This window comes from Halobacillus litoralis (assembly GCF_020524025.1).
Classification (GTDB): Bacteria; Bacillota; Bacilli; order Bacillales; family Halobacillaceae; genus Halobacillus; species Halobacillus litoralis_D.
The window spans coordinates 1-86,450 of record NZ_JAIVKN010000006.1 but is presented as its reverse complement, the minus strand read 5'-3'; the positions used below and the strand labels follow the sequence as shown (position 1 = coordinate 86,450).

Here is an 86,450-nt window from a genome sequence, read left to right as displayed (position 1 = left end):
ATATTGATGTGGTGGTGAAGGCGAAGAGGTCACACCTGTTCCCATGCCGAACACAGCAGTTAAGCTCTTCAGCGCCGATGGTAGTCGGGTTTACCCCCGTGAGAGTAGGACGCCGCCACATTGATATCTCTTTCCTTATTTTGTTGCTTTTGAAGATTATTCATTATTCCAACGTAGCTCAGTGGTAGAGCAATCGGCTGTTAACCGATCGGTCGTAGGTTCGAATCCTACCGTTGGAGCCACTTGCTTCCATAGCTCAGTGGTAGAGCACTTCCATGGTAAGGAAGGGGTCGCCGGTTCAAATCCGGCTGGAAGCTCTGAAGAACTTTTAGTTGCATGGCCCGTTGGTCAAGTGGTTAAGACACCGCCCTTTCACGGCGGTAACACGGGTTCGAATCCCGTACGGGTCACCACTTATTTTCAACCGGAGGATTAGCTCAGCTGGGAGAGCACTTGCCTTACAAGCAAGGGGTCGCAGGTTCGAACCCTGCATCCTCCACCATTTAAATAAAGCCGGCCTAGCTCAACTGGCAGAGCAACTGATTTGTAATCAGTAGGTTGGGGGTTCAAGTCCTCTGGCCGGCACCACTTATATGTATATAGTGGAGGGATAGCGAAGTTGGCCAAACGCGGCGGACTGTAAATCCGCTCCCATCGGGTTCGTAGGTTCGAGTCCTACTCCCTCCACCATTACTTATTTAATCAAATCAGGCTGATAAGAAAGCAATCAGCTATTTTTTATGAAAATAAATCAGAGGTTTGTATATTGTTCTCTAGATGGTATATACTATTTTTATAACTATTGGGCCATAGCCAAGCGGTAAGGCAACGGTTTTTGGTACCGTCATGCGCTGGTTCGAATCCAGCTGGCCCAGCCATTTTTTTGAGAATAAAATCCGGCCATAAGATGATTTATTATTTATGAGCCATTAGCTCAGTTGGTAGAGCATCTGACTTTTAATCAGAGGGTCGAAGGTTCGAATCCTTCATGGCTCACTTTATAAATGCGGGAGTAGTTCAGTGGTAGAACACCACCTTGCCAAGGTGGGGGTCGCGGGTTCGAATCCCGTCTCCCGCTCCATTACGGGGCCTTAGCTCAGCTGGGAGAGCGCCTGCTTTGCACGCAGGAGGTCAGCGGTTCGATCCCGCTAGGCTCCACTAGTAACCTGACATCTCTTGATGTCGGGTTTTTTGTTTTCATTTTTTACATACAGTTTGATTTAGCTTAACTGAAGAGTCCCGACAAGCAGGACTCCATTCGCTGCCCCTGGACTGTGCGATCTATAAAATGCCTGCTGTTGTAGAGGGACTGCAGAATACATAAGAAGTTAATAGATACCCCGTCCGATTGTTGCTCCATTATCCTTAAATATTTAAAGAATTAAAGTAGTGATTTTCCTGATGATAGGAAAGTTTATAATTGAATCCATCCTTGAAAATGACCAATTAACTCTCAACCCCTGACTACCCGAAAAGGACAAAACCTTTTAAACATGCAAAAAAGCATACGTTTTCATACTGAATGTCGTATATATATACAGGATGATGTCCGGTTGAGTCATCTTTAGTAAAACGGATACAATTAAACTAGAGTATAAAGGAGGAACTTTAATGAAAAAACAACTTTCAGTAATTGGTGTTCCAATGGATCTTGGACAAATGCGCAGAGGGGTGGATATGGGCCCGAGTGCTATTCGTTATGCAGGTATGGTTGAACGATTAGAGCGACTGAAGTATGAGATTGAAGATCTAGGGGACATTGAGATTCCTCGTCCAAAGCAGCAAGCTGATGTGAAACAGGACAACTTGAGAAATTTAAATGAAATTGCTGAGGGAAGCAGCCTTCTTGCAGAAACCGTTGATCAAATCATTGAAAATAACCGTTTTCCACTCGTACTGGGAGGAGACCACAGCATTGCTATGGGAACGCTCGCAGGAGTTGCGAAGCATTATGAAAATCTAGGTGTGATTTGGTATGATGCTCACGGTGATTTAAATACAGCAGATAGTTCACCATCTGGAAATATTCATGGTATGCCTCTAGCTGTCAGCCTGGGGATTGGTCATGAAAAACTCACCGGTATTCACGGCTATGAACCTAAGATTAAACCAGAAAATATAGTTATTATTGGAGCGCGCTCATTAGATGAGGGAGAGAGGGTTCTAATAAAAGAAAAAGGTATTAAAGTCTATACGATGCACGAAGTGGATCGTATGGGGATGACACAGGTGATTGAAGAGTCGGTCGACTACTTAAAAGACCGTACAGACGGTGTTCACTTGAGCTTAGATTTAGATGGTTTAGATCCAAATGATGCCCCAGGAGTGGGAACACCTGTGATGGGCGGTTTAAGCTATCGTGAGAGCCATCTGGCTATGGAGATGCTGCATCAATCTGAAATGATTACTTCAGCGGAATTTGTAGAGGTTAATCCTATTTTAGATGAAAAAAATAAAACCGCTACAGTAGCGGTTGGTCTGATGGGTTCTCTATTTGGAGAAAGCCTGAAATAAGACGATTTATTTTAACAGTAACTTGCCTTCTTTAAGGTAGGTTGCTGTTTTTTATATTGAATCTTGTCATATTCGTTTAGAAGATGGTCCAACTTTACACTAATACGCACAACTTCGGGAGAGCTTAGCTTATGGAGGCGGGCTAAACGACTCATTTCCACTCGGCAAGCTTCGATTTCCTTCGTCAAAGAGGTCACTCGCGTCATATTTTGTAGTCCTCCTAAGAAATTTTTTACATTTACAGCTTTATAACCGATACTAAAAAAAGTTAAACTTATATTAGGAAAAAAATATAATTTTTTTTGAAACTTTAGGGCGAGGTCATCCGTAAAGGATATCGACCGCAAGTATAGCGGAGGTATAGTAAATGGAAACCATGATAAAACAAAAAATTAAAGAAGTAAAAAAGGGGAATCAATCGGCTTTTGAAGACATTGTTTCCTTTTATCAAAACAAAGTGTATCATATATGCCTTAGAATGGTTGGAAATGCATATGAGGCAGAAGATCTTGCTCAAGAAGCGTTTATCCGCGCGTATACGAATCTCCATTCGTTTGATGAACGCCGAAAGTTTTCTACATGGCTGTATCGGATAGCTACGAATTTATCGATTGACCGAATCCGAAAGAAGAAACCGGATTACCACTTGGATGCGGAAGTAAGAGGAACTGATGGACTAAATATGTACTCCCAGCTGGCCGCTGATCAAGCTCTCCCTGAAGAGGAAGTGGAAAGTCTGGAGTTGCAGACGCATATTCACAAAGAAATTTTGGCCCTGCCACCTAAATATAGAAGTGTCATCGTACTTCGCTACTTAGATGAATTGGCCCTGCAGGAAATTGCAGAAGTATTGGATATCCCTGTTGGTACCGTTAAAACTCGGGTTCACAGAGGCAGGGAAGCATTACGAAAAAGGCTTCGACATATGTGAAGGAGTTGAGAGGGAATGAATTGTAATAAAGAAGCCATTGCACTCATGCATAAATATTTGGATGGGAACTTATATAAAGAAGAAGAAAGACGACTGAGAGATCACCTGCAGGAATGCTCATCATGCCAAAACCATTTCCATGAGCTAAAGCGCACAACAACATTAATAAAGAATACCACCCCTGTGTCTGCCCCGCCTAGATTTACGGCAAATGTCATGAACAGCCTTCCAAAGCAGAAGAAACATAAGACTTATATTCGAAAGTTTCAGCAGCATCCGTTCCTGACAGCAGCTGCAATCTTCTTTATTTTGATGTTTGGAGGAATCCTTACGGAGTGGAACCAAGATCAGCAGGTGACCGTGTCTAAACAAGAAAATTTAGAAATCAGGGATCATACAGTGATCGTACCAGAAGGGGTAACGGTTAAAGGAGACTTGGTTGTAAGAAATGGAGACTTAAAAATTGAAGGATCCGTTGATGGAGATGTAACGATTATTAATGGGGATATTCTTGAAAATACTTCTGGTGAACAAAGTAATGATCAATTGAATCGGTCGGATCTCCGTGCTTATTCCGGGGAGTTAACGGAAGTAAACCAAATCTATGAGTGGGTATGGTACCACACGAAGCAGACGGTCATGGATATTTTCTCATTTGATTCAGAATAAGAGAAAAAAAGAGTGGGCAGTGCCCATTCTTTTTTTGTTTGATAGCAGGAAGACCCGGGACTAAATACTTCTCGTATATTCGAAAATGGTTATGTGATATAATGGTAAATGTGAATTTTTCAAGCTTTATCATATCTAAAAGGAAGTGTAGGCATGCTTGATGGGGGAATGGATGTTTTAGATTATTTTTTGATTACTGTTGATATCGCCCTTGTCTGGTTTGTTGTATATAAATTAATCATGCTGATCCAAGGAACGAAAGCTGTTCAGCTCCTGAAAGGGATTTTCGTCATCCTGGGTATATGGTTATTGAGTAATTTATTTGGACTGACCACATTAAGATGGCTGATGTCACAAGCAATTACGTGGGGTTTTTTAGCGATAATCATCTTGTTTCAGCCGGAGCTTCGACGTGCTCTAGAACAACTAGGACGAGGTAGTTTCTTTAGCAGGAATAACTCAGAAGAAGAAGATACGGAGAAGACGCTGCAAGCCATTATTAAATCATGTAACTATATGGCGAAACGCCGGATTGGAGCCTTGATTACGATCGAAAGGGATACTGGTATGGGAGACTATGTGGAAACCGGTATTCGGATAGGCGGTCATTTATCAAGTGAGCTTCTAACAAACATATTTATACCAAATACGCCACTTCATGATGGTGCTGTTATACTTAAAGATGATGAAATTGTAGCTGCTGCATGTTACCTGCCTTTGTCTGAAAGTCCTTTCATTTCTAAGGAACTTGGTACAAGGCACAGGGCAGCTATGGGTATTAGTGAAGTGACAGACGCATTAACGATCGTCGTCTCCGAAGAAACAGGTGCAATTTCTTGTACGAAAAATGGTGAACTTCATCGTGACCTTGATCAGGTCAAACTTGAAGAGATCCTGCGTACGGAATTAGACTACTCTACCCCCGCGGTGAAGAGCTGGAACTGGAGGGGGAAAAAGAATGGATAATTGGTTTAAGAGTGTTTGGTTCATTCGTATTATTTCTCTAATGTTAGCAGTTCTGCTATGGGTAACGGTGAATGTTGATAATAATATGGATTCAGATTCTTTATTCTTTAATGAAACGTCTTCGGATATGGAGGTTTTGGAAAATATCCCTCTTGAGATTCGTTTTGACAGCGAAGAATATGTAGTGAGTGGGATTCCCCAGGATGTGTCCGTGACTGTAGAAGGACCTGCGGGCTCTGTGGCCCCGGTGGCCAGGCAGAAGAATTTCACTGTCTATGCGGATCTTAACGGTCTTGGACCGGGCACACATGAAGTTTCTCTTCAGCATTCTGGAATTACAAATCAACTGGCTGTAACCCTTGAGCCTAAAATGATTGAAGTGGAAATTGAGGAAAAAATGACAGAAGCTTTTGATGTGAATATTGATTACTTTAATGAAGCTGATTTAGACGATACATTAGAACTTGGTGAACCTGAAGCCGAACCATCTCAGGTCAGCATTACGGGAGCTTCCTCTGTTATGGAACGTGTGGCATCCGTAAAAGCGATCATTGATGTAGGATCGGAAAATCAAACGATTGAGCAGCAGGAAGCGCCTGTAAAGGTCTATGATAATCAAGGAAATGAACTGAATGTTCTCGTTGATCCGACAACTGTTAATGTCACTGTTCCTATTATTAAGCGATCGAAGGACATACCGGTAACACTTGCTCCAAGGGGCGGGACGCCGGAAGGGGTTTTGATTGAGTCTGTAACAACCGAAGTGAACAACGTAGCGGTCAGGGGATCAAAAGATGTCTTAGACAAGATCAATGAACCTATAGAAGTTCCTATAGATGTCACACAGGTAACAGAAGATCAAACGTTGGAAGTGGATGTACCGCTGCCAGAGGGAGTTAATTCCGTTGACCCTGAGACCATTGAAGTGACCATCGATGTCCTTGATGAAACAAGTTAAAAAAGAAACCATGAAAATACAAATAATAAGATTAGATTAATGGCGGAAAGTATAGAAAGAGAGGTTCAGTGAATATGGGAAAATATTTCGGTACAGACGGCGTTCGTGGCGTTGCTAATAAAGAATTAACACCAGAATTAGCGTTTAAATTAGGACGTTATGGCGGCTATGTAGTTACAAAAGGTGTAGAGCGGCCCAAAGTATTAATCGGTCGTGACACGAGAATTTCAGGTGAAATGCTGGAAGGAGCATTAACAGCAGGTTTGCTCTCCATTGGTGCAGAAGTGATGCGTCTCGGGGTCATCTCTACGCCGGGAGTAGCATTTTTGACAAAAGCTCTCCAAGCTGAGGCAGGCATTATGATTTCTGCTTCTCATAACCCTGTTGAAGATAACGGTATTAAATTTTTTGGTCCCGATGGTTTTAAACTGACAGACGATCAGGAGGCTGAAATTGAAGCTCTTATTGATGCGGAAGAGGACGATCTTCCAAGACCTTCAGGATCAGATCTTGGTCAAAGTAATGATTACTTTGAGGGATGCCAGAAGTATCTTCAGCACTTAAAACAGACGGTGGATTATGATTTCGATGGCCTTCACATCGCTTTAGACTGTGCTCACGGAGCAACTTCATCTCTGGCTTCTCATCTTTTTGCAGATTTAGAAGCAGATATCTCATCCATCGGATCGTCTCCAGATGGTTTAAATATTAATGATGGAGTAGGTTCCACTCATCCGGAAGCATTACAGCAGCTGGTTAAAGAGAAAAAAGCAGATATTGGGTTAGCTTTTGACGGAGACGGTGACCGGTTGATAGCGGTTGATGAAAAAGGAAATATCGTAGATGGTGATAGAATCATGTACATATGTGCTAAACATATGAATGATAAAGGAATGCTCAACCATTCTACAGTCGTATCTACTGTTATGAGTAACCTTGGTTTCTACAAAGCTGTTGAAGCTAACGGAATGAAGAGTGATAAAACAGCAGTTGGAGATCGCTATGTCATGGAAGAGATGCGTCGTGGCGGCTATAATCTCGGAGGAGAACAGTCTGGTCATATTATATTCCTTGATCATAATACAACCGGCGATGGAATGCTCTCAGCTCTCCAATTAGTGAATGTAATTAAGGAAACAGGGAGACCTCTCTCTGAACTTGCAGCGGAAATGGAAAAGTTCCCTCAAGTTCTAAAGAACGTTCGTGTAATTGATAAGAACCGTGTCCAAACGCATCCTCACATTCAAGAGGCCATTCAGGCAGTGGAAGAAGAGATGGGGGACAGCGGACGTGTCCTGGTTCGTCCTTCAGGTACAGAACCTTTAGTAAGAATTATGGTCGAAGCTCCTACAGAAGACCAATGTGAGCGCTATTGCGACAAAGTCGTACAAGTTGTAAACGAGGAACTTGGGCTTAAAGAATAACTAAAACACAAGAGAACACAGGTCGCACAAGGTGGCGGCCTGTGCATATCTTATTACAAGGTCCTTACATTTTCGTAACGGTTATGAATTGTATTGACCAGTTGAACAAAGCTCAGGTAGAATAGGGTTTGTCCTTGTGAAATTTGTCGGATATATGTTTAGAAACGTAAATATAAGGCAAAGCACAGGAAGGGTTTTATTTTAGAATGGAAGAGGAGGATTGTAAGGTTAAGAGTTATAATAAGCGCCAGGACTGTGCCAAAGGGACGTTACCAGCACAGTTGACGAGGTGGAGGTTGATCGAGTATTCGGCGGATGCCTCCCGGCTGTCTCACTTCAGTCGATTATCCAAATGTAAACCGAAGAGGCGACTCTTTGAACAAGACATCTGGATCAAGTGACAATAAAAATGCTGTTACGAGAGAGGGGCAACGAATAGCCCCAGTGCTTACATTCGTTGCTCTTCTCTTGATAATCAAGGAGGACAACAATTATGTGTGGAATTGTAGGATATATTGGACAGAATGATACGAAGGAAATTTTACTGAATGGTCTTGAGAAACTAGAATATCGCGGTTATGATTCTGCCGGAATCGCTACCCTTAACCAAGACGGCGTAGAGGTTACAAAGGTAAAAGGCCGCATTGCAGCTTTAAGAGAGGCTGTTGATGAGAACGTTAAATCAACGCTTGGAATTGGTCATACACGCTGGGCTACGCACGGCGCTCCGAGTAAAGAAAATGCGCACCCTCACCAAAGTGCATCCGGGCGTTTTACCATTGTTCACAATGGTGTCATTGAGAACTATGTTGACGTTCGTGATGAGTACTTGAGTGACGTAGAATTCAAAAGTGAAACAGACACAGAAATTATTGTTCAGTTAATTGAAGTACTTCATAATGAGATGAATGATGTAGCAGCAGCATTCCGTAAAGCTGTTGAACTGTTAACAGGATCTTATGCGATTGCCCTGATTGACAGCGAAAATGAAGATACCATTTATGTTGCGAAGAACAAGAGCCCTTTACTTGTCGGTGTTGGTGAAGGCTTCAATGTTGTAGCCAGTGATTCTATGGCTGCCCTTCATGTGACAGATCAGTTTTTGGAATTGATGGATAAAGAAACGGTTATTGTCCGTCGTGATGCTGTTGAAATTCAAAAACTTGATGGTACAACCGTTACTCGTGAACCTTTCACAGCGGAGTTGGATACCACAGATATTGAAAAAGGTACGTATCCTCACTTCATGCTTAAAGAAATTGATGAACAGCCTTTTGTTATCCGTAAAATTATCCAGGAGTACCAAAATGAGAACGATGAAATTAAGTTAGAACCTGAAATTCGTGAAGCAATGAAAGAGTGCGACCGGATTTATATTATTGCAGCAGGAACGAGTTATCATGCAGGACTTCTTGGGAAGCAGTTCATTGAAAAACTGGCAAACATTCCTGTTGAAGTTCATGTAGCAAGTGAGTTTTCCTACAACATGCCGCTTCTTTCTGAGAAGCCATTGTTCGTATATATTTCTCAAAGTGGTGAAACAGCAGACAGTCGTTCTGTGCTGGTCCAAACGAAAGAACTCGGACACCCGGCATTGACGATTACCAATGTACCAGGATCCACTCTTTCCCGTGAAGCTGACTACACGATGCACCTGCATGCGGGGCCTGAGATTGCTGTAGCTTCAACGAAAGCCTATACAGCTCAAATGGCTGTGCTTGCGATTCTTGCCGTGGATACAGCTCGTGCGAAAGGAATTGAGCTTGATTTTGACCCGATGCAGGAGCTTGGAATTGTAGCGAATGCGATGGAAGCACTGACGGATCAGAAAGAACAGTTAGAAGAGCTGGCCCGTGATTATCTATCTACGACTAGAAACTGCTTCTTTATCGGGCGTGGAATCGATTATTACGTTGGTCTTGAAGGTTCTCTTAAGCTGAAAGAGATTTCTTATATCCAGGCAGAAGGATTTGCCGGTGGTGAGTTGAAGCATGGTACAATCGCGCTTATTGAAGATGGAACACCTGTCATTGCTTTGGCGACTCAAGAAAACGTAAACTATTCCATTCGTGGAAACGTGCAAGAGGTGGAAGCGCGTGGTGCAAACAGCATGATTATCAGTATGAAAGGGCTTGATAAGAATGGAGATGCATTCGTCATTCCGCATGTTCATGACTTATTGACACCACTCGTGTCGGTTGTTCCACTTCAGCTGATTTCTTACTATGCTGCCCTTCACCGTGATTGCGACGTTGATAAACCACGTAACCTGGCGAAGAGTGTAACGGTAGAATAAATATAAAAAAGCTTCAGAAGCGTAAAGGCTTCTGAAGCTTTTTTTATTCACCGAACATATAGGTTTTGTGATGATAGGATATTGAAAAAGCAATACCGAGGGCCATGAGGTTTCCAAGCAGGGCACTCCCCCCGTAGCTGATAAATGGCAGCGGGATTCCTGTAATCGGTAAAAGCTGAACAGACATTCCGATATTCTGAAACACGTGGAAAGCAATCATACTGATGATTCCGACCATTACATATGAGCTGTAAGGACTGTTTGCTTTAAAAGCTATGGTTGTAAACCGGTAAATAAGAAAGAAGAAAAGAAAAATAACAATACATGAACCAAGGAAACCGTATTCCTCAGCAATGATACTGAAGATAAAATCAGTCTGCGCTTCAGGCAGATAAACTTCTCTTTCTCCAAATCCTTTCCCATAAAGCTGGCCTGAACCGATGGCCTGCATCGCTTTGACCAATTGGTACCCGGAGGAATCCTCATACTTCGTGGGCTGGAACCAAGAGTATATTCGACCGAGCTGGTACTCCTTTACTCCCAGATAACGATCCAGTATATCCGGAGCTTTAATGGCTAATAAGATCAAACTTGTCCCGGCAGCGGAAATGAATGCGAAGATGGGAAGAATGATTTTCCACTGAATTCCTGATATAAGAACAAAACCAGCAAGAATAGCGATGAAAACAAGGCCTGTTCCTAAGTCGGGCTGCTGCATGATTAGTAAAAAGGGGAATCCAGCAGCAGCTCCAAGTTTTAATAGGAGAAGAAGGTCCGTTTTAAATGATGAACGATGTTTACTGTTATGGTTAACGGCTATGCGGCCTAAGACGAGTATCGTAAAGATTTTTACAAGCTCTGCCGGTTGGAGAGATAACCCAGGAAGCGTAAACCAGCTTTTTTGTCCTTTAATGACAGGGGCAATGGACGGTGGCGCAAGGATTAGTGCTACAAGCAGCAGTATGCCAAACCCATATAAGTACCAGCTGATTTTTTTGAAATCTTCCGGATCTACCAGGAGCATAAATCCAATAACGATTCCACCGACCCCATACCAGACCAATTGCTTAAGTACGAAATTATCACTATATTGAGTGCTTTGCTGCGCACTGAAAAGAGCAACAGAACTGACGGTGATGAAACAACAGATGATAAAAAAGAGCTGCCAATCGAACCTTTCTTCGAATTTCATTTTTAGTACGACATCCTCTCGTTTTAACGAAGCATAAAAAGCATGCTGTTGACTATTATAAGCACATATTTCCTATTTGAAAAGACAAGTCTACTTATTGTTCTATTATAATTCATTCGTTTATGTAAAGGGAGAAAACACAAAATAAGAAGATCACTTAAATGGAGACCTTCTTAGAATGAACAGGTGAATAATCTTTGCAACCTCATATATTTGTAGATGACTCTGGCTTGACGCCCTTCTTCTGTGTAGGGATTCTGGAGGCGCTCCAGCCTTCGGATAAAAGCTTCATCACAAGCGCAGTAATCTCTGTAATATCGATAGCATTCGTCATGCTTCTTACAGGCTGCATCAACGGCATTCAAAGGTTCGCCAGGTCCGCTGCATCCGGGGCCACAGTATTTATATCCGGGAAATAAACAAAATCTTGGTCGTCGAAGTGATTCTTGTTTTCTATACATAATCCTTACCTCTCAAAAAAGATTTGCTTATTCAGTATATGCTGGGCTGAGAGGATAGGACTGGTTATCTGTCCGGGGTATATCTATTAAAAACAAAATTTGCATTGCACATATAAGTGTATGCTTATACAATGTTACAGGGGTGATCCGATGGGAAACGAAACATTTCATATAGATCAAGCCGCTCAAACGTTAAAGCTATTGGGCGATCCAACACGTCTGACAATCATGGCACTGGTGCAGCATACGGAATGCTGTGTGTGTGAAATCGTGGAAATTTTACAAATGAGTCAGCCGTCGGTTAGTCAGCATTTAAAAAAATTGAGGGATGGTGGTCTTGTTAAAGAACGAAGAGGAGGCAGGTGGGTTTTCTACTCGCTGAATACTTCCCATGAGACTGTTCCTATCATTCACCAGGTGTTGGCTCATCTCCCAGATCAAAAAGAGAAGCTAAAAGCATTGGAAGATTCAGGTTTACCTCTTCAATGCAGACGATAGGAGGATTTTTTTGAGTTTAGGTTGGATAGCAGCAGCAATATTTATACTTACACTTGTGCTCGTCATATGGCAACCGAAGGATTTAGGCATCGGATGGTCAGCCTGCGGAGGTGCAGTTCTGGCACTTATATTTGGTGTGGTTGACTTCCAGGATGTTTTGGCTGTTACAGATATTGTCTGGAATGCAACATTAGCATTTATTGCTATTATTATTATTTCTTTGATTTTGGACGAAATAGGCTTCTTTGAATGGGCAGCGCTTCATATGGCTCGTGCCGCTAAAGGGAATGGGCAGCTGATGTTTGTATACGTGACTTTACTGGGGGCGGTCGTAGCGGCCTTATTTGCAAATGATGGTGCCGCTTTAATCTTAACGCCGATTGTTCTCGCGATGGTCAGAAATTTGAATTTTAAAGAAACCATGATTCTGCCATTTATTATGGCGAGTGGTTTTATCGCCGATACCACGTCTCTGCCTTTAATCGTTAGTAATTTGGTTAATATAGTATCGGCCGATTTCTTTGATATCGGTTTTGTGGAGTACGCTTCAAGGATGATTGTTCCAAACCTGTTTTCATTAACTGCAAGTATACTTGTTCTATTCGTGTTTTTCCGAAAGAGTATACCTGATCGTTATGACCTTTCTCAATTAAAAAAGCCAGGAGAAGCGATTCAGGATCACCGTATGTTCCGTATGTCCTGGGGTGTTCTCGCTGTTCTATTAATTGGTTATTTTTCAAGTGAACCTCTAGGCTTACCAGTTTCATTAGTTGCAGGAATCATTGCCATCTTGTTTTTACTAATGGCGAGAAGGAGTGCAGCGGTTAATACTTCAAATGTTATTAAAGGAGCACCGTGGGCGATTGTATTTTTCTCCATAGGCATGTATGTCGTCGTGTATGGTCTGCGCAATGTCGGATTGACGGATGTCCTGGCAGATGTTCTGCAGTACACCGCATCGCAAGGGCTGTTCTTTGCTACCGTGTCCATGGGCTTTATCGCAGCTATCTTGTCTTCTGTTATGAATAATATGCCTACTGTCATGATCGATGCCATTGCAATTGCTGATACAAATACAACTGGAACGATGCGGGAAGCATTAATTTATGCAAATGTAATTGGTTCAGATCTTGGACCGAAAATCACACCGATCGGGTCATTGGCGACTTTACTGTGGCTTCATGTGTTATCCATGAAAGGCTTCCGTATATCATGGGGATATTACTTTAAAGTCGGCATCATTTTAACCGTTCCGACCCTTTTGATCACGCTTTTTGGACTTTATCTATGGTTGTTAATCCTATAGAGAAGTGTCTCTTTAGGATGAAATGAAAGCTAAGCTTTAACAAAACGAAACATAAAGGAGAAATGTAAGATGTCTAATAAACCAGTTATCTATTTTCTATGTACCGGAAACTCCTGCCGCAGCCAGATGGCTGAAGGGTTTGGTAAGAAATATTTAGGAGATAAATATGATGTGAAGTCAGCCGGGATTGAGGCGCATGGTCTAAATCCGAATGCTGTAAAAGCGATGAAAGAGGTAGAGATCGATATTACTGATCAGACCTCTGATATCATTGATCCAGACATTTTAAATAATGCGGCTTATGCCATCACTCTCTGCGGAGATGCGAATGATAAATGCCCGATGACACCTTCCCATGTGACCCGGTACCACTGGGGATTTGATGATCCGGCTAAAGCGGAAGGTACAGAGGAAGAGAAGTGGGCATTCTTCCAGCGTGTGCGTGACGAAATTGAAGCTCGTATCCAAAAGTTCGCTGAAGAAGAAAAGTAGGTCCATTTCTATTTTGTAGGAATACATTACAAGTGAATGAGATCCTCAGTCAGGTTTCAAGGCATGACTTTGGTTAAAAAGGGTTATAACACTAATACGTGTAACTTTTAAAGAGGAGGAGCATTCATGACCTACAAATCAATAATTTTAGGAACAGGACCTGCTGGACTTACGGCTGCTGTTTATTTAGCGCGAGCCAATATGAACCCTCTTGTTATTGAGGGGCCGGAACCAGGCGGCCAGTTGACACTAACCACAGAAGTAGAAAATTTCCCAGGCTTCCCTGATGGCATTATGGGTCCGGAACTGATGGATAATATGAAAAAGCAGGCCGAACGTTTTGGCGCCACTTTTAAACGAGGCTGGGTAACAGAAGTCGATGTTGAAGAGCGTCCATTCAAACTTCAGGTGGATGGATTAGGTGAAGTGGAGACACAATCCTTGATTATTTCTACGGGGGCATCAGCTAAACTTCTCGGTATTCCAGGTGAAAAAGAGAATATGGGAAGAGGGGTAAGTACGTGTGCCACTTGTGATGGATTCTTCTTTAGGGGCAAGAAAGTTATTATTATTGGCGGCGGAGACTCCGCGATGGAAGAAGCCACTTTTTTAACCAAGTTTGCAAGTGAAGTTCAAATTATCCATCGGCGTCACGAACTGAGAGCCTCGAAAATTATGCAGACACGGGCAAAAGATAATGATAAAATCACTTGGTCCCTTAATAAAACCCCCTTGGAAATGGTGTCGGACGGTACCAAAATTACCGGAGTTAAAGTGAGAGACAACGATTCCGGGAATGAAGAAGTGATAGAAACGGATGGTGTTTTTGTTGCTATTGGACACAACCCGAACACAGAATTTCTGGATGGAAAGCTGAATATGGATGAGAAAGGCTACATTTTAGTTGATCCTGGTACGACCAATACAAATGTTCCTGGTATCTTTGCATGCGGGGATGTACAGGACCAGAAGTACCGGCAGGCGATTACTGCTGCTGGAACAGGTTGTATGGCGGCTATGGATTCGGAACGTTTCTTAGAAGGAGAAGCGGTTGTAGATTGGAGCCAGAACTTATCATGAATTTAGACCCTCCTCTCATAAAGAGAGGAGGGTTTTTTTGTGCTCACACACATTATAATTTTCCCTTGTGAGTTATCACAATCTGCCTGGTGCGTTTCTGGGAAGTACGGATAATGGACTATGATACACTGGTTTTAGGCAGGAAAAGAAACGGATTTCAAGAGAAGAAGTTTTAAACGCATACCATTTGATAAGGACAAGTGCACTTTATACTAGAAAGGAATGAGTAGTCCATGATGATAGATAAAGCCATGGATGCCGCGAGACGAATTGTGGATGTGAAGTATTCGGAATGTGACGCTGCCTTATTGGCGGGTAGTGTAATTAGAGGGGAAGCAACGACTACGTCAGATTTAGATTTGATTGTCTTCTATTCCGATATCCCTGACTCATACCGAGAATCCTTTTATAAATTTGGATGGCCGGTGGAAGCCTTTGTACATAATTGGAATTCTTATGGGAAGTTCTTTCAAAAAGACTGTGAAGCAGGGCACCCTTCTATGCCTCGCATGATAAGTGAAGGGAGAACGATCAAAGAAAATGAAAGATTAAAGCCAGTAAGAAATGAAGCCAACCTTCTACTGCAAAAAGGTCCTGAATCATGGTCCAAATCGTTGATCGACCAAAAACGTTATTTTCTTACGGATACACTTGATGATTTTATCGGCTGTTCAGATCGGGGGGAATCACTGTTAATAGCGGGGGAGCTTGCTGAACGAGCAGGGGAGTTTTACCTTCGTATAAATGGTCAATGGTCTGGTTCTTCTAAATGGATGATCCGGGCGCTGAGAACCTTTGACGATGGATTTTCCAAGCGTTTTATTGATAGTTTTGATCTCTTTTATAAAAATGGGGATAAAGAAGCGGTCATCCTTTTAATTAAAGATTTACTGGCTCCTTATGGCGGTCCCATGTTTGAAGGCTTTTCTGTGGGAAGAGATTAAGGAGTATTTAAGCGTTTTTGAAGGAGTAGAGAAACCTTTCTTAGATAAATGTAAACTATTATGCAGGCGCCTTTATAAATAGGTGCTTTTTTTATTGTGAAAGGGAAAAGAGAAGGTGTGCGTGTATGTCCGCTCGGCTAAAAGGAGACGATGTATGATAACAATATGTTCATAAAATCCTCAGTTTTATTTTTAGAATAATCGCTGTATATCCATTATAATAAGGATAATGTGAATTGTTTCACAAAAAATGTGTGTAAGGAGTTTTCCATAGATGAAGCACCTCAGCAAATTTGCTTTCGCTGATCGAAAAGTGTTGATGCTGCTGGTCCTCACGTCTGTATTATTAGGGGGGACAATTATTGGTCAGTCCTATTATTTCGTGGCCATTGTTGACCGTATTTTCCTTGATGAGCAGAGCTTTCGTGAAATCGTACCGCTGCTTGGCGGGTTAATTATCGTCTTGGCGGGAAGAACTTTATTTACTTGGCTGAACGGGAGGACAGGTGTGAAGTTAGCTTCAAAGGCTAAGCGGCATTACCGGGAGTCCATCATTCAAAAGTACTCAGCCAATCCTATTCATGCGTCCCTTCAAGGGCAGTCGGGCAGGAAGGTCAGTGTCCTGATGGATTCTGTTGATGAGATCGATGGATATTTCAGCAGTTATATTCCGCAGATGATCCAAACGATGATTCTTCCGGTTATGATTCTTGTAGTTGTTTTTACAGAGCACTTTTATTCTGGGTTAATCATGATTATAACAGCACCGTTTATTCCTTTGTTTATGGCAATTATCGGTGTGATGACTAAGAAAAAATCAGAAGATCAAATGGAGAAACTCTCCGCTTTTTCAGGAAAGTTCCTGGATACACTACAAGGTTTAACCACTTTAAAACTCTTCAATCGATCAAAGCAGCAAGAGAGTGAGATTGAGAAGAGCAGTCTTGGTTTTAGAGATGCGACGATGGAAGTTTTAAAAGTGGCGTTTGTTTCCTCTCTCATGCTGGAGTTTATATCCATGCTGAGTATTGGAATCATTGCCTTAGAAATTGCGATTCGTCTCGTTGTCTATGAAAGTGTTTCGTTCTTTTCGGCCTTTTTCATCTTAATTTTAGCCCCTGAATTCTATTTGACGTTAAAAGATTTTGGTAGTGCTTTTCACACGGGGCGTGGGGCTTCTGGAGCTGCTGGTCAATTGACGGCTGAATTGGAAGAAGAAGGCCTTAAATTAGAATGGGGGGAAGAAAGGATAGAAAGCAATTGCCCCCCGGTTATTGAATTAAAAGATGTTGGTTTTCACTATGGAGGTGGGTTCACCCTGGACCGGATTACCCTGAATGTTCCTCCTCAATCCCAGATAGCCATTGTGGGAAAGAGCGGTTCAGGTAAATCGACACTTTTAAATCTTTTTGCTGGGTTATTAAAGCCGGTATCTGGAAAGATTCTGGTGAATGGACAGCCACTCTATGCCTATAAGGAGGAAGAATGGTTTGATCAGGTCAGCTATATTTCCCAGAACCCTTACCTTTTCTCTGGAACGATCGAAGAGAATATTGCAATTGGAGGAAGGGGGACGCATACAAGGGAGGAAATCGAAGCGGCTGCCAAAAAGGCAGGAATCGATGATCTCATTCGTTCTTTGGAGAAGGGCTATGATACTCCCGTTGGAGAAGCGGGGAGGGGGCTGTCAGGAGGAGAAAAACAACGGGTGGCACTGGCTCGTACATTCTTAAAGCAGCCTTCTGTTATTCTTTTTGATGAACCAACGACGGGGCTGGATGTGAAGACTGAGCGGATATTGCAGCAATCCATCCGGGAACTTGCTGCAACATCAACAATTATTACGGTCGCACACCGCCTGCATACGATTACACATGCGGACCAAATTGTCCTGCTTGATAAAGGACGGATGGTTGATACCGGCACTCATGAGGAGTTATTGGGAAACGTTCCAGCATACAGAGAAATGATTGGTACTCAGCAGAGAGGAGACAGCCTATGAGGGACTTGCAAGAAGTGATCCGGCTTGTTGTATTAGAGAAAAAAGATATTGTGCTTTCTGTCGTATTTGGATTCTTGGCAGGAATATCAGCTGTAGGACTGTTTGCTTCCAGTGGATACCTTATCTCAAAAGCCGCTCTCATGCCGCCGTTGTACGCATTGACAGTTTTAATTGCGTTTCTCAAATTGTTTGGGTTTGCAAGGGCGCTTGGCCGTTATGCCGAGCGGTATTTCTCCCATCGCGCTACGTTTACGATTTTGAGTAATCTGCGCTTAGCTTTTTATAAAAAACTGGAGCCGCACGCACCGCGAATTTTTCAAAAATACCGAAGCGGAGATCTGCTCGCGCGTATTGTAGGAGATGTGGAAAGCCTGCAGAATTTTTTTCTGAGAGTCTACTATCCTCCAGTAGTAGTTGTGATCATCTTCTTAGGTACGATTGTATTCACGTCTATTTTCTCTATATCCATCGCTGTTGTGCTTTTACTGGGGCTGGCTTTGACAGGGTTGTTCATTCCGGCCTGGTACGCTGTAAAACAGAGAAAGCTTGGAAATCAGGTGCGCGAAGCACGAGGGTCTCTTTCTACAGATGCGACCGAATTTTTATATGGGTTCCGTGATTTGAAAATTTACCAGCAGCTTAAACAAAAGGAAAAGGAGCTGGAACAGTCTTCGGAAAACTACCTGAGAGAACAAGAAAGAGATGGGATGCAGATGCTGGCCAGTCATTCCTGGAATACCTTTGTCACTCTGGTTGTTTCCTGGGGCGTTCTCGCTCTTGGAGCTTTTCTTACAGCCAAAGGGGACTTGAACGGGTTATTTCTAGCTATGCTTGTGATGATTTCATTAACGGTTTTTGAAAATGTTACGCCTATGGCGGTGCTGCCTGGTCATTTAGAAGATAGCAAGCGGGCATCAACGCGTTTGTTTTCAGTGGTTGATGAGGAGCATAAAGAACAAGGAGTCCAGTTGATTGATACGAATAAGGCCCCTTCTTTTCGATGGGATCATGTAAACTACCGGTTTCCAAATGACAAAAGAATGGTGTTGAAGGATGTCTCTCTTTCTATTCCATCTGGAAGTAAAACGGCTGTTGTCGGAGCCAGCGGGTCAGGAAAATCCACGTTGCTCCAAATGATGTTGAAATTCCAGTCCTCTGAATCCGGAGACCTTCTCATTAATGGTGAGAGTATAGACTGGATAGATGAAGAAAGTATTTGGGAGAACAGCAATGTGGTTCTGCAGGAGAATCATTTCTTTTATGGAACGGTTCGGGACAATTTGTTGCTTGTTAATGATGACTTATCCGATAAAACCTTAAAGGATGCTTTAACAAAGGTAGCACTGGACATTGATTTGGACCATCCTGTTTTTGAGAAAGGAGAAAATCTGTCTGGGGGAGAGAGGCAGCGCCTTGCTTTTGCAAGAGCTCTTTTAAAAGGGAAGCCTTTATGGCTGCTGGATGAACCGACGTCGTCTGTGGATGCTCTAACAGAAAAGAAAATGTATGACCATCTTTTTAATCAGGCAGAAAGGGATACACTTGTGTTAATCAGCCATCGTTTAACAGGTCTCGATCAGATGGATCAAATTGTCGTTATGGATCATGGAGAAGTTGTAGAATCAGGTACTTATGAAGAATTGATCCAGCGACAAGGCTATTTCTACCAGATGAAGGAAATTGAAAAAAGTATCTTATTATGAACAAAAAATCCACCACAGAGCTTATTCGGCTTTGTGGTGGCTCTTTTACTTAGTAGAGATAAGAGACATCCTGGATCTACTCTGTTAATAATAATAAGGATAAGGATAAGGGTACGGATAGTAATAAGGGTACGGACGGGCGAAGTACGGAAAGAGGGCCAGAGCAGTAATTCCAGCTAAAGGAAGCACACTGCGTCGAAAACGTCTGAATCGACGGCGGCCATATCCGTATTGTCGCTGTTCACTGTCTGATTCGTTTTCGCCCACCATAACATCTTCGCTGATAAGCATCGTCACATTATTATTGGAAACTTCAATAATAATACCATCAAACGAGCGGCCGTCCTCCATCGTTACCATCACATGATAATCTTTCATTTTATGGCATTGGTCATAGGACGGCTTTTTATTACTTTGCTCATGCATTTTTCTTTCATCTGTCATTTGAACCAACTCCTCACCACCTATGATATTCACCCAGCCCATTTTTGTGACAAGATACAATTACTCTCTTTAGCCCGACTTACAACACAACTAAGTAAACGTTTTCATTGAGTGGGAATATCTAGTAAACTAAGAGTATTCCAAAAGATGAGGTGAAGAGGATGGAAAAGAAAGCGCCGATGGCATTGGGAGACGATCTTTACTTAGTAGATGGTTTTGATCTTGGGTTTGAAGGACGGACAGGTACATATGTATTTATGGAAGAAGAGATTACACTTATTGAGACAGGACCCAGCCCTTCTGTTCCCAGGGTTTTGGAGGGGCTGAAAGACTTAAAACGCTCTCCTGAAGACGTACGGTATATTGTGTTGACTCATATTCACCTGGACCATGCGGGCGGTGCCGGACTTCTTTTGCAGGAATGTCCTAATGCAGAAGTGATTGTTCATAAAAAGGGCTGGAGACACCTTGCCGATCCCTCACGTCTGATACAAGGGGCCCGTGCAGTTTATGGAGAAAACTTTGATGATTTGTTTGATCCTATTGTGCCTATCCCGGAGGAGCGGTTAATGGTAAAAGAAGATGGCGATACATTAGCTATTTCAAAAAGACGCACGTTAACGTTTTACGATACACCAGGTCATGCCAAGCATCACATTGGTATTTATGATTCTCTTAGTGAAGGACTGTTTACGGGAGATACAGCTGGTATACGCTACCATCAGACAGCTGATGAAGGTTTGGTATTTTATTTACCGACTACTTCACCGAATCAATTTGACCCGGATGCTATGCAGCGTTCCATCAACCGCTTCCATGAATTAAATCCAGCCCGTGTGTTTTTTGGGCATTTTGGTGTAACGGATGATTCAGAACAAGCGTTTAATCAAGTGTCTGAATGGATACCTGTGTTTGTAAGTGAAGCGAAGGATGCATTAGAACAAGGGGAAGGCATGAAGGGAATCGAGAATCGTATTTATCAGCGGGTTTCCTCATATTTGAGTGAAAATGGGATACAACCGGACCACCCTGTCTACGAAATTCTGAAACTGGATTTTGAAGTCTGCGCTATGGGACTTGCTGATTATTGGAAGAAACAAAGCAGAACTTAACGTTCTGCTTTATTTTTTTATGAAAATATTTTTTCATATGGACCTGCATAAAGGTGTAAACTATGAATAGAACATTGAAACATAAGCGGGAGCTTTTTCGTAAATGAAGCAAATGAAATGGAAGGGGAGTACATAGTATGGTTGGTATTTTCATAACAACGGTTTTATCGTTTCTTTTATTTTTAATTTTGACCATCATCGTTTACAGCAAGAATCGAATGCGGAGGAAAAAGATTTTAAAAACAGCATTAGGAACGTTTGTTTTTGGATTAATCCTGATGACTGGAGTCGTTTACGCTTTTATGCCTACAATTACCGTTCCTAATATGCTGATTTTGAATATTATTGTGGCGGTTTTATTTGTCCCACTCGTTTATGGTGGAGCGAAAGTACCTGTGCAGTATCAAACCGCACACCGATCCTTAACCGGCCTGGTTATGCTTGTTGCAGCAGCTGCAGTAATCGGCGTGTTTGTATATAGTATTCTGGCACTCCAGGACAGTTATGACTCAATAACTAAATCAGAAGAAGAGGAAGCGCGTCCTTTAAATGAAGAAAATACTCCTATATCTGTTGCGCCTGAATCAGCTAGAAACAAAGTACAGAAAGCCATGAGTGTTGTACCGAATACTCAGTTTTATGACCTTGGTAAACTGCAGGCTCAACGAGTAGATGGCGATATTGTGTATGTTGCACCTGTAGAATTTACGAGCTTTTGGAGATATCTGCGTGGGAAAGAGACGGAAGGGTATTTTTCTATTGCAGCAACAAATATTAACGCCCAGCCTGAGTTTATCGAGAATAACATGCGTTATACAAACTCCAGCTATTTTAATCATAATGTTCAGCGTGTCGTCTATGGAAAACACCCTGATTTTATTCAAAGCGGGGAAGCTCAGATTGAAGTAGATGATGAAGGGAAGCCGTGGTATATACAAACCATCTATAAACCCTTATTTTTCTCCAACCGCCCTGATATGGATCAAGTAAAAGTGGCGGTTGTAGATCCGGTTAATGGGGATGTAGAGACGTATGATGCTTCTGAGGCTCCGGAATTTATTGAAGGATCCGTCAGTTCTGAACTGGCTGCGACAGAAAATGAGTACTTCGGTAAATATGTAAATGGATGGCTGAACTCCATCTTTGGTAAAAAAGATGTAAAGATTCCAAATGAATCAGGCACAGAAAGCAGTGTGACTCCTATCTTTAATGAGAATGGGGAAATGTTCTATTTTACCGATATGGCTTCACCTAAAGAGAACATTGACTCGGCATTAGGATATACATTGATCAACGCAAGGACGGGAGCGCTCACCTATTATAATGGACAGCAGAATCAGGGTATTATGGATAGTAAAGGCGCCATTCAAATTGTTAATAAGCAGTATCCAGAGAAAAACTGGACAGGAACGATGCCGGTCCTTTATAACGTCGATGGACATCCGACTTGGATAGTCAATGTTCTCGATCCAAATGGTTTATTTAAACAATATGCGTATATTAAAGCGTCTGATTCAGACTTTGCGGTGTTTGGAGAAACAGCCAAACAAACATTAAATGCCTACCGACTGCAGATTGCCCAGGATCCAAGCAGTGTAGAGGGAAGCCAGAGTGTGGATCTCACTGAAAAAAGTGGTGTGGTCAGCCGTGTTTTAGTCACTTCTACAGATGAAAGACAGTCTGTTCAATTTCTTCTTGAGGGAGAAACGACAATTTATACGGTGAATACAAGTAAAGCGCCACTCTCCATCTTTCTGCAGGAAGGAGATCAAGTGGAAATAGGGGCTCGTATTCGTGATAATGGGACAGCAACAGTTGAAGATATGCAGATTGAAGGGATAAACTAATAGAAGCAGCAAGGTTTTTCCTTGCTGCTTTTGGTTTATGATACTATAAAAAAGAGAGAATTTAAGAGGAGGAATTAGGATGTCAGAAAAAACTTTTGCAACAGCTATTAACTGTATGGACGGAAGGGTTCAGCTGCCTGTGATCCACTGGATGCAGGAACGTTATGGAACTGAGTATATCGATATGATTACAGAAGCGGGTCCAACGAAATTTTTGTTGGAAGGTTCGGAAGATCAGCTGGTATCCGTACAGGCGAAAATTAAAATTTCAGCAGACAATCATGGCTCAAATGTCGTTGCTGTTGTCGGACACCATAATTGTGCAGGCAACCCAGTAGAACGGGAAGTAAAAGAGGGGCAGATTAAAGAGTCTGTGGACCTGGTAAAATCATGGGGATTCAACGTCGATGTCATCGGCTTATATGTGAATGAAAACTGGGAAGTAGAAGTTGTAAAAGAATAGAGGTTTTTCCCCCCTTACCCACGAATCATTTAAGGTGAGTTCAATTCGTGAAGGGGGAAAGAAATGGAGCAGGCAAGCTGGTTTGACTTCGTTGAAAGGGAACACGACCCGGTTTACTGTGAACTGCAGAAACTTACGGAGAAAAGCAACTCCATACGCATTGCTTCTTTTACTATTACGCTGAACTCATTTGCTTTAATTGAAATTGAAGCGGATGGAGTGCACGATTGCGTCAGTACTATGGAAGAATGCTATCTTTACTTATGTGAATGTATGAAAGGATAAGGCCGCTTTGAGCGGTCTTTTTTTGTGCACTGTTTTTCAGACAGGATCAATATAAAAAAGAGGGATGTAAAAGTATTAATCCGCAGGAACGCATTTGAGACGCGCTTTGTTCTTCTATACAATAGGTCTATAAACTTTGCAGAAAAAGGGGTTCCCTATGAAGAAATATATCGTGGTTGGTGGAGGCGTTCTTGGCGCTTCGACTGCTTATCATTTAGCGAAAGAAGGAGTACACGTAACGATCATTGATCGGAAAGACCAGGGCCAGGCTACAGATGCAGCGGCCGGTATTGTATGTCCATGGCTCTCTCAGCGGCGCAATAAGCGTTGGTACAGGCTCGTTAAGGGAGGGGCCAGGTATTATCCGGACTTGATTCAAGAACTTGAGGAGGCCGGGGAGTACGAAACAGGTTATCGAAAAGTAGGGGCCGTCAGTCTTCATACAGATGAGAATAAGCTGGATAAAATGGTGGAGAGAGCTCTAAAACGAAGAGAAGATGCCCCGGAAATAGGAGAAGTCACAAAACTATCTCCAGCAGAAACGAAAAGGCATTTCCCCCCTCTGTCAGAGACTTACGGTTCCGTTCATGTAAGCGGTGGAGCTCGTGTAGACGGGCGTGCATTGCGCAATGCACTCTTACGTGCAGCTGAGAAAAAAGGGGCTCAACACATAAACGGTGAAGCTGTTCTGTGCTTTAACGACCATGAAGTAACAGGGGTGAAAGCAAATGGAAGCTTTTACGAAGCGGATGAGGTTCTAATTACTGCAGGAGCTTGGGCTAAACCACTACTTGAACCGTTAGATATACACTTTCAAGTCAGAGCTCAGAAAGCGCAGATCGTTCATTTGAACGTTGGTCAGAAGGATACGGACGACTGGCCTGTCATAATGCCTCCAAACAATCAGTATATGCTTTCATTTGGTGAAGGGCGGTTGATTATAGGTGCAACTCATGAAGATGAAGCTGGTTTCGATGATAGAACAACAGCGGGCGGGCTGCATTATATTTTTGATAAAGCTTTGGAGGTTGCTCCCGGACTCTATGACACTGAATTCATAGAGACACGTGTAGGGTTCCGCCCTTTCACACCAGATTTTCTTCCCGTATTTGGACGAATACCGGGATGGAATGGATTACTAGCGGCTAACGGCCTCGGTGCTTCTGGATTAACGTCAGGACCTTATCTTGGTGCTGAACTTGCACGAATGGCACTTGGGAAAGAAACAGAACTTGATCCGGAAGATTATCCTATCGCTGAAGCGCTCGAAATAAAAGGGGATCGGTAAATAAAGAACCCTCACACCTGCCTCAGAAGGCTGCTGTGAGGGTTTTCTTTGTTATGAAGTCTGCTCTGGGTAATCACAATACTCAATAATTGTTCCTTCAGTATCAGCGGGGTTTAAGTAAATTAGTCTCCGTCCATGTTTATTCGTGCGGCGGGACCATTCCAGAGTGCGGATGCCTTGTTCCTGCAGCTCCTTTAAAGCCTGATCAAGGTTGCCCACATCATAGGCTATGTGGTGGACACCTTTCCCTTTTTGTTTAATGAACCGGGCTATAGGAGATGTCGTATTGTTTGTAGGCATCAATAGTTCCGTACGGTCACCTTTGACATCCATAATGGCTATTTCACTTTCGACGCCTTCTGCTTCACTTCGATAGCGGTCTACTAACGAACCGCCAAGTACATGTGTATAAAAATGAATACTGTCTTCAATATTTCGGACAGCCACTCCGATATGATCTAATCTTTTTTCCATTGTCATTCTCCTCTATCTTCCAATGATTTTATTGTAACATATCGTAAAGATTCGACATCTAATAGAGGATATAGAGGCGGATGCCTGTTTTTTCGAAATCTATTGAAAAGTACAAGCTGATGGTAAACTCTGTCATAGAGTACAACAGGAGGTGATATCATGCCTGCCTGGATCAGCCGGAGTATGAAGATTCTATCCTCAATCCTAATGCTCACTTTTTCAACTTTAGCATTTCTTTTCATCGTCATCTATACACTCGTTACTGGATGGACATTTATGAAAGGTGCCTTGGTCATCGGTTTGTTTATACTCTCGGTTATCTCATATGTCATCCTTTCCCGCAAGATCTATAATTATCTTTTTGGTCCATGGGGAGAAGATGAATAACTTTTAAAGAGGGGCGGGGAATCCTGCCCTCTTTAATTTGTGTACTTTCATTTTGTTTTGGAAAATACGTTTACTCTAGTTCCCGCCCTTGGGGTGTGGAATGTTGTATAGTCATGCTGCTCTAATTGACATTCCGAGCCTGGAGCCATACGATATGTTCATATAAGAATAGGTATGTACATAAAGAAAGGGGCGCTTTTTGTGAGTAAGGAAGAAGATAAGAAAAAGCAGGATGAACAAGAAAGGGCAGAGCTGGATGAGGAAACTCTGTTTGTCGTTTCTCAAACCTTTAAAGCCTTGTCTGATCCCACTAGAATCCGGATATTACATTTACTATGCGAACAAGAGATGTCGGTTAATCAAATTGCTGATACGTTAGACCTGCGCCAGTCAACAGTTTCCCACCAACTGCGTTTTTTAAAAAACCTGCGTCTTGTGAAGTATAGGAGAGCGGGTACGACATTATATTACTCCCATGATGATGAGCACGTCATCGATCTTTTGCAGCAAACGATTAACCACGCTCTTCATCACTAAAGGTGAAAAGAGACTAAAAATCCACTCTTTCAGGTAAGGGCTCACATTTCTTTATATCTTAATCAGTATGGCTTTTTTTATAATGAGTGATGATTATAAGAGTAAGCCCTCCACAGTTTTAAAATGTGGTGGTTTTATTTGGTAGTTATATAGGTCTTAGTTCCGTTTTCCTCTGGAATGTTTCATTTAAGTTTCAACCTTGCAGATCTAAGGGAAGTATATAAATATTCTCTGTATTGATAAGGAAAATAGTGGTTGTTTTACCGATAAACAAAAGGGGAGTTTATACATAGTTTTCCCTTCAAAAGACGACGATAAAAGATATATAAAGAGTGAGGAAAATGGCTATGAAGATACAATTCGATCAAATGAATAACATAAAAATAAAGAATATATATGGTCCCGTGCAGCAACCTGTATCCTTACTTGCCTTTCATTCAAAGAGGGTAAAGCCAGAGGCCGCTTTCTTTTGTTTAAAAGGTGAAAATTTTGATGGGCATGAGTATGTAGAAGAGGCCATCGGGTACGGGGCAACGGTCATTTTTGGCAGTGATGAGGAATTATTCAGCCGACTGCAGTATGTATATAATCGAACAACCTTTATCGTGGTGGAGAACGTCCGATCAGCAATGGCGCATTTTTCAAAGTACTATTTTCAATCCCCTGATGAGGAATTGAAAACCATCGGTGTAACCGGTACAAATGGAAAAACGACAGTAGCTGCCTATGTGCGTTCCCTGCTTACTTTATTAGGATTACCGACTGGATCTATTGGGACAACAGGAATATGGTCTTCCTCACATAAACTGGATTATAAGAAAAGTACCCCGACTACTCCGGAGTCCCTGGACCTTCATCAAATTTTTCGCGACTTAAGAAACCAGGAAGATGAAGGGGTTGTTATGGAAGTATCTTCTATCGCACTCGATCAATGCCGGGTGGAAGGGGTCCAGTTTGATGTCGCTATTCATACAAATTTTTCTGAGGAACACTTAGAATATCATCGAACCATTGATCATTACCGGGAGTGTAAATTGCGTTTGTTCCGTCAGGCTCATCACCGTGTGGTAAATATTGATGATGAAGGCATGGCAGAAGAGCTGATGGAAATGGGAACGGAAGGACTGCTGACTTACAGTCTGGATAAAGATTCGGGTGCCGACCTTACAGCGTCAGCCATTGATGTCATGGAAGAGGGTTCTGTATTCGAATTGAATTATAGAGGCGAAAAAAGAAGCGTCTTTGTACCCGTTTACGGCACTTACAACGTTGCCAATGTTCTTTCGGCTGTAGCTGCAGCTTTACACCTTGGCTCTTCTATTGAGCAGATTCTTTCTGTCCTTCCCGATCTTGAAGGTCCAGAAGGGAGATTCCAGGTTATACAAACACCCTTGAATCAAAAGGTCATTCTTGACTATGCTCATACCCCTGTGGCATTAAACCGCTTGATTGAAGAAGTGAAAAAACTGAATTATAACCGGTTAATTGTTATGATCGCAGGAATTGGAATCAGGGATTTTAATAAGATGCCGAAGATGGCCGCTGCGATTGATGGAAAGGCTGATGAGGTAGTCGTCACGGTCGATCATCCAGGGTACCATGATCCTCAAATCATTGTAGATCAAGTCATGACAGGATTCAAAGAACCCCATACATCCAACATTCACCCTACGCTGACTCGTGAAGAAGGTGTGAAGTGTTCGATGGAACTTGGACAGACCGGGGACATCATTCTTCTGACAAGTGGATGTATCAATAATGCGCAAATCGTTAAAGGGGAAGAAATTCCTCATTCAGATGAGGAGATTATTGAAAGCTATTTCCCTCATGTTGCACACTAAAAAAATCCAGTCCCATCAATGGGGACTGGATTTTTTCTGTGTATACAGAAGGATCTGCTGCAGTTAATCAAACGTTTGTTTAACAAGTGTTCGGTACTGATCAAAGAAAGAGGGAATAAGATTTGAAGACAATCCATGCTCCATCACATGTGCAATTGATGTGTAGTACCACTTCTGCTGATCTTGTGCTGCATTAAAATGACGCCATATTCCCGGCCCTGAATTCTGAAGGTCCTTTGAAATTGATCGTAAGTTATCGAGCTTGTCGGCTATGATCAGGGCTTTTACTTCGAGACTGCCATGTTTAACAACTTCAATGGTCTGTTGTTTTCTTTTCTTCCATGACTGGCTTTTATCCTCCGTATGTGCAGCGACAAGTTCTTTAATTCTTCTGCCAAACGTACGTTGAATATCCAGTAGAGTATAATTTGTGTCCTCTACCACATCATGCAGATACCCCGCGCATATTAAGGCTTCATTGAACCCACTCTCCTGCAAAATATCAGCTACTCTAACAGGGTGAACAATATAATCTTCTGAAGAATTCTTTCGCTTCTGGCCTTTATGAGCTTCGGTTGCGAAAATTTTTGCTTTTTGGATCATCCGTTCCCCTCCTTTTTGTTATATCATAGCAAATATAGAGGGGCAGAATCATTGCAAAAAGCCTGTAAGGTTGATTAAATAAGAATGGATATTATATAATTAATAGGTTTAAACAATAGGTTGAAGGGGATGCTTTGCAAATGGAAACGATTGAAGTACACGGACAACCACCTCACAACTCGGATCCCGTCGTGTTAATTATCGGGAAAATGGATGGTGTTCACTTGGGACATCAATCCCTTCTTAAAGAAGCGAAAAGGCTGGCAGGGCCGGAAGATCAAGTTGCGGTTTACGGTTTTTCTGATCATCCAAAGTGGGTGTTAAGGGGCGATGAGGAGTTTAAATACGCATTATCGACAGAGCAGGATAAACGGTTGCGGCTGGAGCAGTATGGAGTCGATCGGTATTATCACGTCCATTTTACAAAAGAGTACGCAAAGACATCACCGGAGGAATTTGTGCTGGAACATTTGAAGCGGCTGAATGTCCGCCAGGTCGTAGTCGGAGAAGACTTTCGTTTTGGCAAGGGAAGAGGCTCAGATGCTGAAGGGCTTGCGGAGTTATGTCAAAGCATCGGGACGGATGTTTCAATCGTACCAGGCGTGATGCTGAACGGTTCCAAAGTGAGTAGTACAGATATCAGAAGCCAGGTGTCTAAGGGAAGAATGGAAGTAGCCCAGGCTATGCTTGGTCGTCCATTTGAACTAACAGGTACGGTTGAAAAAGGTGAACAATTAGGCAGACAGCTTGGGTTTCCGACTTTAAACGTTGGGCAAATTGATGATTATGTCAAAGTAAAACCGGGTGTGTATCTGGGTCTTGTGCAATTGGTCCAGGAAGCACCAGAATATTATTACACGTTAATTAGTGCTGGGTACCGTCCAACGGTAAATGGCGATTCTTATAAAGTGGAAGCGTACCTTTTAGACTTTGCTGGAGATCTATATAATCAAAGCGTAACGGTAAAATTTTTACGTCACTTAAGAGGTGAAGAAAATTTCAATGGTATGGATGCACTTGTTGATCAGATGAAGAAGGATGAACAAAATGCTCGGGAGATTTTAGGCTTGGAAGATTAGACATCTTAGAAAGGAGTTCGTCTCATGGGAATTGTTGTTGTAGAAGTTTGTGACGGCAATTTAATCAATGAATTGGACATCGAAAGCATCATAGAGTCCGAATACCCGGAAGTCGCTGTACTCATGAACGAATGTCTGTCCTTTTGTGGAATGTGCGCCGTCCGCCCATATGCAATTGTAAACGGGCATCGTGTATTCGCAAAAACACCTGAAGCTGCTTTGGAAAAAATACGGGCTAAGATTGAAGAAGAACTTGCGATTTATGCTGAGTAAGGTAGGAGATGAGAATGGGTTTTTTTGATTCACTCATGAACAGCTTGCGTTTGCCGAAAAAAGAAGCCATGTTTAAATTAAACAGGAAAGGGATCACAAATACTATTTTATATTTGTTTATCCTTCTTCTGCTATTGTTTTCCCCGGATATGATTACTTCGATCATTTATTTAGAAACAAATGTCACAGAAGTATCAAGGGGTATGTACGTCGTGCAGTTTCTCGTTTTTTATCCTTTATTAATTGTGTTTCTTATCTTAGTAGGAGTCTCTATCCTTGCTGGAGCAGGACTTCTCATGCGCAAGTGGCTGTCCAGAAAGCTTACCTATCAGCAGTTATGGAAGCTGACCGCTTATGCTTCCACGCTGCCCTTGATTCTTAGTGTTGTACTAAAATACCTCACAGTGCCTGATTCTGTAAGTGCGCTGATTTTTCTATCCATCTTTGGATACTATATGTACCGTATGATTACGGTTTATCCAAAAGCACCTGCGAAAGCTTAGTTCGCTGGTGTTTTTTTGTATTTGCTTTTTTTATCTAAATTATTTAGAATATTCATTATTTAATGAAAGGTGAGGGTTCAATGTTACGTGCGCTTGTTTTGCAGTCGGATTTTGGTATTAGTGATGGAGCTGTGAGTGCGATGCATGGTGTAGCTAATTCTGTAGACCAGCAATTATCAATTTATGATTTAACTCATGATATCCCCCCTTATAATATCTGGGAAGGGTCTTACAGGCTGTGGCAGACCATGTCCTATTGGAAAGAAGGGACGGTTTTTGTATCCGTTGTCGATCCAGGAGTTGGCTCTACAAGGAGAAGTATAGGGGTGCAGACAGGTTCTGGTCATTATATTATTACCCCTGATAATGGAACGCTCACTCATATTAAGCGCACCGAAGGGATTGTAGCAGCACGCGAAATCGATGAACGAACGAACAGGCTGCCGCGATCAGGCGAGTCTTATACCTTTCACGGCCGCGATGTATATGCCTATACAGGGGCAAGGCTGGCTTCAGGGGCCATTACTTTTAAAGAAGTGGGGCCGGAACTGGATCCAGATTCCCTGGAACAACTACCGGTGAAAGAGCCGGAAATAAGGAATGGAAAAGTTTTAGGAATCATTGATATCCTGGATATCCGTTTTGGAAATCTATGGACAAATATCCCACGTGACTTTTTTAATCAGATAGGTGTTCAGTACGGGGAGACACTGAAGGTGCGTATTCTCCATAACAGTCAGGAAGTGTATCACAATTCGATGACATTCGGCCGTTCCTTTGCTGATACACATAAAGGTGAGCCGCTCGTTTATGTGAATTCTCTGGATAATCTGGCTGTTGCTATAAATCAGGGGTCTTTTGCAAAAGCTTACAATATTCGTACTGGGTCCAATTGGGATGTCCAATTTGAAAAATAACTCTCTGCTATGGGTAGAGAGTTTCTTTCTGTTCTATGAGCAGAATAAGAGCTTACATGGGAAAAGCTGTGCTACACTACCCATGTAAACCTTGATAAGAAAAGGAGAATGACAATGAAAACAGTTACGCTACATAGCACCGTTGAAATGCCTCAGTTAGGCTTTGGTGTTTGGCAAGTGGAAGAAAATGAAGCGGTTCCTGCGGTAACAAAGGCTATTGAAACGGGGTACCGTTCCATTGATACAGCTGCTATTTATGGAAACGAAAAGCAAGTCGGAGAAGCGATCCGTCAAAGTGGTGTAGCTCGTGACGAATTGTTTATTACGACTAAGGTATGGAATACAGATCAGGGGTATGAGAATACGTTGAAAGCCTTTGAAACAAGTCTTGATAAGCTGGGACTTGATTATGTGGACTTGTACTTAATCCACTGGCCTACGCCTGAGTATGATGAATATGTAGAAACTTATAAAGCACTTGAACAGCTGCAAAAAGACGGCAAGGTTAAAGCGATCGGCGTTTGTAATTTCGATATTGACCACCTTCAGCGTTTAATTGATGAGTGTGATGTAAAACCAGCAATTAACCAGGTGGAGTGCCACCCGTACCTGGCTCAAAATGAACTTAAAGACTTCTGCCGTGAAAATGGGATTCTTCTTGAAGCTTGGAGCCCATTAATGCAGGGGGGAGAAGTCTTGAAAAATGATACGGTTCAATCGATTGCAGAAAAACACCAAAAGACGCCTGCCCAGGTTATTATTCGCTGGCACCTGCAGAATGACACGGTTGTCATTCCTAAATCTGTAACTCCATCACGCATTGAGGAGAACTTCGATGTGTTTGATTTTGAGCTGACAGCGGAAGATATGGATGCCATTAATAAACTGGATCGCGGTGAGCGTAAAGGTCCAAAACCATCAGAAATGAATATTCGCTAAATCCAAAAGACTGCCGGTTCCGGCAGTCTTTTTTTGTTGGCTTTTCTATCCTGGTTGAACGCTTTCAAAACAAAGCACCCCCTTGATTGTACCTATCGCCCCTTAATTGGAATACATCAAAGGTCCATTCTAATTTTAATTCCCCTTTATATGGGGAACATAGGGGTAGAATCTCTTGAAAAAAGGAGTCCTTACAATGATCATTCGGTTCGGTTATGTGTCACACGCTCTGGAATTATGGGAAGCAACACCGGCCAAAACCATGACCTTTGCCAGGTATAAAAAATTGGGACATAAAGCTGCTTTGGAGCAGCTGCACAAAATTGCAGAGATGAACCTTCAACGAACTTTACGTATTATTCACCACAATATTGCTCATGACATCCATTTATACCGTTTTTCTTCATCGCTTATCCCTCTTGCTACCCACAATGAGGTGGAATGGGATTATATAGAACCGTTTCGTGATTTGTTTAAAGAAATCGGTGCGCTTGTCCAGAAACATGGGATGAGGACGAGCTTCCACCCGAACCAGTTCACTCTTTTTACAAGTGATCGCCCGCACGTGACCACGAATGCTGTAGAAGATATGTCTTACCACTATGCCATGCTTGAAGCAATGGGGTTACATGAGGAGGGGCATATTAATCTGCACGTTGGGGGGGCCTATGGAGATAAAGCAAAAGCGGTTGAAAGGTTTCACCACAACCTACTGCAGTTACCGAAACATGTGAAACGGCAAATGACATTGGAAAACGATGACAAAACCTACACAACCACTGAGACGCTGGATATTTGTGAGAAAGAGGATATCCCGCTTATGTTTGACTATCATCACTACATGGCAAATCATACAGAGGATGAAATACTCAGTGAGATACTGCCGCGGTTTTATAAAACATGGGATCGATTAGGGCTCCCGCCCAAAATTCATATTTCCTCACCAAAGTCTGATAAGGCATACAGAAGTCATGCTGATTATGTAGACGCAGATTTTATTAAGCCTTTGCTTGAAGAATTGAAATCGCAGGGAACTTCTGTAGATTTTATGATCGAAGCAAAACAGAAAGATCGTGCTCTATTTCAACTTGTAGAGGATTTTGCAGGTATACGCGGCGTAAAAAGAATAGAGGAATCAACGCTCGAATTATGAGGGACGAGCTTGGAAATACAGCTGGAATATGGCAGACAAAAACCCGGGATATGCCCGGGTTTTTTACTGCAGGATTCGCTTCGCTTCTATAAAACGCTGAATTCCTGTAAATAATTCAATGATAAAAAATAACAGCGTAGACCAGAGTAGTATGCTGGGAAAGAGCAGCATAATGCTGAATAAGATAAATCCTTCTGTTCTTTCAGCAGCACCGGCCTGATAGTAAAAGGATTTGACCCCTGCTTTTTCAGAGACGGCCCCGACGACAAGAAAGATCGTCATCGATAGGATGATGGAGACACTTAGTAGAAGGAGCGGCCATAGGAGTTCAGGGTGGACATAAGCAACAGCCACAATCATACCAATTTCAACTACCCTGTCAAAGGTGATATCCATCACAGTTCCGAAAGGAGAAGTCTTTGTATGTCGTGCCATCGTGCCATCAACAGCGTCTAAATATCCAGACAACCATAAAAAAACAACGCCGGCAACGGGGTAACCCAAAATGTAAAAAACACTGGTAGCTATTCCGATAAACAAGGCTGCTATAGTGATTTGATTGGGGGTTCGTCCTTTTTTTAGAAAATAGGAAGCCGTTTTATCAATAGAGGGTTGTACATATTTTCTTGCGTGAGTATCGAGCATCCAATCCACCTGCTTTTGCAAAGAATAACATTGTCTTCATTACCAACTTACCCTAAACGCATTCTCTTTAGACGATAGCATAGGTTGAGTCTAAAAGAGAATAATAAATCTGGATGTGCAAGGTAGCTTACATGGTTGAACCGTCTGTGTTTACCTTTAGGAAAAAAGGTGTATAGGATGTTATGGAATCGATTTGTTTTGATCTATGCTGATAAGGAGGAACGATAAATGTCTGAACATAAAGTAGCTATAACAAGTAAATCTGAAGGAATGAAGTCAGAAGTAAAAGCAGGAAAGCATGAACTCGTCATAGATGAACCCAGGCAGATGGGAGGCACCGATCAGGGGGCTGACCCGCTGGCTGTTATGCTCGGATCCCTGGCTGGTTGTGAAACTGTTGTCGCCAATATGGTCGCTAAGGAAATAGAGTTTGATCTGCAGGGAATTTCTTTTGATATTAATGGAACGCTTGATATGCGTGGACTGATGGGGACAGCGGATGTTAAACCATACTTTGATACAGTGAACATTAAAGCAGAAGTAGAAACAAGTGAATCACAGGAACGGGTGGAAGAACTTCAGGAAATTACCGACCAGCGGTGTCCAGTATTTACAACATTGAAAGCCGCCGGCATTGAGTTAAATGTAGAATGGCTGAAAGCCTGAGAAGAAAGCGGCTCTCCGCACGGGGCCGCTTTTTTTCATGGAAATGATAGAAAGAATTAACAATGAAGCATCTATCCTCTATGTGTTACTTTGTAATAGTTAAACAAAAGGAGGTAGATGAAGATTGTTTAAAAATATATGGATTGCAGGTATGATTGCTGCGTGTTTCTTTACTCTTTCATTTCCTTCTGAAAGTTCTGCTCATGCAAATATGCATACCGTCCAAAAAGGTGAATCATTATATAAAATTGCGAATGAATACGGAATTTCCTATCAGCAGCTGCAGGCTGTAAACGACAAAAATAATGAAGCTATTTATCCAGGTGAACAATTAAAACTTCCTGTTGTTCCCAGTGCTTATGAAAAAGACCTTCTCTCCCGCTTGGTCGAAGCTGAAGCTAAGGGGGAAAGCTACGCTGGAAAGGTAGCCGTAGCTACAGTAGTTTTGAATCGGGTAGAAAGTGATCTTTTCCCTGACTCTGTTTATGGTGTCATCCATGATGGGTACCAGTTCTCCCCGGTGTTAAATGGAACGATTAACCAAAAGGCCAGTGCAGAATCAAAGAAGGCAGTAAGCGAGGCTTTTGCATATCAAGGGTACGATCGTGATTCTCTGTTCTTCTATAATCCTGATAAAGCTCAGAGTGATTATTTAAGCAGTAAGGAAGTGACCACTGTTATTGGTGACCACGTATTCTTAAGATAAAAAGCAAGCACTCCGTATTGGAGTGCTTGTTTTTTTATGGTTCTCCATGTTTAACTGGTGAATTTGGAACGCATGTGTGTTTCGTTTGGGAGGAAAGAGGGTCTCGTTAACTGGCATCTTCTTCCTCATCAAAGAGTTCAACTTTACGTTTCTTTGTTCGTTTCTTATAAACACGATTCACGTAATCATCGGTTAACTCTGCAATTTCTTTATGCAGGAAGAGGAGCGGGATGATATTGGCAAGCAGTACCATAGCCAGGATTAAATCAAGGAACTGCCATACAAACTGTAAACCGCCAAGGGCACCGACGAAAACGGCTGCAATGTAAACAATCCTCATGAATTTAGCCGCTTTTAAACCATAGAGATACTCGGCTTGCTTTTCTCCGTAAAAGACAAGGATTCCTATGGTTGTAATGACAAAAAACAGGAGGAATACGGTGATGAAGCTTCCGCCGAATGCATCGCCGAACTCACTTCCAATGGCGATATTAATCATGTTCGAAGCATCACTACCACCTACTTCCGTCCATGCTCCAGTTACGAGAACAGTTATACCTGAAACTGTACAAATCAGTATCGTGTCGATAAACACGCTGAAAATTCCCCACAGCGCCTGCCTTGAAGGATGGTCCGTTTTAGCAGCTGCATGTGCAATAGGGGCTGTGCCAAGTCCTGCTTCGTTTGAATATAAGCCTCTCGCGATACCCCAGCGAAGTCCTTGGGCAACAGCTGCTCCTGCGAAGCCCCCGGTAGCTGAGATAGGTGTGAAAGCATGTGTGAAAATTAGTCCAAAGACGTTCGGGATTTGATCTATGTTTACGAAAATAACATAGAAACAGATGGCAAGATAAATGAGAACCATACCTGGAACCATTTTGTCTGTAACCTTTGCAATTCGTTTAATGCCGCCAAAAACAACGAGCGCAATAGCGGCACACATAATTGCGCCTGTAATTTCCACCGGCCAACCAAAGGCACCTTCCGTTTGAGTAGCAATTGAATTGGACTGTACCATCGTGCTTGGAATTAATTCAATCATTAACAAAAATGCAAAGGCAGTCGATACCCATTTCCACCCGAGGGCTTTCTTTATGTAATACTGCGGCCCTCCTACCCAGATATTCTTTTTATTTTTTTCACGATATTTCATTCCGAGAAGAATCTCACTGTATTTTGTAGCCATCCCAATAAGAGCTACAACCCACATCCAAAACAATGCACCAGGACCGCCAAATGATATGGCTACCGGCACGCCGACAATGTTGGTTGCTCCTGCAGTAGAGGCGAGGGCAGAGGTGAAAGCCTGAAAAGGGGTGATGGTACCTTTCTGCTTTGTCTTCTTAAAGATTTGACCAATGGTCTGATGAAGGACATGTCCAAAAAAACGAAATTGAAAAAATTTAATTCGTATCGTAAGGAATATCCCCCCGGCAATTAGAATAATGGATAAAGGGTACGTCCATAAAAAGTCGGATAGGCTTGAAACTCCCTCTTTAATCGTGCTCCATACGTCTCCCAATAGAATATCTCCCTTCTAAAATACAGTTAACCATATATTCCCTTTTCCATTTAATGTTAAACAAAAGCCTTACAGCGTGAGGGAATTAGGAAATTAGCGTAAGATAGAAGGGAGAGATACGAAAAGGAGAGGTGTACATATGAAGATTGATAAAGAACAGTTTCACAATCACAAGATGAGTAAATTGATTAAAGGGGCTGTCGTTCCCCGTCCGATTGCCTGGGTGTCTTCCATCAGCAGGCAGGGGGTTAAAAACCTTGCTCCTTTTAGTTTTTTTACTGTAGCTTCTATGGATCCCATTACCCTCTGTTTTTCTGTGGGAGCATCCGACCGGGAGAAGGATACGCTTGCCAATATTAAAGAAATGAAGCAGTTTGTCATTAACCTGGTATCCGAGCCTTTAGCCAACCAAATGCATGAGAGCAGTAAATCCTATGGTCCAGATATTGACGAGTTTGAACAGGCAGGTACGGCTTTTGAAGATGCTGACTATGTTCAGGTGCCCCGTGTGAAAGAATCTCCTGTTCATATGGAGTGTGAGCTGGACCAGGTTATAGAGATAGGGACAGGGAGTCTCGTTCTTGGAACCCTTGTTGGTTATCACATTCAAGAAGATGTCTATCAGGAAACGGATAAAGTAAATCCTTATCAATTGAAGCCTGTGGGTCGAATGGCAGGAGATTACAGTTATATCCGCGAATTCTATTCCCTTCCAAATAAGAATTTATCAAAAGAATAACAAAAGCCGTGCAGCCTTATGGGCTGCACGGCTTTTGTTATTCTGTCCGGGGCTTTGTAGGATCACAGCCTGAAAAACATCCATCTGTCACCTCCGCCAACTTATAAAGATAATAACACTCTTCTCTCGCCATATGATCGGCCATTAACGGGGAGGAACGGCAAAGGCTGGTTTTATCAAGCTCCATCTCTTCCAACTCTTTGAGAAACGTTTGAAAGAGTTTTAACTCCAGAGCTGCTTCATCATTAAGTTTTTGCAGGGCGGGAAAGGAGGGGTGGTTTAAAAGTAGATACTCTTTCATTTCGGTCGCTTTTAAGTGAAACTGCTGAAAATGATCGCGGAACATTTTACTTTTTTCTTTCCATTCACTTTCAATCTCGTCTATCTCGTCATAAATGTCTCCAGCATGCCATGAAGCATCCATCAGCCAGAGCATGTGGTGGTGCAGCTCATGGAAGAGTGGCGGAGTGTCACCTTTCGCTAGAAAGCTAAGAACGAGAAGATATTCTTCTAATTCATTGACCATGTGATTAAGAAAAGAAGTGCTCAACAGCATGTTTACCTGTCCCAGTGATAAAAGTCCTGTAAGATCCCGTTTGAACCGGTAAAATCCCCTTGCCTTGTCCCCCACGTACCGGGAAAAAACTTTATAATTCAGCCCCTCCTGCACTCGGACTTCATCAAGCAGATCATCCCACAAGTGAACATATTCAATCGCCTTCTTCATTGTTTCTTCTTCAGAATCACATAGTGAGTTTCGAATAAAGCGCGCATGATCTCCAAGAATCTGCAACCAGAACAAGTGCTCAAAACGTGCCTGTTCTGCATAATCTTTCAACGGTTTTCACCCTCTTTGTTAGTTCCTCGTCCTATTTATACGTATTCAATTCACTGACCTTTCATGAAATCTAAAACAAGTGCTCTTCTTTAATACTCTCGTTTATTCTTACAGCTTATAGGACGAGTCCTCATTTATCAGGGACATTCAATGTGGAGGTGGATCCTTTTCTTTCTGTATTGAGAACCTGTTCAACCATATTCTCAACTATTAAGTGAGCGGAAGGGACTACAAAAATTCACAGCAAAAATTATCCAAAAAAGCCTTTTCAAAACAAAACCCATTCGGTATAATACTGTACTAGAAGTAATAATACAGTTAGTACAGATAAAATACACCGATGGAGGTGCATAAATGTTTGAATTGGACGTTAGGAGCCGGAAACCTATCTATGAGCAGCTGGTGGAGAAGATGAAGCAGTTGATTATTCATAATGTTTTAAAGGGCGATGAAAAACTTCCTTCTGTCAGAGAGTTGGCCCAACAATTAACGATCAACCCGAATACCATTCAGAAAGCCTATCGTGAGTTAGAATCTCAAGGATATATCTATTCCCTCAAAGGTAAGGGAAGTTTTGTTCACCCTTCCAGTGAGGTCGATAATAAGGAGGAATTAAAAAAAGTGAGAGAAGAGTTAAAGCAGCTATTCGCAGAAGCGATCTATTTAGGAATGACCTCAGAGGAAATATCAGCCCTTCTCCATGAAGTCGAAGGAGGTAAGCAGGATGATTGAAGTACGTAATATCCATAAATCGTTTAATAAAACAGAAATCTTAAATGATGTTACCTTTCACGTTCAAAAAGGATCCATTTATGGCCTGCTAGGTTCAAACGGGGCGGGTAAAACAACGCTGATGAGGATACTCGCAGGTATACTTAAACAGGATCGCGGGGATGTTCGTATTCTGGAGGGTGAAATTTTTGAGAATCGTCGCGTAAAAGAAAAAATGGTTTTTATCTCAGATCACCTATATTTTCTTCCACAGTATACAACAAGACAGATGGCTGATTTTTATCGTTCTATGTACCCGGGATGGAATGAAGAACGCTACGAAAAGATGAAGAAGATCTTTCACCTGGATGAAAAAAAGAAAATCAGCCAATTTTCCAAAGGTATGCAGCGTCAAGTAGCTTTCTGGCTGGCCGTTTCTGCTATGCCCGATGTGCTGATCCTTGATGAACCGTTTGATGGTTTAGATGCGGTCATGAGGCAGAAGGTAAGAAACCTGATTGTTCAAGATGTAGCTGAGCGTGAAATGACCGTCTTGATTTCTTCTCACAATTTACGTGAAGTAGAAGACCTTTGCGATCATGTAGGGATTTTACATAAAGGAGAAATTCTTCTTGAACGTGACTTGGATGATTTAAAAGCAGATGTTCATAAGATTCAGGTGGCATTCAAAGACGAAACTTTTAATGCTTCAAAAGCTGGATTGGATATCCTTCATAAGGAAGTTCGAGGGAGTGTCTACCTTTTAATTGTCCGAGGAAACGAACAAACTGTCGCAGATACGATTCATGCCTTCCATCCTCTTGTCTATGACAGACTACCGTTGACGTTAGAAGAAATATTTATCTATGAAATGGGAGGTGCGGGCTATGCCTTTGAAAACATCCTGGTTTAATAAAGAAATGATCAAGCAGGATTTCAGAAGTGCCGGGTGGATTAGTATTGTCTATTTCCTTGGCTTGTTTTTTCTGGGTCCTTTACAACTATTTATGATTTTAAGCAGGGAAGAGCCAAGAATGAATTTTACGAAGGGGCTTTTTGGAGATCTGTTTGGGTTTCATGTGCAGATGATTTTTCTGTTTGTGATGCCGGTTCTTATGGCAGTGTTCCTGTTTCGATATTTACATGTAAAGGAGGCATCTGATTTTGCCCACAGCTTTCCGATGAAGCGGGGGAAATTATTCAATCATCACATTGCTTCTGGATTACTACTGTTACTGGTACCGATTTTATTGAATTACGTCATATTCCTTATTTCAGCTGTAAGTGTTAACTTAACCGATTACTATACACTGGCTGAACTTGGGTACTGGCTCTGGCTGTTTAGTTTTGTGACCATTCTTATTTTTATGACAGCTGTTTTTATTGGTACGTTGACAGGGCTGTCGGCTGTACAGGGAATCCTGACCTATATCTTACTTCTATTTCCGGCAGGAATCTATGGTCTAATCTCTTATCACCTGACTTCCTATATCAATGGCTTTTCGGGTGATATCGCGATGAATCGTCATATTGAGTATTTTTCACCCATTGTCGATGTAGCGACATACAGCAATACCGGTATGTATGAGGCGGGTATTCCTGTTCAACCGATCGCTTTGGTCATTTATGGAGCAGCCGCCATTCTTTTTTATCTGTCTGCCTGGACGTTGTATAAAAAGAGAAGGATGGAGTCCGCCTCCCGGGCCATTGCGGTAACTAAACTAAATCCAGTGTTTAAATTCGGGGTCATGTTCTGTTTTGCTCTTTTCGGAGGGATGTACTTTGGTTTGACGCAGCATTCCTATGGCTGGATGGCTGCCGGTTATATTATAGGCGGTACGTTTGGCTATTTTGCTGCCGTGATGCTTTTAGAAAAAAACTGGCGCGTGTTTAAGGGAAAACATATAAAAGGCTGGACATTCTATGGAATGGGTACAGGTCTTTTGATTTTTATCATTCCATTGTTCTGGCAAAGCTATGAATCTTTCATACCGGAGCAGGAAAACGTAAAGCAAGTGTACTTAGGGGATCACTATTATCAATATGAGAGAGGTGAAGATCTTACTTATATTTCTTCTCCGGATGCTATAAAGTCTGTCATCGAACTACATGAAGATTTAATAGAAGAAAGTACTCCTATGAATGGCGGCAATAACTATTTCTTCCTTGCTTATCAAATGGAGAATGGAGAAGAAGTGTTCAGACAGTACCAGGTGGATAAACACTTAGACTCTATAAAAGAGGTCTTTGAAACAGATGAATATAAAGAAATCAGATATCCAGCCTTGGGATTAAACAACTCTGATATTCAAAAACTGACGCTTCAGACGAGACTTAATAACCAAGAACAAACCATAGTAGAACCTGAACGGATTAAAGAGTTTATGGGTGCAGTTCGGGAAGATCTCTACCACTTATCTTATGAACAGTTGGTAAACCCAAAGGGGATGTCATCCTGGGTTACGTTCCTTGTTGAAGGGGAGGAAGATAACCCTTATGAGATGAGGGTCTATCCTTCTTATGATCAAACAGCTGCATGGCTGAAAGAAGAAGGCCTTTATGAATCTTTTTTCATACAGGCTGATGACATTGAAAAAGCAGAAATTTACGCATGGCCTGAGGAGAAGGAATACAGCGGAACACACGCTCGTTTTGTTTTTGACCGGCTGAGAGAAGACGGTGTAACACCATTAGAGGTAAGGGGTGAAGAGAAGGTGGACCGGCTGCTTCAGGCAAGAGGCGACAAGGAGCAGGGCGCTTATATTGTTGTGCTCTACCTTGATGAAAGTAACCCGGATTATAATGAAGTCTTAAGTTTTGAGGAAGACGAAGCTCCTGCTTTTATTAAGCAACATTTTGAATAAAGGGAGAGAAATGATGGATGGACTTTCATGATATGTACAAGCGACATTATCAACGTGTTTATTATACGGCGCTGAAAGTAATAAAGGATCCTTGTTCAGCTGAAGATATTCTTCAAGAAACATTTATCAAAGCGTATAACAAACTGGATGGAGTACGGGAAGAGGAAAAAGCGGGTTCATGGCTTTGTACTATTGCTCATAGGAAAGCAATAGATTTATTAAGGAAAGAGAAGAAGGCCATTCTTGTTTCACTCGAACATCTGCCTCCGGCAAAAGCGAAGAAAGATGGATCCGGTTCAGACGTGGAGCGGTTGTGTGAATATCGTCATATGGAAGAGGATATTAAACGGCGGGTGAGCACCTTATCACCAAAATTGAGGGTAGTCTTTCAGTTAAGTTATGACAAAAACATGGTGGAAAAAGAAATTGCGCATGAGCTTCGCATTTCACAAGCAGCGGTTAAATCCCGTCTGCATCGAGCAAGAAGGGTCATGAAAAAAAATATGGAGAAAGAGATCAAGCATTTCTCAACAGCTTAAGCGGATTTTAAACCTTAAAATTATGACCTCCTCAACATTAGATAACCAAAAAAGCAGCTTCCTTGCGATAAGGAAGCTGCTTTTTTATAAAGCTGGTGTCGGGGTTGGTTCAGCGTATCCGTTCTCGTAGGAGTCATCGATGTTTTTTCGAATCTCCTCGAGGGATTTTCCGTCTTGTAACTGCTTTATTGATTGAGCGGCAATTTCTAAACATACGCCGCATTTTGTTCCGTGATCGTCCCAGACGATTGAACCATCCTCTTTGCTATCGTGAACAAAGCAGTCATAGTTGTTTTTGTGTCCGACGCTTTCCCCACAGCCGCAGTAGCACGGCATGTTCTCCAAAAGTTCTTCATGTTGAGCAGCCGCTGCGTAAATGGTTTGGATATTTTCGGGCTTTTCGACTAAAAAGCCAGGCAGGGCTTCGATGGAAGCTGTTTCTTCTCTCACATCCCCGTGGACATGCTCAATATGGCTTTCTTCGGTTTCGGATGAGCAGCCGCTAAGGGAGGTACCTATAAGAATGATCAGTAAAAGTGATCCTATTTTTTTCATCTGAAAAGCACCCTCTTATCATTTGATAGTTTTATCATAAAGAGGGTGCTTAAGATAATCAATCTTTCTCAAAAAAGTTCAACCATTACTCACATTTATTTTCCAAATGAGGAAAGGAATTTGACACGGTCACCCATAGGAGGAACGTTATCATCTACCAGGGAAACTTCTAAAACAGCAGGTCCATCGGTGTTCAGTACAGCAGCTAAATTCTCTTGATTAATATCTTCCATTGATTCAATTCTTGCATTGGGAACACCTAGAGATTCCGACATTTTTGCGATATCGACGGCTTCTTGACCGAAACGACCATGGGCCCGCTGGTATTGGAGGGAATGTCCATGATGGACCATTCCAAGCCTTGCATTATTCATAACGATAAATAAAACGGGGATGTTGTATTCTTTGGCTGTTAACAGTTCCATTCCGTGCATAAAGAAACAACCGTCTCCGGTGATACTGACAGTTGGACGATCTAAATCTGCCAGTTTTGCTCCAATTGCACTGCCGATTCCACTTCCCATTGCGCCGAAATGCACGTTAATATCAAAAGAATCCTGGGTGCGTACATCCATGTGATGAACCACATAAGCCATAAACTCACCAATATCGATTGTGTAACGGGTGTTCTCTGGAAGCTGTTCTTGTAAAGAGAGTAAGACATTTCGTGTATTGTATTCTTCCCGCTTTGTCTCTGGAGTGCGGTTGAGAACTTCTTTCTGCATTCGTTTTATACCCATTCCGTTCAAAGTCGAGATTAGAGAGGAAACCGTTACATCGATATCACCATGGATAGCAAAGTCAACGGCATACTTTCGTCCGAATACGCTGGCATCATAATCTACTTGAATCAATGTTCGTTCCTGAGCTAAATTGGGGTTCCAGTTATTAGTAGCTGTTTCCCCAAGACTTGAACCTAAAACGAGGATGGTTTCTTCCGTTCCTTCGTTAATCAGCTGTGATGCACCATCATGACCAGCAAATCCGAAAATCCCTTTTAAAAGGGGGTGGTCATCAGGGATATACCCTTTGGCTTGTGGTGTTGTCACAATTGGCCATTGCAGCGTTTCCGCAAGTTCTAAAACATCATCTACGGCACCACGAATTCCTTGTCCGACAAAGATAAAACCGCCGCTGGTGTCTTTCATCTTTTCAGCTGCTTGTTGAATAAGCCCGTCTTCAGGAAGCAGAGGCAGCCGCTTTGGAAATTCAGGGATGGAAGGAGCGGTAATATCCTGCAGCTGCACATCAATCGGCATGGCAATATGGACAGGCCCGGGAACGCCGGTCATGGCTATTTCCACGGCTTTATGAATTTCAGGAAGTAAATCTTCTGCGTGGTCTACTCGCTGGCTGTACTTTGTAACAGATTGATAGAGAGGATCGGCATGCAGTTCCTGAGAAGCATTTAAGCCAACAGTGTCTACAGGGACAGCTCCTGTCAGAAATAGGACAGGAAGGTGTTCACGCATGGCATTGGCTGCGCCTGTTACTAAGTTGGTTCCTCCAGGCCCGCTGCTGCCGATACACACCCCTAAGGAGTCAGAGTATTTCGCATAGGCGGCTGCCATGTAAGAGGCTGCACCTTCATGCTTAGCTACAACAGGTGTAATCGAGGGTGTATCGTAAAGCTCATCAAACAGAGCGTTTACAGACCCTGCTGGGATTCCAAAAATGTAGGACACTTTTCCTGATACTAGATAATCGAGTACGGCACGAACAGATTTCATTTAGTTAGCTCCTTTTATATTCCATATTTAAATAGCGGTTTTCAAAAGCGTCACATGGCAGTGGTTGACTATAGTAAAATCCCTGCACCCAGTAACAGCCGTGTTCAGCAAGAAAATTAGTCTGATTTTTCTTTTCTACGCCTTCTGCAATAACATTCAGCCCTAAACTATTTGCTAAAGTAATGATCGTCTTCGTGATGGCTGCATTATCCTGATTGGTCGTTACGTTATCAATGAAAGATTTATCTATTTTAAGTGTATCGACAGGGAAATCTCTCAAGTATCCTAAAGAAGAATAGCCGGTCCCGAAATCGTCAATGGAGAGCTGTATGCCTAATTCTTTTAACTCCTCTATAGTCTTCATCGTCTGGGAGGTGTTGTTAAGAATGATAGTCTCTGTTAGCTCCAGTTCCAGGAGAGAAGCTGGAAGGTTGGTTTCTTTCAAAATATCAGCGATGACAGGAGCGAGTTTCGGCTGGTTAAACTGTTGTGGTGAGAGGTTAGCCGAGACAATTAAAGAGGTGTGCCCCTCATCGAACCATATCCTCATCTGCCTGCAGGCTTGTTTAATGACCCACTCTCCAAGCAGTGTAATTAACCCCGTTTCCTCGGCAAGTGGAATAAAGTGAGCGGGGGATATAGTGCCAAGAGTTGGGTGGTTCCATCGTACAAGAGCTTCCATGCCGATTAATTGATCAGTTCGTACATCGACCTTTGGTTGATAGTACAATTCAAATTCACTATCGTGCTGGAGTGCTTTAAAAAGATCATTTTCGAGCTGGATTTGTTCAACAGCACGATTTTCAATTTCAGGTGAAAACAATTGATATTGATTTCCTGTCAGCTCTTTTGCCTTATACATCGCAACATCCGCGTGTTTTATAAGCGTCTCAGCAGTCTCTCCATTATCAGGAAACAGACTGATACCGATACTTGTTTTGACCGCGATTTCCTGTTGGGAGATCGTAAAAGGTTTGTCAAATGCCTGAAGGATCATCTGGGAGCAGTTAATGGCACATTCGGTCCTTTTAATAGTTGGGAGCAGAATGATGAACTCATCCCCTCCCTGTCTTGATACAGTTGCTTCTTTAGGAATGGCTTCCTGCAGGCGGAAAGCGACTTCTTTTAATACCTGATCTCCAAAGCTGTGACCGAATGTATCATTAATTTTCTTGAAGCGGTCCAGGTCAAGGAACAAAACAGCCATTGGTTTTGCAGTCAGTTCAGCGTAGCTGATCGCCTGATTCAGTCGGTCATGAAACAATACACGATTCGGTATATTGGTCACACTATCGTAGTAGGCGTGGTATTTAATTTTTTCTTCCATTTGTTTTCTTGACGTTACGTCTTTAAATGTAACGACATATCCAATTGTGGTTTGTCCTTCTTTTTTAGGAGTAATCACATATTCTACGGGAAACATTGCCCCATTCTTTTTAATAAAATATTGATCTTGTTGATCATTTTTTTTCTTCCAATCGTAGATGTCTTTGAAAGAATAGGTCATAATATTATCATTTTCCCATTTGAAAATTTTTAGATAAGAGAGGGTCGTGATTTCACCTTCATCATTATATCCAAGTAATTTCGTGGCCGAAGGATTGGCGAAAGTGATGTTCCCGTAAAGGTCTATGCCGAAAATCCCTTCACCGGCAGAGTTAAGGATGAGGTCTTTTTCTCTGCTGATCTGTTGTAATTCAGTAATGGCTTCTTCGAGCTCATGGTTTTTCTGTGTCAATTCAGATGTCCGGGCATGAATGATCATTTCTTGTTTTTCCATATACAGAAGGTTAAAGAGAACAGGTGATGTTGTATCGACGATGGATTCTGCCAGCTGACGGGCGGAGTCCGGGTATATGTAGTCTTTTTCATCCAAGTTGACAATGGCTATCGCTCCAAGAACTTCACCGAGGGAAACTAATGGAATCATATATAAACCCTTAATGTTGAATTGTTCACATATCTCTTTGTTCACCCGGCTGTCAGAATGCACATCTGGAATCAACACAGATGTTTTTGTATCAATTACTTCCTGGAATACTTGATCGTTTTTATGATCAAACTGGACCTCTTTATGAGTGGCTTTCCACGCTTCTTCTGTCCAGGCGCTGTTTTTGCTGAGACCGGCCGGCTTTATTTGGTGTTCAGCTACTGGATCAACAAAGTGCGCTCCAATATTTGGGTTTTGTAAAACTTCCCCTACATAATAGAAACATTTATCAAGAGCTTCTTGTAACGAAGAGCAGAGGGAAAGGTCGCGCGTTACGTTCAGGAGCAGCTGCTTTTCTGAAATGAGTTTCTCTTTTCTGGTAAGGTTGTTGGCGTTTCGGATCGCTACAGCAGCCATATTGACATAGGCTTTAACTGATTCAATCTCTGACTTTGTTAAGTTCATTGGACTCCCGTAATCGAACAAGAAAACGAGGCCGTAAAGTTCGTCTTCATAGGAAATTGGAGCGACGAGCAGAGAATTTATCTTGAACGCATCGATAGCACGCTGGTCCGGCCGGTCGTCTTTTGTTGTATCCGGAATATAAATGGCCTTTCTTGTTTCAATTACTTCTTTTGCTAAGAGATCATAATCAGGGTCAACAATGTGCATATCAAGTGTCATGCCATTGATCAGGGAAGGTTTACCGACATATCCTTGGTATGTACCGTCTTCACGTGGTAAATAAATCCCTACTGAGTCGCATCTCATGATTTCTTCAGATATGGCTGTTACCACATGTTCTAATACATCGCGTAAATCAAGCTCTGTGTTGATCAGCTTAGTGATTTGGGCGAGGCGAGAATATCTAGTTTGTTCATCAGCCATTGAAAAACCTCCATAGGTGTCATATTTTGATAATGTTCGACTATTATAGTATACTTCCTGCAAAAGAACTGGATTTTTTACAAAAAAACAAATAAAAAGGCACAAAAGTAATACTTTTGTGCCAAATTTCTACAGTAAGTTTATGAGGGCGCCTGCACCGACTCCAATCAAGACGATTGCCCAGGCGGGTACTTTAAAGAAGTGTAGTAAAGCAAAAAGGATGGCAGCCAGAGCGAAATCTGCGCCCTCCATAATAGAACTTTTAATGACCGGATCATAAAAGGCGGCCAGCAGTATACCTACGACACTCGCATTCACTCCTGTAAGCACACCCTGAAAGGCAGGTCGCTTTCTCAATTCATTTAGAAACGGTAGAGCAGCTATTAAAAAGAGAAAGGAAGGAAGGAAAATGCCGGCAGTTGCTACTGCAGCTCCGAGAATGCCTTCAATCATTGTACCGAGATAACTTGAAAATGTGAAAAGGGGTCCCGGTACGGCCTGAGCCATTCCATACCCCGCAAGAAACTCGTTGGCTGTCAGCCATCCAGTAGGAACAACTTCTCTCTCAAGCATAGGCAGAACAACATGTCCCCCTCCGAACACAAGAGAACCAACCCGGAAGAATGTATCGAACAATTGAATCAGTCCATTTTCAGTGTTTCTGGCCAGTACAGGAAGCAGAGTTAGAAGCGCAATAAGAACGCTGAGTGAAGCGATCCCTGCTTTTTTGGAAAATGTGACAGGAAAGGGCTGTATTTTCGATTTAGAAACATTTGAAAAGACCTTCCATCCAAAAGTACCTGCAGCCAGGATGATCAGCAGCTGCATCCACGCGGATGGATAAAGCAATAGGATAAGAGCAGAAAATAATGCAATAGCTATTCTCGGCTGATCAGGTGTTAATTTTTTTCCAAGGCCGATTAATGCATGGAGAACAACAGCAGCTGCCACCACCTTTAGACTATGAATGAAACCGGCACCTGCAAGGTCATAGGTTTGATAAATGAGCGCAAATAAAACCAGGACAATAATAGAGGGGACAGTGAAGCCGATCCATGAGATGATTCCACCCAATAACCCACCTCGTAGCATCCCGATGGCAATGCCGACCTGACTGCTGGCTGGTCCGGGCAGAAACTGACAAAGGGCAATGATATCTGCATAGGTTTTATCATCCAGCCATTTCTTTCGGTCTATATATTCATCCTTAAAATAGGCGAGGTGGGCAACTGGACCGCCAAAGGATGTAAAACCAAGTTTTGTCGAAGCTTTAAAAATTTCAAATAAAGAGTTTTTTGATTTATTCATGATTGTCATTCCTCCAATCTCTTCCCAACACTTCTTCTGCAAGCTCCCGTACCTGTTCTTTCCCTTCAGAAAGAACGTCTTTACCTTTCTCTGTAATCACATAATATTTTCGTACCTTTCCTTCCACTTTTTCTTCATACTTTCTCAGCAATCCATCCTTGTGGAGTTGTTTCAATGTCGGGTATAGGGTTCCCGGGCTGATATCATAGCCATGAGAAGACAATTCTTCCATTAAAAATGCTCCATAAATCGGTTCAATACTTGCATGCCACAGAATATGGATTTTGATTGACCCAAGAAAAAAGTCTCTAAGCATATGTTCCACCTCCATTATCGGATATCGATATCAGAATACGATATTACTGGGGGAATTGACAATATAAAAAAGGAATTTTACAACATCTTAACTTATCAACGATGAATTTTAAGAGCGGGGGAAGACCAAGATGATTTAAAACATGCGGGACCTGACCGTGAGTTTCTTTTCTGCATTCAAGTGGCTTTAGAATAGAGGGTTTCGTTAGAGTTCTTTAGAAAATTGAAACAAGCCTGAATGGTGCTTCGTCCATTCAGGCTTGCTTTATCGTCTTTATTAGACATCTTTAAGAGGGGAAGCTGTCTACAGGACATTGAAATAACGGGCTTCTGGATGAGCAAATACCATTGCAGTTACAGAAGCTTCAGGTTCCATCATACATTCTTCCGTCAATTGTATTCCAATCTCCTCTGGTTGAATGAGCTGGAAAAGCTTTCTTTGATCATCCAGTTCAGGACATGCCGGGTATCCGAATGAATATCTCTGTCCCTGGTATTTGGCTGAAAAACGTTCCTGCATGGTGAAATCAGTTGGATCTGAAAATCCCCATTTATCCCGCATCTGCTGGTGCACCTGCTCTGCCAAACCTTCAGCTGTTTCGAGGGCTAGTGCCTGCAATGCATGGCTTTCTAAGTAATGCCCTTGATCTTTGAGGGTGGTGGAACGCTGACGTATTCCTTTCCCGGCTGTCACTGCAAAGAATCCAACGTAGTCCATCTCACCACTGGTTACAGAGCGTAAATAATCGGCTAAACACAAGTATGGTTCCTTATTCTGTCGTGGGAACGTAAAGCGTTCAATGACCGTTTTTTTATCTCCTGGATCATAGATGATTACATCGTCTCCATCAGATTGAGCAGGAAAGAACCGGTACATGGATGATGGTTCAATCCATGATTCATTTTTCGCTTTCTTCAACAATCCATTAACGACATCATTAAGGTGGACAGCCTTCTCATTCCCTTCCTCTAAAAGTTTATTGAACTTCCCTTTTAAACCCAGGTGGTGTCCAATCAGCATTTGTTTATTAATATAAGGCTCTATGTGAGCAACTGGATGTTTTCGAATCACATGCTTCTCAAAATCGTGCGGGCGAAAAACTGGCACGGTCGTCGACACCGTAGATTTAGGTTTCACTGCCACCGCTGTCCCTCCAGCCGGTTCAGGTGCAGGTCTGTTTGCTCTTGATAAAGCAGCTACTTGTTTTTCTGCCTGTTCATTTAAAAAGGTATCGCGCTGATCCTTATTGCTTAACTGGTTCGAGATGGAAAGCCCATCCATCGCATCTTTTGCATATAAAACAGGCCCATCATACTCCGTTGCAATCCTTGTATGTGTAAACTTACGGGATAAAGCGGCACCTCCGACAAGGATAGGAAGAGAAATGTTCTGTTGTTTTAAGTCCTGGGCCGTTAACACCATCTGCTGGGCAGACTTGACCAGAAGGCCGGAGAGACCAATAATTGTTGGCTCTTCCTTTTTGACTTGCTGGATTAACTCAGCAGGAGTGACTTTAATGCCGAGATCCACCACCTCAAACCCATTATTGCTTAAGATGATTTCAACAAGGTTCTTACCAATGTCATGGACGTCCCCTTTAACTGTCGCCAGCAGTACTTTTCCTTTCTTATTGGATGTGTCGCCTTTTTCCATATGAGGCTCAAGGAAAGCGACAGATGTTTTCATGACTTCAGCGCTTTGTAAAACCTCAGCGACAATCAGCTGGTTATCATTAAATAAACGGCCGACTTCAGTCATCCCATTCATCAGTGGTCCGTTAATAATAGAAAGGGGCGTCTCATACTCCTGAAGAGCTTTCTCAAGATCCGGCAGGAGTCCTTCCTTCGTTCCTTCGACTACATAGTGCGCCAGCCGCTCATCCAGATTCATAGTTGACGTAGGTGCTTTTGTTTCCTTCTTCCTTCCCCGGTAAAATGCGGTGAAGGATGCAAGGGTATCACCATCTGTTTTGAAAAGGAGCTCATCTGCCAGTTCAATTTCCTCTTTTTTAATGGAAGCATATCGCTCCAGCTTCTCTGTATTCACAATTGCATAGTCAAGACCTGCTTTCGTACAGTGATACAAGTAAACGGCATTTAAGACTTCGCGTCCAACAGGCGGCAGGCCGAAGGACACATTGCTGACACCAAGGACTGTCTGGCAGAGCGGAAGATGTTCTTTAATGAGTCGAATACCATTAATTGTAGCTTCTGCTGAACCAATGTACTGCTCATCGCCTGTTCCAACAGGGAACACAAGAGGGTCGAAGATAATATCCTGTGGGTTAAGTTGATATTCATGAACGAGGATATTATAGGATCTTTGAGCAATTTCTAATTTACGCTGCGCTGTTACAGCCATCCCTTCTTCGTCAATCGTTCCCACTACAACGGCTGCTCCGTATTGTTTTACAAGAGGAAGGACTTCTTTAAAGCGTTCCTCTCCGTCTTCTAAGTTGATGGAATTGATTAGGACTTTCCCTTGTGAGTAGGTGAGCGCTTTTCGGATAACTTCTACATCAGTAGAATCAATCACAAGGGGAACTTTTACTTTGTTGACGACTTGTTTCATGAAATCTTCCATATCTTCTGCTTCATCACGGTCTGGATCAGCCAGGCAGATATCGATCACCTGCGCTCCTTTTTTGACCTGTGCACGTGCAATTTCGGAAGCTTCCTCAAACTTCCCTTCAGCGATCAGGCGTTTGAATTTTCTCGAGCCGATGACATTCGTACGCTCCCCGATAAGAATCGGACGGTCGGCAGGATCATCATAAATTAAAGGTTCTATGCCTGCCAGGGCATGAGCATGCGAAACCGGGGCTGTTCGTGGAGGGTAACCTTCTACAGCATCAGCGATCGCACGGATGTGGTCCGGTGTGGTTCCACAGCAGCCACCAACAAGGTTCAGCCATCCTTTTTCAGCGAATCCAGCAACCTTTGCTGCTAAAGATTCCGGCGTTTCATGATAGTTTCCGTCTTCATCCGGCAGACCTGCATTGGGATAGCAGCTGACGGCGGTTGTTGCAAGATCGGAAAGCGAACGAAGATGATCACGCATGAATTCAGGACCTGTTGCACAGTTCAGACCGACGACACTTGGTTTCATATGTTCAAGAGATAAATAAAAGGCTTCTATGCTTTGACCAGCCAGTGTCGTTCCCATCGGTTCTATCGTCCCGGAAATGATGAGCGGCAGTTCTTTTTCTAAAGATTCACTCGCACGTGTAATTCCAAGGAAAGCTGCTTTTACGTTCAGCATATCCTGCGACGTTTCTAACAAGAGAAGGTCGACATCGCCTTTGATCAGTCCGCGGACCTGCTCTTCATAGGCATCAGCGAGAGCGTCAAAAGTCGTTCCACCTGTGACAGATAGTGTTTTTGTCGTTGGACCCATGGCTCCGGCTACATATCGGGGGCGCGCAGGAGTGCTGTATCGTTCTGCTGCTTTTTTGGCAATCTTAGCCGCTTCGATATTTATTTCTTCAGCAAGGTGGCCAAGGTCATATTCGTCAAGAACAAGACTCGTAGCACCAAATGTATTGGTTTCAATAATATCTGCTCCTGCTTCCAGGTAACGGGAGTGAATAGAATCAAGCAGGGCCGGGAAGGTGAGGTTTAAGTATTCGTTACAACCGTCATACGCTTCACCTCCAAAGTCTTCCGGGCTTAGATCTGCTTCTTGTAACATCGTACCCATAGCACCGTCCAAAATGAGTATTTTTTTCTCCAGTTGTTTATCAAACCATGTGGATGCCATTAGAAATCTTCCTTTCACGTTCCGCTGTTTTCTCTTTAATATAGTTCGTCAATTCTACAGTCATTTCATATCTTAAGAACGGAGTAATGAGATAAATCCCGTTAAATAGATCGAGAGCGGCATCGATGAGAGATTTTGAGATGCTGATGCCTTCCGCCTGGGCCTTCACCCTGTCTGTACCAGCACGTTCCATGCGCTCTAAAATTTCAGAAGACAGTGTAATTCCAGGGACTTCATTGTGTAGGAATTCAGCGTTTCTAGCACTGGTTAAGGGCATAATTCCAATATAGACTGGGGCTTCGATATGCTTGGTAGCTTCATAAACTTCAATCATTTGTTTTTCGTTGAAGACAGGTTGGCTGATGAAGTAGTCTGCCCCATACTTAATTTTCTTCTCCATCCGTCCCACTGCGCGATTTAAGTTACGGACGTTAGGGTTGAAAGCTGCCGCAACAGAGAAAGAAGTACTCTCACCTAATGACTTTCCTGAAAACGAGATCCCTTTATTTAATTGTTTGATGGAATGGATTAAATCAAAAGAAGATAAATCGTAAACAGATGTGGCTCCCGGGAAGTCGCCAATCTTTGTCGGATCCCCAGTGACAGCCAAAACCTGTCGGATGCCGAGGGTGTGAAGTCCCATTAAATGTGATTGAAGACCAAGCAGGTTTCTGTCACGGCAGGCGATATGGACAAGCGGGTCGACATTATATCTTTCTTTAATAATGGAAGCCATCGCTGTGTTGCTTATACGAGGTGAAGCCAGCGAGTTGTCAGCAAGAGTAATAGAGTTTACTCCTGCTTCATGAAGAGCTTTGGCTCCTTCCAGGAAACGATCCGTTTTTAACTTCTTGGGTGGATCAAGCTCTACAATGATTGACCGTCCATTTCTGGCAGCTTCGTGCAGGTGTGGGCGCTGATCTTTTGGAGAGGCAGACGTTACCTCCGTTTTCTTTCTATAGGGAACAACTTTATGGGTGATGGGTGCTTTGGCTTTAACCCTGGCAGCAATGGCTTCAATATGCTCAGGAGTTGTTCCGCAGCATCCGCCGATGAGTCTGGCTCCTTGTTCATAAAGTGATTGTGCGCTCTTTTGAAAGTAGTTTGGATCTGTCGGGTAAACGAGACGTCCATCCTGAAAAGCTGGAAGGCTGGCATTTGGATAAGCAGATAGAACGGCTTTTTTTGGAAGAGGAACCTCTTCGAGTGATTGAATAGTGTGATAGGGACCGAGACGGCAGTTAACACCAACAACGTCAGCCCCTTTTTCCTCTAAATGAAGCAGTGCATCTGGGAGCGGTGTCCCGTCCTGAAGGACTCCGGCTTCGTGCATAGACACCTGCGCAATGATAGGGAGGTCTGTTTCTTTTCTTGCAATATCTAAGACTGTCTTTATTTCCTCGAGGTCATAATACGTTTCTAGAAGCAGTCCATCTACTTCTTCAAAGAGGAGACAGTATAATTGCTCCCTGAAGCTGCGTTTGATCTCTTCTAAAGATACGTCTTCTTTCTGTGCACCACGAATTCCGCCAATGGTTCCGACAACATATTGGGATGGTCCTGCTGCTTTTCTCGCTAATTGAACTGCTGCTGTATTGATAGCTTTCACTTGATCTTGTAAACCGTAACGGGACAATTTAATATAGTTGGCTCCGTATGTGTTTGTTTGAATAAGATCTGCGCCTGCATGCACATAAGCGAGATGAACATCTAACACTTCTTTAGCATGCGACAGGTTCAGCTCTTCAAAGCAGCGGTCAATGCCGTATGAGTAGAGGAGGGTCCCCATGGCCCCGTCTCCAATTAGAGTTTTTTCCTGCAATGCTTTTCTTAAATCCATGATTTACCCTCCAGTTTTTAGACAGGTATAGTCGTTTATTTGTGCGAGAGCTTGATAAAAATCTTTAATGAGATCCTCTGGTTTCTCAAGGCCGACTGAGAGCCGGAGAAGACCGTCAGTGATGCCGCGTTTCTCTCGTTCTGCTTTTGGCATAGATGCATGAGACATCCTGGCCGGATAAGAAAGAATCGACTCAACTGCTCCAAGACTTACAGCATAAACGGGAAGTTCAACAGCATTTGTGAACTGGCGGACAGCGTCCTCGTTTTTAAGACGGAAAGAGAGGACCGCCCCGTCGCCATCTGCCTGATAGGAATGGGTTGAATTGCCTGGATGACACCGGAATCCGGGGTAGTAGACCTGCTCGATTAAAGGGTGCTTGTTTAGTTCCTCGGCAATCTGCACAGCAGAAGCTGAGGACTGGGTAATTCGACAGTGTAAGGTCTTCAAGCCGCGAAGCACGAGCCAACAATCGTGTGCGCCTAGAATAGATCCGAATGAATTTTGTAAGAAAGAGAGCTGCTCAGCAAGGTCTTTCCTGTGCGTGACAGCTAAACCGGCTACGACATCACTGTGACCGGCAATAAATTTCGTTGCGCTGTGGAGAACAAGGTCTGCACCGAGTTCAAGTGGACGCTGCAGTGCCGGTGTCATAAAGGTATTGTCAACAAAAGTCCAACAGTCATTGGCTTTTGCTAGTTTAGAGACAGCCCGAATGTCTGTAATTTCAAGTGTCGGATTAGACGGCGTTTCTATATATAAGAGTTTCGTGTTCGGCTGGATTGCGGTCGCCACCTCATGAAGGTCCGTCATGTCAACGAAGGTGTGATCGATTCCAAATTTATATAACACATCGTGGATCATGCGGAACGTACCACCGTAAACATCTTGTGTAATCACAACATGATCTCCTTTGGAAAGGAGCATAAAGGCTGTGGAAATAGCGGCCATTCCAGAGGCAAAAGCAAAACCGTGTGTGCCACTCTCAAGACCAGCAATGGTTTCTTCCAGTGCATGACGCGTAGGGTTGCCGGACCGGCTGTAATCATATACGCCCGGATTGTCAAAATCCTGCTGGTGGAACGTGGAAGCCTGTTGAATAGGGACACTGACAGCACCTGTTTGAGGGTCGAACTTTTGGTCATTATGCAGCAAACGGGTTTGAAGAGAATGATCAGTCATTTTACGGTTTCCTCCTTTGGTAATTGATTCAACGTATATTCGAGGTCGTGAATGATATCATCTACATGCTCGACACCGACGGAGAACCGTAAGAGCCGGTTGCAGACACCATAACCGACACGTGTTTCTTCAGGTATATCTGCATGTGTCTGTGTAGCTGGATAGGTGATGAAGCTTTCAACGCCCCCCAGGCTTTCAGCAAAACTGATAAGGTTTAAGTTTCTTAAAAAAGAATCGATCCAGTCCTCTGATTTCAGACGGAAGGAAACCATGCCTCCTTTTCCAGGGTAGAAAACGTCTGTGACAGCTGGGTGTTTTTCGAAAAAGTCCACAACGGCTTTCGCATTGAATTCGTGCTGACGCATGCGGAGCGGTAAAGTTTTCATCCCGCGCATGACAAGCCACGAATCAAAAGGTGAAAGCACCGCTCCAGAGGTGTTCTGGTGAAAAGCCAGCCGTTCACTGACGTTCTTGCCTTTACTCACCAGAATCCCAGCAAGAACATCGTTGTGCCCGGCTAAATATTTCGTTGCACTATGAATGACAACATCAGCCCCTTCCTTAATGGGCTGTTGAAGGACGGGTGTGTACAGCGTATTGTCAACGAGCAGCAATAACCCGTTGGCCTTCGCCAGCTTAGAAATTTCGGAAATATCTGCGGTGTGCATCAATGGGTTCGTCGGTGTTTCTACATAAATGGCTTTCGTCTGCTCATTGATGTAATCCTGGATGTTCTCCAGCTTCTTGCTGTCACAGTAGTGGAAGCGGAGGTCATAGCGTTCCTCCATATGCTCAAACAACCGGAAAGTTCCACCGTATAAGTCTTCTGAAACAATAATTTCGTCGCCCCTCTTGAAGAGTGAAAGGGCGGTTTGGATAGCTGCCATCCCGGAACTGAAAGCAAAACCTGCATCGCCTTCTTCAATATCTGCAATGGATGACTCCAGTACGGCCCTCGTCGGATTGCCTGTACGGGTGTAGTCGTAACCGGTGGACTCTCCAAGACCTGGGTGTCTATAGGGGGTGGAGAAATAGACAGGCGGATTAATGGCTCCTTTGGATTCATGAGGTTGATTTCCTGTTTGAACAAATTTCGTATCGTTATGTGGACACATGGTCTTCACTCCTTGAAAAATAATGACATGGCGGGATGTCCGCATTGAATCTGGGTGGAAAAAGGTCTTATAAAAAATAAAAAAGCCTTCTTAAAAGAAGAAGGCTTTGGATAATTAGTCTTCTTCTTATCTTCCAAGTTGACGAACAACTTGCTGGAGTTAGCACCTTTCTGGACGATCCAGTGGTTGCTGAGGCTTCGCAGGGCCAGTCCCTCTGCCTCTCTTGATAAGAAATTCAATTGTAATTTTTTCTAAATGTTGATGACTACTCTACACTACTCAGAAAGTTTTGACAATATGCAGAAATAAATTTATTGAATTTTTCAAATGTAAAAAAGCCTCCTAATTAAGAGCAGGCTTCTTTAACAGCTAGAGGAGTTTCCACTCCAGCTTCTATGTACGTTCGAATTAATTTCCAATGGTCATTCTCGTATCGGTACGAATTGAAAAATAGATTAGAACTCTCCAACAACTTTCCTTCAAGGTAAATGGAAACCCAAAAAGCAGCCAGCCACTCATCATCGCACAATTGTATAAAAGAGTGATCTGTATAAATCCACTCCATATCCTTTTCAGCAAAATAATCAAAAGCCTGTTTCCATCCCGAAATTGAGTCTTCAAAATGATAATCGACGACTTCTCCGTTTCGAATTTCCCTTGCCTGCAAGTCTTCGGAAATCGTTTCTTTCAAATAGTTTAAATCCTGTCGACCGGCTCTTTCTTTGAACTGTTCGAAAAATGTTTTGAATTCCATATCACATTCCCCCTTTGTGGGGGATTCGACATAAATAAAGGATATCCTGTTATTTAATGGCAGATGCCTAAATTGAAAGCGGTCGTTTTAAGTTGAAGGGCAATCGTTGCTACCCAGAACAGCTGAGTAACAGCTGTAATACTGTACCAGGTTTTCTTTCTTTTTAGATCGTTTCTTTTTAGGAATGCATAAATGAGAAGTGGTGCTGTAAATAAAGTGAATACAACAGTCGGACCTAATAATCCTGTATGATTCCGGACCCAAAAATACTCGTTAAATAAAGGGAGGATAATCGTTGGTGTATAAATGACAGATAAAAAGCAGACACCCATAATCCAGGACGCAGCCATAAGAAGCAGGGTGAGAAGAAGAGGGAAGGATTTCATGATCAAGCTCCTCGTTTATTTCATTAATCCGATTTGATTACTCGGGTTAATAGTATCCTACGTTTGAGAGGAAGAAATGTCAATGTTTATCCGAATTCTTTTTGGTGAGTTTTCTTCTTTTTCAAGTATTCTTCATCTTCACGGGCTTTAATCCATTTCTCTTCAAATATCCTGGCAGATTCTGCTTTTTCTTCATCTATCTCACGATCGTTAATTTCTCCGTTATTATCATATTTTTTGCCGCCTTTATAATTAGCATATCTCCTGGATCTTGTGTATCCCATCTGTAGAAATTTTCTGGCCATGTCCATTCCCACAAAATCATTGTCTTTTTTGTAATCGACAAACATCTGATAAATCTTTTCGGAAGACTCTTTAGCAATATCAGGAGTTTTAAAACGCCAGTGTGGAAGAATTTCACTCTTGTACGGTTCAACAAGCAGCACTCCCTGCTCCCCGCGCCCAACCCGGTATTTTTCAGGATTCTTACGAAAATCGGTGTGGTCAAAATCGATGTCGTAGTCAAAAGGCATGTTCTTTCCCCTTTCTTATCTTTACGGTGGATTTTATTCCGCCTGATTTTAAGGTTTTTTATAGATGAACGCGGTTGTCCAGAAAACTCGCTTCTTGATATATACCTTGTTAAGATAGGCAGTAAACGATGGAGAGAGAGTCGTAAACTCGAGTAGAAATAAAAAAAGCAGCCTGAAAAATTCAAGCTGCTGCCTTAATTATTCCTGACGTAAATACCGCCGGTCCTTAAGGAATAATCTCCAGAAGAGAAAGAAGGCTGGGATAAGAATGCCGAAACCAACGGCGTAGACAATCAACATCGGATAAAAGGTATCCGGGTTTGTAAATCCGTCTGTAACCGTTAAGTCCGGATAGATGAGATAAGGAAGGTGAGCTGAGCCATAAGCGTAGATGGCGACCGCATACTGTAAAACAATCATCACAACAGATATGCGGGCCCGGCCTTTGCGTCCATCCTTCTTTTTTACGAAAAGTAAAGCATACCCAACGAGGAAAAATAATAAGGAAAGCCCAAAGGCGAACCAATTCTCCTGAATGTTTTCCACAATCCACGATGCTTCTGTAGGAAAGGTTCCAATAGTCAGCATAGCTACCGCGATATTGACAGGTCCCAGCCAGATTGAGTGTTTACGAAAGGTATGATAGGCGTTCCAGTCTTCTGCTTCTTTTGCATAATCCATTAAGAAAATAGAGGAAATGAAAAGTTCCGTCGATATTCCAAATAAAATATGCATATACAGAGTAGGGTGTGCGAAAAGCTCTCCGTACTGTAAACGAGGGTAGTGATCTTCATAACTCACAAATCCTCCCAGTGTGATGGGGAGAATGCTGACAAGCAGTGCAGGAATGATTAACCCTGTGATGCCGGACGTGAGCCGTAAGATATTCACAAATCTCCCGGCATAGTGCTGGAAAACCATAAACGTCGTTCGAATAGTCAGCAGAAGGATCCCAAGAGCCACAGGTACGAGAAGAATACTTCCTAATAACGTTGTAGCAAAAGGGAAAAAAGTAACCACAGAAACGACGAATATGACTAAAAATACATTCGTTACTTCCCATGTAGGTGAAAGGAAACGGTTGGCAATTTGTGATGCGCTTTTTTCTTCGTTTTTCCCATAGATCATGCCCCAGAATCCAGCTCCAAAATCCAACGACCCGAGAATCGAGTAGACGAAGAGTAAACTCCAGAGGATGGTAATCGCTAGTGTTGATGCTTCCATATAATTTTACCCTCCTTACTTGTCCATTATTGAGTTTTCAAATCTTTACTCACCGGATTGCGTTTGAAGTAGAAACGTAGAACAAAGGCAGTAACAAATAATAATGTTACATACAGACTGATGAATAAGTAGAAGAGAAAGCCGACGCTTTTTGATTTTGTGGCAGCTTCTCCCGTCCGCAGGACATCTGTAATGGTCCATGGCTGGCGTCCGATACAGCTGAAGCACCAGCCTGTCTCAATCGCAAGCATAGCGAGCGGGCCGCTGGTAACAAGGATGGCGAGCATCCAGCCAGGGAAATCTCTTTTCAGTACATGTTTCCAGAACAGGGATGCAAAAGCGATAAGTATGAGTACAGACCCAATTCCGACCATCACGTTAAAGAGGACGTGGACATAGAGAGGGGGCCAGAGTTCTTCCGGCCATTCATTTAGGCCCATGACTTCTGTGTCAAAACGATCCCCTGCAAGAAAACTCAGCCCATAAGGGATTTCGATCGCATATTTGACCCGCTGATCCTCAAGAGAGGTGTAGCCTCCTACTGAGAGTGGAGCATAGCTCTGCGTTTCGAAAAGCCCTTCCGCCGCTGCCAGTTTTCTCGGATTATACTCGTGCAGCATCTGAGCTGTTTCGTGTCCATTAATGGCGGTCCCAAGGGACATAATGGCTCCAAAGTACAGCGCAATCGTCAGCGCTTTTTTATGGTAGGCCCTTTCTTTATCTGAGATTTTACTCTTCATTAAACGAAGAGCGGCTATGGAAGCAATGAGAAAGGCAACGGTCATGTAAGCGGAGAGGGTTACATGGATCGCTGTTACTCCGAAGCTTGGGTTGAAAAATGCGGCCCATGTATCCACATCAGTGATCTCACCGTTTGGAGAGATATTGAATCCCGCCGGTGTGTTCATCCATGCATGAACATCGGTGATTAGTATAGCCGAAGCGGTTGCTCCAAGAGCTACAGAGATGATACTGATAAACCTCAATGTCGGTGGTAAACGATCAGCCGCATACAGGTAGATGGACATAAATACCGCTTCAATGAGGAAGGCGAAGATTTCCATTTGGAACGGAAGAGCGATGACCTGCCCCACAATTTCCATGAAGTCCGGAAATAACAGGGATATCATAACTCCTACAATCGTTCCTGATGCTATGGATACAGCTAATAAAATTGCGAACCCTTTCGTCCATCGTTTCGCCATTAAGGCGTAATCCGGGTCTTTCTTTATAAAGTACAAAACTTCTGCAATGATAATCATCACGGGAAGTCCCACACCGATCGTTGCGTAAATAATATGGAATCCAAGTGATGTTCCAAAGAGGGCACGGGCCATTACGACGATATCCATTCATCTCCACCTCACAAACAATTTCATTCATACCTTGATTATTCTTCCAATGTGATGGTGGATTATTCGTCAGGAGGAATGTTTTTCTACAAGCACCATTAATTCATCAATGGTAAACGAATGAACCTGATGATTCTCCTCTTTAATAGAAAAGTATTCCTTCATCTCTTGGCTGGCTTGTTTGAATCTTTCTTCAACTGCCTTTTGTTCTGGAACGGTGAACAGGGTTCGTGTTACCCAGTCCTGAAAAGGAAGCGTCTTTTTTCTGGAAAGCTGCTTCTGTATAGTGAATCCTTGGCTGCGCAGCATTTCATTCCATTCGGATTTCTTTAAAGCACGGACGTGGCCCGGGTCCCGTTGTTTCTCAAATGTGTTATAAAACCGGTCGAGCTCCGGGTCTTCTGGAGCCACGTTGTCGATCATCAGCCATTTTCCTCCTGGTTTCAGGACACGGTAAGACTCTTGAATAAACTGTAAGGGCGAAGGGAAATGGTGAGGAGCAATGCGGCATGTCACAGCATCAAAGCTTTCATCAAGGAAGGGGAGGTTTTCTGCATCAGCGATTACATATTCAATGTTGGCGTACTTTTCAAGGTGGGAAGATGTGTTTTGCAACATCTCCTTGGTGAGATCTGTAGCAAAAACTCTGTGTACGTGTGGGCTCAATGTCTTAGCGACATGGCCTCCGCCTGTAGCGATGTCAAGAACTTTCCAGTCCGGCCGTGGCTCAACCCAATTTAAAATAAGGTCTAAGTCATTCTGGCTTTTGTGTGTAGAGCTTTGAACATAGGATTCTTTACTTTTTGAAAATACATCCTGGACGACTTTTTTAATTTCATCTGACATAAGATCCCCTGCTTTCTTTTCTTAGATACATTTATTGTAAGCGAGGCAGCCGATAAATGATAATACTGGATATTGATAGTGAGTGATAAGTAAATTGAATTGATCAAACGTTTGTTTAAGAAGGTTTTTCAAGAAAATACCCTTTATTAAAAGGCTTGATTCCAAGGTGTTCATCTAAAAAAACATAGAGGTGTGACGCAGAGGTAATGAATCAAAGAGATGTATAATTATATGGAGAATGGGCGAGGATGGGGATAAGAAAGTTTTGACACACAAAAGATTCCATTGTACGATATGGAGAAGATACGTATAGTTTCGTTGACGAGAAGAGTAGGCTTTTATTCCGGACTTAAGAGAGTCGCTGGTTGGTGAAAAGCGAAGGCGGAAAATAGCTGAAGATCATCTCTGAGAAGTTCTGCTGAAATGATACAGAGTAAGTGGAACCGGCTGGCGGCCGTTATCCGCAATGTGAACCGAGAGCCGTACAAAAGTGTACGGAATATGGGTGGTACCGCGGAATAACATCCGTCCCTGTTTTTTTATACAGGGGCGGATTTTTGTATGTAAGTGTGGAATTGTCTGCCTGGCAGAAAAAATAAAGTGTTTAATCATCTTTCTATACAAAAATTAAAAAAGGGTAAGAGGTGGAAGAAATGCGCAGTGTCAATACGAAAGAAGCGGCATTAGACCGCGAAAATCGTGTCAAAGATTACTGGAATAAAGAAAATGTCTTCCGACGTTCGATGAACGAGCGTGAGGGCGCAGAAACATTTGTTTTCTATGAAGGACCTCCAACAGCTAATGGTCTGCCGCACGCCGGTCACGTACTGGGCCGTGTCATTAAAGACTTTGTTGGCCGTTATAAAACCATGCAGGGCTATCAAGTTCTACGTAAAGGCGGCTGGGATACTCATGGTCTCCCGGTTGAGCTTGAAGTGGAGAAGCAGCTTGGAATATCCGGCAAACAACAGATTGAAGAATACGGCGTTGAGAAGTTTATTGAAAAATGTAAGGAAAGTGTCTTCAACTATGAGAAAGAATGGCGTGAATTTACAGAATCCATCGGGTACTGGCTTGATATGGATGACCCTTACGTAACGCTGCAAAACCGTTATATCGAGAGCGTCTGGTATATCCTGAGTGATCTTCACAAGCGTGACTTACTTTCTAAAGGTCATCGTGTTACTCCTTACTGCCCGAGCTGTCAAACGACATTAAGTTCACACGAAGTGGCGCAGGGATATGAAGATGTGAAAGACCTTTCTGCTACGGCTAAGTTTAAGGTGAAAGGTTCTGACAATGAATTTTTCCTTGGATGGACGACAACTCCCTGGACGCTGCCAGCGAACGTAACGCTTGCTGTTCACTCTGACCTTGATTACATCAAGGCTGAAAAAGAGGGTGAAGTTTATATCGTAGCAGCGGCTCTTGCTGATAAGAACCTCGGTGAAGAATACGAGATTCTTTCCAAGCACAAGGGAAGCGAGTTCAGCGGAGTGGAATATGAAGCTCCATTCCCATTTGTGAAGCCTGAGCGCGGTCACTTCGTTGTTGAAGCGGACTTCGTTAATGCTGAGAGTGGTACAGGTGTCGTGCACATCGCTCCTGCCTACGGTGAAGATGACTACAATCTTGTGAAAGAACATAACCTTTCTTTCTTCAACGTTGTGGATGGTCAAGGACGATACACATCGGACATTCCTCCATTTGAAGGACGTTTCGTCAAAGACTGTGATGTGGATATCGTTAAATATCTTGCCAATGAAGGACTTCTATTCCATAAAGAGAAGTACGAACACAGCTACCCGCATTGCTGGCGCTGTGATTCTCCATTGCTGTATTACGCAATCGAAAGCTGGTTCATTAAGACAACAGAATTGAAAGATCAATTCCTTGAAAATAACCAACAGGTAGAGTGGCACCCGAACCATATCAAAGATGGTCGTTTCGGTAACTTCCTTGAAAATATGGTGGATTGGAATATTGGCCGTAACCGTTTCTGGGGAACACCGCTTCCGATCTGGATTTGTGACTCCTGCGATCATCAGTACGCTCCGCATAGTCAGGCAGATCTTCAAGAGAAGGCCATTGGCGACATTGGTGATGTAGAACTGCATAAACCATATGTAGACCGTGTTCAACTGAAATGTGAAAAATGTGAAGGGACTATGGATCGTGTACCAGAAGTTATTGATGTTTGGTTTGATTCCGGTTCCATGCCATTTGCACAGCAGCACTATCCGTTTGAAAATAAAGACCAGTTTGAGAAGCAGTTCCCGGCAGATGTTATCTGTGAAGGAATTGATCAGACTCGTGGATGGTTCTACAGTCTTCTTGCTGTTTCTACTCTGTTTACTGGGAAAGTTCCATACAAGCGCGTGCTTTCTACCGGCCACATCCTTGATGAGGAAGGTCGTAAGATGTCGAAAAGTAAAGGGAATGCACTAAACCCGACAGATCTGGTTAACAAATTTGGTGCGGATCCATTCCGTTGGGCTCTGCTTGCTGATAGTGCGCCATGGAACAACAAGCGATTCTCTGAGCGTGTCGTTGTGGAAGCTAAATCTAAAGTCATCGATACGCTTGTAAACACGCATGGCTTCTATACTCTTTATGCAAATATCGACGGATACACGTTCGATAAAAACGAAACCGGGGAGAAGACGCTTCTTGATCAATGGATCCTTTCACGCCTGAACAGTGTCACAGGTGTCGTAGGGGAAGCGCTGGATAATTATGATTTCACAAAAGCGGCAAAAGCTCTTGAGAAATATATCGATGAAGTTAGTAATTGGTATATCCGCCGTTCCCGCGATCGTTTCTGGGAAGAAGGAATGACAGAATCTAAAAAGGCTGCATTCCATACGCTTCACGAAGTATTGGCTCAATTAAGTCAATTAATGGCGCCATTCACACCTTTCCTTGCTGAAGATATCTATCAGAACTTGACTGGTGAGAGTGTCCACCTTGCGTACTTCCCGAAAGTGGACGATTCCATCGTCAATGCACAGCTTGAAAAAGACATGGATGCTGTCCTTCAAGTTGTTGAACTAGCTCGTGGTGTGCGTAACACAGAATCAATTAAGACAAAACAGCCGCTTTCTGAGCTGGTTGTTATCCCTGTCAATCCAGAACAAGGAAAAGCGCTGGAAGAATACAGCAGCATCATCCGTGATGAAATCAACGTCAAGGATGTGGTTGTTAAGCAGTCCTCTGATGATCTAGTCAGTTATGAAGTGAAGCTGAATTTCCGGGCGGCTGGACCTGTTCTAGGTAAGAATGTAGGTGTCGTTAAAGGATACCTCGAGAAGCTTTCAGACGAAGAAGCGGCAAAGGTTGTTCAAGATCAAAAAGTTGTCGTCCCTACTGGAGATGGTGAAGTTGAAGTAACCATGGACCTTCTAAATGTTGAGCGTGTTGCTGACGCTGGGCTTTCGATGGGATCAAATCAGGACTTCCATGTGGTTCTTGATACAACCATTACAGAAGAACTTCGTCTTGAAGGCCTTGCTCGTGAAGTCATCCGTGTCATTCAGGATGAGCGTAAACAGCAGGACCTTCCAATCGATCTTCGTGTCGACATCGCTCTTGATGGAGACGAAGATGTGAAGGCTGCAATTAAACAAAATGAACAGCTCATCCGTGAAAATGTTCTTGTGAAAGATCTGACGGTCGGTGAAAAAGATCAAATGAAAGAGTACACAGTTGGTGACAATAAACTGAAACTTGCTCTTCAGAAGTAAATTGGAAAAGCCTGAACCTCGTGTTCAGGCTTTTTTTCTTTGGTTCTGTGAATCTTGATTAAGTCAAAACGCCCCTGCATCGTCCAGGGGCGTTTTGACTTTTTATGCATCATGTCGCAAAATAAATGATAGATGAAGAGGTGAAACGATGGCAGAAAAAGTAACAAGCACAAGGTGGTTTGGGATGGCCATACAAGCATTAGTCGTGCTTGCTGATAATGATGGACTCTGTCCCAGCGGTAAATTAGCAGAGAAATTAGAGTCCAAATCTGTTTTTTTACGAAAAATATTAAGGCACCTGGTAAAAGCCGAACTAATTCAGGCGAAAGAGGGGCGGGATGGTGGCTACTCACTCGTGAAGAAACCCGAAGACATACATTTATCTGAAGTTTATGATGCGATGAGAGCAGAAACATTTCCAAAAGGTTTCTTTGATGTTGAAAGTAAAGAATGCTTTGCACCTTACACCCGTGAATCCCTCTCAGAGCTCCGTGATGAGATGGAAGGCTGGGTTATTGAAGGATTGAAACAGAAGACAATAGCTGATTTAATGACCCGTTAGGAGAGCGAAACGATTGTGTTTCGCTTTTTTTTTATGCTCTGCTGACGATTTTAAAGTTCCTCATCAACCGGGGCGGGACACACTGATGAGTCAAAAACACTTTAAAGAAGTAACTGTAATTGACAAAAGAACAGTTTGTTTATTATACTGTTCTTGTATTGAATACAGTTTAAAGGAGCCGAATTATGTCTCAAAAAACAATGACAAAAGAAGAATATTTAAATAAAGTAAAAGAGATTGATACCACGAGTGAAGCCCCGAAACAATTGGAGGACACAGACTTTCTTACCGTCGCAAAAGAGCGTCGTTCTGTTCGTCAATATGATCCGGACTTTAAAATAGATAAACGTGAAATTCGTGAACTACTGGAGACAGCTGCTCTTGCTCCATCATCCAGTAACCTTCAGTCCTGGAGATTCCTGGTGATTGAAGACCAGGCGGAAAAAGAGCGTCTGCTTCCAATAGCAAACAACCAGCAGCAAATTGTAGATGCTTCTGTAGTGATTGCTGTTCTTGGTGATCGCGAAGCTTATAAGAATGCGGATCGCATTTATAGTCAGATTGCAGAAAAAGGAAATATGCCGGAAGATATCAAAGATATGTACGTAAACAGTATTTTTGATAATTATGGAAGTTTCCCTAAAGAACGTTTAGCTAAAATTGCGCACATTGATGGCGGGATTGCTGCCATGCAGTTGATGCTGGCCGCTAAAGCGAAAGGTTACGATACAGTTCCTATGGGTGGCTATGATGAAGCGCAGTTCATCGAGGCGTTTAATGTCCCGGAAAATTATGAAACGGTTATGCTCCTTTCTTTAGGAAAAGGAACAAAGGCCGGATTTCAGAAGACACGTCTGCCAATAGATGATATTCTTCAATGGAACCGTTTTGAATAAATCATTAAAACAAGCATTCCTTATGGAATGCTTGTTTTTTGGTCAAATGGCAGGGGAAGGTCGATATCCTGTCGAAAGCTTAATCGAATATCATTTATAGGAGGTTGTATATGTTTAAAAAACTGGCAAGTGATGCTCTGGGGTTAAGTGATATTGGGAGGATCATAAAAAAAGAGGATTTTGACAAAACCCAATCGGATGATTTTGTGTTGACCGAAGATAATGAGGAGATTCACTTTTTAATCAAGTCAAAAAGCGACGAGTATTGTTTTACAAATCGTGCGCTCATCCACTTAGATGGGGAAAAGGCATCAAGCAGCAAGCGGAACATTTACCGTTACGATTATTATAAAAATCCGATCTCCAATGTTTCCATTGAAACAGCAGGTACCATTGATTTGGACCTTGAAATTAAATTCATTATTGGGAATCAAGCAATGAGTATAGATATTGCTAAGGACGAAGGCGAGGCCATTGCGGACTTATATAAATCCTTAGTCGCAATCTCTCACATCCAGGAAGATAACCTCCGCCATGCGGAATATGCGAAAGACAGCATTGGAACAGCGCGTGAGTTAATTCATAACAATCGGTTCCATGATCACGATATCTCTAAAGAATTTAATGAAGTTGTAAACTTTGCCTATAGCTGGTTCACCACGAAACATAAAGAACATACACAAAAAGACTTTAAAGACGTCTTTGAGAAGTATATTCATAATTAAAAAAAGCGGAGGTCCTAAAGTAAAGGATCTCCGCTCTATTTTTCGACTTCTTCAAAAGCTGGTTCTATTCCGACAAACGCCAACATAGTGGAATATTCCTAATCGTTATTGGACTGACACCTGCTAATATAGACCTTTGGTCCACGCTTGGATATGCTCAATATCGAAAGCGCCTTGAGAAATCTGATTAAAATTATCGGTTAAGTTTTTAACAACTAAGCGGCCTACTGGGGTGTCTGCAATAAAAAAGCACCCTCCTTGTTTGAGGGTGCATTCAATTAATGCTCATGTTCTTTCAGTTCATACAGCGGAACTTTTTGTACAATATTCGGCTGATCCACAGGATGAATGCGTGCCATTTCATTTCTTTCAATGACTTCTTCAATATAAATTTCTCTATCCTGATGCATCACGTGGATCAAATCCTCGGAGTTGAAAATTTCTTTCGCGCGTTCTTTGTTCATAGTCATAAGGCCTCCTTTATGACTAATATTCGCTGTAAGATGCATCTATATTCTATATTAAGTTCTATTACAAAGAATTCACTCTTGTTCCTACCTGCCTAAGCGTTTGTGTTGGTTCTCATAAAAGGAAAGGTCAAGAGGTTAAAAATATTTAATACATTCAAGCCCTCTTAAGCATACGATTTAATGCTTTTTTAGCATCGGCGGCTACAGAAGATTCTACTTTGATGACATTCTGTGGGTTTCCTTGAGCGATAGATTCCAGCGACCAAGCAAGGTGTGGGAGGTCAATTCGATTCATCGTTAAGCAAGGACACATCCGTGGGTTTAATGAGATTATATGCTGTTCTGGATGTTCCTGAATGATTCGGTTGACAAGGTTCATTTCGGTTCCAATCGCCCATGAGCTGCCTGCTGGTGCCTGTTCAATGGCTTTAATAATAGCATTGGTAGAACCGGACAAGTCTGAAAGTTCCACAACTTCACGGCTGCACTCAGGGTGCACAATGATCTTCATGTCTGGATAGTCAGAACGTACTTGTTTCACGTTTGAAATGGTAAAGTTCTCATGTACAGAACAGTGTCCCTTCCACAGGATCACCTTTACCTCTTCTATAGGGCAGTTGTAAATAAGCTCTTCTGTGATGGGGTCCCAAACAGCCATATGATCTAAAGAAATACCTAGATCATAAGCGGTATTACGGCCTAGATGCTGGTCCGGCAGGAAGAGAATCCGCTGTTTCTGCGAAAAAGCCCATTCCAGCATCCCGGAGGCATTGGAAGATGTGACCGTTGCACCTCCATGTTTCCCGACAAACGCTTTGATGGAAGCGGTTGAGTTCACATAAGTAAGGGGGAGGATGGTGTCGTCGAATAAATCCATTAAAAGACTCCATGCTTTTTCTGTCTGATGAATATCTGCCATATCTGCCATGGAACAGCCGGCGCGCATGTCAGGGAGGTATACATGCTGATCTTCGCGGGTCAGGATGTCTGCCGTTTCAGCCATAAAGTGAACGCCGCAAAAAACAATGGCTTCGGCATCTTCTTGAGAAGCTGATAATTGAGCAAGCTTAAGAGAGTCACCACGGGCATCAGCAAATTCAATGACTTCGTCTTTCTGATAGTGATGCCCGGGTAAAAACAGTTTATTACCCATATCCTGTTTGACATGTCTGACGATGGTCTTTAATTCCTCATCCGTATGGCTGCGGTATTTTTCTGGCAAAGCCGGGGTCTTTTTTTTCAATGTTTCAAAAAGGTTCATTGAACTTCCTCCTTCATAGATACTGCTCGAGCGCTTATATCAAGGGCTTTGGCAGAATGAGTCAGAAAACCGAGTGAAAGATAATCAAGATCCAGGCCCCGGAATTCTGGCACCTTCTCAAGTGTAATCCCGCCGGAAGCTTCTGTTGTAATGAATGGTGGGACATGCTTCATGAAACATTTAATTTCTGCAGGTGTGCGGTTGTCGAACATGATGCAGTCAACGCCGGCCTCGACAGCTTCTATTACCTGGGCCTCTGTTTCTGTTTCCACCTCAATTTTCACCATGTGACCGATATTCTTTTTTACATGATCAACGGCTTGTGTAATGGATCCGAATAAAGCGATATGATTATCCTTCAGCATAACAGCATCATACAGCCCGTTCCTGTGATTAAATCCGCCGCCTGTACGCACGGCATACTTTTCAAAAAAGCGAAGGCCCGGGGTGGTTTTTCTAGTGTCACAAATACGAGTCTTTTCACTATCTAATAAATGAGAGGCTTGTTTGGTCAGGGTTGCAATTCCGCTCATTCTCTGTATCAGATTTAAGATAACGCGCTCTCCTTTTAGTAACGAAACCATAGGCCCTTCCATAGTGGATATACAATCTCCTTTGGCTAAATCGTCTCCGTCACGGAAATGCAAGTGTGTACGAACAGCTGGATCAAGAAGGTGGAATCCTTCTTCAATGATTGAAGCACCGCAGAAAACACCTCCTGCTTTTGAAGAAAAAGTCATACGGCCGTATTGATCTTGGGAAAAAAGAAAGTCGCTGCTCAGATCATGATCTCCGATATCTTCCATGAAAAATTCCTCAAGCTTCTGTTTAAGTTTTAACCGGTTCATGTAATTTCCTCTTTTCATCGATTCTTTTTTGAATGACTTGCTGGTTTCTCCAGTCCATTCGTTCTGCAGGGAAGTCTAGGCGGTAATGTCCTCCCCGGCTTTCTTCTCTTTGTATAGCGGAATTGGTCACTAACCATGCGGTTTGTAGCATAAATAATGTAGTGATTTGTTCGGTAGTGAGCATGCCGATATCAAAGGTATGCCACCGGTTTAAGGAAAAGGACTCTAACCACTTCTGCTGAGCTTCCAAATTGTCTATATCCCGAAAAATTCCTACTTTATCCATCATTCGTTTTTGGAGGTGGGTTCGAACTGGAAGGGTGTAGTCAGATGGTAGATTTTTTTTGTGTATTCCATCGTCCTTATGTGAATAAGGTGCCGTTGTGTTTAGGTGGTGAGCGAGTGTTTTAGCAAATACGAGCCCCTCCAATAAGGAATTGCTGGCAAGCCGGTTGGCTCCATGGACACCTGTACAGGCGACTTCTCCAATCGCATACAATCCTTTTATAGTCGTACGGCCTACCGTGTCTGTCTTCACTCCTCCCATAGAAAAGTGACAGCCAGGTGCAACTGGAATAAATCCTTCGCTTACATCAATTCCTTCACTCATGCACAGTTTTGCAATGAATGGGAATTTTTTTGTGAAATGCTCGATTCCCCTTATATCCAGAAAGATCTCATGTCCTTGTTGTCTTTGTTTGAAGATCGTCTGTGACACAACGTGCCGGGGAGCCAAGTCAAGGAGGGGGTGAACATTTTTCATGACCCGCCGTTCCTTTTCGTCCACTAAGATACCGCCAGCTCCGCGTACGGCTTCTGAGATTAATCCTTTTCCCTCGTCGTTTATGTAAAGCAGGGTCGGGTGGAACTGCATATATTCCATGTCAGCAAGCTCGGCTCCAGCGAAATAAGCTAGGGCCATCCCATCCCCTGTCGCTGTCTCTGCATTGGAAGTACAGGAGTAGATTTGTCCGCATCCCCCTGTAGCTAAAACGATATGGGAAGCATGGAAAGTCTGGACATTTCCTTGTTTATCTTTCGTTCTCACACCATAACAGTGCCCGGATACATTGATCAGCAGTTCAAATGCGAAGTGATGCTCCATCACTTTTACATTTGGAGGAAGGACTGTTTTGAGGCAGTTCATAAGAATTTTCCCCGTCTGATCACCCCCGCCGTGGACGATTCGGTTTAAGGAATGTGCGCCTTCCTTACCAAGAGTGAGTTTTCCAAAAGCATCATGATCAAATGCACAACCACTTTTTATAAGTTCTCGAATAACAGCCGGGCCTTCTATAGTTAATTGGAGTGCTGCCTGGTGGTTGTTTACAAATCTTCCTGCAGTCATTGTATCCATGAAGTGGAAGAGGGAGTTGTCTTTCTCATCTATAGCCGCGGCAATGCCGCCTTGAGCTAATGAAGTATTCCCATGATCCATAAATGACTTTGTGATGATAATCACATTCTTTTCCGCATCAAGCTTCCCGGCTAGTTGTAAGGCCGCTCCACCACTTCCTAAAATGAGGACGTCTGCTTTATCCATCTTAAAAAACCTCCTCAGTAAATGCATGTGTATTGACACTTATGTTTACATATTATTAAACTATTAGCAAGAGATTTGCGATAGAAATGGGGGAAGCACAATGGGGAATTACTTTGATTATGCCGCTACGTGTCCAATTGATTCAGATGCTTTGGAGGCTTATGTACATGCTTCTAAAGAGTTTTATGGGAATACAAGCAGTCTCCATGATGAAGGGTCAAAAGCAGCCTCTCTGCTCGAACATTGCAGGGAACAGCTGGCCACGCTTTTAAATGTAGATAAAGAAGGGCTTTATTTTACAAGTGGAGGTACGGAGAGTAATGAAATTGCTATCTACTCGTTATTAAGCGCAAAGAAGGGCGGCCATATTATCGCCTCTCATGCAGAGCATTCCTCGGTGCAGAATATACTCAATAAACTGGAGAGGGAAGGTTATGATGTGACAAGAATTCCCTTAACGCCATCAGGAAAAGTGAATGTCAAACTTGTTGGAGAAGCTGTGCGCAGAGATACCGCGTGTATAGCCGTTCAGCATGTTAATTCAGATATTGGCACTATACAGCCGATTGAGGAGATTGCTGCGCTATGCAGAAGCCAGGGCATTCTGTTCCATAGCGATTGTGTGCAGTCATTTGGAAAAATCGACCTTTCCAAAATTAGTTCCTCTGTGGACAGCTTTTCTGTTTCCAGTCATAAAGTTTACGGTCCAAAGGGGATCGGGGCTGTCTATTTAAATCCTTCTTTAAGCTTTAACCCCAGAGTTCCCGGGACTACACACGAAAGAGGGGTCAGGCCGGGGACGCTCCATCTAGCTGGAATAGCAGGGTTTGCAGTAGCGGCTGAGAAAATGGCTGCAAAGATGGATGACCATCAATCAAAAATTATTCAGCTGAAAAATGTTTTCTTTCGTGCAATGACAATAAAGGGGTGGGAATTGATTGGGGATACTTCGACCAATCCTATTCCAATTACAGGACTTTGTTTGAATGAGCGGGAAGGGCAGTGGGCTATGTTGGAAGGGAATAGAAGAGGTTTCTATTTCTCTACCGGAAGTGCTTGTAGTGTCCAGTCTCATCAACCGCCTGTAACCCTTATGGCAATGGGGAGGAAAAAAGAAGAAGCAGATTCATTTATCCGAGTATCCTTTAGTCACAAGCAGACGATAAAGGACGTTCGAGCGCTTGGTGTATTTCTAAACAGTATCATACAGGCTGTGCCATCCAGTTAACGCTGGCTCAAAAAACTGATCGACACTGAGTTCCTCTTTTGTTTAGGACTTTTCTGTCGTTTATTTTTTAATGGCGTTACCTTTTTCTTTCACCTTTCTACAGAAATCCTATACACTTGTTTCATATAGGAAAAAGGAGAAGGAAAGGAGGGAACGTGTGTCTTTTATAGCTGTATTACTCGTTGGAATCGCTGCCGGATTTATAAACGTAATGGCCGGGGGAGGTTCGCTGATTACGCTCCCGATGTTAATTTTTTTCGGTCTGCCCTCGGCAGTGGCTAATGGAACGAACCGAATTGCCCTGATGGCTCAAAATGTGGTAGCCGTCACTTCTTATAAGAAAGCCGGATATTTTGAATGGAAGTTCAGTCTCCTATTAGCCATCCCTGCACTGATCGGCTCTATTGCTGGTGCACAAATCGCGGTATCTATGTCTGATGAAGTGTTTAACCGGGTGTTATCTATTGTGATGATCATCGTGTTGATTTTAATTGTATCGAAGCCTCATAAAAAACTTTCACCTGCCCAATCAGATTCACGGTTGAAAAGAATCGGTTTAATCGTTGTTTTCTTTTTTGTAGGAGTTTATGGAGGTTTCATTCAAGCAGGTGTTGGGTTTGTAATTATTGCAGCGTTAACACTTATGACAAACTTTTCTCTTGTAAAAATCAATAGTGCCAAGGTATTTATTGTCGCTGTTTATACGGTATCCTCTTTGGCTGTTTTCATAATTAACGACCAAATTCACTGGGGGTATGGTTTGACCCTTGCTGCAGGGACAAGTCTCGGGGCTGTACTTGGCAGTAAGTTTGCGGTGAAGCATGGCGATAAGTGGGTGCGTAGAATTCTCATTGTAGCTGTGATCGCGATGGCAGTTAAATTATTTGTTACTTAAAGGTGTACATAACGGTTCCGTTAAAAAAGCTGGCGTGAAACAGGATGATGAGTAAAAAGAGGTTAGTTATGTATGACACGTCATAAGCCTGCACTGAGAACCTACCCGCGTAAAGAGCTTAAAAGCGCAGACATACCCTTGAGCTGCAGACTAGCGGACTAAAAAGTGGTCATGGCTTGTCCTGCCTCCTCATAGGATGAAGGGTGAGGAGGGGAGCGGATGGGGTTATTTCATGAATTTAAGCAATTCACCATTCGCGGGAATGCCGTGGACATAGGGGTAGGGATGGTACTGGGAGCAGCTTTCAGTGGTTTCATTGACTCGCTTGTGACCGATATTCTGCTGCCTCCAATTGGTGTGTTGTATACGAAAATGAATTTTGAAAATATGTTTATCAGTTTAAATGGAACGGTTTATCCATCCATTACGGCTGCAAAAGAAGCGGGGGCTGCTACAATTAACTATGGGCTTTTCGTCACTGCTTCCGTAAGGTTTTTAATTATTTTGTTTGCTGTGTTTCTTGTTGTCCGCCAAATGAATCGGTGGAAAAAACCCCATCAACATCCATTACACGGGATGACTAAGAAAGAGTGTCCTTTTTGCTGTATGCCTATACCTACACAGGCCGTCATCTGTCCAAACTGTTCATCGACCCTTGAAGTCAGCTCTTCTAGAAGAAACCAGCCACCAAAATGGAGAATTAAATAGAGGGTGTCTAATCCTTTCTTTATAAGAAAGAGTTGTTAAAACCACTTTACTTTCACAGGAAATCCGAATATGAAATTTGTATTATCCAATAATTCCCTCCGGTGTTTATGATGATGAAACCCATCATTTTGGACATTCTACGTGTATGAAGGCGTAGGAGGTATAACGGTGGAAAATAAAGTGAGTCGATGGTGTTTAGTCAGTATGGCTTCTATTCCTCTTGTAATGACGCTGGGGAACTCGATGTTGATTCCTGTACTGCCGATCTTTGAAAAGAAAGTAGGCATTACGTCTTTTCAATCCAGCACGATTATTACCAGTTACTCAGTTGCTGCTATTTTTCTTATTCCTGTTGCTGGTTATTTGTCCGATCGATTCGGGCGAAAAATGATCATCCTTCCGAGTTTGATTCTGGCATTTATAGGCGGGCTTATTTCCGGATTTTCCTCTTGGAAAATAGAGGATCCGTTTGTATGGATTACAATTGGGAGGATTCTTCAAGGGATTGGTGCAGCAGGTGCGACGCCTATCATCCTGCCGCTTGTTGGCGATCTCTATAAGGATGACGATGAAAAAGCAAGTTCCTGCCTTGGAATTATAGAAACGTCCAACACATTCGGAAAAGTACTGAGTCCAATTCTTGGCTCTTTATTTGCCGCTTTCCTATGGTTCTTACCGTTCTTTTCTATTTCCTTTTTTAGTTTAATTTCTATTGTACTTGTTTTCTTTTTTATTAAAGCGCCTAAAAATAAGGATGAGCCCTTGCCTTTTAAGGAATTCCTTAAGAAAACCAAAGAGATATTTAAGCGGGAGGGCCGGTGGCTTTACGCTGTGTTTCTTATTGGTGCGTACGCGATGCTTCTATTATTTTCTGTCCTTTTCTTTATGTCAGATATACTTGAGAAAACCCACAATATAGAAGGGGTGAGGAAGGGATTTGTTCTCGCTGTTCCTCTATTCACTTTATGCGCAGCGGCTTTTTTGACAGGGAAAAAGATAAAGGGAGATACAGCTGTGATGAAAAGGGTGCTAGTCGTATCGTTAATTATGGTTGGAGTCAGCACAGCTTTTGTCGGCTTTGTTAATGACATGCTCATCCTGATGCTGGTGGTAACAAGTATTCTAGGTACAGCCATTGGAGCGATGCTTCCAACTCTCGATGCTTTAATTACAGAAGGTATAGAAAAAGAAGAGCGCGGAACCATCACATCCTTTTACAGCTCCTCGCGTTTTATTGGAGTCGCTGCAGGACCACCGGTGATGTCCCTCCTAATGAAGGAGTATTTGAATATTAGTTACGTGACAGGCGGAGCCGTCGGTTTCGTGCTTTTATTTATCGTTATTAAGTTCATCAAAGCAGAGGAACAAAACCCGGATGCAAAGATGGCATAAAAAAACGCCTCTGAAGTGATTCAGAGGCGTTTTTGCGTCTATCAGCAATACTGGTTATAGGCATTCGTAAGGTTCTCAACAATTTCTTCTACTTCATAGTCTTCAATTTCTTCCCGTGGAATGAAGTGAAGAACCTGACCATCTTTCATAAGGGCCATAGAAGGGGATGAAGGTTCATAACCTTCCAGGTATTCACGCATACGTGCAGTTGCTTCGCGGTCCTGTCCGGCAAAAACTGTGACAAGGTGCTCGGGGCTGTTCTCATTCTTTAACGATTCTCTTGCGGCCGGGCGCGCAAGACCTGCAGCACAGCCGCACACCGAATTAATTACAACGAGGGACGTGCCTTTCTTTTCGCTGATAAAGGTGTCTACTTCTTCTGGAGTCGTTAACTCAGTGAAGCCTGCGCTTGTCAGTTCATCACGCATAGGCTGGGAAATTTCTTTCATATATGCTTCATATGGATTCATAATAAAACCTCCTAATTAGTGTTGTTTCTTCTTAGTCGCTTGAGTCATTTGGTGCCATACGGATCCTTTTGCTTCTTCGGCGCCTTCAATTCGCTCGATCGCCATGTTGATCTGAAGGCGTACTTCGAATTCCGGATCATCGGCTGCTTTTTTCAAGGCAGGGAGGGCTGATTCATCTCCCAGTTCATAAAGGAACATAGCAGCGCGCCATCGTACGAGCTTATTGGAGTCAGCTAAAGCATCAATCATTCTCGGCATTGCTTCTTTAAATCCTAAATCGGAGATACAGTCTCCGGCTGTTCGGCGGACGGTAACGGTTTTATCGTTTAACGCCTTATAAAGAAAAGGAAGGGTCTCCAGTTCTTCAATCATCCCTAAATAGGCCGTGGCCAGGCGGCGGATGGATGCTTTTTCATCATCCAGCGCTTTGTCTAAAATACGATAATCCTCAGCTGTAGGGTCCATACGATCTAAAGCAGCATAGCGCACTTTCCAATCGTCATGGTCCAACGTTTCTAGAGTAATCTTCGACGACTCTTCCTGCCTCTCGTCAGCCTTCGACTCTTGATCAAACGCTTGTTTAACAAGCGCTTGTAATCGTTCTTCGTCATAACTTGCCGAAAGTTCTTCTTTAACCTGGACGCCTACTTCCTGAACATCTCCATAACGGGGACTTTGTTCCACCCATTTTCTCTCCATAATCATGTTGGGGGAAGCAGTGGACGCTTTCATAGCTGCGTCCATAAAACGTTCTGGCAGACCGACGCGTGTTTCTTCCTCCCCTTCTTCGAGCTTCACCTGCATAGGTAAACCTCTGAACATTTGAATAAATACTCGTACTTCACCAAAATGCTCATCAGGTTCTTCACCTGATTGATTTCGTTCATCTCCCTGGGAGTCCGATCCGAAAACTTGACGTACCTCCGGGAGAATTGCTTCCCAGGATATACGAGCATTCCGCTCCAATGCAATGAAATCGGTGACATGGTAGAGTCCTTTAACTCCCTCAATGTCAAACAGCTCTTTAATAAAAGCAGGAGAACTTACAAGGTCATCCCCTTTTTTATAGTTATGAGTTTCGCCGTCCGGCAGCTTCTCATTTAAGTTGATTTTCATTGAATTCGGGCTTGGCGTTGGTTCAATGGACACAATTTTCATTCAACATTCCCCCTAAACGCATCTTGTCTATTCTATTTTATCAAAGATAAACAGGAGCATCCATGAATCACTATGGTTCATGGAATTGAGACCATACATAAAGGCTCTCTTTCCATCGTTCGCTGTAATTTTTTTCAAAAAATGAAACGATACGGTTTTTGTCTCGTAAGGTAAGAGTGTAAAAGGAGAAGGGGGATGAAATATGTCGGAAGCGGTCATGCAGTTAAAAAACGTAAGCAAAACGATTGGTAAAAAGGAAATCATTAAAGGACTGGATTTTAACATTTATAGTGGAGAGGTATTTGGATTTCTCGGTCCTAATGGGGCAGGTAAAACAACAACGATCCGGATGATGGTCGGACTGATGAAGATGTCAGATGGGGATATTATCATTAAAGGACATAGTGTGAATGAAGATTTTAAGCAGGCCATCTGTCATGTAGGAGGGATTGTAGAAAATCCGGAAATGTATCCATTTATGAGCGGTTGGAAAAATCTTGTTCATTATTCCCGGATGATGCCGGATATTACAAAAGAACGGATTCATGAAGTTGTTCAACTTGTAGGGTTGGAGAATCGTATTAAAGAAAAGGCGGGCAAGTACTCGTTGGGGATGCGGCAGAGATTAGGGATTGCTCAAGCCCTTTTGCATAAGCCTTCGGTACTGATTCTGGATGAACCGACAAATGGTTTGGATCCTTCGGGAATTAGAGAGATCCGTGCTTACATAAGAAAGCTTGCATCAGAAGAGGGAGTCGCAGTCATCGTCTCCAGTCATATACTGTCCGAGATGGAAATGATGTGTGACAGGATCGGAATTATTAAGAGTGGAGAGCTTATTTCTATTCAGACGGTACAAGATGCATTACAGGAAACAGAGGAAAAAGAAGTGTCGATTGAGGCTGTGCCCGTAGACGTAACGATGACGGCGCTTAAAGATATTACAGGTAAGTCTGTTACACGGGAGCAGGACATTCTTACATTTGCTGTTGAACGGGAAAAGATTCCCGGGGTCGTTTCGAAACTTGTTCATAAAGGGGTTCATATATACAGTATAAATGTGAATCGCTCTACACTTGAAGACAAATTCCTTGATTTGATAGGAGAGGGTTCCATTGAATAATTTCGTTCAGCTTGTTCGTAACGAATGGATGAAACTTTTAAATCAAAAGGCAACATGGATTATGGCTGCTATTCTGGTTCTGCTCGTTATTGCTTCAGGTGTCCTATTTAAGATTGATGATACAGCCACGGGAGTCGATGCTCCAACGGGGGACAACTGGAAACAGGAACTTCAGGAGCAGAACGAACAGCTGCAAAAGCAGGAAGTTGGTGACATACAGTATCCAGGTTATAGGAATGTGGAAGAGAATCAATATCGGATTGAGAATGATATTAAACCAACCTCTTATAATGCTTGGGACTTTGTTCGTCAAAGCCGTGTATTCGTAGCTCTTGTCAGCTTATTTACCATTATTGTAGCTGCTGGTATTACAGCGAATGAATTTCGCTGGGGAACGATTAAGCTGCTTTTAATACGACCAATTTCCCGGTCGAAAATACTTTTTGCTAAATACGTCTCTGTTTTAACATACGCCTGGGCTATGCTTGTCGTATTGTTTGTTCTATCCTTTATTGTAGGAATTTCCTTGTTCGGGCTGGATGGAATGACAGAAGTGTATGTATATGCACAGGACGGCGTGTATCAGCAGGCCGACATTTTTTCTTTTACCGTTTCTCAATATGTGTTAAGTTCGGTAGAATTGATTATGATGGCAACGTTCGCGTTTATGATTGCAGCGGTTTTCCGAAACACCTCGCTGGCCATAGGTCTTTCTATTTTTCTAATGATGGCGGGAAGTTCAATTGTGGTATTCTTTATGAATAAAGACTGGGCTAAGTATATCCTATTTGCGAATACAGACTTAAATCAGTTTATAGAAGGCACCCCTATGTTTTCGGGTATTACTATTGGGTTTTCTATTACCATTTTAGCGGTATATTATATAGTGTTTATGGTTGTGTCGTGGGTGTTTTTTACAAAACGTGATGTAGCAGGTGCATAATAAAGGAGGAATTATTTTATGAAACGTACAGCAGAGATTGTACTAACTGTTATTGGGATTGTCCTTTTTGGGCTGCCGGTTTTATTGAGCAGCATTCTTCTTAATACAAAAGATAACCCCCAGGTCCGTCAAGAATTGGAGAACTTCATGAATTCGCCTGAAATGAAGATGGAAGGACAAGCAAGTACGATGAGTATCAGCCAGATTATGGACGCTATGGGTTCATTTGCGATGTTCGTGCTAATTGCAGCCATTATTGCTATTGCATTGGGAATTCTTTCGGTGCTCTTTCTTAGAGGCGATAAAAAGCCAAAAGCTGCCGGAATTATTTTAATCGTTACAGCTGTCATTATGACTTTTGCAACAGTCGGAATGGGAATTTTCGGTGGAGCAGCTTACCTGATTGCTGGAATTGTGGCTCTTGTCCGTAAGAAGAAAAAGCCAGTGGTTGAAGAAGGTACAATCAATTATTAATAATAGGGAAGACACAACTTTTAATGAGTTGTGTCTTTTTATATGTGTGATGCTGGCTGCTGAGCTGGTCGTTTATAGGAAGCATATAAAACCAATTAAAATGATTCACAAAAAATGCCGACCATTTAAAAAGTTAATTCAGGTATATACAACACGAAAGTTTGCGGTTCTTTCAGGTATTCATTTGTTCGCCCTGTCCATGCCGGCTGTTTTATCTCCCGTACATGGGATCTATTAAAACTGGATTGGTCTTCTTAGAGGAAATGCAAGAACACGGGTATAAAGATAGGAAGTTAAAAGCGCCCTTCTAGCGGGGCGCTTTTCTATCGAAACAGCTTTGAAGGTTCAATCAAGGTAACGGTTCATGACGTCAACATCTGCCGGCTGACGGTCGTATACACGTCCTTCCTGTGATTGAAAACCACTTCCTCCACAAATTTTACACGTATAGCGCCACTCTTCATCATCCATCAAAAGGCCTTCGCCGCCACAAGCCAGACATACCTGGTCTTTTGTCATTCCGATCCCTCTTTTCTAAGTATGGTTACGTTTACCTTTTGTCATTTTTTCTATTGTATACAAGTGAGGTTACGTTTCTGTGCGAACGGGGAATAGAGGTAATTATTGGAGGGATGATCAGTGGCGAAAGAAGAGAATGAAAAAGCAGAAGTGAATGAAGAACAAGCTGATAATAATGGTAGGAAAATAGACAGGCCGGGGCGTCAGTTCTATATTCCCTCCCAGATCGTTGATGAATTTGGTGAAAAAGGAAGAGACCACCTCAACAAACCGTTTCGGGCCCAGTTCTTACTTGCGTTAACTGCGGGTTCTTTTATGACATTCGGGGCAGTTTTCTCTGTACTTCTTGCGGTAGGCGTTGAGACGAAAGGTCTTTACTACTTATTATCTGGTTTAGGATTTGCGGCAGGCTATTCTATGGTGTTCATCTCCGGAGCCGTGCTGTTTACAGAGATTAACGTGTTACTGCCATCATATTTATTTAATAAAGCCGGCTTGATGAAGGTCAATATATATAAGTTCTGGGTATCCTCCTATATTGGAAATATCCTCGGGGCATTCTTGGTTGCAGTGCTCATTCAAATGTCCGGTTCCCTGTCGGAAACGTTCTATCCGGAGCTTTCCAAGTATATCGACCATAAGATGAAGTTTATAGATCACGGGATAAAAGGCTGGTTTCAAATTTTAATTTCTGGTGTCTTAGCAAACTGGCTGATTGGAATGGCTGCTTTTCTTACAACCGCTGCACGGGATATTACAGGAAAGATATTAGGAACAGTCATCCCGGTGGTTTTATTTGTAGCAGGGAACTTCCAACATAGTGCAGCTAATATGGGGTATTTTAGTATGGGCTTTCTCGCTTCGGATAAATACACTTGGTATGAGTACATTTTCTTCAACCTGCTGCCTGCAAGTATCGGCAACTTGATTGGCGGGGGTATTCTTGTATCTCTACTGTTCTCCTATGCTTATAAAGAAGATATACAGACTTCCCTTGGAAATAAAACTTAATGTAATTTTGTAAAAGGTACTGAAAGAGATCAGGGTAAAAGATAAACACCTTCGATCCCCCAGGAGGGGGGCGAAGGTGTTTATTCAAAAAGTATAACTTCAAGGTCTTTTTTGTAAGAGTGAACAAGGGTCGATTGTAATTGGCCGCGATGGTGGTACATATGAGCTACAATCTGGATGAGCCATTCATACCTGGTGTAAGTTACACCCCACCAGGATGTAGTTTCAGTGAAGAGATGTTCTTCTGTATAATGCTCAAACTGAGCTTTTAATTGTGAAAAATGGTGAAAGAGCTTGTCGAGTATCTCCTGCTTGGTCTTCATATTGATGGTTTCATAAAAACGCTGCATTTCTTCTTTGGAAGCACCTTCAGTGATGTGTCCATCTGCCGCAGGGATGGCAGCGATATGTTCAAGCAGTTCCCCTATGGAATATTTTCCTTCTGTGGGACGTAGCTGTAAATCTTCTTCTGATAACTGACCTACCATTTCAGATATGGACGCTATGACAACCTCTAATTGATGAAACGCGCTCTGACAGTACATATTCATAGGAACACAACCTTAATAATATTGTTATTCCTTCTGTTATTCTCCGACATTTCACGAAATTCCTTTTAGAAGCGAAAAAATACAAAAAACGACAAAGAATTTTTGTCTTTTTCTTATACGTGTATTGATTATGGGGTGTGTGAAGGAAGGATTGGTGGATTTAATAGAAAGACTGAACTAATATGATTTCATTTAATATAGACACCGCAGCTGCGGTGTCTATATTTTTTATGTGCTGGTAAACGATCTCTACGTATAGTCAAGCCTCTATTTTCTTTAACTGGGCGTATCGTTACCACATTCATCTCGAACAATGGGGGAGAGAAATTATAATTCCTTATGACGGGGGAAGAACTATCTTTCCGCTTGGAGTGCCTTTCCTGCCAGGAGTTTCGCTACCTCTCTGCCTCCTTCTTTAAACCTGCTTCTGCCGTAATATTACAGTCGAGTAAAAAGGATGTAATTTATGAAAAGTATTTGTTGCTTCCCTGTTATTGGAATATGAGCTGAGCGTGTTAAAGTGGGAATTGTGATTTTGAGACAGCGCTTAGCCGAGAGCTGAGCGAACCTGTTTACCAAGGAGGAAATATAAAATGATGAAAAAAACAATTGTTTCTTTGGCGGCGGTCGCATCGGTTTCGGCAGTAACAGCAACAGCAGTTAGTGCAGAAGAAGTAAATGTAGAAAAAGGAGATACTCTATGGGGCATTGCTCAGGACTACGGAGTATCTGTTAATGATATAAAAAATGAAAACGGACTTTCTTCCGATTTAATCTTTCCGAATCAAAAACTAACTATTAATGAACAAGGACAAAGACAAACGACATCCAATTCCAATGTACACACGGTTAAGTCCGGTGATACTCTGTACGGCATTGGTCAAGCCAACGGAGTCAGCGTAAGTGCTCTTAAGGCATATAACAATCTTGATTCCAATTTAATCTTCCCAGGTCAACAATTAAACCTTAAAGGATCTGCTTCCGCAGAGGCATCTGCTCCTGCACCATCTACAAATGAAGAAGCAGAAGCAGAACAAACTTCCAGTCAACCAGCTGAAGATGGTGTAGCAAAAACATTAACAATGGAAGCAACAGCCTATACTGCATTTTGTGAAGGATGTTCAGGTACAACGTATACAGGTGTTGACTTGAGAGCAAATCCAAACAAAAAAGTAATTGCTGTTGACCCAGACGTTATTCCGCTCGGTTCTGAAGTTTATGTTGAAGGCTACGGAAAAGCCGTTGCTGCTGATATCGGTGGTGCCATCCAGGGAGATCGAATTGATGTATTTATGGCAGACCGTTCTGATGCTCTTGATTTTGGCCGTAAATCTGTAACTGTAAAAGTTTATGAATAAGTAAGAGTTAGAAGACGATCCATATAAGGGTCGTCTTTTTTTCTTTCCGTTTTATGACGGTAATAAACTATTATTCAGCTCATTCTTTAAAAAATTTATCTTATATCGAAAATAGGTTTAATAATCAAGCTGTGCGGAAATCGTTTTGAAGGAATGATTCCTTGTATTAGATGATTCTGTAGAAAAATTAGTATAAAACATAATTTTTCCTTGCGTATACGAGGTTTTACTAATAATATCAAGGGGAATCGTTTCATATTCTAAATAGAAAAGGAGGTCACCACTATGACTCTGCTATACTCAAAAGCCCGTGAGCTTTTCGATCAGGATTACAAAAACAGTCCTGAAGGCCAATCTCAAGAGAAAGTAAAAGGTGTGAAACGCACACGGAGTGGAAAGGTTCTATTCTCTTTCCGTAAGCAGAACAACAAGCGGAAATAGTATTAGAAGTGGTGAAGGAAGCTATGAGAAGAAACATGAAAAGAATTAATATGGCAGACTACTTGAAAAAAAGTGTCCCATGGATCAGCGCTTTAATGACCAAATCAGTCATTTAGGCGCTGATTTTTTGTTTCTAAGGTTTAGAAGAAGCGAGGGAGGGTTATCGTATAACGCTAAGGAGGCGGATGAAATGTCTTTTTTTACTAAAGAAACTTTAAATGAGGAGCATGTCATTGTGACGGGCGCTACCGGGGGAATTGGCTATGAAGCGGCTAAAGAGATTGTCCGGGCCGGCGGTCACGTTACAATTACTGGACGAAATGAAGAAAAATTAGCTGAGCTCCGCGATGAATGTGCTGCATTAAATGGTCAGTCACAAATATATATAAGCGCAGCGGATTTAAATGTAGAAGACGAACGTAAAAAGGTTGTACGTGACGCTCTACAAGCTATCGGTCCAATTACCGGGTTAGTTAATTCAGCGGGTGTCATTGGAGGTGGACCGCTGGAGAATATAAAGGAAGAAGAATTACGTAAGGTTATGGAGCTTAACTACTTCTCTACCGTATTATTCACTCAGGAAGTTTATAAAGAGATGAAGGAATACGGGAGAGGTGCGGTTGTTAATTTATCCTCCCTTTCTGGACTGCGTGGCACTCACAGTAACACAGCATATAGTGCATCGAAGTTTGCGATTACCGGATTCACCCAGTCTTTCGCTTTGGAGGCCATTGAGTATGGAATTCGCGTGAATGCTGTATGCCCTGGCTACGTAGATACAGCTATGGGGCAGGAGGCTATTCGATCTAAAGGAGAACGAGAAGGAAGAACTTATGAAGAACAAAGGAAACGGGCGGAAGAAGGGATTCCTTCCGGGAAACTGACGCAGCCGGATGAAGTTGCGAGATCTATTGTTTACCTTCTGTCAGAGGCATCAATTAATATTGTTGGTGAATCATTAAAAATTTCCGGAGGAAGTGTTATGCGCTGACCGGACCTTCAGATTTGAAGAGGGTTAGGGGTGTAAAGAATCTTTGCCAATGGTAACCATGAATGGCGCGGGGATTGTTCCATTAAATGGACACCTGCTGATTCGGGATGTTTCTGTTTTCGTATTAGGTCCTGTTTGTAAGGGATCGTTTTTGGGAAAAAGATAAACAACCTATACATTAAGGAGAGTGTCTTATGGGGCGTTTATTTCGTAGACTATTTAAATATGGTCCGATTATTTATCCTATCATCAAGAAGTTTATGCGAAAGCGCAAAGGTAGATACTAAACGTGCTGAAACCCAGTACGTTTTTTGTTTATTAAATTATTTGATCATATAATAAGGAAGATAAATAGAACGGTGGGATGATTTAAAAATGAATGCGGTGAAATTATAAATTAACTATTGCATCCATTAGAAAACCCGTGGTATATTATTACTTGTCGCATTAAGAGAGCGCGACAGAGCGAACAAAGTGCTCACTAATTTATATAAAAGAGTTGTTGACAAGAACAGCTCAAAATGATAAATTAGTAGATGTCGCAAAAAACGACACAAAAACAAATCATAAAAAAGTTGTTGACACAAAACGCTTTGAAATGATATGATAGT

83 protein-coding genes, 10 tRNA genes, 1 rRNA gene, 1 pseudogene, 1 riboswitch and 1 other annotated feature are annotated in these 86,450 nt (G+C 42.6%); of the genes and pseudogenes, 62 read left to right on the top strand and 33 right to left on the bottom strand.

The features are described from left to right. Nucleotides 1-7: 7 nt before the first annotated feature. From rrf to rocF, 12 genes are all read left to right on the top strand, one after another. Nucleotides 8-121: ribosomal RNA gene (rrf, locus tag LC036_RS17535) — 5S ribosomal RNA — on the top strand. A 46-nt stretch (nt 122-167) separates the two neighbouring features. Continuing rightward, nucleotides 168-242: transfer RNA gene (locus tag LC036_RS17530), tRNA-Asn, on the top strand. 3 nt (nt 243-245) lie between these two features. Continuing rightward, nucleotides 246-317, top strand: a tRNA-Thr gene (locus LC036_RS17525). Nucleotides 318-338: 21 nt separating this feature from the next. Then, nucleotides 339-413, top strand: a tRNA-Glu gene (locus tag LC036_RS17520). A 13-nt stretch (nt 414-426) separates the two neighbouring features. Next, nucleotides 427-502, top strand: a tRNA-Val gene (locus LC036_RS17515). Between the two features lie 10 nt (nt 503-512). Then, a tRNA-Thr gene (locus tag LC036_RS17510) sits at nt 513-588 on the top strand. Nucleotides 589-604: 16 nt separating this feature from the next. Beyond that, nucleotides 605-690 (top strand) — tRNA-Tyr (locus tag LC036_RS17505). Nucleotides 691-803: 113 nt separating this feature from the next. Continuing rightward, a tRNA-Gln gene (locus LC036_RS17500) sits at nt 804-878 on the top strand. A gap of 45 nt (nt 879-923) precedes the next feature. Further along, nucleotides 924-996, top strand: a tRNA-Lys gene (locus tag LC036_RS17495). Between the two features lie 10 nt (nt 997-1,006). After that, nucleotides 1,007-1,081, top strand: a tRNA-Gly gene (locus tag LC036_RS17490). 4 nt (nt 1,082-1,085) lie between these two features. After that, nucleotides 1,086-1,158 (top strand) — tRNA-Ala (locus LC036_RS17485). A 453-nt stretch (nt 1,159-1,611) separates the two neighbouring features. After that, nucleotides 1,612-2,514: an arginase gene (rocF, locus tag LC036_RS17480; RefSeq protein ID WP_226585686.1), complete on the top strand. Its 903-nt coding sequence runs from the start codon at nt 1,612-1,614 to the stop codon at nt 2,512-2,514. An 11-nt stretch (nt 2,515-2,525) separates the two neighbouring features. On the opposite strand, the gene LC036_RS17475 is transcribed toward rocF, so the two are convergent. Continuing rightward, nucleotides 2,526-2,720, bottom strand: a complete 195-nt coding sequence (locus LC036_RS17475; protein ID WP_226585677.1) for an aspartyl-phosphate phosphatase Spo0E family protein — start codon at nt 2,718-2,720, stop codon at nt 2,526-2,528. A 161-nt stretch (nt 2,721-2,881) separates the two neighbouring features. Between LC036_RS17475 and sigW the strand changes: the two genes are divergently transcribed. The 6 genes from sigW (at nt 2,882) to glmS (ending at nt 9,758) form a co-directional block, all read left to right on the top strand. Beyond that, nucleotides 2,882-3,445 (top strand): RNA polymerase sigma factor SigW, encoded by a 564-nt coding sequence (gene sigW / locus LC036_RS17470; RefSeq protein WP_226585675.1) that lies wholly within the window; start codon nt 2,882-2,884, stop codon nt 3,443-3,445. A gap of 15 nt (nt 3,446-3,460) precedes the next feature. Next, nucleotides 3,461-4,114, top strand: a complete 654-nt coding sequence (locus LC036_RS17465; protein WP_226585673.1) for a zf-HC2 domain-containing protein — start codon at nt 3,461-3,463, stop codon at nt 4,112-4,114. Nucleotides 4,115-4,267: 153 nt separating this feature from the next. Beyond that, complete coding sequence (gene cdaA, locus LC036_RS17460; protein ID WP_226585671.1) at nt 4,268-5,080, top strand: diadenylate cyclase CdaA; 813 nt, start codon at nt 4,268-4,270, stop codon at nt 5,078-5,080. Further along, complete coding sequence (locus LC036_RS17455) at nt 5,073-6,038, top strand: YbbR-like domain-containing protein (RefSeq protein ID WP_226585662.1); 966 nt, start codon at nt 5,073-5,075, stop codon at nt 6,036-6,038. The genes cdaA and LC036_RS17455 overlap by 8 nt, the downstream gene beginning before the upstream one ends. Before the next feature lie 74 nt (nt 6,039-6,112). Further along, nucleotides 6,113-7,462, top strand: a complete 1,350-nt coding sequence (glmM, locus tag LC036_RS17450; RefSeq protein WP_226585660.1) for a phosphoglucosamine mutase — start codon at nt 6,113-6,115, stop codon at nt 7,460-7,462. 493 nt (nt 7,463-7,955) lie between these two features. Then, nucleotides 7,956-9,758: a glutamine--fructose-6-phosphate transaminase (isomerizing) gene (gene glmS, locus LC036_RS17445; protein ID WP_226585650.1), complete on the top strand. Its 1,803-nt coding sequence runs from the start codon at nt 7,956-7,958 to the stop codon at nt 9,756-9,758. Between the two features lie 43 nt (nt 9,759-9,801). On the opposite strand, the gene LC036_RS17440 is transcribed toward glmS, so the two are convergent. The 3 genes and pseudogenes from LC036_RS17440 to LC036_RS18635 form a co-directional block, all read right to left on the bottom strand. Further along, the gene (locus LC036_RS17440) at nt 9,802-10,950 is read right to left on the bottom strand and encodes an FtsW/RodA/SpoVE family cell cycle protein (protein WP_226585648.1); all 1,149 of its coding nucleotides are present in this window, start codon (nt 10,948-10,950) and stop codon (nt 9,802-9,804) included. A gap of 205 nt (nt 10,951-11,155) precedes the next feature. Beyond that, nucleotides 11,156-11,311: a hypothetical protein gene (locus tag LC036_RS18640; protein WP_413229995.1), complete on the bottom strand. Its 156-nt coding sequence runs from the start codon at nt 11,309-11,311 to the stop codon at nt 11,156-11,158. Continuing rightward, nucleotides 11,307-11,411, bottom strand: a pseudogene (locus LC036_RS18635) (phospholipase); the annotation flags it as partial. The pseudogene LC036_RS18635 and the gene LC036_RS18640, both read right to left, overlap by 5 nt. A gap of 150 nt (nt 11,412-11,561) precedes the next feature. Between LC036_RS18635 and LC036_RS17430 the strand changes: the two are divergent. The 7 genes from LC036_RS17430 (at nt 11,562) to cydC (ending at nt 19,436) form a co-directional block, all read left to right on the top strand. Continuing rightward, nucleotides 11,562-11,909: an ArsR/SmtB family transcription factor gene (locus LC036_RS17430; protein WP_226585645.1), complete on the top strand. Its 348-nt coding sequence runs from the start codon at nt 11,562-11,564 to the stop codon at nt 11,907-11,909. 10 nt (nt 11,910-11,919) lie between these two features. Then, the gene (locus LC036_RS17425) at nt 11,920-13,215 is read left to right on the top strand and encodes an arsenic transporter (RefSeq protein ID WP_226585637.1); all 1,296 of its coding nucleotides are present in this window, start codon (nt 11,920-11,922) and stop codon (nt 13,213-13,215) included. A gap of 69 nt (nt 13,216-13,284) precedes the next feature. After that, nucleotides 13,285-13,707 (top strand): arsenate reductase (thioredoxin), encoded by a 423-nt coding sequence (gene arsC, locus LC036_RS17420; RefSeq protein WP_226585635.1) that lies wholly within the window; start codon nt 13,285-13,287, stop codon nt 13,705-13,707. Nucleotides 13,708-13,833: 126 nt separating this feature from the next. Next, complete coding sequence (gene trxB, locus LC036_RS17415; protein ID WP_226585633.1) at nt 13,834-14,787, top strand: thioredoxin-disulfide reductase; 954 nt, start codon at nt 13,834-13,836, stop codon at nt 14,785-14,787. Between the two features lie 236 nt (nt 14,788-15,023). Continuing rightward, nucleotides 15,024-15,731, top strand: a complete 708-nt coding sequence (locus tag LC036_RS17410) for a nucleotidyltransferase domain-containing protein (RefSeq protein ID WP_226585703.1) — start codon at nt 15,024-15,026, stop codon at nt 15,729-15,731. A 274-nt stretch (nt 15,732-16,005) separates the two neighbouring features. After that, nucleotides 16,006-17,733, top strand: a complete 1,728-nt coding sequence (gene cydD, locus LC036_RS17405) for a thiol reductant ABC exporter subunit CydD (RefSeq protein WP_226585631.1) — start codon at nt 16,006-16,008, stop codon at nt 17,731-17,733. Continuing rightward, the gene (gene cydC, locus LC036_RS17400; protein ID WP_226585622.1) at nt 17,730-19,436 is read left to right on the top strand and encodes a thiol reductant ABC exporter subunit CydC; all 1,707 of its coding nucleotides are present in this window, start codon (nt 17,730-17,732) and stop codon (nt 19,434-19,436) included. The genes cydD and cydC overlap by 4 nt, the downstream gene beginning before the upstream one ends. Before the next feature lie 84 nt (nt 19,437-19,520). On the opposite strand, the gene LC036_RS17395 is transcribed toward cydC, so the two are convergent. Then, complete coding sequence (locus tag LC036_RS17395) at nt 19,521-19,940, bottom strand: hypothetical protein (protein WP_226585614.1); 420 nt, start codon at nt 19,938-19,940, stop codon at nt 19,521-19,523. Between the two features lie 101 nt (nt 19,941-20,041). On the opposite strand from LC036_RS17395, the gene LC036_RS17390 reads away from it, so the two are divergent. From LC036_RS17390 to LC036_RS17370, 5 genes are all read left to right on the top strand, one after another. After that, complete coding sequence (locus LC036_RS17390) at nt 20,042-20,992, top strand: MBL fold metallo-hydrolase (RefSeq protein WP_226585612.1); 951 nt, start codon at nt 20,042-20,044, stop codon at nt 20,990-20,992. 137 nt (nt 20,993-21,129) lie between these two features. Further along, complete coding sequence (locus LC036_RS17385; RefSeq protein ID WP_226585610.1) at nt 21,130-22,839, top strand: DNA-binding protein; 1,710 nt, start codon at nt 21,130-21,132, stop codon at nt 22,837-22,839. A gap of 79 nt (nt 22,840-22,918) precedes the next feature. Further along, nucleotides 22,919-23,302 (top strand): carbonic anhydrase, encoded by a 384-nt coding sequence (locus tag LC036_RS17380; protein ID WP_226585608.1) that lies wholly within the window; start codon nt 22,919-22,921, stop codon nt 23,300-23,302. Nucleotides 23,303-23,365: 63 nt separating this feature from the next. After that, entirely contained in the window at nt 23,366-23,587 is a 222-nt protein-coding gene (locus tag LC036_RS17375) for a hypothetical protein (protein ID WP_226585606.1), read from the top strand. A gap of 157 nt (nt 23,588-23,744) precedes the next feature. Then, nucleotides 23,745-24,875: an NAD(P)/FAD-dependent oxidoreductase gene (locus LC036_RS17370; RefSeq protein ID WP_226585605.1), complete on the top strand. Its 1,131-nt coding sequence runs from the start codon at nt 23,745-23,747 to the stop codon at nt 24,873-24,875. 51 nt (nt 24,876-24,926) lie between these two features. Here LC036_RS17370 and LC036_RS17365 read toward each other — a convergent pair whose 3' ends face one another. Further along, nucleotides 24,927-25,349 (bottom strand): VOC family protein, encoded by a 423-nt coding sequence (locus LC036_RS17365; protein ID WP_226585603.1) that lies wholly within the window; start codon nt 25,347-25,349, stop codon nt 24,927-24,929. 159 nt (nt 25,350-25,508) lie between these two features. Between LC036_RS17365 and LC036_RS17360 the strand changes: the two genes are divergently transcribed. From LC036_RS17360 to LC036_RS17350, 3 genes are all read left to right on the top strand, one after another. Next, nucleotides 25,509-25,736, top strand: coding sequence for a hypothetical protein (locus tag LC036_RS17360; RefSeq protein WP_226585601.1), 228 nt, complete (start codon nt 25,509-25,511; stop codon nt 25,734-25,736). Nucleotides 25,737-25,937: 201 nt separating this feature from the next. Continuing rightward, entirely contained in the window at nt 25,938-26,273 is a 336-nt protein-coding gene (locus tag LC036_RS17355; protein ID WP_226585593.1) for an ArsR/SmtB family transcription factor, read from the top strand. A 347-nt stretch (nt 26,274-26,620) separates the two neighbouring features. Then, nucleotides 26,621-28,114 (top strand): UDP-N-acetylmuramoyl-L-alanyl-D-glutamate--2,6-diaminopimelate ligase, encoded by a 1,494-nt coding sequence (locus LC036_RS17350; protein ID WP_226585701.1) that lies wholly within the window; start codon nt 26,621-26,623, stop codon nt 28,112-28,114. A gap of 63 nt (nt 28,115-28,177) precedes the next feature. Here the strand turns inward: LC036_RS17350 and LC036_RS17345 are convergent, their stop codons facing one another. Continuing rightward, the gene (locus LC036_RS17345; protein ID WP_226585591.1) at nt 28,178-28,717 is read right to left on the bottom strand and encodes an HD domain-containing protein; all 540 of its coding nucleotides are present in this window, start codon (nt 28,715-28,717) and stop codon (nt 28,178-28,180) included. 140 nt (nt 28,718-28,857) lie between these two features. On the opposite strand from LC036_RS17345, the gene LC036_RS17340 reads away from it, so the two are divergent. The 6 genes from LC036_RS17340 to uvsE all read left to right on the top strand — a co-directional run bounded on the left by LC036_RS17340 (nt 28,858) and on the right by uvsE (nt 33,581). Then, nucleotides 28,858-29,796, top strand: a complete 939-nt coding sequence (locus LC036_RS17340) for a bifunctional riboflavin kinase/FAD synthetase (RefSeq protein ID WP_226585589.1) — start codon at nt 28,858-28,860, stop codon at nt 29,794-29,796. Nucleotides 29,797-29,820: 24 nt separating this feature from the next. Then, a complete protein-coding gene (locus LC036_RS17335; protein ID WP_226585588.1) occupies nt 29,821-30,069 on the top strand; it encodes a DUF1450 domain-containing protein in 249 nt (82 codons plus the stop codon). Between the two features lie 35 nt (nt 30,070-30,104). Beyond that, nucleotides 30,105-30,572 carry a DUF1189 family protein gene (locus tag LC036_RS17330; protein WP_226585586.1) on the top strand — a complete coding sequence of 156 codons (468 nt, stop codon included), beginning with the start codon at nt 30,105-30,107 and terminating at the stop codon, nt 30,570-30,572. Between the two features lie 80 nt (nt 30,573-30,652). After that, complete coding sequence (locus LC036_RS17325) at nt 30,653-31,489, top strand: S-adenosyl-l-methionine hydroxide adenosyltransferase family protein (RefSeq protein ID WP_226585584.1); 837 nt, start codon at nt 30,653-30,655, stop codon at nt 31,487-31,489. A gap of 114 nt (nt 31,490-31,603) precedes the next feature. After that, entirely contained in the window at nt 31,604-32,428 is an 825-nt protein-coding gene (locus LC036_RS17320; RefSeq protein WP_226585582.1) for an aldo/keto reductase, read from the top strand. Between the two features lie 196 nt (nt 32,429-32,624). Next, nucleotides 32,625-33,581: a UV DNA damage repair endonuclease UvsE gene (gene uvsE, locus LC036_RS17315; protein ID WP_226585580.1), complete on the top strand. Its 957-nt coding sequence runs from the start codon at nt 32,625-32,627 to the stop codon at nt 33,579-33,581. Between the two features lie 63 nt (nt 33,582-33,644). On the opposite strand, the gene LC036_RS17310 is transcribed toward uvsE, so the two are convergent. Continuing rightward, entirely contained in the window at nt 33,645-34,226 is a 582-nt protein-coding gene (locus LC036_RS17310) for a CDP-alcohol phosphatidyltransferase family protein (protein ID WP_226585578.1), read from the bottom strand. Nucleotides 34,227-34,454: 228 nt separating this feature from the next. Here LC036_RS17310 and LC036_RS17305 point away from each other — a divergent pair, with 228 nt between their 5' ends. Further along, the gene (locus LC036_RS17305) at nt 34,455-34,892 is read left to right on the top strand and encodes an OsmC family protein (protein WP_226585576.1); all 438 of its coding nucleotides are present in this window, start codon (nt 34,455-34,457) and stop codon (nt 34,890-34,892) included. Nucleotides 34,893-35,016: 124 nt separating this feature from the next. After that, nucleotides 35,017-35,598, top strand: coding sequence for a cell wall hydrolase (locus LC036_RS17300; protein WP_226585574.1), 582 nt, complete (start codon nt 35,017-35,019; stop codon nt 35,596-35,598). A 106-nt stretch (nt 35,599-35,704) separates the two neighbouring features. On the opposite strand, the gene LC036_RS17295 is transcribed toward LC036_RS17300, so the two are convergent. Continuing rightward, nucleotides 35,705-37,120 carry an alanine/glycine:cation symporter family protein gene (locus tag LC036_RS17295; protein ID WP_226585573.1) on the bottom strand — a complete coding sequence of 472 codons (1,416 nt, stop codon included), beginning with the start codon at nt 37,118-37,120 and terminating at the stop codon, nt 35,705-35,707. A 139-nt stretch (nt 37,121-37,259) separates the two neighbouring features. Between LC036_RS17295 and LC036_RS17290 the strand changes: the two genes are divergently transcribed. After that, on the top strand, nt 37,260-37,859 hold the full coding sequence (locus LC036_RS17290; RefSeq protein ID WP_226585571.1) for a flavin reductase family protein: 600 nt from the start codon (nt 37,260-37,262) through the stop codon (nt 37,857-37,859). A 37-nt stretch (nt 37,860-37,896) separates the two neighbouring features. Here the strand turns inward: LC036_RS17290 and LC036_RS17285 are convergent, their stop codons facing one another. Continuing rightward, nucleotides 37,897-38,697 (bottom strand): DUF2935 domain-containing protein, encoded by an 801-nt coding sequence (locus tag LC036_RS17285; protein WP_226585569.1) that lies wholly within the window; start codon nt 38,695-38,697, stop codon nt 37,897-37,899. A gap of 354 nt (nt 38,698-39,051) precedes the next feature. Between LC036_RS17285 and LC036_RS17280 the strand changes: the two genes are divergently transcribed. The 4 genes from LC036_RS17280 to LC036_RS17265 are packed head-to-tail and all read left to right on the top strand — an operon-like array spanning nt 39,052 to nt 42,811. Further along, a complete protein-coding gene (locus LC036_RS17280; protein ID WP_226585567.1) occupies nt 39,052-39,429 on the top strand; it encodes a GntR family transcriptional regulator in 378 nt (125 codons plus the stop codon). Then, nucleotides 39,422-40,321 (top strand): ABC transporter ATP-binding protein, encoded by a 900-nt coding sequence (locus tag LC036_RS17275; RefSeq protein WP_226585565.1) that lies wholly within the window; start codon nt 39,422-39,424, stop codon nt 40,319-40,321. The genes LC036_RS17280 and LC036_RS17275 overlap by 8 nt, the downstream gene beginning before the upstream one ends. After that, entirely contained in the window at nt 40,296-42,272 is a 1,977-nt protein-coding gene (locus LC036_RS17270) for a DUF6449 domain-containing protein (RefSeq protein ID WP_226585563.1), read from the top strand. The genes LC036_RS17275 and LC036_RS17270 overlap by 26 nt, the downstream gene beginning before the upstream one ends. 32 nt (nt 42,273-42,304) lie before the next feature. Further along, nucleotides 42,305-42,811 (top strand): RNA polymerase sigma factor, encoded by a 507-nt coding sequence (locus LC036_RS17265; protein WP_264188448.1) that lies wholly within the window; start codon nt 42,305-42,307, stop codon nt 42,809-42,811. A gap of 84 nt (nt 42,812-42,895) precedes the next feature. Here LC036_RS17265 and LC036_RS17260 read toward each other — a convergent pair whose 3' ends face one another. From LC036_RS17260 to LC036_RS17190, 15 genes are all read right to left on the bottom strand, one after another. Then, nucleotides 42,896-43,366 (bottom strand): PCYCGC domain-containing protein, encoded by a 471-nt coding sequence (locus LC036_RS17260; RefSeq protein WP_226585559.1) that lies wholly within the window; start codon nt 43,364-43,366, stop codon nt 42,896-42,898. A 95-nt stretch (nt 43,367-43,461) separates the two neighbouring features. Further along, nucleotides 43,462-45,096 (bottom strand): thiamine pyrophosphate-binding protein, encoded by a 1,635-nt coding sequence (locus LC036_RS17255; RefSeq protein ID WP_226585551.1) that lies wholly within the window; start codon nt 45,094-45,096, stop codon nt 43,462-43,464. Between the two features lie 4 nt (nt 45,097-45,100). After that, nucleotides 45,101-47,914 carry an EAL domain-containing protein gene (locus LC036_RS17250; RefSeq protein WP_226585549.1) on the bottom strand — a complete coding sequence of 938 codons (2,814 nt, stop codon included), beginning with the start codon at nt 47,912-47,914 and terminating at the stop codon, nt 45,101-45,103. A gap of 129 nt (nt 47,915-48,043) precedes the next feature. Beyond that, the gene (chrA, locus tag LC036_RS17245; RefSeq protein WP_226585547.1) at nt 48,044-49,222 is read right to left on the bottom strand and encodes a chromate efflux transporter; all 1,179 of its coding nucleotides are present in this window, start codon (nt 49,220-49,222) and stop codon (nt 48,044-48,046) included. After that, nucleotides 49,215-49,538: a PadR family transcriptional regulator gene (locus LC036_RS17240; protein WP_413229994.1), complete on the bottom strand. Its 324-nt coding sequence runs from the start codon at nt 49,536-49,538 to the stop codon at nt 49,215-49,217. Before LC036_RS17240 ends, chrA begins: the two co-directional genes overlap by 8 nt. 303 nt (nt 49,539-49,841) lie before the next feature. Further along, nucleotides 49,842-53,297 carry a methionine synthase gene (metH, locus tag LC036_RS17235; protein ID WP_226585544.1) on the bottom strand — a complete coding sequence of 1,152 codons (3,456 nt, stop codon included), beginning with the start codon at nt 53,295-53,297 and terminating at the stop codon, nt 49,842-49,844. Beyond that, a complete protein-coding gene (locus tag LC036_RS17230; protein ID WP_226585542.1) occupies nt 53,278-55,137 on the bottom strand; it encodes a bifunctional homocysteine S-methyltransferase/methylenetetrahydrofolate reductase in 1,860 nt (619 codons plus the stop codon). Before LC036_RS17230 ends, metH begins: the two co-directional genes overlap by 20 nt. Nucleotides 55,138-55,140: 3 nt before the next feature. Beyond that, the gene (gene metC, locus LC036_RS17225; RefSeq protein WP_226585540.1) at nt 55,141-56,319 is read right to left on the bottom strand and encodes a cystathionine beta-lyase; all 1,179 of its coding nucleotides are present in this window, start codon (nt 56,317-56,319) and stop codon (nt 55,141-55,143) included. Further along, a complete protein-coding gene (locus LC036_RS17220) occupies nt 56,316-57,434 on the bottom strand; it encodes a methionine biosynthesis PLP-dependent protein (RefSeq protein WP_226585539.1) in 1,119 nt (372 codons plus the stop codon). Before LC036_RS17220 ends, metC begins: the two co-directional genes overlap by 4 nt. Before the next feature lie 123 nt (nt 57,435-57,557). Continuing rightward, nucleotides 57,558-57,667: riboswitch (SAM riboswitch) on the bottom strand. 113 nt (nt 57,668-57,780) lie between these two features. Beyond that, nucleotides 57,781-58,188 (bottom strand): hypothetical protein, encoded by a 408-nt coding sequence (locus LC036_RS17215; RefSeq protein WP_226585537.1) that lies wholly within the window; start codon nt 58,186-58,188, stop codon nt 57,781-57,783. A gap of 53 nt (nt 58,189-58,241) precedes the next feature. Then, the gene (locus LC036_RS17210; protein ID WP_226585535.1) at nt 58,242-58,574 is read right to left on the bottom strand and encodes a hypothetical protein; all 333 of its coding nucleotides are present in this window, start codon (nt 58,572-58,574) and stop codon (nt 58,242-58,244) included. Nucleotides 58,575-58,660: 86 nt separating this feature from the next. Next, nucleotides 58,661-59,107, bottom strand: a complete 447-nt coding sequence (locus LC036_RS17205; RefSeq protein ID WP_226585533.1) for a DUF4385 domain-containing protein — start codon at nt 59,105-59,107, stop codon at nt 58,661-58,663. 198 nt (nt 59,108-59,305) lie between these two features. Beyond that, on the bottom strand, nt 59,306-60,331 hold the full coding sequence (locus tag LC036_RS17200; RefSeq protein WP_226585531.1) for a cytochrome d ubiquinol oxidase subunit II: 1,026 nt from the start codon (nt 60,329-60,331) through the stop codon (nt 59,306-59,308). A gap of 26 nt (nt 60,332-60,357) precedes the next feature. Beyond that, nucleotides 60,358-61,683: a cytochrome ubiquinol oxidase subunit I gene (locus LC036_RS17195; protein ID WP_226585529.1), complete on the bottom strand. Its 1,326-nt coding sequence runs from the start codon at nt 61,681-61,683 to the stop codon at nt 60,358-60,360. A 69-nt stretch (nt 61,684-61,752) separates the two neighbouring features. Beyond that, complete coding sequence (locus tag LC036_RS17190; RefSeq protein ID WP_226585527.1) at nt 61,753-62,529, bottom strand: class I SAM-dependent methyltransferase; 777 nt, start codon at nt 62,527-62,529, stop codon at nt 61,753-61,755. A 309-nt stretch (nt 62,530-62,838) separates the two neighbouring features. Continuing rightward, nucleotides 62,839-63,065: a binding site (T-box leader), on the top strand. Nucleotides 63,066-63,182: 117 nt separating this feature from the next. On the opposite strand from LC036_RS17190, the gene ileS reads away from it, so the two are divergent. From ileS to LC036_RS17170, 4 genes are all read left to right on the top strand, one after another. Next, nucleotides 63,183-66,272 (top strand): isoleucine--tRNA ligase, encoded by a 3,090-nt coding sequence (ileS, locus tag LC036_RS17185; protein WP_226585525.1) that lies wholly within the window; start codon nt 63,183-63,185, stop codon nt 66,270-66,272. A gap of 148 nt (nt 66,273-66,420) precedes the next feature. Further along, nucleotides 66,421-66,834, top strand: coding sequence for an RrF2 family transcriptional regulator (locus tag LC036_RS17180; RefSeq protein WP_226585523.1), 414 nt, complete (start codon nt 66,421-66,423; stop codon nt 66,832-66,834). Between the two features lie 185 nt (nt 66,835-67,019). Then, nucleotides 67,020-67,730, top strand: a complete 711-nt coding sequence (locus tag LC036_RS17175) for a nitroreductase family protein (protein WP_226585521.1) — start codon at nt 67,020-67,022, stop codon at nt 67,728-67,730. A 110-nt stretch (nt 67,731-67,840) separates the two neighbouring features. Continuing rightward, entirely contained in the window at nt 67,841-68,455 is a 615-nt protein-coding gene (locus tag LC036_RS17170; protein WP_226585519.1) for a PH domain-containing protein, read from the top strand. Between the two features lie 278 nt (nt 68,456-68,733). Here the strand turns inward: LC036_RS17170 and LC036_RS17165 are convergent, their stop codons facing one another. The 4 genes from LC036_RS17165 to nadB form a co-directional block, all read right to left on the bottom strand. After that, nucleotides 68,734-68,919 (bottom strand): H-type small acid-soluble spore protein, encoded by a 186-nt coding sequence (locus LC036_RS17165; RefSeq protein ID WP_226585517.1) that lies wholly within the window; start codon nt 68,917-68,919, stop codon nt 68,734-68,736. A gap of 160 nt (nt 68,920-69,079) precedes the next feature. Next, nucleotides 69,080-70,186 (bottom strand): quinolinate synthase NadA, encoded by a 1,107-nt coding sequence (gene nadA, locus LC036_RS17160; RefSeq protein WP_226585515.1) that lies wholly within the window; start codon nt 70,184-70,186, stop codon nt 69,080-69,082. After that, complete coding sequence (gene nadC / locus LC036_RS17155) at nt 70,183-71,034, bottom strand: carboxylating nicotinate-nucleotide diphosphorylase (protein WP_226585513.1); 852 nt, start codon at nt 71,032-71,034, stop codon at nt 70,183-70,185. The genes nadA and nadC overlap by 4 nt, the downstream gene beginning before the upstream one ends. After that, nucleotides 71,015-72,577 (bottom strand): L-aspartate oxidase, encoded by a 1,563-nt coding sequence (nadB, locus tag LC036_RS17150; RefSeq protein WP_226585511.1) that lies wholly within the window; start codon nt 72,575-72,577, stop codon nt 71,015-71,017. Before nadB ends, nadC begins: the two co-directional genes overlap by 20 nt. A 100-nt stretch (nt 72,578-72,677) precedes the next feature. Between nadB and LC036_RS17145 the strand changes: the two genes are divergently transcribed. The 4 genes from LC036_RS17145 to LC036_RS17130 all read left to right on the top strand — a co-directional run bounded on the left by LC036_RS17145 (nt 72,678) and on the right by LC036_RS17130 (nt 76,800). Beyond that, nucleotides 72,678-73,805: an IscS subfamily cysteine desulfurase gene (locus tag LC036_RS17145; protein ID WP_226585509.1), complete on the top strand. Its 1,128-nt coding sequence runs from the start codon at nt 72,678-72,680 to the stop codon at nt 73,803-73,805. Between the two features lie 157 nt (nt 73,806-73,962). Then, on the top strand, nt 73,963-74,700 hold the full coding sequence (locus LC036_RS17140) for a sulfite exporter TauE/SafE family protein (RefSeq protein WP_226585507.1): 738 nt from the start codon (nt 73,963-73,965) through the stop codon (nt 74,698-74,700). Between the two features lie 219 nt (nt 74,701-74,919). Then, nucleotides 74,920-75,408, top strand: coding sequence for a large conductance mechanosensitive channel protein MscL (mscL, locus tag LC036_RS17135; RefSeq protein ID WP_226585505.1), 489 nt, complete (start codon nt 74,920-74,922; stop codon nt 75,406-75,408). 204 nt (nt 75,409-75,612) lie between these two features. After that, on the top strand, nt 75,613-76,800 hold the full coding sequence (locus LC036_RS17130; protein ID WP_226585699.1) for an MFS transporter: 1,188 nt from the start codon (nt 75,613-75,615) through the stop codon (nt 76,798-76,800). A 41-nt stretch (nt 76,801-76,841) separates the two neighbouring features. Here the strand turns inward: LC036_RS17130 and LC036_RS17125 are convergent, their stop codons facing one another. After that, nucleotides 76,842-77,270 carry a BrxA/BrxB family bacilliredoxin gene (locus LC036_RS17125; protein ID WP_264188446.1) on the bottom strand — a complete coding sequence of 143 codons (429 nt, stop codon included), beginning with the start codon at nt 77,268-77,270 and terminating at the stop codon, nt 76,842-76,844. Between the two features lie 15 nt (nt 77,271-77,285). Beyond that, entirely contained in the window at nt 77,286-78,428 is a 1,143-nt protein-coding gene (locus tag LC036_RS17120) for a conserved virulence factor C family protein (RefSeq protein ID WP_226585503.1), read from the bottom strand. Nucleotides 78,429-78,630: 202 nt separating this feature from the next. On the opposite strand from LC036_RS17120, the gene LC036_RS17115 reads away from it, so the two are divergent. The 4 genes from LC036_RS17115 to LC036_RS17100 are packed head-to-tail and all read left to right on the top strand — an operon-like array spanning nt 78,631 to nt 81,206. Further along, nucleotides 78,631-79,551, top strand: coding sequence for an ABC transporter ATP-binding protein (locus LC036_RS17115; RefSeq protein ID WP_226585501.1), 921 nt, complete (start codon nt 78,631-78,633; stop codon nt 79,549-79,551). Continuing rightward, nucleotides 79,544-80,494 carry an ABC transporter permease gene (locus LC036_RS17110; RefSeq protein ID WP_226585499.1) on the top strand — a complete coding sequence of 317 codons (951 nt, stop codon included), beginning with the start codon at nt 79,544-79,546 and terminating at the stop codon, nt 80,492-80,494. The genes LC036_RS17115 and LC036_RS17110 overlap by 8 nt, the downstream gene beginning before the upstream one ends. Nucleotides 80,495-80,512: 18 nt before the next feature. Further along, nucleotides 80,513-80,968, top strand: coding sequence for a DUF4064 domain-containing protein (locus LC036_RS17105; protein ID WP_226585497.1), 456 nt, complete (start codon nt 80,513-80,515; stop codon nt 80,966-80,968). Beyond that, the gene (locus LC036_RS17100; protein ID WP_226585495.1) at nt 80,943-81,206 is read left to right on the top strand and encodes a hypothetical protein; all 264 of its coding nucleotides are present in this window, start codon (nt 80,943-80,945) and stop codon (nt 81,204-81,206) included. Before LC036_RS17105 ends, LC036_RS17100 begins: the two co-directional genes overlap by 26 nt. Before the next feature lie 107 nt (nt 81,207-81,313). On the opposite strand, the gene LC036_RS17095 is transcribed toward LC036_RS17100, so the two are convergent. Next, a complete protein-coding gene (locus LC036_RS17095) occupies nt 81,314-81,487 on the bottom strand; it encodes a hypothetical protein (RefSeq protein ID WP_226585493.1) in 174 nt (57 codons plus the stop codon). Nucleotides 81,488-81,607: 120 nt separating this feature from the next. On the opposite strand from LC036_RS17095, the gene LC036_RS17090 reads away from it, so the two are divergent. Further along, a complete protein-coding gene (locus LC036_RS17090; RefSeq protein ID WP_319004499.1) occupies nt 81,608-82,498 on the top strand; it encodes a formate/nitrite transporter family protein in 891 nt (296 codons plus the stop codon). 80 nt (nt 82,499-82,578) lie between these two features. Here LC036_RS17090 and LC036_RS17085 read toward each other — a convergent pair whose 3' ends face one another. Then, entirely contained in the window at nt 82,579-83,049 is a 471-nt protein-coding gene (locus LC036_RS17085) for a DinB family protein (protein WP_226585491.1), read from the bottom strand. A gap of 596 nt (nt 83,050-83,645) precedes the next feature. On the opposite strand from LC036_RS17085, the gene LC036_RS17080 reads away from it, so the two are divergent. The 3 genes from LC036_RS17080 (at nt 83,646) to LC036_RS17070 (ending at nt 85,839) form a co-directional block, all read left to right on the top strand. Continuing rightward, the gene (locus tag LC036_RS17080) at nt 83,646-84,407 is read left to right on the top strand and encodes a LysM peptidoglycan-binding and 3D domain-containing protein (RefSeq protein WP_226585688.1); all 762 of its coding nucleotides are present in this window, start codon (nt 83,646-83,648) and stop codon (nt 84,405-84,407) included. A gap of 285 nt (nt 84,408-84,692) precedes the next feature. After that, nucleotides 84,693-84,848: a hypothetical protein gene (locus LC036_RS17075; RefSeq protein WP_226585489.1), complete on the top strand. Its 156-nt coding sequence runs from the start codon at nt 84,693-84,695 to the stop codon at nt 84,846-84,848. Between the two features lie 190 nt (nt 84,849-85,038). Continuing rightward, the gene (locus LC036_RS17070; protein WP_226585482.1) at nt 85,039-85,839 is read left to right on the top strand and encodes an SDR family NAD(P)-dependent oxidoreductase; all 801 of its coding nucleotides are present in this window, start codon (nt 85,039-85,041) and stop codon (nt 85,837-85,839) included. Nucleotides 85,840-86,450: the final 611 nt, after the last annotated feature.

What these genes read in the sequence shown, in the direction of transcription:
- rocF (WP_226585686.1), top strand. Translation starts at nt 1,612, where the DNA reads ATGAAAAAACAACTTTCAGTAATTGGTGTTCCAATGGATCTTGGACAA.
- LC036_RS17475 (WP_226585677.1), bottom strand. Translation starts at nt 2,720, where the DNA reads ATGACGCGAGTGACCTCTTTGACGAAGGAAATCGAAGCTTGCCGAGTG.
- sigW (WP_226585675.1), top strand. Translation starts at nt 2,882, where the DNA reads ATGGAAACCATGATAAAACAAAAAATTAAAGAAGTAAAAAAGGGGAAT.
- LC036_RS17465 (WP_226585673.1), top strand. Translation starts at nt 3,461, where the DNA reads ATGAATTGTAATAAAGAAGCCATTGCACTCATGCATAAATATTTGGAT.
- cdaA (WP_226585671.1), top strand. Translation starts at nt 4,268, where the DNA reads ATGCTTGATGGGGGAATGGATGTTTTAGATTATTTTTTGATTACTGTT.
- LC036_RS17455 (WP_226585662.1), top strand. Translation starts at nt 5,073, where the DNA reads ATGGATAATTGGTTTAAGAGTGTTTGGTTCATTCGTATTATTTCTCTA.
- glmM (WP_226585660.1), top strand. Translation starts at nt 6,113, where the DNA reads ATGGGAAAATATTTCGGTACAGACGGCGTTCGTGGCGTTGCTAATAAA.
- glmS (WP_226585650.1), top strand. Translation starts at nt 7,956, where the DNA reads ATGTGTGGAATTGTAGGATATATTGGACAGAATGATACGAAGGAAATT.
- LC036_RS17440 (WP_226585648.1), bottom strand. Translation starts at nt 10,950, where the DNA reads ATGAAATTCGAAGAAAGGTTCGATTGGCAGCTCTTTTTTATCATCTGT.
- LC036_RS18640 (WP_413229995.1), bottom strand. Translation starts at nt 11,311, where the DNA reads ATGCCGTTGATGCAGCCTGTAAGAAGCATGACGAATGCTATCGATATT.
- LC036_RS17430 (WP_226585645.1), top strand. Translation starts at nt 11,562, where the DNA reads ATGGGAAACGAAACATTTCATATAGATCAAGCCGCTCAAACGTTAAAG.
- arsC (WP_226585635.1), top strand. Translation starts at nt 13,285, where the DNA reads ATGTCTAATAAACCAGTTATCTATTTTCTATGTACCGGAAACTCCTGC.
- trxB (WP_226585633.1), top strand. Translation starts at nt 13,834, where the DNA reads ATGACCTACAAATCAATAATTTTAGGAACAGGACCTGCTGGACTTACG.
- LC036_RS17410 (WP_226585703.1), top strand. Translation starts at nt 15,024, where the DNA reads ATGATAGATAAAGCCATGGATGCCGCGAGACGAATTGTGGATGTGAAG.
- cydD (WP_226585631.1), top strand. Translation starts at nt 16,006, where the DNA reads ATGAAGCACCTCAGCAAATTTGCTTTCGCTGATCGAAAAGTGTTGATG.
- cydC (WP_226585622.1), top strand. Translation starts at nt 17,730, where the DNA reads ATGAGGGACTTGCAAGAAGTGATCCGGCTTGTTGTATTAGAGAAAAAA.
- LC036_RS17390 (WP_226585612.1), top strand. Translation starts at nt 20,042, where the DNA reads ATGGAAAAGAAAGCGCCGATGGCATTGGGAGACGATCTTTACTTAGTA.
- LC036_RS17385 (WP_226585610.1), top strand. Translation starts at nt 21,130, where the DNA reads ATGGTTGGTATTTTCATAACAACGGTTTTATCGTTTCTTTTATTTTTA.
- LC036_RS17380 (WP_226585608.1), top strand. Translation starts at nt 22,919, where the DNA reads ATGTCAGAAAAAACTTTTGCAACAGCTATTAACTGTATGGACGGAAGG.
- LC036_RS17375 (WP_226585606.1), top strand. Translation starts at nt 23,366, where the DNA reads ATGGAGCAGGCAAGCTGGTTTGACTTCGTTGAAAGGGAACACGACCCG.
- LC036_RS17370 (WP_226585605.1), top strand. Translation starts at nt 23,745, where the DNA reads ATGAAGAAATATATCGTGGTTGGTGGAGGCGTTCTTGGCGCTTCGACT.
- LC036_RS17365 (WP_226585603.1), bottom strand. Translation starts at nt 25,349, where the DNA reads ATGGAAAAAAGATTAGATCATATCGGAGTGGCTGTCCGAAATATTGAA.
- LC036_RS17360 (WP_226585601.1), top strand. Translation starts at nt 25,509, where the DNA reads ATGCCTGCCTGGATCAGCCGGAGTATGAAGATTCTATCCTCAATCCTA.
- LC036_RS17350 (WP_226585701.1), top strand. Translation starts at nt 26,621, where the DNA reads ATGAAGATACAATTCGATCAAATGAATAACATAAAAATAAAGAATATA.
- LC036_RS17345 (WP_226585591.1), bottom strand. Translation starts at nt 28,717, where the DNA reads ATGATCCAAAAAGCAAAAATTTTCGCAACCGAAGCTCATAAAGGCCAG.
- LC036_RS17340 (WP_226585589.1), top strand. Translation starts at nt 28,858, where the DNA reads ATGGAAACGATTGAAGTACACGGACAACCACCTCACAACTCGGATCCC.
- LC036_RS17335 (WP_226585588.1), top strand. Translation starts at nt 29,821, where the DNA reads ATGGGAATTGTTGTTGTAGAAGTTTGTGACGGCAATTTAATCAATGAA.
- LC036_RS17330 (WP_226585586.1), top strand. Translation starts at nt 30,105, where the DNA reads ATGAACAGCTTGCGTTTGCCGAAAAAAGAAGCCATGTTTAAATTAAAC.
- LC036_RS17325 (WP_226585584.1), top strand. Translation starts at nt 30,653, where the DNA reads ATGTTACGTGCGCTTGTTTTGCAGTCGGATTTTGGTATTAGTGATGGA.
- LC036_RS17320 (WP_226585582.1), top strand. Translation starts at nt 31,604, where the DNA reads ATGAAAACAGTTACGCTACATAGCACCGTTGAAATGCCTCAGTTAGGC.
- uvsE (WP_226585580.1), top strand. Translation starts at nt 32,625, where the DNA reads ATGATCATTCGGTTCGGTTATGTGTCACACGCTCTGGAATTATGGGAA.
- LC036_RS17310 (WP_226585578.1), bottom strand. Translation starts at nt 34,226, where the DNA reads ATGCTCGATACTCACGCAAGAAAATATGTACAACCCTCTATTGATAAA.
- LC036_RS17305 (WP_226585576.1), top strand. Translation starts at nt 34,455, where the DNA reads ATGTCTGAACATAAAGTAGCTATAACAAGTAAATCTGAAGGAATGAAG.
- LC036_RS17290 (WP_226585571.1), top strand. Translation starts at nt 37,260, where the DNA reads ATGAAGATTGATAAAGAACAGTTTCACAATCACAAGATGAGTAAATTG.
- LC036_RS17280 (WP_226585567.1), top strand. Translation starts at nt 39,052, where the DNA reads ATGTTTGAATTGGACGTTAGGAGCCGGAAACCTATCTATGAGCAGCTG.
- LC036_RS17275 (WP_226585565.1), top strand. Translation starts at nt 39,422, where the DNA reads ATGATTGAAGTACGTAATATCCATAAATCGTTTAATAAAACAGAAATC.
- LC036_RS17270 (WP_226585563.1), top strand. Translation starts at nt 40,296, where the DNA reads ATGCCTTTGAAAACATCCTGGTTTAATAAAGAAATGATCAAGCAGGAT.
- LC036_RS17265 (WP_264188448.1), top strand. Translation starts at nt 42,305, where the DNA reads ATGTACAAGCGACATTATCAACGTGTTTATTATACGGCGCTGAAAGTA.
- LC036_RS17260 (WP_226585559.1), bottom strand. Translation starts at nt 43,366, where the DNA reads ATGAAAAAAATAGGATCACTTTTACTGATCATTCTTATAGGTACCTCC.
- LC036_RS17255 (WP_226585551.1), bottom strand. Translation starts at nt 45,096, where the DNA reads ATGAAATCTGTTCGTGCCGTACTCGATTATCTAGTATCAGGAAAAGTG.
- LC036_RS17250 (WP_226585549.1), bottom strand. Translation starts at nt 47,914, where the DNA reads ATGGCTGATGAACAAACTAGATATTCTCGCCTCGCCCAAATCACTAAG.
- chrA (WP_226585547.1), bottom strand. Translation starts at nt 49,222, where the DNA reads ATGAATAAATCAAAAAACTCTTTATTTGAAATTTTTAAAGCTTCGACA.
- LC036_RS17240 (WP_413229994.1), bottom strand. Translation starts at nt 49,538, where the DNA reads ATGCTTAGAGACTTTTTTCTTGGGTCAATCAAAATCCATATTCTGTGG.
- metH (WP_226585544.1), bottom strand. Translation starts at nt 53,297, where the DNA reads ATGGCATCCACATGGTTTGATAAACAACTGGAGAAAAAAATACTCATT.
- LC036_RS17230 (WP_226585542.1), bottom strand. Translation starts at nt 55,137, where the DNA reads ATGGATTTAAGAAAAGCATTGCAGGAAAAAACTCTAATTGGAGACGGG.
- metC (WP_226585540.1), bottom strand. Translation starts at nt 56,319, where the DNA reads ATGACTGATCATTCTCTTCAAACCCGTTTGCTGCATAATGACCAAAAG.
- LC036_RS17220 (WP_226585539.1), bottom strand. Translation starts at nt 57,434, where the DNA reads ATGTGTCCACATAACGATACGAAATTTGTTCAAACAGGAAATCAACCT.
- LC036_RS17215 (WP_226585537.1), bottom strand. Translation starts at nt 58,188, where the DNA reads ATGGAATTCAAAACATTTTTCGAACAGTTCAAAGAAAGAGCCGGTCGA.
- LC036_RS17210 (WP_226585535.1), bottom strand. Translation starts at nt 58,574, where the DNA reads ATGAAATCCTTCCCTCTTCTTCTCACCCTGCTTCTTATGGCTGCGTCC.
- LC036_RS17205 (WP_226585533.1), bottom strand. Translation starts at nt 59,107, where the DNA reads ATGCCTTTTGACTACGACATCGATTTTGACCACACCGATTTTCGTAAG.
- LC036_RS17200 (WP_226585531.1), bottom strand. Translation starts at nt 60,331, where the DNA reads ATGGAAGCATCAACACTAGCGATTACCATCCTCTGGAGTTTACTCTTC.
- LC036_RS17195 (WP_226585529.1), bottom strand. Translation starts at nt 61,683, where the DNA reads ATGGATATCGTCGTAATGGCCCGTGCCCTCTTTGGAACATCACTTGGA.
- LC036_RS17190 (WP_226585527.1), bottom strand. Translation starts at nt 62,529, where the DNA reads ATGTCAGATGAAATTAAAAAAGTCGTCCAGGATGTATTTTCAAAAAGT.
- ileS (WP_226585525.1), top strand. Translation starts at nt 63,183, where the DNA reads ATGCGCAGTGTCAATACGAAAGAAGCGGCATTAGACCGCGAAAATCGT.
- LC036_RS17180 (WP_226585523.1), top strand. Translation starts at nt 66,421, where the DNA reads ATGGCAGAAAAAGTAACAAGCACAAGGTGGTTTGGGATGGCCATACAA.
- LC036_RS17175 (WP_226585521.1), top strand. Translation starts at nt 67,020, where the DNA reads ATGTCTCAAAAAACAATGACAAAAGAAGAATATTTAAATAAAGTAAAA.
- LC036_RS17170 (WP_226585519.1), top strand. Translation starts at nt 67,841, where the DNA reads ATGTTTAAAAAACTGGCAAGTGATGCTCTGGGGTTAAGTGATATTGGG.
- LC036_RS17165 (WP_226585517.1), bottom strand. Translation starts at nt 68,919, where the DNA reads ATGAACAAAGAACGCGCGAAAGAAATTTTCAACTCCGAGGATTTGATC.
- nadA (WP_226585515.1), bottom strand. Translation starts at nt 70,186, where the DNA reads ATGAACCTTTTTGAAACATTGAAAAAAAAGACCCCGGCTTTGCCAGAA.
- nadC (WP_226585513.1), bottom strand. Translation starts at nt 71,034, where the DNA reads ATGAACCGGTTAAAACTTAAACAGAAGCTTGAGGAATTTTTCATGGAA.
- nadB (WP_226585511.1), bottom strand. Translation starts at nt 72,577, where the DNA reads ATGGATAAAGCAGACGTCCTCATTTTAGGAAGTGGTGGAGCGGCCTTA.
- LC036_RS17145 (WP_226585509.1), top strand. Translation starts at nt 72,678, where the DNA reads ATGGGGAATTACTTTGATTATGCCGCTACGTGTCCAATTGATTCAGAT.
- mscL (WP_226585505.1), top strand. Translation starts at nt 74,920, where the DNA reads ATGGGGTTATTTCATGAATTTAAGCAATTCACCATTCGCGGGAATGCC.
- LC036_RS17130 (WP_226585699.1), top strand. Translation starts at nt 75,613, where the DNA reads ATGGCTTCTATTCCTCTTGTAATGACGCTGGGGAACTCGATGTTGATT.
- LC036_RS17125 (WP_264188446.1), bottom strand. Translation starts at nt 77,270, where the DNA reads ATGAATCCATATGAAGCATATATGAAAGAAATTTCCCAGCCTATGCGT.
- LC036_RS17120 (WP_226585503.1), bottom strand. Translation starts at nt 78,428, where the DNA reads ATGAAAATTGTGTCCATTGAACCAACGCCAAGCCCGAATTCAATGAAA.
- LC036_RS17115 (WP_226585501.1), top strand. Translation starts at nt 78,631, where the DNA reads ATGTCGGAAGCGGTCATGCAGTTAAAAAACGTAAGCAAAACGATTGGT.
- LC036_RS17105 (WP_226585497.1), top strand. Translation starts at nt 80,513, where the DNA reads ATGAAACGTACAGCAGAGATTGTACTAACTGTTATTGGGATTGTCCTT.
- LC036_RS17095 (WP_226585493.1), bottom strand. Translation starts at nt 81,487, where the DNA reads ATGACAAAAGACCAGGTATGTCTGGCTTGTGGCGGCGAAGGCCTTTTG.
- LC036_RS17085 (WP_226585491.1), bottom strand. Translation starts at nt 83,049, where the DNA reads ATGAATATGTACTGTCAGAGCGCGTTTCATCAATTAGAGGTTGTCATA.
- LC036_RS17080 (WP_226585688.1), top strand. Translation starts at nt 83,646, where the DNA reads ATGAAAAAAACAATTGTTTCTTTGGCGGCGGTCGCATCGGTTTCGGCA.
- LC036_RS17075 (WP_226585489.1), top strand. Translation starts at nt 84,693, where the DNA reads ATGACTCTGCTATACTCAAAAGCCCGTGAGCTTTTCGATCAGGATTAC.
- LC036_RS17070 (WP_226585482.1), top strand. Translation starts at nt 85,039, where the DNA reads ATGTCTTTTTTTACTAAAGAAACTTTAAATGAGGAGCATGTCATTGTG.